The sequence below is a fragment of the Streptomyces sp. NPDC054834 genome, assembly GCF_053611185.1.
Genome location: NZ_JBSGZV010000005.1, coordinates 1 through 113,160, shown reverse-complemented (window position 1 = coordinate 113,160; position 113,160 = coordinate 1). Strand labels below are relative to the sequence as shown.

The window sequence follows — 113,160 nt, the reverse complement described above, 5'->3', positions numbered from 1 at the left end:
CCAACGCCTGGGGCGACACCATCTTCCCCGCCAACGAGTACGCCGACTTCTACGAGCGGCTCACGGGCCCCAAGCGGCTGGAGCTCCGGCCCGGCGACCACGCGACCCCCGAGCTGACCGGCCTGTTCGGACTGCCCAACGACGTGTGGAGCGACACCGGGCGCTGGTTCGACCGCTACCTCAAGGGCGCGGACAACGGCATCGACCGCGAGCAGCCGGTCCGGCTCAAGTCCCGTACCACGGGCGGTTACGAGGGCTACCCCGACTGGAAGTCGGTCACCGCGACCCGCCGGAAGATCGCCCTCGAGGGCTCCACCACCATCCACGCGAACGTCGACTCGGGCGCGGACGGCGGGGTCATCTTCCTCTCCAGCATCCTCGACCAGGTGGCCCAGCTGCCGCCCGTCGCGTCGGTCCCGCTGCTCCCCCGCCGCTGGGCGGCGGTGTGGCAGTCCGAGAAGTACACGTCCACGCAACAGGTGCGCGGCACCGCGAGCTTGCACACCACGCTGACCCCGACCAAGGAGAGCGGCACCCTCGTCGCCTACCTGTACGACGTGGGGCCCCTCGGCTTCGGCAAGCTGGTCACCCACGCCCCGTACACCTGGCACGGACGGACGCCCGGCCAGTCGTTCGACGTGGACCTGGATCTGTTCTCCACCGCCTACGACGTCCCGGCCGGGCACCGTCTCGCCCTGGTCGTGGACACGGTCGACCCGCTCTACATCGAGCACAACCCGTCCGGCGCGCAGCTGACCTTCTCCTCACCGGCGGACGACCCGTCATACGTGTCCGTACCGCTGCGCGAGCAGTGATCGCCGGCTGCCGCCGGCCGGGTCTGGCTCGGTGAACCGCCACCCCACGAAGGGCACATCCTATGCGACGACCACCGGCCGGGCAGCCGACCGGGGTCGCCGCCCGGTGACCTGGGGCTCAACGGGCGGGCCGTGCCTAGGACTCGGCGACCTCGGCGTAGAGTTGCGAGAGCTCCGGCACCCCGCTCGCGGCCCACTCGTGGCCGGACGCGACGACGTCGAACTCACGGCCGGACGCCAGCCGTACGACCGGCCCGGCGGGCCGGACGTCCCACACCGCTCCGGTCACGGTGCGCACAATCACCGTGCCCAGATAGAAACCGGCGTCGTTGCCCAGCCAGGGCAGGATCTCCTCGTCGTCGCGCCAGCGCGGCAGCACCTGGTCGAGCGCCTCCAACGAGGCCGGGGAGTCGTCGAGCCGGACCCCCGCCTCCCCCGCCTGGGAGCGCAGCAGCTCGCACTCGGAGAGGAGGTCGGCGACACCCTCGGGGTCGGTGGGGAGCATCGCCTCCCCGGTCTTGGGGTGCCGGTGGCCCAGGAAAGGGATGTTCATACACCCAGCGTGGCATTCGCACCGCCGTGCGCACCACAGCCAGGCCGCTGGTGTCGTGTCCTCTACACGTCCTACACGTGCCGCACGTGCTACACGTCCAGGTCGACCACGACGGGCGCGTGATCGGAGGCACCCTTGCCCTTGCGCTCCTCGCGGTCCACGTAGGCGTCCTTGACCGCCGTCGCGAACGGTGCGTTGCCGTACACCAGGTCGATGCGCATGCCGCGGTTCTTGGGGAAGCAGAGCTGGCGGTAGTCCCAGTACGTGAAGGGGTGGTCGTACTTCAGCGGGCGCGGGACGACGTCGGACAGGCCCGCCTCGCGCAGGGAGGCCAGGGCGGCGCGCTCGGCGGGGGTGACGTGGGTGCTGCCCTCGAAGGCGGCCACGTCGAAGACGTCGTCGTCAGTCGGCGCCACGTTGTAGTCGCCGAGCACCGCGAACGGGCGGCTGCCGCCCGCGTCGCCGGCGACGGCGGCCTTGAGTGCCTCGAACCACTGGAGCTTGTAGGCGTAGTGCGGGTGGTCCACCTCGCGGCCGTTGGGCACGTACACCGACCAGACGCGGACCGGGCCGCAGGTCGCGGCGACGGCCCGGGGCTCCACCGCGCCGTCGTAGCCGGGGTCGCCGGGCAGGCCCTTGACGACGTCCTCGAGGCCGACGCGGGAGAGCACCGCCACGCCGTTCCACCGGCCGGTGGCGTGGACCGCCGCCTCGTAGCCCAGCTCGCGCAGCTGGTCGAACGGGAACTGCTCCTCGGAGATCTTGGCCTCCTGGAGGCAGAGCACGTCGGTGCCGCTGCTCTCCAGCCAGGCCAGCAGCCTCGGGAGGCGGGCGGTGATCGAGTTCACGTTCCAGGTCGCGATGCGCATGTCCCACAACCTACCCGGCGGGTCCGACAACGCGGCCCGCCCGGCCTCCCGGAGCACTCAGACCTGGGCGGACGACCCGGGTGCGAGCCGCAGGTGCTCGGCGCCGCCCAGGGCGCCGATCTGGCGGTCGTAGACCGGGCGGGCGAGGTCGGTGAGCAGGGCGTCGTGGATGTCGTAGGCGCGCTGCGGGCGTACCTCGCGGACGTAGTCGATGACCTCGGAGATCTTGTTCCAGGGGGCCATGACCGGGAGCATCAGGGTCTCGACCGGCAGGCCGGGAACGGTGAGGGCGTCGCCCGGGTGGAAGACCTTGCCGCCGTCGACGAGGTAGCCGACGTTGGTGATGCGCGGGATGTCCGGGTGGATGACCGCGTGCAGTTCGCCGTGGACCTGCACGTCGAAGCCCGCGGCGGTGAAGGTGTCGCCGTGGCCGACGGTGTGCACCCGGCCGGGGAAGGCCGCGGCGAGCTGGTCGGCGACCGACTTCAGGGTCCAGATCTCGGCCGCGGGGTCGGCCTCCAGAGCGGTCCGCAGCCGGCCCTCGTCGAAGTGGTCCGGGTGCTCGTGGGTGATCAGGACGGCGTCCGCGCCTGCGGCGGCGTCCTGCTCGCTGAAGCCGCCGGGATCGATGACAAGCGTCCGCCCGTCCTTCTCGAGGCGGACGCAGGCATGGGACATCTTCGTGAGCTTCATGGCTTCCATCCTGCCTCCCGGGCGCCGTCCGGGCCGACAGGGCCTGTCCGGCGGTTCAGGCCGCAGGAAAGGGGCGGTGCCTCCTCGGCGCCGGTGAGTGTGCCGAGCCCCGGCATGATCCGCCGGACAGGCCCTGGTGCCCCGGCCCTAGCCCTCGGGCGTGGTCTCCTCGCGGATGACCTGCTGGGCCACCCGGAAGGCGCTGTTCGCCGCCGGTACGCCGCAGTAGACGGCCGCCTGGAGCAGCACCTCCTTGATCTCGCCGGGGGTCAGTCCGTTGCGCAGGGCCGCCCGGGTGTGGACGGCGAGTTCCTCCAGGTGGCCGCCGGCGACCAGCGCGGTGAGCGTGACGCAGCTGCGGGTGCGGCGGTCGAGGCCGGGGCGGTCCCAGATCTCGCCCCAGGCGTAGCGGGTGATGAACTCCTGGAAGTCCCCGGAGAAGTCGTCGGCCTGGGCGAGCGCGCGGTCCACGTGCGCGTCGCCGAGGACCTCCCGGCGGACCTTCAGTCCGGCGTCGTGGGGGTCGGGCCGCCCGGGGAGCTGCTGCGGTACGACGACGGCCGGGGCGATCTCGGCGATGGGCCGGGCCTGCGGCGGCACGACCAGGACCGGCTGGGGAGCGACCGCCGGGAGGGCCGTCTGGCCGGTGGCGGGCTCGTGGGCGGGCTGCCAGGCGGTGGAGAAGTGTCTGACCAGCAGGTCGGTGACGTCCGCGGGCTGCTCGACGGGTACCAGGTGGGAGGCGCCGGGGACGACCGCGAGGCGGGCGTCGGGGATGCCGGCGACGAGGGTGCGGGCTTCGGCCGGGCCGGTGACCTGGTCGTCGGAGCCGACCAGCACGAGGGTCGGCACGCCGACGCGGCCCAGCTCGGGCCGCACGTCGAACGCTGCGAGGGCCTCGCAGGCGGCGATGTAGCAGCCCGGGTCGGTGGTGCGGACCATCTGCACGGCCCACTCGGTGATCGCGGGCTGGGCGGCGGCGAATCCGCCGGTGAACCAGCGGTCGGGCGAGGTACGGGCGATCGGGTCGAGCCCGTTGGTCCGTACGATCACTCCGCGTTGCCGGAACTCGTCGGCCGTGCCGAACCGCGGCGAGGCGGCGACCAGCGCGAGCGAGGCCAGCCGCTCCGGGTGGCGCAGCGCCAGCTCGATGCCGACCGCGCCGCCGAGCGCGCAGCCCGCGTAGCCGAAGCGGTGCACGCCGAGCCCCTCCAGCGTGGCCAGCAGCCGTGCGGCCAGCTCGGAGACGGACCCGGCCGGGTACGCGGGGGCGCCGCCGTGCCCGGGCAGGTCGAACCGGAAGATCCGCCACTGCCGGGCCAGTTCGGGGATCTGCCGGTCCCACATGTGCCATGTCGTGCCCAGTGAGGGACCCAAGATCAGGACCGGAGCGTCTTCTGGCCCGTCAAAGCGGTATTGCAGGGTGTTCGGGGGTGTCTCACTCACGCCCCAGACCCTCTCACGTCTCACGGACGCCCCTATAACGCGGGGGCGAGGGAAACCGGTCTGACCAGGTTGAAGACCTCGCGGGCGGCATACCGCTTGAGGCATCGGATGATCTCACGGCGGGTCTTGCCCTCCTGGGTGCGGCGTTCGTAGTACGCCTGGGTGCGCGGGTCGTGGCGCAGGCGGGTGAACACGATGCGGTGCAGGGCCGCGTTCGCCTGACGGTCGCCGCCGTAGTTGAGCCGACGCGTGCTCCGACGGCCAGAGGAGTACTCGATGGGGCTGACTCCGCAAAGGGCAGCAAAGGACGCCTCGGTGTTCAGTCGCTCGAGATTGTCCCCCATGGTGATCAGGAGAGTGGCGGCACTGTCCGGGCCGATGCCCACCGGTACGAGGAGTTGCGGCGCGTGGCGTTCGACGAGCCGGGTCAGGCGTTGGTTCAGCTCGTTGATCTGTCCGCTGAGCTGTTCGATGCGTTCGGCGAGCATGCGTAATGTCATATGGGTGGCATGGGCCACCGCGTCCTCGTCTCCCTCACCATCGGGTGGGCTGAGGGTCGCGCAGGTGCGGAACAGCTCGGCATTGCCCAAGCTCGACAACCGTTCCCGCAAGGCGGGGTCGGCGATCACTAGGACGGCCTTGAGCTGGTTGATCGCCTGGGTGCGGGCCTTGACCGCGGAGTCCTTGGCGAGTTTGTAGATCCGGGCGCTGTGCACGGGTCCGTCGCCGGATTTGGCCTGGGCCCGGGTGCGACCGCTGAGCACGGCTCGCGCTGCGGCCTGCGCATCGAGCGGGTCCGACTTGCCGAGCAGCCGGCGGGCCGTGCGGTCGGGCCGGTTCACTTCGAACACCTGGATCTGCTGGGTCAGCAGGTAGCGGGACAGGCCCGCGCCGAAGGTACCGTTGCCCTCCACACCGGCCCGGCGCACCGTCCCCCGCTTGCGGGCCCACACGAGCAGCCGACGGTAGCCAACGGCCGTCGCCGGAAAGGACTCGGTGCCAAGGACCTTCCCCAGCGTGGAGACCACGGCGGCGACGTGAACCTCGCCGTGTGTGTCCACGCCCAGGACGACCTCACTCCGATTGGGCGGATCCGTGCTGGAAGAGGTATTGCGCTCTCTGGTCGTCATGGTGGTTCGCCTCCCGCGTGGTGACGTGCTGGGTGGATGGCACCGGCCCGCTCGGGCGGTCTGAACCGTGATGGCGCCTGAACTCGGCAAGGCCCCTATTGGGACACGCCCTGTGGCTCGGTGGCAGGCAGCATCCCGCAACGGCAGTCGGCAGGTCCGTGACTGGACACTTCGGTCATAGATCTCACGAGTCAGACCTCCGCCCGGGACGGCACTGCGCAACCGCCCCATCGATCCCGGTACAACGGCATGACCCGACCACAGCCGAAAAGCTTCGCCCGAATCGGTGCTCAACATGGCTCGGACGGGCTGCCTGTGTTGACCTTCGTCTACTCACGACCGGCATTGACGGACAGCCTTGCCGGCCGCCTTAGAGCTGTCGTTCGTCGACCATGGCACGAACGGCCCGAGACACCCTCCATGGGGCTGGCCTCGCACAGCCCGGCGAAGGACTCCTCACTGCCGAGGCGTCTCGGGCCATCCCCCGTCGAGCAGCTGCGGGCGTGACGTTCCCCGAGTCGGGCCAGTCGGCCTTCAAGTCCTTCATGAGCTCGGCGAGTTGTTTGCTCCGCCTGGCCAACCGGCGCGAGGTGATACGGGTGTCCTGCAACACCGCCTCTTCACTGTCTTGGTCCTTCTTGCTGTCCTCGGTGAGCCGTGCGCAGGAACGAAATGCTGCGCATGGTTCAGCCCGGCCAGTCCTTCCCACGGTTCGCGTCGGCACTGACGAGGACAGCTTTGAGCTGGTTGATCGCCTGGGTACCGGCCTTGACCGCCCAACCCTTGGCGAGCTTGTACATGCGGGCGAACTGCAACGGCGCATCGCACGGACTTGGCCCGGGCACGCGCCCCCCTCTCAGCACCGCCCGGGCCGTGTTCTGGGCATCGCGCGGATCCGACTTGCCGCGCCGGCGACGGTTCGGTTCGGTCGGGCAGGGCCGGTTCACGTCGTTCCACATCCTGGGCCAGCATGCAGCGGGCCAGGGCCGCCCCGATGGAGCTGGCTTCCGACCCGATGGCTCATCGCGTAGTTGGCACCAACCGCACGGACGGTCAGAACAGTGACGGCGCCTGGTCGGGCACGCCCCTGTCGAGACAGACCCCTCGGCATCAGCAGCGGACCATCACCGGCCAGCGGTCGGCGAGCGGCAGTACGTCGTCGGCGGCGGTTCGTATCGAGCGCTCAGGTCCCGCAGGCAGTGGATCATCCTGTCCCGCTCTCCGGGTACCGTCAGGGTATGAGTCATCCGCACCCCGAGCTGAAAGCCGCCCCGCCCCTGCCTGAAGGAGGGCTGCGGGTCATCGCCCTGGGCGGCCTGGGTGAGATCGGCCGCAACATGACCGTCTTCGAGCACGCCGGCAAACTGCTCATCGTCGACTGCGGCGTGCTGTTCCCCGAGGAGACCCAGCCTGGCGTGGACGTGATCCTGCCGGACTTCACCTCGATCCGGGACCGGCTGGACGACATCGTGGCCGTGGTCCTCACCCACGGCCACGAGGACCACATCGGCGGCGTGCCGTACCTGCTGCGCGAGCGGTCCGACATTCCCGTCGTCGGCTCCAAGCTGACGCTGGCGTTCCTGGAGGCCAAGCTCAAGGAACACGGCATCCGGCCGCGCACGGTGCGGGTGCGGGAGGGCGACCGGCGCGGCTTCGGGCCCTTCGACTGCGAGTTCGTGGCGGTCAACCACTCCATCCCCGACAGCCTCGCGGTCGCGATCCGCACCCGGGCCGGGATGGTGCTGCACACCGGCGACTTCAAGATGGACCAGTTCCCTCTCGACGACCGCATCACCGATCTGCGCGCCTTCGCCCGCCTCGGCGAGGAGGGCGTGGACCTGTTCCTCACCGACTCCACCAACGCCGAAGTACCCGGCTTCACCACCTCCGAGCGTGAGCTGAACCCGGCGATCGAGCAGGTGATGCGCACCGCGCCGCGCCGGGTCATCGTCTCCAGCTTCGCCAGCCATGTGCACCGCATCCAGCAGATCCTGGACGCCGCCCACCAGCACGGCCGCAAGGTCGCCTTCGTCGGCCGGTCGATGGTCCGCAACATGGGCATCGCCCGTGACCTGGGCTATCTGAAGGTCCCCTCAGGTCTGGTCGTGAGCACGAAGGAGCTGGAGAAGCTCCCGGACCACAAGATCACTCTGGTGTGCACCGGCTCCCAGGGCGAACCGATGGCCGCGCTGTCACGGATGGCCAACCGTGACCACATGATCCGCATCGGCAAGGGCGACACCGTCCTGCTCGCCAGCTCCCTCATCCCGGGCAACGAGAACGCCATCTACCGGGTGATCAACGGACTCACCCGGTGGGGCGCTCACGTGGTCCACAAGGGCAACGCCAAGGTGCACGTCTCCGGGCATGCCAGCGCCGGCGAACTCGTGTACTGCTACAACATCGTCAAACCCCGCAACGTCATGCCCGTGCACGGCGAATGGCGCCACCTGCGGGCCAACGGCGACCTCGCCATCCGTACCGGTGTCGACCCCGACCGGGTCGTCATCGCCGAGGACGGCGTCGTCGTCGACCTCGTCGACGGGCGCGCGTCCATCACCGGCAAGGTGCCCGCCGGCAACGTCTACGTGGACGGCATGGAAGTCGGCGGCGCCACCGAAGCCTCCCTCAAGGACCGCCTCACCCTCGCCGCCGAAGGCGTGGTCACGGTGGTGGCGATCGTCGACGCAGACACCGGCGCCCTCGCCGAGGCGCCCGACTTCCTGGCCCGCGGCTTCGTCCACGACGACACCACCTTCGAGCCGGTCATCCCCGTCATCGAGAAGACCCTGGCCACCGCGGCCGAGGAAGGCGTCGGGGACGCGCACCAACTCGAACAGCTCCTCGCCCGCGCCGTGGCGAACTGGGCGTTCCGCACCCACCGCCGCAACCCCCTCATCATCCCCGTCATCATCGACGCCTGAGGCCGGCAGCACGATCCCCGTTCCGGCCGCGGCGCCGCCGGCACCGAGGCCGGGCACAGGGTCGGCAGCCACCCCCAGCAGGTCGGGGTGGCACCGCACTCCACATGAGGAGTCATCGAAAACACCTCGCCGGAGGCGGAACGCATGAGTGAGTGGGCGGGGCCCGCAGCGTTGTCGTGGTCATCCGGGGAGGTAGCGGCGAATGGTAGTCCCGTCGGGGCCGGTGTGGACAGGGACGAGGTCCGCAAGTGGGTGGACGAGTAGGAGTGTCCCCGGCCGCCGGGCTGCGTGGGATGGGACGGGCGGCGACCGGCCAGGGGATCGTTCAGTTGTCCGCTGTCGTGGACCTCGCAGACGATCCGGTCGCTCTCGGCCCCGATCCGCAGCGTGTCCGAGCCGGCGCCGTGGACGACGCTGTTGGTGGTCAGCTCCGCCACCGCGCTCAGGAGTCGAGGCCGAGTTCGGCCCAGACCGTTTTGCCGGGGTGACCGGGGGTGACGCCCCAGCGTCGGGCGAGTCGGTCTAGGAGTTGGATGCCAAAGCCGCCGGGCTCGGTGTTCGCGGTGGCGCGTTTGCGAGGCCAGCGGTCGCTGGAATCGCTGACGGCTATGTGCAGCCACCGCCCGTTCCAGATGAGCTGGATCAGGGGCGGGCCGGAGCCGTGGCGGATGGCGTTGGTGATCAGTTCCGAGACGAGCAGTTCGGCGGTCTGGATCATCCAGTGCTGGCGCAGCGGGCCGCCGAAACCGTCCACGCAGTCGCGGACCCAGTGCCGGGCGGCCGTGATGCTCGCCGTGACTGCGGGGAAGCGCGTCTCGCAGGATGGGATGGTCGATTCGCCGTTCACGAGGTTCCTCCAGCCCGGGTGGCTCGGGGCCGCCGCCAACCGGTGCTCTGCGCAGCCGGTGGGAGCCATCTGTCGGGTTACCCATGCCTGCCCGGTGAACCATCTGTGTCTGCCGGGTGACCGGCAGATCCCGCGAAAGTCATCCGCCGGGAGTTCGACGGTGCCGGCGCGTGCTGGGTGAGTGCGCTGCCGCCCCCTCGACGCCTTCGGCACAGGGATGGACGACGACACCAACGTCCTGGCCGTTCCCGCACCCCTGTGAGCGATATGCCCGCCGACACGAGGCGCACTCCTTGTGGGCATCACCGTGCTCGTGACCGTCTGGCACCACATCGAGGCCGTCGGCTGTTCCTTCTGCCTCACCAGTCTGTCCATGGTTAGCGTGGTCTGATCCGTCGATGCGACGGATTGCCGCCTTGTGTCAGATCCGCGATTCCGTGAGCACGGTGGCTGAGGCGGCGTACGGCGTCGGTGCAGCCCAGCGCGTTGACGCCTTCTGCTACCGCGGTGCCCTGTTCGCCGAGAGCCAGGGCCGAACCGGCACACACGCAGTGAAGGCCCGGTGCATGCCGGGCCTTCACGTTCGAGTAGCGGGGACAGGATTTGAACCTGCGACCTCTGGGTTATGAGCCCAGCGAGCTACCGAGCTGCTCCACCCCGCGTCGGTACGGTGAACTGTACGGCACCGATCGGAATCGGCCCAATCGACTTTCGCCTGCGCTCGGAGCGGGCCCGATTGCTCATGATCGACCGACATGGCCACTGCTCACCCGGTCTAGATCTGAATTCTGAGTTCGGGTGCCGTTGGAGTACGGGCACACCTGGAGAAGTCTCCACGAGGTGGTCGTCGGTGCTGGTCCAGGCCGGGCAGGTGTGACGTCCATGCGCCCTTCCGTGAAAAGCCCCCGTGGTCAACGGCGAGCAGGCTCACCGTGCCGGTCGAGGCGGCCGGTAAATGGAGCACCGGCAGGTCATCAAGGGGATCCTCGTCCACATGCGGACCGGCATCCCTTGGGTATCCTCCGAGGAGGCGTAAGGGCCGCGACAGGCGCCGCACCAGGTGGTACCCGGATCTGTGAAGGACCGGGTGGACTCCTGCGTCTGTCGGACACTGTCGCGCTGACTCCCCGGCCGGTTCGTGGTGGACTGGCATCCCCGGTCACGAACGCCGCTTGTCCCCTACGGACGGCTGTCGCCGCCATCGGTCGGCGGGCGTGGCGGGCGTGCACTGCGTAGATTGAACGGTGCCGGGGACGTGTTCGTGAGGACCGGCGGGTGGGACGTGTGAGCGCAACAGAGATCGATTTTGCGGCGGTGTTCGCCGCCAGCCCGAGTCCCTACTTGCTGCTGGACACGGACCTGGTGATCCGCTGTGTCAATGGAGCGTTCCTGCGGGTCACCGGATGGCCGGAAGGCGACCTGGTCGGGCGATATCTGTTCGACGCCTTTCCACCCAAACCCGAGGATTCCACCGACGACGGGATGCGCAGCGTAGAGGAATCGCTGCGGAAAGTGCTGGCGTCGGGGCAGCCGGACATGCTGGTGCTGCAGCGGTACGACATCCCCGCCCACGGACGCCCTGGGGAGTTCGAGGAGCGGTGGTGGTCCCCCGTCCACACCCCCGTCCTGGGGCCGGACGGCCAGGTCCAGTGGATCCTTCAGCGGGCCGAGGACGTCACAGCCTTCGCCGGCTCCGCTGTCCGCTGGCGCGGCACGCATCTGGGCGGGGCAGAGGAGAGCGTAGCGGCAGAGGTGTATGCGCGGGCGCAAGAGCTGACGCGCTGGAACGAGGAACTACGCCAGTCGCACAGCCTCGAACGGGAAGTCGCCGTCACTCTGCAAGAGGCCATGCTGCGCGCTCCCGATCTCGAGCGGCACGAGAACATCGCCGTGCGCTACCTCCCCGCCGTCACGTCACTCAACGTGTGCGGCGACTGGTACGACGTGGTCGACCTGTCGAATGGCCGCTTCGCCGTCGCTGTCGGGGATGTCGTCGGCCACGGACTACAGGCCGCCGCCGTGATGGGCATGCTCCGCAGCGCCCTGAGTGCCGCCATCCGCGCTGTTCCCAACCCCGCTCAGGCCCTCGAAGTCCTCGGCCTGTACGCCCGGTCCTTCGAAGACGCCCTGGCCGCCACCGCGGTCAAGGTACTCGTCGATCCCCGCAGCCACGCCATCGTCTACAGCAACGCCGGCCACCCGCCACCGGTCCTGCTCCATCCCGACGGCAGCTCCGAGCTTCTTGACCAGGCCACCGACCCGCCGTTGGGCGCCCGCCCAGAACACCTCCCCCGCCCCCAGGCCATCCTCCCCTACACACGCGGCGACACCCTCGTGCTCTACACCGACGGACTCATCGAACGCCGCACCGAGGACATCGACGCCGGCCTGACCCGCCTGACCGACGCCCTCGCCCAGCACGCCGCTCTCCTGCCTGACGACCTGGCCGACGCGCTGCTGACCCGCCTCGGCGTCAGCACCGGCGGTCGCGACGACATCGCGCTGGTCGTCATCCGCCTGTGAACAAGCCGGCTCGTCGGACGAGCGAGCACCCCCGGAAGCTCCCCGTCGAGACCGCACACCCACGGTCATGCACATGGCCGGCTCTCCATGCAGCGCCGGAGGACGACGCCATGCCCACTGCGGCGTCCGTGCGTCGGTTCCGCCCAGGGGGACTCGCTGGTGTCCGGGAGGAAGGCCGCCGCATCGCCGGCGTCTTGCTCAGCAGGATTGACGTCAGAGTGGTGATCCCGTCGCCGGTCACCTTCCCGCGCAGGAAGAGGGTGCTGCGGAACCCACCCTGGGGGCCGGGCGCCCGTACGTGAAGCGGGCGGAGGAACGGTCCAAGGAATGTCGACATCGGTTGGCGGCGAGGTAGCGGTGGAGCCATTCGACGACGACTTCATCGGCGTACGGGAAGCGGGCGGCGGTGGCGAAGACGGGTCGGGCGTCGCAGACGGTGACGCGGTAGCCGAGGAAGCATGCGGCCTGGCTGAAGGAGACGGCGCCAAGATCGGCACGCGGGGCCGAGCGGCGCGTACGTGGACAAGGACTGAGAGCTTCTCCGGACGGCTGTCGGGGTCCCCTCCGGCATCGATCACGGCGTGCTCGGATTCCTTGAACGTGTGTGTTGCCGCTCATGGTCGAGCACGTCGCGGCCCCGCCATTCCCTCATGTCTTCCGCCTCGAACACGGGGCGCCTTCCAGCGCAGGTCAGCTGACCGATGTCTCGTCTTTCTCTCGCTCCCCTGTCCCTACCCTGCCCCACGGTGCGCCGCACTCCGGAGAACAGCCGACTTGCAGACGGGAGGGCGGACGGATTTCAAGCAGGGGGGATGCCCAGGGGACGGCCCCTCCCGTCGCGGAGCAGCACGCGGCAACGTGTGTGGCGAGCGGCGCGAGCCCGAACCTGGCGCGGTCAGTAGGTGGCGAGGGAGATGGCGGCGTAGTGCGCGGTGAACGCTGCCACGGTCAGGGCATGGAAGACCTCGTGATAGCCGAACCAGCGGGGTGAGGGGTCGGGCCGCTGCAGGGCGTAGACGACCGCGCCCGCGCTGTACAGGAGACCGCCGACAAGGATCAGGACGACTACGGCTGCTCCGCCGGTGTGCAGGAAGTCGGGAAGGTAGCTCACCGGCGCCCAGCCCAGGGCCAGGTAACACGGGGTGTACAGCCAGCGCGGAGCTCCGACCCACAGGACCCGGAACGCGATGCCGGCCAGCGCTCCCGTCCAGACGATCCACAGCAGCACGGTCCGCTGGTCCGGCGGGAGGAGGAGCACGGCCAGGGGGGTGCAGGTGCCGGCGATGATCAGGAAGATGTTGGCGTGGTCCAGGCGTCGCAGAAGAGCCTCGCCGAGCGGTCCCCAGGTGCCGCGGTGGTAGACGGCACTCGTCGCGAACAGCAGCCAGGCGGTGATCGAGTACACGGCGCAGGCCAGGACCGCCTGCTGAGTACCGGCCAGGCAGATGAGTACGACGCCCGCGATCAGTGCGGCGGGGACCATTCCGGCATGGAGCCAGCCACGCAATTTCGGCTTGATCGGTTCGGCCAGGTCGGCCACCCGCTCCACCAGAGCAGTAACGGAGTGAGCCCCCTTCCCCGTCTGGTCGCCTGGTGGTTCGTCGGGTAGCCCGTCTGCACGGCGCTTTCCCCGCGCTGACACGACGTGACCACATTCGACTTCAGCGGCGTCGCGGGACACAGCTTCTCGTCCTCTCCCGGGCTCCTGGGCGTCACTGGCAACCATGCGGTCATGCTAGGAAACCTCACCCGGACACCTGGCGGGAGGTCGGTCCAGAACAGAGCCACGTCGCCGGGCCTGAGCCGGTTCGCCACGGTGGGAACTCCTGCCCCGTTGACCTACCGCCAATTGGGCCTGCCGAAGCCGAGTAGATCGGCTGGTCCTGGGAACGATCAGGGCTTACGAACGGGCATCTCCGCTCGCCTACGCGCAAGGATCGCCGATGCTTCCTGAGGTCCGCCCCTACGTATCCACCGCGCTCGCAGACCAGTTGGGACACCAACTGGACCTGGCTCCGCATCTCGAGGCGGGCCAGCTCGATGTGGAGGGCGTCGCCGGTGTCGCAGTGGTCGCAGCCGCCCACTCCGATGGCTATGCGGCCACCGGCCATCTCCTCGGGCTGCTGGCCGCGCTGCCTGCCCCCACCGCGGCAGGAGAGCGCTTCTGGTCGGACCTGTGGAGGTCTTCGGGCACCGCGTACCTGCTGCCCGTCAACATCAAGGATTCGGTGCTGCGTTCGCTGGCAGGAGAGGGAACCGGCCTGGCCCGGCAGATCCTCTCGGCCGTCGATGAGATGACCCCGCCCCAGCGTTCCGCGGCGGGGGAGGTGATCGGTCAGGCCCTCGTCGAGTCCGACCATCTGCCCGACCTCAAGACACAGGTCATCGGAGAACTGTGGCTTCGAGATCTCGAGCTCACCGCCTGGCGCGTCCTGCACGCAGACCGCAGGTCGGACGATCCGGCTGGACGGAAAGCCTTCCTCGATGCCTGGACGAGCGTCTGAACGTCGGCTCCTCCGAGCTGCACGGTAGCCGCGCCAGACACGCGGCTCCCGTGCCCGACGACGCTTGCAGCGACTGAGGTCAGGAAGGTTCAAGCCGAAGTGGCAGCGGCCCCGGGCCCCCTGATCCTGCACCGGCCCGGCGCGACAGCAGGCAGGGCCTGCACGGGCGGCGGCCACCTGACGCGGCGTGCGCGACCTCTCGGGCAGGTCTGCGAGGTCAGGCCAGGTTGATGTTCTCGGCCTGCGGACCCTTCTGGCCCTGGGTGACGTCGAACGTCACGGCCTGGCCCTCCTGGAGCTCACGAAAGCCGGTGGAGTTGATCGCGGAGTAGTGCGCGAAGACATCCGGGCCGCCGCCGTCCTGGGCGATGAAGCCGAAGCCCTTCTCCGCGTTGAACCACTTCACAGTTCCCGTTGCCATGTCTTATGCCTTCCAGTCGATGAACGTCTCCCACTCCCTGTGGCAGACGGAGGTGATCGTCCTGGTTCCTGCGGCACAGCACAGCAAAACGCCCACACCAGAGGCGCGGGCAGGGGGAATTCCGAACCACGACAGCTGACGCAGACGCTACACGCCCACACACCGGGTCACCACAGGAATGATCACGCCACACACGAGATCGTGCGTGCGGTGCCCGCCGACGCTGACGGGCACGCTCATCTCATGCTGCTGCCGTCGGGTTCGCTGATTCGGCGGCACGGCGGTATTCGGCGTTGATGCGCTGGGCTTCCTCGAGCTGGTCTTCAAGGATGACGATCCGGCAGGCGGCCTCGATGGGGGTCCCGTGGTCGACGAGTTCCCGGGCGCGGGCGGCGATGCGCAACTGGTAGCGGGAGTAGCGGCGATGTCCGCCTGCGGAGCGCAGTGGGGTGATGAGGCGGTGTTCGCCGATGGCCCGGAGGAAGCCCTGTGTGGTGCCGAGCAGTTCGGCGGCCCGGCCCATGGTGTAGGCGGGGTAGTCGTCGTCATTGAGACGGCCGAACGTGTCGTCTGCTGTCATTGCACCTCTCTGTGGAACGCGTGGAGGGGCCCTGGCGCCGTACTGGCACCAGGGCCCCGAAGGAACTACTACACCATCTGCCGGCCCTGATACTGCACCGGCCTTCTGTTTCCGCAAACCCGACCGAGACGCTGTCGGGGGCGCGGGGATCGCGGTTGCTTGACCGGAGACCACCTCACTATCGATGTCCTGCGGTACCCGGGGCCAAGAATTCCGCCCGGGCGATCCTGATGGCGCTCGGCTCCTCCGTTCTTCCCTCTTGATCAACTACTCACTTTCGGAAACTGTGAACTGCTGGTGGCCTCGAACAGCGCCACTCTTCGGCAGCCAGCCCCGTCGCCCGTCCTGCGTCTGCTCTGGCTTGGAACCCCACTGCCGAACTTCCCGGTGCGCGCGTCCGCAGCCGACGCCTTCACCGAGGTACTGCTCACTGACTTCACTGCTGAGTACTGCGAACCTTCACTTACTGGTACTGCCACTGCGGTGCTGCTCATGGCGGCCCCTGATCACTGCGGGCCACCCGGTCCGGTCGTCAGTCCCGTCGCCGTCCTGCAACCGCTCTGGCTTCAGAACTCCACCACCGCACCGTCCTGCGAACTGCAACTGCGGTACTGCTGCCCGGCAGTTCATCTCTGCCGGGCCTCTCTTGATCTCGCCTACGAGAGAAACCATAACCACACTGCCGACGAATGTCTACTTCGGCTGGCATAGATTTCCGTGCACTCGACGATGAGGTAATCCGTCTCGAGCAGTCCGCCTCGACCGGTCCACGTACGGTTCAAGCAGCTTCGGGGCTCAGTCCGGCGCGCAGGGATCCCCCGCCGCGCAGCACGTCGGGCTGAGCGGGACGTCGCCGACTGCGCCGCGGCTACCGTCGGCGGGCACCGGCCAACACTGCGTCTCGTGGAGAACTCCACTGGCCGGGACGGGCGTTTCCAGCCGTGACGCCCCGCAGGTCGGCCGTTGACGAGCGCGGCAGGAGTCCCTGCGCCGCCCTCGACGGTCCCGGGATGATCGAGCAGCTCGTGGCAAACCGGCACGGCCTCTGACTCGAGCCGACCGCGGGCTGCGGAGACACGGGCTCACGGCAGCAGGTGCCTGTCACGCGTCGACTGTGGTCCTCCGTACCCTTCAGGCAAGCACTGTGGCTCCGCGGGGTTGGCAGGTGGAGGGCACAGGGGCTGGGTAGGCACGGGCAGGGGCATGGACTATTCAGAGACCGTGGTGACCCTGATGATCACGGTGATGGCCAGCGCCGCAGCCGTCCGTTCCACCACAGCCATTGCCGACGCACGCGATACGGCACGGGCCTTCCTCTAAGGTTTGCAGCAGCCGACCGTGGCCCCTGACGCGGCGGACACTGCGGTCTTGGCCGTGTCCGAGCTCGTCACCAATGCCCTGCGCCACGGCGGGGGCCGCTGCACACTGGAACTGACTGCGCACCCCGACACCATCGAGGTCGCCGTTCACGATCCCAGCCGGCATGTGCCGCGCATGCGCACCCCTGACCTGAACGGCGGCACCGGGGGCCTCGGCTGGCCCACAGTCACCCGCCTCGCGCGCGCCACGGCGGAAACCCGCCGGGCCTCCGGCGGCAAAACCGTGAGCGCCTTCCTTGCCCGGTAGCGTCACCGCTCAGGCAGCCGGATGGCCGGCGAATATGGTCCGCCTCATGTCGCAGCCTGACGAGTTGCTCGCTGGCGTCGGCACCCCGGGTGGAGTGCGACCAGAGCGATCGGAGTCCCTGACCGTGGTCACCAGTGGCGCTGTCATCACCGGTCGATTGGCTCTCTCGCAGCCACGTGAAGGCAGAGGGTGTCGGATGTGCTGACGGATCCGCCCGCTTGGACGAGTCGCCGCCTTCTTCGACTCCCCAGCGAAGCAAGGACGGGCCGCCCACGCGTCTGCACTTCCATGTCGCCCGGATCCTGCAGGGCACCCTGGAGGTCCGGAGACGGGTGGAGGTACCGGGTTGCGATCGAGGACGTCAGCGCCTGGACCGTGGGCGACTTCAGCTGTTCCGGCCACTGAGCGACGGCGACGGGAACCCGCTGCACGCAGTGTGGGCCCGACCGGCGTACCGGTCGGGCCCACACTGCTGGTCAGGCGACGGCTCGTGTCTGTTTACCCGGTCAGACCGTGACGGGGGTGCCGAGCATCGCGGAGGCGTGCTGCATCGGGCTGAGAATGCCCGGGGACGCTGTCTTGGGAACGGCGCGGCAGGTGAAGCCGAGCTGAGTCATGGCCCGCAGGATTTCGGCGGCGCTGAAATCACGGCGGTCCTGGCGGGTGATGACCTGGCCCACCTGCTTGACGGGGTAGTGGCGGCGGCCGATGATCACCGATTCTCCGGTGACCGGTTCGGGCTTGATGCCCTTCATCGATTCCAGCACTCCGCCCTTGGTGAGCTCGAAGGGGAAGCGGGCGATGACGCAGCGCATGTGGCCTCACAGAGAGAAGAGGGGAGAACAGTCCGACCAGGGGCGAGGTGTTTCAGCGGGAGAGGGCGAGGATGCCCAGGGCGCTGCCTGGCTCGTCGACCACCGGCAGGACACCGAGCCGACGGGAGCGCATCGCGTGCCCGGCTTCGGCCATCGTGGTCACGGGTGAGGCGAACGAACCGTGGTCGCCGAGGAGGTCGCGCAGGCGGACACGGTCCGTGTAGTCGGAGCTGTCACGGACGGCGGCAAGTTCGGTCCGGGTGACCAGGCCAGTGCACTGGCCGTCCTGGTCGCAGACGACCAGCCGGCCCGTGCGGGCGGCGGCCATGACGGCCAGCGCCACCTCGACGCTCATGTCATCACAGACCTGAGATCCGGCCGCGTCCATGACCTCCACCGCCGCCCTGTACGCGGGGTCGGCGTCCGCCGGGCGGGGCTGCGTCTGAATCAGCGTCAAAGGTGCCTCCTGCGGAGATGGGCCGGCTTCCTGTTCACGAAAGTTCTAAGCCACCGCGCCGAAGCCGGACTGGCGTACGGGGGTGCGCCTGGTCGCCGAGGCGGGGCGGCGGCGGCCTCGAGAGGTGGCGCTGCGCTTGGGGCGTTCGACCACCGGTGCGGTGATGACGACCGGGATGCCGGAGGGCGCCTGGGCGCCGGTGATCCGGCTCAGAGCCTCGTCCCCCGAGCGGATCTGGGTGGTCTGCGGCCGGATTCCGGCGTCCGACATCAGACGGACCATGCCTCGGCGCTGGTTCGGCGTGACCAGGGTGACGACGCTGCCGGACTCGCCGGCGCGGGCGGTACGGCCGCCGCGGTGGAGGTAGTCCTTGTGATCGGTCGGCGGATCGACGTTGACGACCAGGTCGAGGTTGTCGACGTGGATGCCGCGCGCCGCGACGTTGGTCGCCACCAGCACGGTGACGTGCCCGGTCTTGAACTGCGCCAGCGTGCGGGTGCGCTGGGGCTGCGACTTGCCGCCGTGCAGCGCGGCGGCGCGCACCCCGCTGTTGAGCAGGTCCTGGGTCAGCCGGTCGACGGCGTGCTTGGTGTCCAGGAACATGATCACGCGGCCGTCGCGGGCGGCGATCTCGGTCGTGGCGGCGTGCTTGTCGGCGCCGTGGACGTGCAGGACGTGGTGTTCCATCGTGGTGACCGCACCGGCAGACGGGTCGACGGAGTGCACGACGGGGTCGGTCAGGTAGTGGCGTACCAGCAGGTCGACGTTGCGGTCCAGGGTGGCGGAGAACAGCATTCGCTGCCCCTCCGGGCGCACTTGGTCGAGCAGCGCGGTGACCTGGGGCATGAAGCCCATGTCGGCCATCTGGTCGGCCTCGTCCAGCACGGTGATGCCGACGTGGTTCAGCCGGCAGTCGCCGCGGTCGATGAGGTCCTTGAGCCGGCCCGGGGTCGCGACGACGACCTCGGCTCCGCCGCGCAGCGCGCTGGCCTGCCTGCCGATGGACATGCCGCCCACCACCGTGGCCAGCCGCAGCTGCACGGAGCGGGCGTACGGGGTGAGCGCATCGGTGACCTGCTGTGCCAGCTCACGCGTGGGTACGAGGATCAGTCCCAGCGGCTGGCGGGGCTCGGCACGCTGTCCGGCGGTGCGGGCGAGCAGGGCGAGGCCGAAGGCGAGGGTTTTGCCGGAACCGGTGCGGCCGCGGCCCAGGACGTCACGGCCCGCCAGGGAGTTGGGCAGCGTCGCTCCCTGGATGGGGAACGGTGCGGTCACCCCCTGCCTGCCGAGTTCGGCCAGGAGCTGCTCGGGCATGTCGAGGTCGGCGAAGCCCTCGACGGCGGGCAGCGCGGGGGTGATCGTCTTGGGCAGCGCGAACTCACCCTGCGCTGCGGCGGGCCGACGGCCGTGACCGCCGGAGCGGACGGGCCCGCCGGTACGGCGCGGTGCCTGCGAGCTCGTGCGGCTGCCGCCCTTTCCGGCGTCGGCACGGCGGTCACGGGTGCGGGCGGGGCGGTCGTTCGTGTACGTGCGGTTCATGCGGAACCTTCCTCGATGTGGCACATATCAAGGAATTCCCGCTGCGATGAATGGCACGGAGAATTACGAGTATGGACCGGTGGTAAAAGAAAGCAGATTTGACCGACGGAAATATCCGTGGGTACAGGTGCTGAAATGGGTGACGCGATGGGGACTTTGTGATCCGGACGTCGGCTGCGGTGCAGCGCTTCAGGATGCGTCCGCTTCCTGAGGGAGGAACCGCTTGTAGTGGTACTGCGGATTCCTCCGGGGCGTCCCGCGGGTGAAAGCCGCTGCGGGATACGCATGCAGCTGGGGCCCGCACCCCGAAGGATGCGGGCCCCAGCTACGGATTGCGCGTGAGCGTCAGGCCGGAACGATGTTCTCGGCCGTCGGGCCCTTCTGGCCCTGCGCGATGTCGAAGGTCACCTTCTGGCCCTCGAGCAGCTCACGGAAGCCCTGCGCGGCAATGTTCGAGTAGTGGGCGAACACGTCGGCGCCGCCGCCGTCCTGCTCGATGAAGCCGAAGCCCTTTTCCGCATTGAACCACTTCACGGTACCAGCAGCCATGTCATATCTCCTTTGGGGCAGTGCATCAGCATCCGCACCACGCGGACGCCGTGTCGCCGCGATGATCACCCCGCCCGGAAATGACCGGAAATACAAAAGCGCTCCCGACCGGCAGAAAGCTGGTGGGGGCACCTGAAGTTTCGGGAACCACAACTGCAACTGAGATAGACAGTAGCACGCCGGAGCGGCCCGTGTGCGGTGGATAATTCCACTCTGCTCTTCGCGGCAAAAACTCCCGCTGCCCGGCCCCCCAAAATCTGATCCCTCGGGAACAGATATTGATTCACTCGGAGTTCAACGTCTCAGCAGAGTTGCCGACCGGCACGCTGCGCGACGGCCGGGAAAAGCCGCTGCCGCCCAGGAAACGCAGCCGCGAGCCGTGGCCGGGGCGGCAAGCTGGCCCGACCATGAGCCGAGGCTTTCCGCGCCCACTGCCGACCACGGCTGGTCAGCCTCTCGGGCTCTTCGGCAGCCTCGGCTGGCGAAGAGGCCCATCCCACATGTGTGATTTTCGCTGCCGTACTGAGGGTGCCTTGCTGTCGCGGCAGGGGGGAGGTGTACAGGAAGCCTTGCCTCTGTATGGAGACCAGTGATGACGACCTCTCGCGTGCCGCGGTCCTCGCTTGACGGCATACCTGACGGCGCCGTGATCGCCCTCCTGGAGCAGGAGAACGCGCAGTTGCGGCACGCCGTCGATTCCCACGCGGCGGTGGACCAGGCCATCGGTGTCCTCACCGCGAGCCACCAGCTCGCGCCGGCCGTCGGGGTCGAGGTGCTGCGTGAGGTGTCCCAGCACACCAATACCAAGCTGCAGACGGTGATCGCCTGGGCGCTGGGGCAGCCGCTGCCGGAACGGCGGGCAGGAGCTGTACGCGGCCGTGCAGCGGTGCTCACGCCGGCGGGATGCCCCAGGCACGGAAGCCGGGTAGGACGCGGTGGCCGGGCACGGCGCGGGTCAGGCGGTCAGGGCCTGGTCGACGGTGGGATGGCAGCCGATGACCTCGTCCAGGCCGACGATTTCAAGAAGCCGTAGCACCGATTCCTGGGCGCCGGCGATACGCAGCCATCCCTGATCGTCACTCGCGGCCTGGTGTGCGGCGACGAAGACGTTGATGCCGCTGGAGTCCATGAAGGTCACGCCGCTGAGGTCCACCACGGTCCGCAGGGGCGCCGCGCCGTCGTAGGACATGAGGGCCTCGCTGAGCATGTCCTTGACGGCGTGGTCGATCTCGCCATGCACGGTGACCACCCGGATGCCGGCGATGGCGGTGTGGCCGATCGACAGGTGGCCGGGCCGGGCTGCTCCGTGGGTGTCTGTCACCGTTTCCTCGACTGTTCTCGCTGATGGAACCTCAAGACCCCGGCGCGAACGCCGGTAACCTGCCTCGATGCTACGGCGAACACGTGTGCGACCCGTTATGCGGTTCTCACGGGGCATGTGAGACATAGTGCCGGGTACGCGCAGGACGTGTGAAGGGGGAACAAGGGTGGACCCGGCTGAATCAGTCCCCGACGGGGAGGGCAGCGTAATGCCGGACGTCCCTCAGATACAGGACACCGTCGCGCTGGACGGTGACGGGCACGTGATCGCTGAGGCACGCCACCGGGCAGTGGACTTCCTCACCCGTGTCCAGGCGGAGCACGGCCTGCCGGTGTCCGCTCGCGCGATGGACCTGACCCAGCTGGTGGTAAGCGAGCTGGTCACCAACGCCCGCAAGTACGCCCCTGACCCCGTGCTGATGGAACTGCGCATCATCGGCGCCGTCGTGGAAGTGGTCGTGTGGGACAGCAATCCCGTTCTGCCAGTGGCGCGGGCCTCCGATGCGGGCAGAGTCGGACAGCACGGACTGGAGATCGTCATGGCCGTCGCCCAGGGCTTCGAGGCCCAGCGGGAGCCGGTCGGCAAACGCATCACTGCCCGCATCGCCCTACCTGACGACCCCGGCGGTGACATCACCGGACGCCGCCCCCAGTAACAGCCTGCGCTCACGGTCGACCTCACCGCCTTCCCTGACGATCTGCCGTGAAGCGGGGCGCTACATGCCGGCGTCCGGGGTGAGCGCCGCCGACTGGCACCGTCGCGAGCGACGCCGACTTCGCCCCGCATTCGCACACTGCCGGCACCCAGTGCGTCGGGCGGGCCGGTCCCTAGCTGCCCTTGCCGCCCCGTGGCAGAACCGCTTCGGTGAATACCACCAGGCCACAGCCATCAGGCGTCTCGGTGACGGTGTGTCCGAGCTGGATCAGCAGCCCTGCTACTGCGGTCTGCACGATTACTCTCATGCTGTCGTTGGTTGCTGCCCGGCCTGCCTGGTCACGGGCGAGCGCGGTGAACCCGTCCGAGGCCGTCCAGCTGACCAGAGCGCCGGCGGACACCTCAGTCACCCGCAGCCCCGGAACCCCGCTGTCCGCGTCACCCAGCACCTGAAAGCCGGCCTGGACCAGGCAAGAGCTCACCCGGGACACGAGTTCAGCCGGGGCGCACGACACGCCGGTCGCCTGCCCACGAGAAGGGCGATCATGCCACCGAACTGCACAGGCGCCTGTTCGGACGGCGGGCAGGACGCGGCGGCCCCCGGACGACGGCAACCGTCGGGTGAGCCACCGGGTGGCCCGGCCGTTACATGCTCACGGCTCCCGTCCTACGAACAGGGAGGGGAGCCGTCCGGGTGTGTTTGGAGGGAACAGGCAGTGCCGCAGGCGCCTCCAAAGACATTGAGCTTTGCAGAGGTGAAGGCTGCAACCTGATTGGGCGCGAAGAGTTCCCGGGTCGGATTCTGCGCGTCGGCCGTAAGACGCGTGTCGTCACCGCGTCCTTGCTTCGGGTGCTCGAGAGAGGAGAGCCGAGTGCAACGGTGCTTACGGCGGACACTGAAACGCACCTACGCGGAAGCCCCGCCGGGCCGCGCCTGCGGGGCTTCTCGTCGCCCTCCGCTCTCACAGACGCCCCTATAACGCGGGGGCGAGGGAAATCGGTCTGACCAGCTTGAAGACCTCGCGGGCGGCATATCGCTTGAGGCATCGGATGATCTCACGGCGGGTCTTGCCCTCCTGGGTGCGGCGTTCGTAGTACGCCTGGGTGCGCGGGTCGTGGCGCAGGCGGGTGAAGACGATGCGGTGCAGGGCCGCGTTCGCCTGGCGGTCGCCGCCGCAGTTGAGCCGACGCGTGCTCCGACGGCCAGAGGAGTACTCGATGGGGCTGACTCCGCAAAGGGCAGCAAAGGACGCCTCGGTGTTCAGCCGCTCGGGGTTGTCTCCCATGGTGATCAGGAGAGTGGCGGCACTGTCCGGGCCGATGCCCACTGGCATGAGCAGCTGCGGTGCGTGGCGTTCGACGAGCCGGGTCAGGCGCTGGTTCAACTCATTGATCTGTCCGGTGAGCTGTTCGATGCGCTCGGCGAGCATGCGTAACGTCATGTGGGTGGCCTGGGCCACCATCTCCTCGTCTCCCCCGTCATCGGGTGGGCTGAGGGTCGCGCAGGTGCGGAACAGCTCGGCATTGCCCAAGCTCGATAACCGCTCCCGCAGGGCGGGGTCGGCGATGACCAGGACGGCTTTGAGCTGGTTGATCGCCTGGGTGCGGGCCTTGACCGCGGAGTCCTTGGCGAGCTTGAAGATCCGGGCGCTGTGCACCGGGCCGTCGCCGGTTTTGGCCCGGGCCCGGGCGCGGCCGCTGAGCACGGCTCGCGCGGCGGCCTGTGCGTCGAGCGGGTCCGACTTGCCGAGCAGCCGGCGGGCCGTGCGGTCGGGCCGGTTCACTTCGAACACCTGGATCTGCTGGGCCAGCAGGTAGCGGGACAGGCCCGCGCCGAAGGTACCGTTGCCCTCCACACCGGCCCGGCGCACCGTCCCCCGCTTGCGAGCCCACACGAGCAGCCGACGGTAGCCGGCCGCCGTCGCCGGAAAGGACTCGGTGCCAAGGACCCTCCCCAGCGGGGAGACCACGGCGGCCACGTGAACCTCGCCGTGCGTGTCCACGCCCAGGACGACCTCACCCCGATTGGGCGGATCCGTGCTGGAAGAGGTGCTGCGTTCTCTGGTCGTCATGGTGGTTCGCCTCCCGCGTGGTGACGTGCTGGGTGGATGGCACCGGCCCGCTCGGGCGGTCTGAACCGTGATGGCGCCTGAAACTCGGCAAGGCCCCTACTCGGACACGCCCTGTGGCTCGGTACCAGCGGCGCCATCCCGCAACGACGGTCGACAAGTCCGTGACTGGACACTTCGGTCATAGATCTCATGAGTCAGACCCCCGTCCGGGACGGCATCGCGCAACCGTCCCATCGATCCCGACACGACGGCATGACCCGATCACTGCCGGATGGCTTCGAACCAGTGATTAACCTGTCCTGGACGGGCTGACACCGAGTGGACTTCTCGTCCACTCGTGACCGGCATTGACGGACAGCCCTTGGCCCGCCTTACCGGCAGTCCTTTATCGACCGCTCTCACGGGCCACCAGGTTGCGCACCCTCCCCTCCACGCCCGTCCCACCGGTGAGCGACGCCAGGACTGCCGCATCGGCCATAGCCGTGGAGATGCGCTTGCGCGCCGGAGGCCGGGCCAGGAACGGGGCCGGGGGCGCATGAAGATACCGAGCGGCAAGGCCGTATGCTGCAGCGGGCGAGGCAGGCGCTGCTCACGCGTCGTGCCCATCCTCTGCAGCCGGGTGACCCCATTTCGTATCAGGTACCCGACGAACGACCTGGAGGTTGGCCGGTGATCACTCTGACCGCAGTCGGAGGAGTAGCACTGGTCGAACTGGGCATGGCGCTGACTCCGGGACCGAACATGATCCACCTCGCCTCCCGCGCGATCACCCAAGGCCGCAGGGCTGGACTGGTCAGCCTCAGTGGGACCGCCGTGGGATTCGTGTGCTATCTACTGGCCGCGGCTGCGGGCCTGTCGGCGTTGTTCGCCGCCGTGCCGGTGGCATTCACGGTGGTCAAGCTTGCCGGGGCCGCCTACCTGGCCTACCTCGCCTGGGGCATGCTCAAGCCCGGCGGCCGCTCGCCCTTCGCCCCGGCCCAAGACCTGCCTCCGGTCTCCGACGCCCGCCTGTTCTCGATGGGGCTACTGACCAACCTGCTCAACCCCAAGATCGCTCTCATGTACGCCGCCCTACTGCCCCAGTTCTTGGACCCGCAGGCAGGTCCGGCCTGGGGACAACTCCTCCAGCTCGGTGGTGTGCAGATCGTCGTGGGCATCACCGTGAATGCTCTGATCATGCTGGGCGCAGCGCGGGTCTCGGGGTTTCTGGCCGCCCGGCCCCGCGCCATGACCGCCCAACGGTTCACAGCAGGCGGCCTGCTCGGCGCGTTCGCACTGCGCACCGCCCTGTCCCGCACTGCTGTCTCCACCTGAGGTTCCCCCACTGCGCGGGGGGGTGGCTGACTAGGCCCTGTCCGGGCGCTTCAGCCGAGAGAGTTGATGAAGCGGTCCAGCCGTGAGACGACTTGCCGCAATGCATCAACGGATCCCGCGGCGTCATCCGCGAGCTCCAGGGCGTGATCCGCTGAGGGGAACTGCGGCTCGCTCAGGGGCACCGTCGAAGCGGGTGGGGACCGCGAACGGGGAGGGATCAGGTATGGCCGCAGGCTACTAGCCAGCCGATCATGTGACTGGCGTCCTGTCGGATCGCTGTTCGGGGCATGGGGCGACGTGATCTGACGGATGCGGAGTGCGAGCGGCATGAGCTGTTCCTGCCGGTCAGCAATGGCCGTTGTGGCCGGTGACGGGAGCACCGGCAGGCGATCGACGGCATTTTGCACCGGGTGCGGACCGGGGTGGAGCGGCGGGATCTGCCCGAGCGGATCGGGCCGTGGAAGACGGTCCACGAGCGCCATCGACTGCCCGATCCACGGTGCCGCCAGTGCCGCCGCTACCGGCTCGGCGCACTGCTGGCCCTGTGCGCCCTCGCCGTGCTCGGCGGGGCCTCGACGCTGGTGGCGATCGGCCGGTTCGCGACCGGGGCACCCGAGGAGGTCCGGACCCGCCTGGGTATGGACGGACGAATGCCGCGCGCCTGTACGCGCGGCCCGCTGCTAGCTGGCATCGACGGCGACGCGCTCAATGCGGCCGTCGGCTCCCGGTTGGCCTGCCAGCTTGGTTCGTCGCCGGCAGCGCGGCCATCAGGCAGGCGATCCTCGACCGGCAGACGGAACAAGATCAGCCGGGGCTGCCATGACGTCAAGGCTCATCCTGCCGGCCTGTGCGTGCTCAGCGGACGAAGGACCGGACGGATGTGAAGACGTAGCCCAGCAGGACGAGCAGGAAACTGGCCGCCGCCAGTAGCCACTGGAGCACACCTGCCTCGTGCCCCAGCAGCGTCGGACTCCAGGCCCAGAACACCGCCACGGCCAGCGCGGCACGGACCGTCTGGAACGGCGCCGACCCGGCCAGCCGCTGCAGCACGTCGGCCTGCGGTGCGAGAGTGAAGACAGCGCCCAGAACGCCCCCGAAGACGACCACGATGACGATGAAGGCAAGCAGGGATGCGACACCCAGCTCGTCGTCCGCGAAGGCGTTCCAGCGTGCTTCGGCGAGCACGCGCAGGTTCTTGCTCTCGTTGACGTAACCGCCCAGCTCCGGTGCCGATCTGGCCCACAGCACGTCGACCTCGGTGCCGGCACGGGGCCGGTCGTAGGTGTAGGCGCCACGCACGGGGAGCCGTCCGGGGCCGCCGGGCAAGAGACCACGAGCCGTGAGACATACCCCTTGACGGCATGCTCGTCGGTCAGCTCTTCGCGGATCGCCTGCGGCCCGCCCACGACGGTCGCCGTGCTGGCCTCGGCGCCCGCCGTGCGCAGGTCATCGAGCTTCTCACCCGCGTTGGCCGACGTCAGCAGCGCGACGAAGAAGGCCCCCGAGGCGAACGCCACCAGCGCCCAGACAGCGCCGGTGCGCAGTTTGATCCACGCCCGGGCATCGTCGAGGTCGCTGAAGGAGAACCCGAGGGCCTCACTGAGCGACACGGAGCCGGACACGGACCGCCGATCAGCCACCTTCGACAAGGACACCGGCTCTCCCGGCGTCCTGTTCTCCCCGGGCAGCACTCGCAGACCCCACAGCGCCAGCACGCGTACCACCGCACACGCCACGGCGACGGCTCCCCACACATACGCCTCGGTCCACGGCCGAGGCATGGCGGTGGCGCCCAGCAGCCAGAAGCATGCGATCGCGGTCGCGACCCAACCCACCAGCGCACACAGCCGAACTACCCAGTTCAGCAGAGAACGCATGAACCCTCCCCCGTCGTTCGGCGACCCGTCCTCCGCACCGCCCAGCGCCTGTCGCGGCATACAGGTGCCAACGCCACGACGCACACCGGGAGGAGGCTGGGAACCAGGCCGCCGGCTGCCCTCGAAGATACGGGCGCCCTACATCGGGGAGGCACCCGGGTGGAGTTTCCGGACGACGTCGTTGAGCGAGGAACCGCAGCCGGTCAACGCGTGACATCTGACGCGCACTGGCGTGGAGCAGCACGACTCGGAATGCCGACCCCCGGGGACGTCTTCTCCCCGGTGCCTTTAATACGCCCGCAGGCCAGGCCCCTGAGCGCCTTCGGGGCGTGCCCGGGGACGGGGTCAGCATCAGGGGCCAGCATGGCGGTTCACTAGTCCAGGGCTTTGAGAGCCGCCAGGAGGTGTGGGACCAGGGGGTTTGAGTCGTTCTTGCGCCAAGCGACGGCGACTCGTGTGCGCACTGCGTTGGGCTCGATCCTGCGAAAGGCAACGCCTTTGAGGCGGATACGGCGGATGCTCTCCGGGGCCAGTGACACGCCCAGGCCGGTTTCCACCAGGGCGCAGACGGTCTGCCATTCCACGGCGTGCTGAGTCACCTGGGGTGTGAAGCCTGCCGTGATGCACAAGTCGGTGATCTGGTCGTACAGCGACGGGCCGACGGTGCGAGGCATGAGTACGAAGGGGCAGTTCGCCAACTGCTCGACTCGGACGGCTCGCTGTGTCGCGAGTGGGTGCGAGGAGGGCAGGACGGCCACGAACGGTTCGTCCAGCACGGTCTCGAATCCGAGTTCCGTGTCATGGGCAGGCGGTTCGCGCAACAGGCCGATGTCGATCGCCCTTTCGCGCAGAGCGGCCAGTTGCGGTGTGGTGGTCATCTCCCGGATGTCCAGGTTCACGGCGGGAAATCGTCCCCGGAAGGTTCGCAGCAGGCCGGGGAGGACAGTGAGGGCGACGGAGGCTGCGAAGCCGATCCGCAGGCGGCCGGCCCTGCCGCTACCGACCTCTCGGGCTGCGGTCAGGCCGTCCGCGAGGTCGGTCAGGGCATGCCGGGCGGCGGGGAGAAGCTCCCGGCCGGCCGGGGTGAGTCCGATGCGCCCGGGTTCGCGGCTGAACAGCGCGTAGCCGACCTTGTCCTCCAGACGGCGGATCTGCTGGCTCAGCGGCGGCTGGGCGATGCCCAAGCGGGTAGCGGCGTGGCCGAAGTGGAGTTCCTCGGCAAGAACGACGAAGGCGTGCAGTTGCGGAAGAGGAAGTTCAGGGCGCTCCATACGCCCAGAGATATCACTACACACGTGAGACCGTATTAGACGTATCGGTCCTGGTCACCTAGCGTTCGGCGCATGACGGAGCGACGTTCAATACTCAGCGGCTCGACGTTCGAGGAACAAATCGGCTATGCCCGCGCTGTGGTCGACGGCGACTGGGTCCATGTGTCCGGAACGACCGGATTCGACTACACCACCATGATGATTTCCGACGACGTGGTGGAGCAGGCGGAGCAGTGCCTGCGCAACATCGAGGTCGCCCTGACCGAAGCGAAGTGCACCTTCGCTGACGTGGTGCGGGTGCGCTACCTGCTGCCCGACCGGGCGGACTTCGAGCCGTGCTGGCCGGTGCTACGTCGCACGTTCGGAGAGGTCCGGCCGGCCGCCACCATGCTCATGTGCGGCCTCGCCGACCCCCGCATGAAGATCGAGATCGAGGTGTACGCCCGGCGGATCACCGCGCAACCGCCCGCGTGATGCGATCTCTGTGGCAACTCCCACAAATCGCGGAGGAGTTCAAGGAGCTTTTCCTTGGCGACGCGGGCTCAGCGCGGACGCGAGCCGCGCACCCGGTCGGCTGGCCAGACATGCCGCGATGCCAGGGCTAGTGACTGACGGGGAATGCATCGCGGTGCCGGGCGCCCATACCTTTCCCTGGCCCGACCCGCAGGCATGGTCCGACCCAGTGCGGCGACTCACGGCACGAGTCGGGCCGCCTCGGTGAACGTCAGCCCGGCGAGCTCACAACCCGGGCCTGACCTCGAACCGGGGCCCCGTGTCCGGGCTGTCGGATCCGGCCAGTTCCAGTCGCGGTGCCGTACACGGTGACCAGGTCGTCAAGCAGCCCAGAAGTCTCCTCGGGAGGCAGCCCAGAGGCACGCGCCACCTCGTCCAGGTGGACCGCTTCGCCCGTGTGCGGATCCGCAGCCTCAGGTGCAAGGCCGGGGATCGATCCGCCGGTCCGGTTCCGGACCACTCAACGCCTGCCTGCCGGGGCACCGTGTTCGTGCAGTGCCTGCATGACCTCCTCGTCGCTGACCTGGTCGAAGTCGTCGTACCACTGTCCGACTGCGCGGAAGTCCGGCGGCTGGTGCAGACAGACGACGTCATCGGCTTCCGAGCGCATCGGTGCGGCGATGTCGGGAGCACAGACGGGGACGGCAAGGATCAGCCGCGCCGGGCCCTGGCGGCGCAGGTGGCGCAGGGCGGCGCGTGCGGTGGCGCCGGTGGCGAGCCCGTCATCGATGAGGATCACGGCCCGGTCCTTGATTTCGGGCCTGGAGCGGTCATCTCGGTACCGCAGTTCCCGACGGTGCAGCTCGGTCCGCTCCTGGGCCACGTCCGGGGCAAGTCGGTCCTCGCTCAGGCCGAGCATGCCCAGTGAATGCCGGTCGAACAGCGGGGGATCGTCACCCACGATCGCTCCGATGCCGGTCTCCGGGTGGCCCGGGACGCCGATCTTCCGCGCGACCAGCACATCCAGCGGTGCCTTGAGGGCTCGGGCCACATCGGCCGCCACCGGAACGCCGCCTCGGGGCAGCGCCAGTACGACCGGGTTGATGAGGTCCCCGTCGGCGGCCCACTCCATCAGCCGGACCGCGAGTTCCTGGCCGGCGTGGCGGCGGTCGTGGAATTGCATGATCCGGATACCTGGCTTCCGTGCGAGGGGACGTGTGCCGGGCGCGCCTGCCCGGCCGTGGGGCGACTGGGAGACGCAGGACAGCGTGTTGCTTGGTGGTCGGCGTCCGTGTCCGTGGACCGGCACGGCCTGTCAGGACTTGGTGTCCGGCTCGTTCCGGCGCGTCTCGTACTGCTTGTGCCCGTTGGGACAGGAGGGGATCTTGTCGCCCTGCTTCACGTGGACCTTCTCGCTGCAGCTGGCGCAGTAGAAGTCCCCGGTCTTCTGCGCCTTCTCACCGGCTTTCGCTGTCATCACTCGCTCACCTCCACGTTCGTCGCTTCCTCTGCCGACGGTCCCGGCGATCCGGCGGTGGTGGCCGCTCCGGTGCCGGCGGCCTCGCCGAGACCGGGGGCTACCGACCCCTCGTCCGAGACTCCGAGGGCCACCTTCGTCCAGCCCACCTCCCGCCGGTCGAATCGGCGGTATGCCTCGACCGCGTTCTGGGCGTCACCCCAGCGAGTGACCAGCGGCGTGGGATCCAGGCGCCCGGCCGCGACCAGTGAGACGAGAGTCGGCACGTAGCGGCGGTGGTTGCAGTTGCCGGACTTCAGGGTGAGGTTCTTCATGAACGCCTCACCGAACGGATAGTGCTGGACCTGCGGTGGATAGACGCCGACGGTGCCGATCGTTCCGGCCTTGGCCACCATCTGCACGGCCCATCGGGCTGCCAGCGACGGGGCGTCACCCGGCACCCAGGTATCCCCGTCCGGGTTCTGCTCGGGGGCCGCCTCCTTCCGCTCGTGATCGAACTGCTCGGCCTGCTCTCGCAGCGCCTCGGCGGCCGGCCCGCGCTGTGGCCGCTCCGCGTCCACGCCCACGGCCTCGATCACGCGATCGACGCCGATACCGCCGGTCAGCTCGCGCACCGCCTCCACCGGATCCTCGGCGTTGAAGTCGACGGTCTCGGCATGCTGGCTGCGCGCCACATCCAGCCGGTCGGCCACGCCGTCGACGACGATGATCCGGCCGGCGCCCTGGAGACGAGCACAGGCGATGGCGGCCTGCCCGACGGGACCGGCTCCCACGACGGCCACGGTGTCGCCATCGCCGATCTCGGCCAGCCGGGCGCCGAACCACGCGGTGGGGTAGATGTCGGAGAGCAGGATCGCCTGCGCGTCGTCCACGGTGTCCGGCAGCGGAACCAGCCCGACGTGCGCGAAGGGAACGCGGGCGTACTCGGCCTGCAGCCCGTCCAGGCCGCCCGCAGCCTCCGGCCCGCCGAAGAACGTGGTGCCCGCCTGCGGGCCACCGGGGTTGGCGTTGTCGCACTGCGCGTAGTAGCCCGCGCGGCAATAGCTGCACGTTCCGCACGCCACGGTGGACGGCACCACCACACGGTCGCCAGGGCGGAAGTTGCGCACACCGGCGCCCACGTCCTCCACCACGCCGACGGCCTCGTGGCCGAGGATCCGGCCCTCTTGCAGGCCGGGCATGGTGCCGCGGACGAAGTGCAGGTCGGTGCCGCAGATGGCGGAGGTCGTAATCCGCACGATCGCGTCGAACGGGTCCTTGATCGTCGGTTCCGGCACGTCCTCCAGGCGTATGTCGCCCAGACCGTGCCACACGACAGCCTTCATGCGGATGCTCCTCCATGGATTTCCGTCCAAGCGCCCCGCTTCGGCCGTCGATCCAAGGGACGGCGAGCCGCGCCTCTTCGATGGAGGCCCGGGCCCCGGCGCGCCCGTAAAGTCTCCGTGCCTGGGGACACCTCTACGCGCCGACTCGGGGCACTCTGATCGTTCAGGCGTGTGAGCCGTTGTTGCCTGCATCAGGCCAGCGACGTCATTTATCCCTCTCCGGGGTTTCCTGCCGGGCGCCTCCCAAACTGCGACGGTCCTTCGGCACACCTGGCGGGACAGCGACCACTCCCGGCAGAGCCCCGTCCCTCATCGCCTCGGCGGACCTATCGCTAGACGTCGTGCACGCCCCCAAGGTGAAGACTGCCTGGCTCGAGGCGGCTCCTGCCACGCTGGATCCTCGCCCGGGCAGAGCACGTCGATCAACCGTCGATGCCCGCCCTCCCACAAGGGGAAGCCGTTGGCAGGGCCCCGGCCTCTCGGCCGGTTTCGCATGGGGGTGAACTCCCGCACGTCCCAAGGCGGTCGGGGGGAGAACGCCAACGCCTCGCGCCGACGGCCGTCCGTCATCGCCGACCCAGCACGGCGGCCGCCGCTTCAACATCCCAGACTTCACACCGCCAAGCCCCCCGGACGCCCACGAGGTTTCCGGGAAACACTCACCCCCAACCCTCGCCCGCGTTCGCGCACGACTTCCTCGACGCAGCCCCCACCGCGCAGGTCGGCGGGTCCTCCGCGCGGCAGCCGGTGTACTGCCGCATTCGCCTCACGGGAACTCGCCGACCAGGGCCCCGGGAGGCGGGTGCGGGTGCCACCGTGAACTGACGCTGGTTGCCCACGTGGACGATCCGCACGGCGAAGTCGGGCGCGACCCGGTCGCGGAGGACCGGCCGGAGCGATTGTTGTGCCCGCGCGGCGGGCGGCGGCGAGGAGGCACGCGGGCTCCGCCCATTACGGGGTGCGTGCGCACCTGGGAAGAACGTGGAATTCGCAGGCGCACACAGGGTGGGGGGCTACTCGGGGCGGACCTGCGCAGCCTGCATGCCCTTCTGCCCCTTCTCGGCGATGAAAGACACAGTCTGCCCCTCCTTGAGGGCTTTGAAGCCATCACTCTCGATAGCCTTGAAGTGGACAAACAGGTCGTCTCCCCCACCCTGGGGAGTGATGAAGCCGAACCCCTTCTCATCGTTGAACCACTTCACAGTGCCAGTCTGTCGGTTGCTCACGCTTCCGCCGATCTCTCCGAGGTGGGCATCACTTCCAAGCACACCACCCTTGCCTCCACCACGGCTTTGGTGAAACGGCTACGACCAAGGAGATCACTCTTCAGCGCCACGAACTCGCGCGGCCGGCGTTCGATGGCATCGGACATCAGCGCCCGGCGAATTCCCGGATCAGCGCCCCAGTACGAGGCATGCCGCTGGGAGAGGCGTGCCAACCTGGTTGCCTCCCGGGCGAGGAAAGCGGACAGCCACCTGGGCGGGTGCGGCCTGCCTGCGCGGACGCTCGGGCCGTGACCGTCGTCCTGGCCTACTGTCCCTTTACTCACCGGCCCTGAGAACAGCTGCACCGTCAACGGCACCTCGCACCTCCATGCCCCCGGTGAGCCGTGCCGAGACCGCTTGCCTTCGCTGCATGTCGGGGTCCGGTTGGGGTACTCGGCACGATTCGAGCTTGAACCGAGGAGGGACATGGACGACGCCGCCGCTCCTGACAGGAAAGGTACTCCCCTGTCCGGGCATCTGGCGCGGTCCGGCGCCCTGCTCGACGGAACGCTGGAAAACCTGCGAGCCTCCGCCATCGCGGTCGATGACGATGGCCTCATCGTCACGGCCAACAGCGCAGCCCAGAGCCTGCTGGGCAGGGATGCCTCGGAATTCGTTGGTCAGGACTTCCACGACCTGCTGCACCGGGACAGATACGGGCACTCGGTGCCGCGCATTCGCTGCCGGATCCGGAAGGCCCTCCTCACAGGGGACACCAGGCATGGCGACGCCGAGTGGTTCGCCCGCGGGGACGGCACTCTCGTCCAGTTGTCCTGGCTGGTCACGCCCTACGCACCCGGTCCGGGCGGGACAGGTGCGCTGGCGATGCTGTACGAGCCGAAGCCGGGGGACGTGCGCCACAGCGAGGGCGGGCACTCCGCGCCGCTGACGGAACTGGACCGCCTGGCCCTGCTCGCGGAGACGACCACGCAGCTGACGTCCACCCTGGACGTGGACGAGGCGCTGCACCGACTGGCGGCCCTGACCGTGCCCCGGCTCGCGGACTGGGCGGTGTTCGACCTTCTCACCGAACGTGACGAAGTACGACGCGTTCTCGTGATGGAGCACAAGGACGGCATTCTCGTCGAGCGGGATGACCTGCAAGGCCCGATGCCTCCCGTGCCGGCGGAGTCGCCGATGCCCCTGTCGCGGGCTCTGCGCGGCGCCGCCTCCTCCCTCGCCGGTCCCGCCACCTACCAGGGCCCGCCCGATTCGGGCATAGCGGTCGAGCAGCAGCGCCTGTTCACCGCGACAGGTATGCACTCCGCCGTCATCGCGCCCATTCGCGGACTGCGCGACGTACTCGGCGCCCTGACCCTGGGCCGCGCCCAGCGTCATGACGCCTTCACCCCGGCCGACCTGCCCCTGCTGGAGGACCTCACCCGCCGGGCGGGCCTGGCGCTGGACAACGCGCGCCTGTACCAGCGCCAGCGCAAAGTCGCCGAGACCATGCAGCGCCACCTGCTGCCCCAGCTGCCCGTCCTGCCCGGGCTGGAGATGACCGCGCGCTACGTGCCCGCTCCGCACGCCTCGTCCGTGGGCGGCGACTGGTACGACGCCTTCGCTCTGGCCGCCCACGCCCACGCACTGGCCATCGGCGACGTCGTCGGGCACGATCTCGACGCCGCAGCCGGTATGGCGCAGGTCCGCAACATGCTGCGCGCCTTCGCCTGGTCCCACCCCGAGGCCGCGCCCAGCGCCGTCGTCACACGGCTCGACGAGGCCGTGATGCACATAGCCGAGGTGCCCATGGCGACCATGATCCTCGCCAGGCTCACACGCGGCGACGACACACTGTGGCGCCTGCGCTGGACGAACGCCGGCCACCCGCCGCCGCTGCTCATCACCCACGACGGTCAGGCCCGCTACCTCGAGGAGGCACACGGCATACTGCTCGGAACCGGAGTCACCAGACCTCGCCCCGACGCCGTCGCCGTCCTGCCACCCCGGGCCACGCTCCTGCTCTACACCGACGGACTGGTCGAATCCCCGCACCACTCCATCGATCACGGGCTGGACCGGCTGCGCCGGCACGCGGCCTCCCTGGCTCACCGCCCGTTGGGCTCCTTCTGCGACTCACTGCTGGACCAGGTCCGCCCCAGCGACAACGACGACGACGTCGCCATGATCGCGCTGCGCACTCCCCCTGCCGCCCCGGAGCAATGACGCGAAATACGCACTACGGAATCACGCGGTTCGACGACTTCGTACGGCGCGTCGGGATTACCGAGGCTGTCGCCACGGCACGGCTTCGCGATCTGGGTCGAGCGTGGCGAACTCGGGGCTCGCGCCCGAGGCGACGTCCCGCCCAAGCGCTTCGGCCCAGGAGTGGGCGAGTTTCTCGGCGTCGGGGTGGCGCCGGCGAGGTGGCTGGATCACTCCGGGACTGGTGATCCGGGGGTGCCAGGTGGCTCGGCAGAAGCCGACAACGAGCAAACACCGGCCGCCGACCGCAGCAAGCAAGCAGGTACAGCCCGCCGACCCACGACCGTTGCCGCGGCGCCGGCGTCCGTCTGTTTCCGAACCGTGACGATCGGAATTCCCGGCTCCCTCACCTGCACTGTCGTACACCCCGCCACGACCTGCGCACTCGACGTATACACGTCGTGTATACACACTGCGTATACACGGTGTGTAGAGTGCAGGTCATGTCCATCGGTCACACCCTTTTGGGGCTCCTGGAGTCCGGCCCGCGCCACGGCTACGACCTCAAGCGGGCCTTCGACGAGAAGTTCGGTCACGACCGGCCGCTGCACTACGGCCAGGTCTACTCGACGATGTCCCGGCTGCTGAAGAACGGCCTCGTCGAGGTCGACGGGATCGAGGCCGGCGGCGGCCCCGAGCGCAAGCGGTACGCGATCACCGACGCCGGCATCACCGACGTACAGCGGTGGCTGGCGACCCCGGAGAAGCCGGAGGAATACCTCCAGTCGACCCTCTACACCAAGGTCGTCCTCGCCCTGCTCACCCGGCGCGACGCCGCCGAGATCCTCGACACCCAGCGCTCCGAGCACCTGCGCAGCATGCGCATCCTGACCGACCGCAAGCGCAAGGGCGACCTGGCGGATCAGCTGATCTGCGACCACGCCCTGTTCCACCTGGAAGCCGACCTGCGCTGGCTGGAACTGACCGCCGCCCGACTCGACAAACTCCGTGAGGCTGTGACCCGATGACGACTTCTCCCCCCGGTTCCCTGCTCACCGCGTACGACCTGCGCAAGGCGTACGGCCCGACCCACGCGCTGGACGGCGCCGAGTTCTCCATACACCCTGGCGAGGTCGTCGCCATCATGGGCCCCTCCGGGTCCGGCAAGTCCACGCTGCTGCACTGCCTCGCGGGGATCGTGCCGCCCGACTCCGGGTCGATCACCTACGACGGGCGTGAACTGACGAAGATGAGCGATGCCCAGCGCAGCGCGCTGCGCCGCTCCGAGTTCGGGTTCGTGTTCCAGTTCGGTCAGCTGGTGCCCGAGCTGACCTGTGTGGAGAACGTCGCCCTGCCGCTGCGGCTGAACGGCACGCCCCGCAAGGACGCCGAGCGGACCGCGCTCGGCTGGATGGAGCGCCTGGAGGTCGACGACCTCAAGGCCAAGCGTCCCGGCGAGGTCTCCGGCGGCCAGGGCCAGCGCGTCGCTGTGGCCCGCGCGCTGGTCACCGGACCGCGCCTGCTGTTCGCCGACGAACCCACCGGCGCGCTCGACTCCTTCAACGGCGAACGCGTGATGGAACTGCTGACCGAAGCGGCCCGCTCGACCAACGCCGCCGTCGTCCTCGTCACCCACGAGACACGCGTGGCCGCCTACTCCGACCGCGAGATCGTCGTCCGCGACGGCAAGTCCCGGGACATGGAGCGCGCCGTATGAGTCCTCGCCAGTGGGCCAGAGACCTGGCCATGGGGGCCCGCTTCGCCGTCACCGGCGGACGCGAGGGCTGGGTCCGGATGACGCTCACCGCCGTCGGCGTCGGTCTCGGCGTGGCACTGCTCCTGCTGTGCACCGCCCTGCCCAACGTGTTCGCCGCCCGCCACAAGGTGGAGGACGCCCGCTTCGACAACACGTACTCCGACAAGGCCCCGCCGAAGGCCGACAACACCTTCCTGATCGCCGACACCGACACCACCTGGCACGACGACGACGTCCGCGGCCGGCTCGTCGAGCCCGAGGGCAAGCGGGCGCCGCTGCCCCCGGGGGTCGACAGCTTCCCGGGCAAGGGCGAGATGGTGGTCTCCCCCGCGCTCAGGGACCTGCTCGCCTCGGACGGCGCCAAGCTGCTGCGGGAGCGGCTGCCCTACAAGATCACCGGCACGATCGGCGAGAGCGGACTCATCGGCTCCCACGAACTGGCTTACTACGCGGGCGCCTCGGGGCTGAAACTCACGGACTTCTCACCGGTGCACCGGCTCACCGAGTATGGCAAGCCGGACACGACATCCGAGAAGACCGACCCGGTGCTGCTGCTCATGATCCTGGTCGTGTTCGTGGTGCTGCTGACCCCGGTCGCCGTGTTCATCGCCGCTGCCGTCCGCTTCGGCGGCGAGCGCCGCGACCGCCGGCTGGCCGCGCTGCGCCTGGTCGGCTCGGACAGCCACATGACCCGGCGGATCGCGGCGGGCGAAGCACTCGCCGGAGCCCTGCTCGGCCTGGTGATCGGCACCGGCTTCTTCCTCCTCGGCCGTCAGACGCTGGGCTCCACCGAGGTGCTGGGCGTGAGCGTCTGGCCCAGTTACCTCGATCCCTCCCCCGCGCTCGCCGTGCTGGTCGCGGTGGCGATCCCGGTCGCCGCCGTACTCGTCACGCTGCTCGCGATGCGCGGCGTGGTGGTGGAACCGCTTGGCGTCGTGCGCACGGCCAAGCAGCGCCGCCGCCGGCTGTGGTGGCGGCTGCTGCCGCCGCTGGCCGGCCTCGCGATGCTCTATCCGATGATCGGCAAGGGCCGCAAGAACGGCGACTTCAACCAGTACCTCGTCATCGGCGGCGTGCTGCTGCTGCTGATCGGCATCACCGCGTTGCTCCCCTGGGTCGTGGAGGCGGTCGTCGTCCGCCTCGGCAAGGGCGCGCTTTCCTGGCAGCTCGCGGTACGACGGCTACAGCTGAGCAGCGGAACCGCCGCACGCATGGTCAACGGCATCGCCGTCGCCGTGGCCGGAGCCATCGCCCTCCAGATGCTGTTCACGGGAACGCAGAGCCAGTACACCAAGACCACCGGCAAGGACCCCGGCCGGGTCCAGATGCAGGTCGACTTCAGCGACCGCAAGCCGCTGTCCGGTGTCGAGCGCGAGTTCACCGGCAGCAAGGGGGTACGGGCCGCAGTGGCCCTGGCCATCTCGGAGTACGGGGATGCGCGTCGCAACCCGAAGAACACCAACGGCCTGACCGTGGGTAACTGCACCGCCCTGCGTGAACTCGCCACGCTGCCCTCCTGCAAGGACGGCGACGTGTTCATCACGCGAACGAGGAGCCACTACGCCTCCCCCAGCAACGCCGACGAAATCGCCGTGGTGAAGCCCGGTCGGCAGCTCTACATCGACCCGTCGTACGACGACGCCACCGAACCCGGCATCGAGGTGCCGTGGACCGTTCCGGCGAACGTGCGGGTGGTGGACGCGCGCAAGGACTCATTGCAGGACTCCAACGGTCTGCTGGTCACCCCCGCCGCCCTGCCCGCCAAGGCCGCGCCCGCGTTGTTCTCGGACGGGGTCTACCTGCGTCTGGACCCGTCGGTGCCGGACTCACGGGAGTACATACGCAACGTCGTCGCCCGGATCGACCCCCTGGCACGCACCTACAGCTGGTCGGCGACCCAGGAGGACGTCAAGTACGCCTCCATCCGCACCGGCCTGTTCGTCGGCTCCGCCTTCGTGCTGGCACTGATCGGCGCGAGTCTGCTGGTCTCCCAACTGGAGCAGCTGCGCGAGCGCAGGAAGCTGCTCTCCGCGCTGGTCGCCTTCGGCACCCGGCGCCGCACGCTGAGCCTGTCGGTGCTGTGGCAGACGGCCCTCCCGGTCGGACTCGGCCTCGTACTGGCCACAACGGTGGGTATCACCCTCGGCTCGGTGCTGCTGAAGATGACCCGTACACCGGTGGCCATGGACTGGGCGAGCGTCCTGACCATGACCGGCGTGGGCGCGGCCGTGGTCGGCGTGGTCACGCTGCTCAGTCTGCCGCCGCTGCTGCGGATGATGCGCCCGGAGGGCCTGCGCACGGAATAACCCCTCACACATCCCCCGAAGTGGGCTCCTCCTGCCGGGAGGAGCCCACCCCTGCACGCAGGCAACCCCGGCCGCGCGTCAGCCAGACCGTCCGGGGCATCACAGCTGTCAGGACGGCTACGCACCGGCCTGGTCCGCCGCCGCGCCCTGGACCTGTACGAAGCGATCCCCGCCCAGTACTACCGTGAGCGTGCCGTCCGGGAGTTGTGGGACGTCCTCGCCGCTTGAGGCGGCAACACCGCGGTTCTCAGTCAACAGGGCTCTCCGGCCACACGAGGCGCAGGACCACAGTCCGCCGCACTCTTGTTTCCGCCCACCGCTCTCATCGTGTCGGCTTCGCAGCCATTTGCCGGCCTTCGACTGCGGACTGTCCGACCACCCCGACGCCGTACAGCACACCCAGCACTGCCAGAGCCGCGCCGATCAGGCGAAACGCCACGGCGTTGCTGCCTTCGAATCGGCGTTGGCCGCCTCCACACCGCCACCTTGGCAGGTGAGCGCCCTGGTGCCGTATTGACGCCAGGTGTCCTCGGCACGCACCGGCCGGGCCTCATCCGGGTCATGACTGTGCTCTCGGCACCCACCGCCGCGACGACCGGCTGCACCTGATCGTCGATCAAGGCGTCGAATCCCTGAATGCTGCTTGTGGGCTGGATCGGGCCCGCCGTATCGATCGAGGTCCGCTCCGGCAGGTCCCGGGCGCCGAACCTGTCGACGAGGCGGCGGTGTCTTCGATCGGGTGACAGGACGGGGAATCCCCGTCGATGCGGTGGCGTGGCCGCGAAGCTCGGAGCATGCGTATCGCGGTGCTGGATGTGGACGAGACCCTGATCGCCGACGCATTGGCCGGTCCGTTGCCGACCATGCTGGCCGAGGCGGGCCTCGTCCCCCAAGACCGGCTGGCGCGGCTGCGCCGGGCACAGGTGGCCTCGGACGCGGAGGATCCTCAGGCGGCGGCGCGGATGAACGCGTTGTTCGCCGCGATGCTGACCGATGTGCCGTGCCGAGCAGTGTCCGCGGTGACGGCCCGGCTGTGGCAGCGGCAGCGTGCGCGGCTGTTCGCCTTCGCCATGCCGCTGGCCGGGGCGTTGAAGGAGGCCGGCTATGTGCCCCTGCTGATCTCGGGGGGCCCGCAGGAGATGGTGGCTCACCTTGCCTGTGAGCTGGGCGTGACACTGTTTCGCGGTACAGAGTTCGAGGCGGCTGACGGGCTGTTCACCGGTCGGGTCGCCTCAACGGTCGCCGACGGGAAGGACAGGGCTGCGCAGGAACTGGCGGGCGCCGGGCACATCGACTGGCCGGGTTCCCTGGCGGTGGGCAACTCTTTGGGGGACGTCTCGTCGCTGAGCCGGGCCGGCCGGCCCGTGGCGTTCGAGCCCTCGCCCGCTCTCCGGATGCTGGCCTGCCACCGCTCCTGGCCCGTGTGTGACCGCACCAGCCTGCTCACGTATCTGCGCGACCAGGCCGCCCTGCCCGTGCCCCTACCGGCCCTGGCCCGCCGCATGCCGCCGGCCCACCGCGCGGACCCCGCGACTTCGGTGGGCAGCGCGAGGCGTCGGCTGACCGAGCGGCTGCTGGCCCAGGTGGGCGGGCAGGGAGCCGTCACGGGCGAGTGCTACAGCCGGGTCACCGAGTCGGCCCTGATGCTGACCCTGCTACGCCGCGCGAACACCCTCCCCGGCGTGCAGAGCCGGCTACACGCCTACCTGTCGCGCAGCCGCGGCGCCGCTGACGCCTTCGACACGGCGGTCATCGACGCCACCCTGAACGGCATCCCGCCGGCGGACCGGCACCGGCTCATCGAGCAGACCTTCTCCGGCGCCGCCCAGCACTCCTCCGACCGCAAGAAACTCGCCCTGGAGGCGATCCTCACCGTTGTCGCTCCCGAGCCCTTCCACGTAGACGCCCCCTCGCACGCGTTCGAGCACCACAACGAGGCCACCTGGACCCGCCTGCGGCAAGTCGCCATCCACCACCTGCACGTACCGGAACCGGTCGCCCCGGAACTGACGGCGCGCCTGCTGCGGCTGACCGAACGCGGACAGGCCCGCGGGGTCATCGAGGGCAACGTGTTCGCGCACCTGTTCGCACTGCTGTCGCTACAGCGGACGGTGCCCGACCACCGGGTCATCCACGACGGCGTCACGGCGCTGGCCAAGGCCGTCCGTGACGACGGTGGCATGCCCTTCATCATCAGCGAGGAGATCTTCTGCACCGCCACCGCGGGCCTCTCGCTGGCGCGCGCCGGCGCCGACCGGAATGTGCTGTACGCCATGGCGGACTACCTCGCCGCCCAGCAGGCCGGCAATGGCGGCTGGGCCTACGCCCAAGGCGTCGTCCAGACCGACACCGACACCGCCACCCACACCATGGCCTTCCTCCACATGGTCGATCCCGAGCGGTACCGGGCACACATCACCGTCGCCCGGCAGTTCCTGGCGGCGCACCTGGGCGAGGACGGCGGGATGCCCACCTATCTGCCCGGACAGCCCTCCGAACCGACCATGACCGCCAACACCATCACCGCCCTGCACCCCTACCGCTTCGCCCACGCCACCCTGCTGGAACGGACAACCGCCTACCTCCTCACCACGCAGAAAACCGACGGCACTTTCGAACGCAGCTGGAGTCTGAGCGAAGCCAACGCCATGCTCCGCGCCCTGAACGCCCTCACCCCCGCCCACCACCGCAACCCCGCAAGCCATCAAGGGCGCCTCGGGCCGGCCATCGACTCCATCCACCAGCGCTTGCTTGTCACCCCGAACTCCGACGGCGGCTGGGGCCAGACCCCCGGAGAAGACAGCGACCCGATGAGCACCGCCTACACCCTCACCGCGCTCGCCTCCACCCACCGCAACCACCCCACCGTCCAAGCGGGCCTGCACCACCTGCTGCGCCGGCAGAACCCCGACGGCGGATACACCTCACCGTCCGACCAGGCCGCCCCCCGGCCCCTGCGCTACACCATCCCCGTCCTCACCGACATCTTCGTCCTCCTCGCCCTCACCCACTACGTTTGAACCCACACCCGACCAGGCTCGAAAGGCGAAACGCGGCTGTCGCACCATGTGCTGTGCACATCCGGCCACAGCCGCACGCCGGGACAGACGCCCCGTTCCCTTGAGCGCCGAGGCCCGCCTGCGGTTTCTGCCCACGGCACATCAGGGTTCCACCCGGAGGTGGCCGCCCTGCTGGGGGTTTCACAGCGCACGGTGCAGCGGTGGGTGACGAAGAAGCCGGGAGCGCGGCGCCCGCCGCGTCCTGCGCAGGTCCGGGCGGGCGATCGAGGACGCGGTCCTGGTGCGGTGGCAGCCACGGGTACGGGCCCGTCGGCGTGCTCGGGCCGAAGCGGAAGGCTTCGTCCTCAGCAGGTGGTGATCCTCGCCCGCGCGCTGCCAGAAGCGGAGGATCCAGTCTTGATACGAACACTGCCTTCACCAGCTACTACTCCAACCGCCAGAGCCGCTCCGGATCCTGGCGCTTCGCCCTGACGTAGCCCGGCCCCGCGCGCAGGGGCACCCCGCTCCCTGCCCGAGGGAAGCGGGGCACCCGCATCTACGAGAAGGGAGCCGGTGCCGTCTGGCGCTGGTCGGACCCGTGAGGATCGTCCGGCGTTCGATCGCGCTCACACCTCTCCGTTCCGCGCAGCCGGTCTCGGCGCCCGCGTCGACGAACTCGTCGCGGACAATCAGCGTATGGAGAGCGAGCCGGCCCAGGCACTGGCCCGGATTGCTGAGCTCACCCGTCAGCTCGGCGAGGCTCAACGCGGCCATGATCGGGTTCATCGGCGCCGCCCGGCACCCGAAGGCGCTCGCCGTACGGCTGCCCCGACGGACGCGCTCCTCAACCGACGACGGGTTTCCTGAAAAACCGGTGCCCGGACTATTCCGGTACGGATGCCTTGCCCGAAACCGCGACGCCGGCCTGGCGGAAGTCGTTCAGGGCAGCAGCTGTCGTGTGTGGGGCAACCCCGACCGAGTAGTCGAGGCGCACGCGCGTGCGAAAGCCGGCCGCGACGGCATCCAGGGCGGTCGCACGCACACAGTGGTCCGTAGCGATGCCCACCACGTCGACGTCCTTGACCCCGCGGATGCGCAGCCATTCCGCCAGGGAGGTTCCCTCCGCGTCCGCGCCTTCGAAGCCGCTCTTGGAGGCGCTGTGGGCGCCCTTGAAGAAAACAGCGTGCACCTTGCCGCCCGTGACGACGGGTGCGAAGTGGGGATGGAAATCGGCTCCTTCGCCTCCTGCCACGCAGTGGACGGGGAAGCTGTCCCGGAAATCCGGGGTCTGGGAGAAATGGCTGCCCGGATCGATGTGATGATCCCGGGTGGCCACAACGTACCGGTAGTGACGCCCCGCACTGTGCTCAACCAGGTCCGCGATCGCCGAGGCGATCCGCGCCCCTCCCGCGACGGGAACACTGCCCCCTTCGCAGAAGTCGTTCTGCACGTCCACCACGATCAAGCTCCGGCTCATCACGACCGCCTCTCAGCACGGTGGAACACAGGAAAGAACCACTGCGGAACCCTTCCGATGCTGGGCGATCACAGCAGGCAGCGCCCGACCAGCTACGCCGAACGGGTGGCCCCATGCCGGGCACCACTGTGGAAGGCCCGGAACCGGGACCGGGCCATCCACAGCCCGTTCGGCGTGTACGCTCCGGCACTGTCCCCATCGCGTCCAGGAGCCCTTCATGCCGCACCTCGACATCGATGCCCTCGTCTTCGACGTGCTCGGCACGCTCGTCGACGAGCCTGCCGGTATCCGCGCCGGAATCCGCCGCCTCGACCCGACGCTCGGGGCGTCCGAGGTCGAGGCGCTCGCCTCGCTGTGGCAGCAGCACGTCGACGGCGAGCAGCTCCGCATCCGCGCGGGCGCCCGCCCGTACGTCCCCGGCGACGTCCTGGACCGGGAGGCGGCCCGGGGCGTGGTCGACGCCGTCGGCGCAGATCCCGCTCTTGTGACGGTGCTGGCCCTGTCGGGCCGCCGGCTTCCGCCGTGGCCCGACACCGTGGCGGGACTCGGCCGACTGGCGGAACGCCTCCCGGTGATCGGGCTGTCGAACGCGAGCCGGCCGGCGCTGCTGGAGCTGAGCGCCCGGGCCGGCCTTCGCTGGCATCTGCTGCTGTCCGCCGAGGAGGCCGGGACGTACAAGCCGGACCCCGCCGTCTACCGGTTGGCCGTCGACGCGTCGGGGCGACCGCCGGAGCGGCTGCTCATGGTCGCCGCCCACGCCTGGGACCTGCGCGGGGCGCAGGAGCAGGGTCTGCGTTGCGCGTACGTCGCCCGGCCCGTGGGCGATCCGCCCACCTCCGGGGACGAGTTCGACGTGTACGCCGACGGTCTGGCCGATCTGGCCGACCAGCTCGACGGTGCGGGGGGTCTCCTCGGCTGACCGTGCGAGTGGGGTTCCCGCGTCGTCTTCCTCACGCCGCGGCCAGGCAGGCGTGGCCGAGCGGCGGGCGCGGGGAGCCCGCGGGCCGCAGGACGCGGGTGGCGGTCCGGACGCGGGAGGCGGTGGCCGCGCACCGGAAGGCATGGATCCTGCGCAGCACGGCTTCGCGCTGTGCGGCGGATCCGGGAGTGCCGTCCAGGACGAGGTCCATGCGGTGGCATTCCTCGGCCGAGCCGTCCAGGGCGAGGTGAGTGACGTGGAAGGCACACAGCAGTAGGCCGGTGGCGGGCAGACGCAGCAGCCGGCAGCTGATGTGGCTCTCGGGACAGTGGACTTCGACGGTGTCTCCCACACAGGACATGCGCAGGGCGGGGGCGACCCGCGGGTCGCACATCATGAGTGCGAAGCGTGGCGCGAGGCCGCGGACGAGGGCCGGGCGCGGCCGGGGCCGCGCCGGGACGGACCGGCTCATGCGAGGTACTCCTCACGGGTGGGTGCGCTGTGTGCGCCCTGCCGGCCGGCACCGGGTGCGGGGCGGGCCGGCCGAGCGGAGGGCGGCGGGGCGGAGGGCGGCGGGGCGGAGCGTCCCAGCCGGGCGGCCATGGCCCGGCCCAGGTCGTCGGGTCCGGTGCGGGTGCTGTTCCATCGGGCTGCGTGGCCCAGGCCCTTGCTCGTGGCGTCCCGGTGGACAAGGTCGAGGGTGCGTTTGATGCCCTCCATGACGTGTGGGGGATGCCGGCTGACGTCGTCGGTGAGTTGCCGGGCCGCGCGGCGCAGGGCCGTGGCGTCGGGGTACACGTCGTTGACCAGACCGATGCGGAGGGCTCGTGCCGCGTCGATGGTGCGGCCGGTGAGTGCCAGTTCCCGCACGTGCCCCTGGTTGATGAGCAGAGGGAGCCGTTGCAGGCCGCCGAGGTCGGCGACGACGCCCAACTCGGCCTCGGGCAGGGCGAAACAGGCGTTCCGGGTGGCGTAGCGGATGTCGCAGGCGCTGACCAGTTCGAGGGCGGCTCCGGTGCACGCGCCGTCGATGAGGGCTACCACCGGCTTGGGACAGTCGGCGACGGCGGTCACCGCCTGCTGGAGGAGGCGTACGTCCGCGTCCATGAAGGAGTCGTCCCGTGCGCGCCGGGCCCGGCGGAGCCGTACGACGTACCAGCGCAGGTCCATGCCCACGGAGAACGTCTCACCCTCGCCCGTGAGGGCGACGGCGCGGATGTCGTCGCGCAGGCGGGCATCGTCCATGAAGTCCCGCAGGTCGTCCCAGAAGGAGCCGCCGAGGGCGTTCCCCGTGCCACTGCCGACCACGGTGACGAGGGCCAGTCCGTCGTCCACGGCGACGTGGAACGGTGGCTCGCTCATCGCGCGCTCGCGGCGATCGCGGCGGGGGGACCGGCCGGGGCCGGTACAGCGGGGGTCATGCGGTACAGCACCTCCGGCGGGTGGGCGTGCCCCTCGTCGCGGGGAAAGTCCTCGGCGGTGAAGAGGACTTCGGTGCGGACGTCGAGTCCGCGCTCGTGAGCGAACCTGCGCAGCATCAGGGCGACGGCCCGATTGCCGGGGTTGATGGTGGTCTCGACACAGGTCACGCCGTGGCCGGCGGCGCGGTCGGCGAGCTCGTGCATCATCCGCACGGCGAGCCCGGGGGCGGGATGACCGGGGTCCACGGCCGACTGCCAGGCCATCAGGGTGCCGGGGCGGGACGGGCGTACGTAGGCGGTGATGAAACCGGCGACCCGGCCGTCGTCGGTCACCGCGACGACGGAGGTGTCGGCGAAGTCGCGGAACCAGAGGTTGTAGTAGTAGAGGCTGTTGGTGTCGAGGACGTCGGAGTCGCGTACCAGGCGCCATACCGCCGGTGCGTCCGCCGGACGTGGGGCGCGCAGGGTCACGTGCCCAGTGTCGGAGTCGCTCATGAGGGCCTTTCGAGAATTCGATGGTACTGCTGCGGGAATCAGGTCGTGCGCGGCGTGATGGGCGACGGCATTCTTTCCCTGCCGTTCCGGAGGGGCGCGCTTTCGCCTTTCCGGCACTCCTGCCGATGCTTCGAGGAAGGGGCGGATCGCGTCGAGGGGACGACCGTGTGAACGCGCGCCGAAAGGAGCCCGGAGCAAGAACTCTCAAAACACTTGCACAACTCGGCTCGCCGACGCAAGGCCGGAAAGACGGACGGCAAATTCCTGGCCGGTCCGGGCCGCGGGAACGACATCTCCGGTGTGCCCCGTCCAGTGCTCCGCAGGAGGTCGCGGAGGTGTGCGGTGGAACCTGATCATCATGGACAAGATCCTTCCGGCACTTCTTTTCGGACACTCCCCCGTTCGGCCCGCATGGATACCCGTAGCCTGGCTAGTCGTACGTCTCTCACACAATTTCGCTGCCCAGCTCCTGCCGACGCAGGAACGACGACGGAACGAGAGCTGTATGAAGTGCGCGTCCTGGTACGGAACCCTCTTCGCGCAGGCCGCTTTCTCCGTACGCCTTTGTTGGCGCGGCACCATCACCTCGTAGGGTCCTGACAGGAAATCCTGCCCCGAGCCGCTCGTAACACCGGGCAGATACCGATGTTCCGGTTTCCCGACGATATTCGGACAACGGCCCCCCTTTCCGCTGCCGTACGCGGAGGAGACATCCCTGATGATGACCAATGACGACGTCCTGCGCGCCCTGACGCCACTGTTCCGGGCCCGCACCGAACACCTGCCCGCCGCTGAGGCCGCGGTGACGGCCGACACCCGGCTGGAGCAGGACCTCCGGATGGACTCGATGGCGATCGTGCACGTACTCGAAGACATCGAGGAGTCCTTCGGCCTCACCATCCCCGACGAGCGGCTCGCCGGCGTCTACACGGTCGGTGACCTGGTGGACATCGTGCGGACCACGCCCGCCTCCCGGGAGCGTGTCGCGTGAGCGCGCCGGCACAGCGCCCCTGCGCCGCGGCGTCGGACGCCGCCTCCGACCCGCTCACCGAAGCCATTCGGGGCATCGACACCACCGCGCTGGACTGCGTCCAGGTCAACGCCGCGGTCCTCGCCGACGCGCTCCACGGACCGGGCGCCCACCTCGAACTCGGCGGCCGGCTGCGCTTCGCCCCGCCTCCCGGCGCACCCGGGCACCTCCCCACCGTCGAACAGCCGCCGGCCGAGCAGATCGCACGGATGGCCGGCCTCCTGGGGCTCGCCCTGGAGGCCGGGCCGCCCGTGACGGACGGCCGGGCACTGCTGGACCTGCTGCCGAAGGACGGCAGTCCGCTGTACGTGGTCGGGGACGCGTACCGCATGCCGTGGCTGCCGTACCACGGCCACCAGCACATGGACCACAGCGTGCTGCTGCGGGCCGTGGACGGGGGCGCACGCGTGGAGGCGGTGGACGCCTACGACAACGAGACGCCCTACGGCAGGGCGGAGCCGGTGGTGTGCGCCCACGACCGCGCGGAGGCGGCCGCGCTGTTCGACGGCTCGCCCACCCTGCCGGTGACGGTACGCAGCGGGGCCCTCGCCCGGCCGCCGGTGTCCGAAACCCTCGCCCGCAACGCCGAGGACGCGGCCCTGCTGCTGGCCGGTGACGGTCCGGAACGCTACGCCGCCGCCTTCCGTGACCACCCGGACCAGCAGGAGGCGTGCGCGGCGCTGCTGCTGGAGACCTGGCTGTTGAGCCGGTCACGACGGCTGCACGCCGCCTGGGCGGACCGGCACGCGCCCGGCTCGTCCCGCGCACGCACCGCCGCCGACCGGGCCACTGCCTGGGACACCCTGGCCGGCCAGTGCTACCTGGCCGCACGCCGGGTGCAGCGCGGCCGCCCCGTACCCCCGCAGATCCACACCACTCTCACCGAACTGCTGCGAGCGGACGCCGAGTTCGCCGTGGCCGCAGCCGCCGACCGACCAGGAGAGGTCATGCGACACGAACCCGCACAGGTGCGCCGGACGGTGGTGGACACCGTCGCCGATGTCCTGGGCGCCGCCCCCGAGGCGGTCGCCGCCACCGACGACCTGAGCCGGCTGGAGGGATTCGCGTCCTTCCAGATGGTGGAGACGGTGGAACGGCTGGAGGACGCCTACGGCGTGGAATTCGCCCCCGGCGACCTGGATCCGGCCGTTCTGCGGCGCGTCGACGGTCTGGTCGGCCTCGTGCTGCGCACCACCGTGGGAGCGGCGGTGGCGCACGCGTGAGCACCCGCCCGCACGCCACTGTGCTGCACGAACTCCTCGACGCCCCGGCCACCGGGCCCACCGCCCCCGCGGTCACCTGCGGCGAACTCACCCTCAGCCGCGCCGAACTGGTCCGGGCGAGCCACCGCTGCGCGACGGAGCTACGGGCCCGCGGGCTGCGCCGCGGCGACCGAATGGTGGTGACCAGCGACAGCGGCCCCGTCCTGGTGCCCTTGCTGTTCGGGGCTTCCCGGCTCGGCGTCGTCTTCTCCGTCCTGCACGACCAGGTGCGCGGCGACGTACTGCGCCATGTGCTGGCCGACTGCGAGCCGGCCCTCGCCGTCGCCGCGTCGCCCGCCACCCGGGAGGCCGTGCGCGAGGCGGGCGTCGCCGCGGCGGCCCCCGAGGACCTGGACGTCCTGTCACACACCGCACCGGCGGACCGCACCGGGGACGGGGCGGAGGCCGCCCGCACGGACGGCTCCACCGCGGCCGGCGGCCCGCTTCCGGTCGATCCGGTGTGCCTGATCTACACCTCCGGGACCACCGCGATGCCCAAGGCCGTGGTGTCCACCCACCAGCAGATGATGTTCGCCGTCCACGCCATCGCCGAGCGGCTGGCGTACCGCGCCGACGACGTCGTCTACTGTCCGCTGCCGCTGTCCTTCGACTACGGCCTGTACCAGGTCTTCCTCTCCGCGCTCGCGGGCAGCCACGTGTGGCTCGGCTCGGCCACCGAGTCCGGCCCGGCGCTCCTGGGCAACCTCGTAGGCAGCCGGGCGACCGTGCTGCCGGCCGTGCCGCCGGTCTCAGCCGCGCTGCTGAGGCTGCTGCGCCGCCGGCGCGACGGAGAGCGGCCACCGCTGCGGCTGCTCACCAACACCGGCGCCGCGCTGCCCGCCGACATCCCGCACGGACTGCGCGAGGAACTGCCGGGACTGCGAGTGCAGTTGATGTTCGGACTCACCGAGTGCAAGCGGCTCACCATCGCCGAACCGGACGAGGACCTGGTCCGCCCCGGCAGCTGCGGGCTGCCGCTGACCGGCACCGAGGTCTTCGTGGTCGACGAGGCGGGCGAACGGCTCCCGGCCGGGGAGGTCGGCGAGATCACCGTGCGCGGACCGAACGTGATGGCCGGCTACTGGCGCCGTCCCGAACTCACCGCCACCCGCTTCCCCCGGCGCGACGGCCTCTTCCCCGAACTGCGCACCGGCGACTACGGCTGGACCGACGAGGAGGGGCGGCTGTACTTCGCCGGCCGGCGCGACGACATCTACAAGCAGGACGGCTTCCGGGTGAGCGCCATCGAAGTGGAGGCCGCCGCCCGCCGGTTGCCGGACGTGGACACCGCGGCCGTCCTGACGCCCGACGGCACGCGCCCCGAAGCGGTCCTGGTGGTCACCGGCACGGCCGACCCCGCCACGGTCCTCCCCCGGCTGCGTGAGCACCTGGAGGACTACAAAGTGCCCCGGGTGTGCCACTCGGTCGACACGCTGCCCGTCAACGCCAACGGAAAGACCGCGAAGGCCGTCCTGGCCGGGCAGCTCGCGGAGGCCGGCCGTGACTGACACCGCGGTGCACGGCGGACCCGCGACCCGACGCGTCCGCGCTCCACGACCGTCCCGAGCGTCCCTTCCGCCCGGTACGCCGACCCCGGCGTACGTCTACGACCTGTCCGAGGTGCGTTCCGCGCACGCCCGGCTGATGTCGTGGCTGCCCGGGCCGAGCGGGCTGTACTACTCCCTCAAGGCCAACCCGCACCCGGCCGTGGTGTCCACGCTGCACGGCCTCGGCTGCCGGGCCGAGGTGAGCTCGCCCGGCGAACTGGACGCCGCCTTGGAAGCCGGGGTGCCGGCCCACGACATCCTCTACACCGGCCCCGGCAAACGCGACGAGGACCTGGACAGGGCGCTCGGGGCGGGGGTCCGCGACTTCGCCGTGGATTCCACGTACGGCATCGGCCAGCTCGACCGCGCCGCCGGCCGGCACGGCACGAGCGTCACCTACCTGCTGCGCGTCAACCCCGGTGGCGGCAGCCGTGCGGCCGGGCTGCGGATGACCGGCGACCCCTCGGCGTTCGGCGCCGACGCCGACGACATCACCGCCCGCCCCGAGTGGTACACCGGCGGCGCGCACGCCCGGATCGGCGGCCTCCACCTCTACCTGGCGACCAACATCGCCGACGAGGAGGCGCTCGGCGACTCCTTCAGCGAGGCGATCACCGTGGCCCGCACCCTGCGGGAGGCCCTCGCGGTGCCCCTGCACACCATCGACCTCGGCGGCGGCTTCGGCGCCCCCTATGCGCGCGCCGGTGAACTGCCCGCCTACCCGGGGCTCGCCGACCGCCTGGCCGGCGAACTGGACGAGGCACTGCCCGGCTGGCGGCAGCACACGCCCACGGTGGCCTTCGAGTCCGGCCGCTACCTGACGGCCACCTGCGGCCGTCTGGTCACCCGCGTGCTGGACGTGAAGAACTCCCACGGGCAGCGCGTCGTGGTCCTGGACGCCGGCATCAACCACCTCGGCGGCATGGCCGGGCTGCGCCGGGTGCCGCCGCTGCACCCCGAGCTGGTCCGACCGGACGGCGCCGCAGCCCAGCACGCCGGGACCGGGGACACGGGTGCGGACGGCACCGCCGAACCACCCGGCCCCGCCATGATCTGCGGGCCCCTGTGCACCCCGCTCGACACCTGGGCCCGCTCGCACCCGCTGCCCGCCGTCGCCCCCGGTGACCTGCTCGCCGTACCGAACACCGGCGCCTACGGCCTGCACGCCAGCCTCGCGCTCTTCCTCGGCCATCCGGCCCCGCTGGAGATCGTCACCGACGGCGACCGGGTGCTGCGCAGCGACCGGCTGGTCTTCGTCCGCCGCGGCGGCTGATCCCGCCCAGCGCCCCGGGACCGCCCGGGGCGGCCCGTACACCGCACACAGCCCACTCACCCGACAGGAGAACCACCATGGACCAGGCTTTCGTCGACACCCTCCGCCCCCACCTGCGCTACCTCACCCCCGAGCAGGAGCTGCGGCCCGAGGACCGGCTGCGCGACCTGGGGCTCAACTCCATGCAGGCGATCGACCTCGTCTTCGACCTGGAGGACAACTGCGGGGTCACCCTCCCCGACGACCAGCTCACGGACGCCAACTTCGAGACCGCCGGCAGCCTGTGGGCGGCCGTGGAAGGCGCCCGCTCCGGCTCCCTGACGGACGCCCCGTGAAGGCCCTCGATCCCGCGCTGTCCACACGTCTGGCGCCAGCGGGGCCGCCGCACTGGAGGAGACCGCGCGGCTGGTACTGGCGGACCTGGAGGGCGACGGCTCGCAGGGCGTGCTGGAGGACGTCTGGGCGGCGGCGCAGCACCACGTGTTCCGCGACGCGCACCTGCTGGCGGCTGCGGGCGCGGCGCTGTCCCCGGCGGAGCGCCGGGCCGTCGACGCCACCACCGCGAAGTGGCGCGAGCTGCCCCGCATGCTCCGGTTCGCCGCCAACTCGGCACGCCGGGGCCGCCCCCGCCCGTCCCTGGTCACCGGCGCGTTCACCGCGCTGGCGGAACTGGAGGCGGCGGCCTCGCCCCTGCACGCCGCCCACGGCTACGGCATCCCCACGGCGAGGGTCGCCGACGCGCCGTCACATGTGCGCCAGGGAGGCTGATCGCGGTGCCGACGTCCACGCTCACCCTGTGGGACCGCTTCGCCCGCACGGCCGGCCGCCACCCGGGCCGCCCGGCGCTCACCGCCGGTTCCACGACGCTGACCTACGCGGAGCTGCGCACGCGGGCCGAAGCACTGGCCGCCCGGCTGGGTGGCGGCGCGCCGCCGCCCCGCAGGATCGCCCTGCTGGCGGGCCGGACACCCGTGACGTACGCCGCCTATCTGGCGGTGCAGCGGCTGGGGGCCGCGGTGGTGCCGCTCAACCCGGCCGCCCCGCCGGGCCGCAACGAGGCCGTCGTACGGCAGGCCGGGGCGACACTGGTCCTGGCGGACGCGGCGGGCGACACCGCCCCGGCGGGGCGGGCCGCGCCGCTCGTACCGGTCGCCCTGACGGACCCGGCGGACGGGCCGGACCTGCGCGGTGCGGCCGGCCCGGGCCCGCAGGACACCGCCTACATCCTGTTCACCTCCGGTTCAACCGGCCGGCCCAAGGGCGTGGTGATCCGGCACGCCCAGACCGCCGCCTACCTCGACCACGCGGTCGAGCGGACCGGGGCCGGACCGGACAGCCGCTTCTCGCAGACCTTCGATCTGACCTTCGACCCGTCCGTGTTCGACATGTTCGTGGCCTGGAGCACCGGCGCGGCCCTCGTCGTACCCACCCGGGACGAACTGATGGATCCGGCCGGGTTCGTGCGGCGGCACGCGCTGACCCACTGGTTCTCCGTGCCGTCGGTCGTCTCGCTCGCGGCCCGGCTGCGGCGCCTGTCGCCGGACGCCATGCCGACGCTGTGCTACGCCGCCTTCGCCGGGGAGCCGCTCACCGTGCAGCAAGCCCGGTCCTTCGCCGCGGCCGCCCCCGGGGCGCGCCTGGAGAACCTCTACGGCCCCACGGAACTGACCGTCACCTGCACCGGTTACCGCCTCCCCGCCGACCCGGCCCACTGGCCGCGCACCACCAACGGCACCCTGCCCATCGGCACCGCCCACCCCGGCGCCGAGACCCTGGTGGTCGACGAGCGGATGCGCCCCGCCGACGAGGGAGAGCTCCTGGTGCGCGGCCCTCAGCGGTTCCCCGGCTACCTGGACCCGGCGGACGACCCGGGACGGTTCGCCTCCGGTGAGCCGGACACGGGCCTCACCCCCTACGAGGGCGGGCCGCTGACCGAGGCCCACTGGTACCGGACCGGGGACCGGGTGGCACGGGGTGAGGACGGTCTCGTCCACCTGGGACGCCTCGACAACCAGATCAAGATCAGCGGATACCGGGTCGAACTGGGCGAGATCGAGCACGCGTTACGTTCGCGCCCCGGCGTCGTCGACGCCGTCGTCGTGGCCCGCACCGAGCGGTCCACTCCCGTCCTGGAGGCGGTCTACACCGGCGACGCGCCCGATCCGGCGCCGCTGCTCGCGGCCCTGCACGGGCGGCTGCCCGCCTACATGGTGCCCCGCACCCTGCTGCGCCTGCCGGAGCTGCCGCTCAACCTCAACGGAAAGACCGACCGCAACGCCGTCCTCGCCGCCCTGGACACGGCCCGCCCGGCCGCGCCCCGCGCATCCCGCCCCGTCCCCGCGGACCGGACCGCAACCGCCGCCCGCCGCGCCCCCCAACCGGAAGGAACCCGGTGACCGCGCCCACCACCCGCATCGCGCTGCCCGGCCATGAGGAGTTCTGCTCCGCCATGGCACAGCTCGCCACCGGCGTCGCCGTCGTCACCACCGGCAGCCCCGACGGCCCGGTCGGCTGCACTGCGACCGCGGTGCTCTCCCTGTCCACCGAGCCACCCTCGGTACTCGTCTCGCTCGCCAGCAACGGCCGCACCGTGGGGCACGCCCGTGCCCACGGCGGCTTCGCGGTGAACATCCTCAGCTGGCAGCAGCGGGAGCTGGTGCACCGCTTCGCCCGGCTGCCGACCTCGGAGCGTTTCGAGGGTGTCCCCCACCGGGACGTGGCGGGCTGTCCGGCCCTGGAGGGAACGGCCGCCACCGTGGTGTGCCGGCTCGACCAGGCGCCCACCGCGCTCGACCACACCCTGCTGATCGGCCGGGCCCTGTGGACCGCGCAGGACCCCGCCGCCCGCGCCCTGGTGCTCTACCAGCGTCACCAGCACGCCGTGGCCCGCTGATCCGACCCGTACCCACACCTGACAGGGATGAGCATGAGCGTCTTCTCCACCATGGAATCAGAGGTCCGCAGTTACAGCCGGGCCTGGCCCACCGTGTTCACCACCGGACGCGGCGCCGTGCTGCACGACGAGTCCGGACGGTCCTTCATCGACTTCTTCGCCGGCGCCGGCGCGCTCAACTACGGCCACAATCCGCCACGCCTGAAGACCGCGCTGCTGGACTACCTGTCCGGTGACGGTGTCACGCACGGACTCGACATGCACACCGCGGCCAAGCGCGTCTTCCTGGAGCGGTTGCGGGACCTGGTGCTCGCGCCGCGCGGTCTCGACCACCGCGTCCAGTTCCCCGGGCCCGGCGGCACCAACGCCGTCGAGGCCGCGCTCAAGCTCGCCCGGAAGGTCACCGGGCGGCACACCGTCGCCTACTTCCGGCGCGGTTTCCACGGCATGACGCTCGGGGCACTGGCGGTCACCGCCAACCCGGTGAAGCGCGCCGGGGCTGGGGTGCCGCTGCCGCACACCGTCCCGGTGCCCTTCGACGACCCCGCGGACGACGACGAGCGGTCGGTGGCGCGGCTGGCCCGGTCGCTGGACGACGCCGCCGAGCACGGACCGCTCGCGGCCGTGGTGGTGGAGACCGTCCAGGGCGAAGGCGGGGTCAACCCCGCTCGCCCGGCGTGGCTCCGCGCCCTGGTCTCATGGGCGCGGGAGCACGGCACGCTGGTCGTGGTGGATGACATCCAGATGGGCTGCGGGCGCACCGGACCGTTCTTCTCCTTCGAATCGGCCGGAATCGTCCCTGACATCGTCTGCCTGTCCAAGTCCATCAGCGGGTACGGGACGCCCATGGCCCTGACGCTGATGCGCCCCGAGTACGACGTATGGAAGCCGGGCGAGCACAACGGCACCTTCCGCGGCTACAACCCCGCGTTCGTCACCGGCGCCCGCGCGCTGGAGGTGTTCTGGTCCGACGGCGCACTGGAGGCCCGGACCACCGCACTGGGTGAACGCGTGGGTCGTGCCCTCGCCGGGACCGCCCGCCGGTACGGGCTGCCCGCCCCGCGCGGGCGCGGTCTGGTGTGGGGCCTGTCCTTCGACCGTCCGGGCGCGGCCCGCGAGGTGTGCGACGCCGCGTACCGGCGCGGTCTGCTGCTGGAGACGGCCGGGCCCCATGACGAGGTGGCCAAGGTCCTGCCGCCGCTGACTGTGGCGGACGAGCAACTGGCCGACGGGCTTGGGATACTCGACGAGGCCGTCGCCTCCGTGGCCGGCCGGCGGACGCTCGCGGCCTGAGCGGGCCGGGCACCAGCCCCTTGACGAACGATCCCTGGACCAAGAGCAGGCCACAGGGCCAGCGAAAGGGAGAGCGGATGTCGGTCGACCTCGTCGGCTTCCTCGGTGTGGTACTGGTGGCCTACGTGGTCCCCGGCCCGGACTTCCTCGTGGTGATCAGATCGGCCACCGAGCATCCCGCCAAGGGGCGGGCCGCGGCGCTGGGCGCCCAGAGTGGGCTGTGCGTGCACATGCTCGCCGCCGCCCTGGGGCTGTCGCTGATCGCCGCCCGCTCCCCGGTGGTCTACGACGCCATCAAGCTGCTGGGCGCGGCCTACCTCGTCTACTTGGGGATCCGTGCGGTGCTGGCCGCCCGGCGGGCCGCCCGCGAGCGGCGCGCCGGACGCGAGGTGAGCGACGATCCGGAGGATGTCGCCACGCCGCCGAGTGAGGCGGAGGGCGGACCGGGCCACGGCCGGTGGCGGTCCGGTTTCACCCAGGGCTTCCTCACCAACGTGCTCAACCCGAAGGCGGCGCTGTTCTTCCTCAGCATCCTGCCGCAGTTCGTCCACGGCGGCGGCTCCACGGCACAGCAGATCTTCTTCCTCGGCATCCTCGACGTTCTGATCGGCGTCGCCTACTGGTTCGCCCTGGTCGCCGTCGCCGCACGGCTGCGCGAGCTGCTCGCCCGCCCGAAGATCCGCCACCGCTGGGAACTGACGACCGGCTGGCTGTTCATCGCCATCGGCATCGGCGTCGCCGCGGCCGCCTGAACCGGACGCGGCGGACGTCCCGCCGCGGCCGGCTCACCTCACGCCTCACCGGGGGTGCCCAGGCCCGTCAGCGCGCCGACCGGATCCGGATCGGGCGTGCCGCGCGGCCACCAGTCGTCGTGGTCCGGCTCCGACTCGTAGGCGTACCACAAGCCGTCGCGGCCGAGCCGGAGCTGGACGTGTCCCCGGGGGTGGGTGAGACGGTTGCGCCAGGGGCGGAAGGCCGGAAGGTCGGCAGCCAGCAGGAGTGGGCGGGCCCGGTCGAAGCGGCCCGCCGGCGGGTCCCAGGGCTCCTCGAGGACGGTGAGCCCCTCCAGCCCGCCCTGCCGCCAGGCGGCGACCGCGGGCGCCAGTTCGGCCGGGGTGCGGCCCGCGGCGGCGGCCAGCGCGGCGTAGAGCGCCCGGGTGCCGGCGGTCAGCCCGGAACCGGGGCGGGCCGCGGCCTGGCGCACCGCGTCCTGCCAGAGGGTGAGTTCGCCGACCGGGTCACGGCCGGTGGTCAGCAGGATGTGGGCACGGGCCGCGGCGTCGGTCGCCAGCTGGTCCAGCGCGAAGGGGTCGGGGCCGCCCGGCGCCGCCGGGTACACCGGGGGCTGCTGGGGGTGCGGGGGTGCGGGCAACGGCGGCGGGAGCGGCGGCAGGCCGCGTGGGGCGAGGGCGTCGGTGGCGCGGACGCCGGGCGGGGGCGCCGGCTGCCGTTCCTGGGCGGCGCGGGCCGCGCGGGCGGCGCTGCGGCGGGACAGCGCGTCCAGCAGGTCGCGCTCGCCGCGGCCGCGCAGCAGGAGCAGCACGAAGGGGTCGGCGTCGAGCAGACGGGCCGTCTGGTAGCACAGGGCCGCCGCGTGCTTGCAGGGGTGACCGGAGTCGGGGCAGCTGCACCGGGGCGCCAGGTCGCCGGGGCCGGGCAGCAGGGGGACCCCGCAGTCGGCGAGGGAGTGGGGCAGCTCCTTGTCGAGCAGGGCGGCGATGTGTCCCGGCCGGTCGGCGGCCGCGTCCAGGAACCGCTCCCAGTCGGCCTCCTCCAGCGTGCGCAGCCGCACCTGGACGCGGTACGGCCGGGGGCGGCTGCCGCGCACGTATGCCAGCACGAGCCCGGGCGTCACGGTGATCGCGTCCACGTGCCCCTGCTCGGCGTAGCCCCGCCCGCGCGCCAGCCGCTTCACGTCCAGCGCACCCTGCTCCAGCGCGCCGACCCAGGCATTGCCCCACCACGTCTCGGCGAACCGGGCCTCTTGCGACGGGCGGGCCGGGCAGGCGGGGAAGGTACGGCGCAGGTCGTGGTCGCGGTGGGGGGTGGCCATGGTGTGGGGGACGGTCGGGAGGGGCGCGGTCGGGGGCGGTGCCGTCTTCGAGGGGGGCGGGGTGGGCGGTGCCGGGGTGTCCGGGGGCGCGGCCGCGGTGGGCGAACGGTCCGGCGGGCCGGGTACGGTCGTCGGCAGCGGCGGGTCACCGGCGTCGGCCGTCTCGCTCGGCTCGTCCGACATGGAGGGCATCCGGAAGGCGGTCGCGAGGAACTCCCGCATGTCCTGGGCCACCTTGCGCCGCTCGACGCGCTGCGGTGCGTCACCGCGGGCCGGGGCCGGCCGGCCCGCGGACTCGGTGCCGTTCGAGGGCTCCGCCTCGCGAGTCGCGCGGCGAGCGGCTCGCAGCGCCTCCCGGGCGATGTCTCCCGGGCGTCCGCCCGGCTCGACCGCACCACGATTCTTCGCCGCCGCCTCCGGAGCCGGGCGGTCCCCGGCGTCCGGTGCCGGCTCCCGCGGAGGAGTCGCCGGCGCGGCAGGCACGGCCGGTCCGGCGCCGCACTCGGCAGCCGCACCCGCGCCCCGCCGGGCGGCGACGGCCGACCGGAGCGCCGCGCGGGCGGCATCGCCGGGCCTCGGCGCGTCGCGCCCGGGCGCCGAGCCGGCCCGCTCGGCCGCGTCCTCCGGCGACTGCTTCTCTTCCGGGGGCGCGCCCCGAGGCGACGGCTCCTCGTCCCGGGCAGCCCCGACCTGGGCACCGGGCCCGGGCGTCCGTTCCTCGTGGCCGGCCGGGCCCTCGGTCGGCCCGGGGCCGGCCCCGGGCCCGGCCTCGGATACGGGCCCGCCCCCGCCCTCGGCTGCCACGGCCCCGTCCTCGCTCCCCAGCGGACCGCTCCCCCGTTCCTGGGCGTCCAGCGCCAACCGCAGGGCCCGTCGCGCCACGTCCCCCGGGCGCCTGTCCCCGCCCGTCACGACGGCCTCCTCAGCGACACCAGGTCGGACAGCTCACGGTCGGTCAGTTCGGTCAGGGCCGACTCGCCGGAGCCGAGGATCGCGTCGGCCAGGGCGCGCTTGGCGGCGAGCATCTCGGCGATGCGGTCCTCGACCGTGCCCTCGGTGACCAGGCGGTGGACCTGGACGGGCTGGGTCTGGCCGATGCGGTAGGCGCGGTCGGTGGCCTGTTCCTCGACGGCCGGGTTCCACCAGCGGTCGAAGTGGACGACGTGGCCCGCGCGGGTGAGGTTCAGGCCGGTCCCGGCGGCCTTGAGGGAGAGGACGAGGACCGGCGTCCGACCGCTCTGGAAGCGGTCCACCATGCGCTCGCGCTCGGGGACGGGCGTGCCGCCGTGCAGGAGGTCGACCGGGACCGCGCGGGCGGCGAGGTGGGCGGTGATGAGGCGGGCCATGCCGACGTACTGCGTGAAGACCAGCGCCGAGCCGTCCTCGGCGAGCAGGGTGTCCAACAGCTCGTCCAGGAGCGCGAGTTTGCCGGAGCGGGCGGCGAGCCGGTCGTCGCGTGCCTCCTCCTTCAGGTACAGCGCGGGGTGGTCGCAGATCTGCTTGAGGGCGCCCAGCAGCTTCAGCACCAGGCCCCGGCGCGCGATGCCCTCCGCGGTCTCGATCGCCAGCATCGACTCGCGCACCACCGCCTCGTACAGCGCGGCCTGTTCGCGGGTGAGGGGGACGGGGTGGTCCGTCTCGGTCTTGGGCGGCAGTTCGGGCACGATGCCGGGGTCGGACTTCTTGCGGCGCAGCAGGAAGGGGCGGACCAGGCGGGCGAGTCGCTGGACCGCTTCCTCGTCCTCGCCGTTCTCCACCGCGCGCGCGTGCCGGGCGCGGAAGGCCTTCAGGGGGCCCAGGAGTCCGGGGGTGGTCCAGTCGAGCAGGGCCCACAGCTCGGAGAGGTTGTTCTCCACCGGGGTGCCGGTCAGTGCCACGCGCGCGGGGGCCGGGATGGTGCGCAGCGCCTTGGCGGTCGCCGAGTACGGGTTCTTGACGTGCTGGGCCTCGTCGGCGACGACCATGCCCCACGGCTGGTCGGCCAGGCGGGTCGCCGTCGAGCGCATGGTGCCGTACGTGGTGAGGACGAAGCCCGAGTCGAGGCCGTCCAGGGTGCGGCCCTGGCCGTGGAAGCGGCGGACGGGGACGCCGGGCGCGAACCGGGCGATCTCGCGCTGCCAGTTGCCCAGCAGGGAAGCGGGGCAGACCACGAGGGTCGGTTCGGTGCGGGCCCGTTTCAGGTGGAGGGCGATCACCGTGATGGTCTTGCCCAGGCCCATGTCGTCGGCGAGGCAGCCGCCGAGGCCGAGGGAGGTCATCAGGTCGAGCCAGGCCAGGCCGCGCAGCTGGTAGTCGCGGAGCGTGGCGTCGAGGCCGGTGGGCGGCTCGCTGGGCCGGATCCCGGCCGTGAGGCGGTCGCGCAGGGCGGCCAGCGCGCCGACGGGCACCGCCGGCACGGTCTCGCCGTCGACCTCGGCGCTGCCGGTGAGCGCGACGGACAGCGCGTCGACGGGGTCGAGCAGGCCCAGTTCGCGCTTGCGGGCCTTGCGGACGAGGGCCGGGTCGACGAGCACCCAGCGGTCGCGCAGCCGGACGACCGGGCGGTGGGCCTCCGCGAGGGCGTCCATCTCGCCCTCGGTGAGCGGGTCGCCGCCGAGCGCCAGCTGCCAGCGGAACTGGAGGAGTTCCTCGCTCTCGAAGAAGCCGGTGCCGTCGGTCGCCGAGCCCGGCGCGGGCCGGACCACGGCGGCGGCGCTCAGGTCCTGCGCCAGGTCCTTCGGCCAGTGCACGGCGACCCCGGCCGCGGCGAGTCTGCCGGCCGCCACGCCGAGCAGTTCGCCGAGCTCGTCCTCGGACAGGGCGAGGACGTCGGGCACCTCCCGCTCGGCGAGCCGGTCCAGCGGCGGCCACACCCGGGCGGCGCGGCGCACCGCGAGAGCCGCGTCCACGCGTGCGCGTGGCCCGAACGCGGCGTCGGCCTCCCCTGCCCACAGGGCCGCCGCGTCGGCCATCAGGGTGGGGTCGGCGAGGCTGTGCACCTGGACGACAGCCGCGCCCGCGCCGCGCGCCCCCGTGCTGTCGGCGTCCCCGTCGAAGAGGTCGTACGCGGACAGGTCCAGGCGCAGCGAGATCCGCACGCCCGCGTCCATGCCGGCGGCGACCTCGGCGGCCCAGTCGTGGGCGTCGGGCAGCGACTGGGGTTCGCGGGCGGCGAAGGGCCTGCCGGAGGTGTGGGGCGCGGCCGGGGTGCGGGGCAGGGTGTCCGCGACCGCGTCCAGGAAGGAGCGCATCAGCGCCTCCGGCTCGGGCAGCCGCAGCGGGCCCGGTCCGGGCAGCGGCACGGCGTGGCCCTCGGCGGGCAGGGCCGCGGCCACCGCGCGCAGGTGGGCGATGTCGTCGGGCTCCAGGGGGCCGGCGCGCCAGGCGTCGTGCCCGGCGGGGGTGAGCCCGGGCAGCAGACGGCCGCGGGCGGCGAGCCGGAGCGCGTGCAGGGCGGCGGCGCCCCAGCAGGCCGTGGCCGGGTGGGCGGCGGGGTCGTGGCGGGCCCGGACCAGCAGCGGGAGGGCCTTGTCGAGCGGCAGGGACAGGGCCGGCACCTGCCTGCGGCGCACTGCCGAGCCGTGCCGCCGTACGACCGTCAGCTCGTCCCGGCGCACGCCCGCCGGTTCCTGGGCCGCTTCGGGCGTGGCCGGTCCGTCGTCGGGGTCCCAGAAGACGATCCGGCCCTCGCGCGGCAGAGGTGCGGGCAGGTAGACGGCCGCGAGCCGCATCGGGACGGCCTCCCCGTCCCCGGGGGATCCTCCCGCGCGTCCGGCCGTCGCAGCCGTGCCGCTCATACGTTCTGCCACCTCCCGCCCGTGCGTCGGATCAGACGTCTTTCGACTCTACGGGCGGGGTCTGACAACCGGCCCCGGCGACCGCCGGGCCCCGCCCGCCTCGTCAGGGGACGGTGCGGGAGACGACGTACACCATCGGGAAGTTCGGGTCGGCCAGGTTCACGATCACGTCCTCGGTGGGCGCCGGGTTCTTCTGCTTGTGGGTGAGGCCCCACCAGGGCCCGGGGCCGGTGAAGGTCCAGCCGGTGATCTTCTGGTCGCGGGCGCTGATGCTGATGTCGCCCTTCTTCAGGTCGTCCCGGCTGGCCTCCATGCTCTCGAGGAAGCTGTCCAGACCGGCGCTGTTGGTCCGGAACTGCACGTAGAGGCGGCTGGTCTTCCAGTTGTTCGTCTCGTAGTACGCGATCTGGTCGGCCGGGTGCGGGACGGGCACCCGGTAGAGGCGGCGCTGCACCTTCGACGGCCAGCCCGCGGTGAGGCCGGTCGCCGAGTACTTCTGCTCCTTGTCCTTGCCGCTGTTGCGGCTCTGGTTGGCGGAGATCACCAGGTAGCCGGCCGGGACGCCGATGAGCAGCACGATGATCAGCAGGGTGAGCGCCCTGCGTTTCGCCTTGTGGCGCGGGTCCTCGGCCGGACGGTGCGACTGCTCGTCCGGGGGCGCGGCCTGGCGGGGCAGCGAGGCGGTCATGCCGTGTCCTGCGTGCGGCGGGCCTCGGCGTAGCGCTCGTAGCGCTCGTAGCGTTCCACCCGGCGCCGCTTGGCGCGCCGGAAGCGGCGGGCGACCAGGCGGGCCAGGTCGGCGGCGCCGACCATGCCGGCCTCCGGGCCGAGCTGGGCGCGGGTGATGCGGGCCTCGGGGCGGTAGCCGCGGCCGGTGAGATGGCGCTTGAAGGCGTCGCGGGCCGGGCCGATCAGCAGGTCGTCGGCGGCGCTGACGCCGCCGCCGATGACGAAGCAGGACGGGTCCAGGGCGGCGGCCAGGTTGGCGATGCCGACGCCGAGCCACTGGCCGATGTCCTGGAGCAGCTCGACGCACATGGCGTCGCCGTCGCGGGCCAGTTCGGTGATCATCGGACCGGTGATGTCGCCGATGTTGCCCTTGACGTGCTCGATGATCCCGTAGGCGACCGGGGAGTCGGCGGCGGCCAGTTCGCGTGCCTCGCGGACCAGCGCGTTGCCGGAGCTGTACTGCTCCCAGCAGCCGCGGTTGCCGCACGGGCAGCGGTGGCCGCCGGGCACCACCTGCATGTGCCCGAACTCACCGGCGACGCCGTACTTGCCGCGCTTGACCTGGCCGTCCTCCAGGATCGCGCCGCCGATGCCGGTGCCCAGCGTGATCATGACGAGGTGGTCCTCGCCACGGCCGGCGCCGAAGCGCCACTCGGCCCAGGCGGCGGTGTTCGCGTCGTTGTCCACGAGGACCGGGACGGACAGCCGTCCCGACAGCCGGTCGCGCAGGGGCTCGTTCCGCCAGGACAGGTGGGGGGCGAACAGGACGCGGTTGCGGTCGGCGTCGACCCAGCCGGCGGCGCCGATGCCGACCGCGTGCACGTCGTGCCGGTCGGACAGGTCCAGGACCAGTTCCACGATGGTGTCCTCGACGACCTTCGGGCTCTTGGACTTGTCCGGGGTCTCCGTGCGGACCTTCTCCAGGATGTTGCCGTCGGCGTCCACGACGCCCGCCATGACCTTGGTGCCGCCGATGTCGATGCCGACCGTGGGCACGCGGGGCGCGGTCAGAAGTGACCGGCGCTCTCGTGTGCCCACGGTGCGCAGCACGGTGGCCCGGCGGGAGCCGATGGGGGCGGTGAGGTCGCGGTAGGTGCTCATCGGCCCCGATTCTGCCTCACCCCGCGGGACGGTGCCGTATGGGGGAGATAAGGACGGTGCGCGGCCGTCGCCGGGCGCCGGTCACCGCCGGGTGCGGGTCGCCGCGTCCTTCAGGCCCGCTGTAGTTCGTGACGTAGATCGTCCAGATCGGTCCCGCCCGCCATCTGCTGGGTCAACTCGTCCAGGGTTGTCTCGTCCCGCGTGCGGCTGCCCACCATCGTGCCGCGCTTCAGAAGCACGAAGCGGTCGCCCACGAGGTAGGCGTGATGAGGATTATGGGTGATCAACACAACACCCAATCCCTCGTCCCGTGCCGCCGCCACATACTTCAGCACGACCCCGGACTGCTTCACGCCCAGTGCCGCCGTCGGCTCGTCCAGGACGAGTACCTTCGCGCCGAAGTAGACCGCGCGCGCGATGGCCACGCACTGGCGCTCTCCGCCGGACAGGGTACCGATGGGCTGGTCGACGTCGCGCAGGTCGATGCCCATGCGGAGCAGTTCCGCACGGGCCGTGCGGCGCATGAAGTCGACGTCCAGGCGCTTGAAGGGACCCGTGCCCTTGCGGGGTTCCGAGCCCAGGAAGAAGTTGCGCCACACCGGCATGAGGGGGACCACCGCCAGGTCCTGGTAGACCGTGGCGATACCTCGGTCCAGGGCCTCGCGCGGGGAGGAGAGGGTCGTCTCCTCCCCCTCGATGCGCAGGGTGCCGGCGTCGTGCCGGTGCAGTCCCGCGACGATCTTGATCAGCGTCGACTTGCCCGCGCCGTTGTCGCCGAGGACACAGGTGATCTCGCCCGCGTGGACCTCCAGACAGACACCTTCGAGGGCGCGCGCGTTGCCGTAGTGCTTGCTGACGTCGGTCAGCTGGACGAGCGTCACTTGGCCGCCTCCGTGCGCTTGCGGACCCAGGCGTTGAGCAGGGTCGCGAGGAGCAGCATCGCTCCGAGGAAGAACTTGAACCAGTCGGGGTTCCACTCGGCGAAGACGATGCCCTTGCTGGTCATGCCGAACAGGAGCGCGCCGACCGCCGAACCCACCGCGCTGCCGTAGCCGCCGGTGATCAGACAGCCGCCGATGACGGCCGCGATGATGTAGATCAGCTCGTTGCCGACGCCCTCGCCGGACTGGACGGCGTCGTAGCTGAAGAGCAGGTGCTGGCCGGAGATCCAGGCGCCGACCGCCACCCCCATGTACAGGCCGATCTTCGTCTTCTCGACCGGGACGCCGACCGCGCGGGCCGCGTCCTGGTTGCCGCCGACCGCGAAGATCCAGTTGCCGGCGCGGGTGCGCAGCAGGATCCAGGAGGCGAGGGCGACGAGGCCGAGCCACCACAGGACGGTGACCTTGAGGTCGACGCCGCCGATCGTGAGGGTGGAGGCGAAGACGGCGTGGGCGGAGGGGAAGCCCTCCATGTCGGCGATCGTCTTGGTGGAGACCGTGCCGTCGATCAGTTTGGTGAAGCCGAGGTTCATGCCGGTCAGCATCAGGAAGGTGCCGAGGGTGACGATGAAACTCGGCAGCCTGGTGCGGGTCAGCACGAAGCCGTTGAAGGCGCCGATCGCGAGGGTGGCGAGCAGTGAGACGCCCACGCCGACCCAGGTGTCGGCGGTCATCTGGTAGCTGAACATCGACGAGATCAGCGCCGAGGAGGTCACCAGGACGCCCGCCGACAGGTCGAACTCGCCGCCGATCATCAGCAGGGCGACGGGCACCGCCATGATGCCGATCGTCGAGGAGGCGTACAGGACGGTGCTGAGGCCGGCGGGGCGTACGAAGCCGTCGGCGGCCAGGGCGAAGACGAGGAAGACGGCGAGGGCGCCGACGATCGAGCCGAGTTCGGGACGGATGAGCAGCTTCCGCAGCGGAGAGGTCTGCAGAATCCTTTCATCAACCGGCTTCTCGAGGGTGGCGCTCATCGGGTGCCCCGCTTCGTGTACTCCTCCAATACGGCGGCCTGGTCCTTGGTGACGATCTGCGGGCCGGTGAGCACCGGCTTGCCGCCGCCGAGGACGTCGCCGTTGTACTTGTACAGCCACAGCAGGTCGACCGCCTGGTAGCCCTGGAGGTAGGGCTGCTGGTCGACGGCGAAGCCCAGGGTGCCGGCCCTCAGCCCGGCGGCCACCTTGGCGTTGAGGTCGAAGGTGTCGACCTCCGCCTCGCTGCCCGCGTCACCCTTGGCCTTCACGGCGGTGTCGGCGTAGGGGGCGCCGAGCGTGACGACCGTGTCGATCGCCTTGTCGGCCTGGAGCCTGGCCTCGATCGCGGACTGCACGTCGGGCATGTCGGTGCCGTTGACGTAGAGGTTGTCCACCTCGCCGCCGAAGGTCTTCGCCACGCCGGCGCAGCGCTGCTCGTGGCCGACGTTGCCCTGCTCGTGCAGGACGCACAGGGCCTTCTTCCTCCCGCGCTCGTTCAGCTCCTCGCCGACCGCCTCACCGGCGACGGTCTCGTCCTGGCCGATGTGGGCGAGCGCGCCGAAGGCCTTGGACCGAGCGGAACCGGAGTTCACCGTGACCACCGGGATGCCGGCCTTCTCGGCGCGGGCCACCGCCGCCTTCAGGGCGTCGGGCTTGGCGAGGGTGACGATGATGCCGTCGACCTTCTTGTCGACCGCGGCGTCCACGAGCTGGGCCTGCTGCTGGGCCTCGTCGTCGTGCGAGTACAGGAAGTGGATGTTGTCCTTGACGGCGGCCTGCTCGGCGCCGCTCTGCACGATGTCCCAGAAGGTGTCGCCGTCCCCCGAGTGCGTGATCATCGCGAAGGTCCAGCGGGGGGTGTTCACCGCCGCCCTGCCCTGGGCGGCGGCGGCCTTGCGGGCGTCCTCGGCCCGTTTGCCGCCGGTACTGCTGCATCCGGCGAGAGCCAGGCCCAACGCTCCCGCCACCGCGATGCCTACCCAGGTCCGAAACCGTGCCACGAGGCCGTGCCCTTCTTGCTGTTGCTCCAGCTGTGTTCGCTGGCTGTGCTCCGACGTGCGCAAGGGGCCGGTGATCACGCTCGATGATCGGCTCACCAGCCCCAAGCGCACCATTGTCGGGCACAGGGAACAGACACCTCACGGCGGGGAGGAACTTTCGGTCGCATTGTCCGAACATGTAGCCGATGTGGCCGATGCGGCCGTCCCGGCGTCAAGGCCGTACGAGCAGCTGGAACTCGAAGGAGTAGCGCGTGGGCCGGTAGGTGTGGTCGCCGAACTCGACCGCGCGACCGGTGTCGTCGAAGGTGGTGCGCTGCATCGTGAGCAGCGGTGCGCCCTCCGTCTCCGCCAGCCGCTCGGCCTCGGCGGCCGTGGCACCCCGGGCGCCGATGGACTGCCGGGCGCTGTGCAGGGTGATCCCGGCGGAGCGCATCAGACGGTACAGGCCGGTCGCCTCCAGCTGGGCGGTGTCCAGGTCGAGCAGGCCGGGCGGCAGGTAGTTGATCAGGTACGCCATCGGCTCCCCGTGCGCCAGCCGCAGCCGCTCGATGCGGTGCACGTCGCTGTCCTCGGCGACGCCGAGCGCAGCCGCGACCTCGGCGGACGCCGGGACGACGGTGTTGACCAGCACCTTCGTCGCGGGACGCTGCCCGGCCGCCTCCAGGTCGTCGTAGAGGCTGCTGAGCTCCAGCGGGCGCTTGACCTGGCTGTGCACGACCTGCGTGCCGACGCCGCGGCGGCGGACGAGGAGGCCCTTGTCGACGAGGGACTGGATGGCCTGGCGGACGGTGGGCCGGGACAGGCCGAGCCGTGCGGCGAGCTCGATCTCATTGCCCAGAAGGCTGCCCGGGGTGAGGTCGCCGTGCTCGATCGCGGCCTCCAGCTGCTGGGAGAGCTGGAAGTACAACGGCACCGGCGAACTCCGGTCCACGCTGAGGTCGAGCGGCACTGTGGGGTCCACATCTGGTTTCGGCACGGGCCGAGCGTAGCTCCGTGGCTGGTTGACGGGAAGTTGTGTAGTCCGATTGTCCGGACATACGCATTGACAGCGTACGGGGTCGGCCCTCACTTTGTTTCCATGCGCATCGGGGTCATCGGGACGGGCCGCATAGGCACCATTCATGCGAACACGCTCAGCCGCCACCGCGAGGTCGGTTCCCTGATCCTCACGGACACGGAACCGGCGCGGGCGCAGGAGCTCGCGCACCGCCTCGGCGAGACGGCGGCGCCGGGAGTGGACGAGATCTTCAGGTGGGGTGTCGACGCCGTGGTGATCACGACGGCCACCTCGGCCCACGCCGAGCTGATCGGCCGGGCGGCACGCTCCGGCCTGCCCGTCTTCTGCGAGAAGCCGATCGCCCTGGACCTGCCGGGCACGCTGCACGCGCTGGCCGAGGTCGAGGCGGCCGGCACCGTCCTCCAGATGGGATTCCAGCGGCGCTTCGACACCGGCTACGCGGGCGCCCGCGAGGCGATCCGCTCGGGACGGCTCGGGCGGCTGCACACCGTACGGGCGCTGACCTCCGACCAGTCCCCGCCCTCCGCCGCCTGGCTGCCGCTGTCCGGCGGGCTGTACCGGGACACGCTGATCCATGACTTCGACGCGCTGCGCTGGGTGACGGGGCGGGAGATCGTCGACGTGTACGCGACCGGGTCGGACGCCGGGCCCGCGATGTTCCGGGAGGCCGGCGACGTCGACACGGGCGCGGCCCTCCTCACCCTGGACGACGGCACGCTGGCCACGACCACGGCGACACGGCTGAACGGCGCCGGCTACGACGTCCGCATGGAGCTCGCCGGGGAGCTGGACCAGATCGTGGTCGGCCTGGACGACCGTACGCCCATCGCGTCCACCGAGCCGACCGGGCCGCCGGCCGCGGACAAGCCGTGGACCGGCTTCCTGGAACGCTTCGGCCCCGCCTACGAGACCGAGCTGTGCGCCTTCGTCGAGGTCGTCCGCGGCGAGCGCGCCAACCCCTGCGACGGCCGTGAGGCCCTACAGGCCCTGCGGGTGGCCGAGGCCTGCGAACTGTCCCGCCGGGAGCGGAGGCCGGTACGGCTGGCGGAGATCCCGGGCGAACGGGAGTGGGCGTCGGGCTGACCCGCTGCCCGCCGGGACCCGCAGAGGCTTGCGGCGGCCCGGTCGCGGTGGCCGCCGCGCCCACGTGGCCCTTCATATGTCATATTTCGGACATATACCCGACGAAGGGCATGACATGAAGGTCGCAGTCATCGGCGGTACCGGGCTGGTCGGATCGCAGGTCGTCAAGAAGCTGAACGCCGCCGGGCACGAGGCGGTGCCGCACTCGCAGTCCACCGGAGTCGACGTCATCAGCGGCCAGGGGCTGGACGAGGCGGTGGCGGGGGCCGACGTCGTCGTCAACCTGACGAACTCCCCGACCTTCGACGAGGCCTCCCCGGCCTTCTTCCAGACCTCGATGGACAACCTCCTGGCCGCGGCCCGCAAGGGCGGCGTCAGCCACTTCGTCATCCTCTCGATCGTCGGGACGGACCAGGTGCCGGAGCTGGACTACTACCGGGCCAAGGCGCTCCAGGAGAAGATCCTCGCGGCCGGGCCGATCCCCTACTCGATCGTGCGGGCCACGCAGTTCATGGACTTCATGGACGCGGTCCTGTCCTGGACCGCTGACGCCGACACCGTCCGGCTGCCCGCCACGCCCATCCAGCCCATCGCCTCCAAGGACGTGGCCGCCGCAGTGGCGGAGGTCGCCGTCGGCGCCCCGCTGAACGGCATCCGCAACATCGCCGGCCCCGAGATCTTCGCCCTTGACGAGCTGGGCCGGATCACCCTGTCCCACAAGGGCGACAACCGTACCGTCGTCGTCGATCCCACCGCCGGCATGTTCGCCGCCGTCAAGGGTGACGTCCTCACCGACAACGAGGCCCACCTCGCCCCCACCCGCTACACCGACTGGCTCGCCTGATCCCCGTCGTCCAGCAGCCCCGCGTCATAGGCCAGCAGGGCGATCTGCACGCGGTTGTTCAGATCGAGCTTGGCCAGGATGCGGGAGACGTGGGTCTTGACGGTGGCGACGCTCATGAAGAGCCCGGCGGCGATCTGGGCGTTGGCGAGCCCGCGGCCGACCGCGACGGCGACCTCGCGTTCGCGGTCGTTGAGGGCGGCGAGCCGCGCACGCGCGCGTGCGCGCCGGGTGTCGGCGGCCGAGCCGGCCGCGTGCGCCATCAACTGGCGGGTGACGGTGGGCGACAGCACCGGGTCGCCGGCCGCGACCCGGCGGACCGCTTCGACGATCTCGGCGGGCGGCGTGTCCTTGAGGACGAACCCGGCGGCGCCCGCGCGCAGCGCCCGCAGCACCTGTTCGTCGGCGTGGAAGGTGGTGAGGACGACGACCTGCGGGGCGTCCTCGCGGGCACGCAGCCGCTCCGTGGCGGTCAGTCCGTCCACCGAGGGCATGCGGATGTCCATCAGGACGACGTCGGGACGGGTGCGCTCGACCAGCGCCTCGACCTCGGCGCCGTCGGCGGCCTCCCCCACGATCTCGATGTCGTCGGCGCCCCCCAGCATCAAGGACAGGCCCGCCCGCACCAGGGGGTCGTCGTCGACGAGCAGCAGTCTGATCGCAGCCATGGGCGTTACGTAATCACGCCCCGGCCCACGGCAACCAGGCCCGCACCTCGAAGCCGCCGCCTCCCGTCGCCCCGTGCTCCAGCCGTCCCCCGGCCAGGGTGGCCCGCTCGGTCAGACCGATCAGGCCCTGGCCCGAACCGGGGACGGGCGGCACCTCGGCCCCGGGAGCCGGATTGCGCACCGTGACCGCCAGGCCGTCGCCGGGCGCGCCCGCGACGGTGACCGTGACCTCCGTGCCGGGGGCGTGCTTACGGGCGTTGGTCAGGCACTCCTGGGCTATGCGGTAGGCGGTGCGGCCGACGGAGGCGGGGACGGCGGCGGAGTCCGTGACGCGGGCGTCGAGGGTGACCCGCATGCCCGCCGCGCGTGACTCGGCGACGAGGGCGTCCAGCGCGCCGAGCGTCGGCTGGGGCCGGCCCGCGTCGTCCCGCTCGCCCGCCCGCAGCACGCCGATGATCTCCCGCAGGTCCTGAAGGGCCTCGTGCGCGCTCTCCCGGATGACACCGGCGGCCCGGGCGATCTCCTCGGGGGGCGCGCCCGGCCGGAACTCCAGGGCTCCCGCGTGCACGCTGAGCAGTGTGAGCCGGTGGGCCAGCACGTCGTGCATCTCGCGGGCGATGACCTCCCGCGCGAGCCGCTGGGCCTGTTCGGCCCGCAGCCGCGCCTCGGTCTCCGCGCGGCGGGCGCGGTCGCGCAGGCTGAGCATCAGCTGCCGTTGGGAGCGGACGAACATGCCCCACCCGATGACCGAGAGGGTGAGCAGCATGGCGAACGCGACGATGCCCGCGAAGGGCATGTCGGGGTCGGGGCGCAGCCACAAGGTGACCGGGACGAGCGCGAGGTCGATGCCGCCGATCCAGGCCACGTACCGGAAGGGCCGGTGCACGGTGAGGGTGAACAGGGCGACCATGGCGGCGCCGCCCGCGGTGTCCGACAGGAAGCCGCCGGGGACCATGGCGACGGCCAGCCCGACCGGCCACCTGCGGCGCAGCCAGAGCGCCGCGCAGGCGAGCGCGCCGAGCAACTGGTCGACGACGGCGAGCGCGTGGGGCGTGTGGGGGTCGTGCCGCAGCGTGTCCGCCGCGGCCAGGCCCACGGCGACGGCGAGCAGGAAGCAGCAGAAGTCGACGAGCCAGTCGCGCGCGGTGCGCCGGGGCCGCCGCCCTGCGGTAGCGGCGTCCGGGTCCAGCTCGTGGATCAGGGCGGACGGGAACAGCCAACGGCGGCCCGTGAACGCCGGCGGCGCCCCGGCCGGCTTCTCAACCTGCGCGATCGACGACTTCACGGTCGGCAAATCTATGCGGCCACGGGACGGGCGACCGCCCCGTGCGCGGGATCGGCGACGAAAGTCGAGCGACCGTGGACTTTCGGCGGCCCGCCCCGGCGGCGGCACCGTCCTGCGGCGGGCACGACTCGCCCCGCGGCCGATGCGTGGGGGAAGGCCGCGGGGCGAGGGTCGTGTCATGAAACAGGTGCTGGAGCTGATCGGATTCATCGCCCTGGTGCAGGGCGTGCTCGGCCTGGTGCACGAGTTCACCCACTGGCGCGTGGGTCTCGTGCGGCGGCTCGGGTTCCTCGACGGCTACGAGGTCTACGCGAGCATCGCGCTCGTGGTGCTCGCGTTCGCGTTGTTCGCCGCCGCGGAGAGCCGGGGCTCCGGCTGAGCGCCGGCCGGGGCCCCGGCGGGTCGCGCCGTTCCCTCTGACCCGTCGACTCGGCTCAGCAGCCGAAGTCGACCAGGTCGAACGTGGCGTAGTGGTCCGCGGTGTAGTAGTCCTCCTGGTTCTCCTCGCCGGTGACGATGCGCCGTGCACCGCGCGTGGAGGAACCGGGGGTCTTCACCGTGTACTCGTGGTAGTAGCCGCTCGGCTGGCTGGGCAGGACGCGTTCCCGGTTAGAGAAGACGACCCCGTCCTGCGAGTACGGGAACGGACCGCCCTGGTCGATGAGCTTCAGGGTGGTGTACGCCTGCGAGGGCAGGTCGCTGTAGCAGATGCTGCCGACGGAGTCGGCGGCCGCGTCCGCCGTGCCGGCGGAGATGGTGCCGCCGACGAAGAGGGCGGACAGCAGGGCGACCGAGGCGCCGATGCGGGTGACGCGTGGGGGGAATCTCATGGGCCTCATGATGACGCGCGTAGACAGTGGCATGTCAATGACAAAGTTGAAGATTTTCCCGTCAAGTCCGTTGAGTTTTCGGGAAGTTAACCCGCGGGGCGCCGAGTCCGGCGGGGGCTAGGCGTTCTCGGGGAGTTCGTAGGAGCCGTAGTCGGGGCGCCCGGCGAAGTCGTACGACTGGATGGAGACGCCCGCTGCGGTGACCCGCCCGCCGGTGTGCCGGAAGGCGGTGGGGACGGCGCCCTCCGGGAAGAGGCGGCGGCCCGCGCCCAGGACGACCGGGAAGGTCAGCAGGTGGATCGTGTCGACGAGGTCGAGCCTGAGCAGGGACTGGACCAGGGCGCCGCTGCCGTGGACCTGGAGCTCGCCGTCCGTGCGCTCCTTGAGGGCGGTGACCTCCTTCGCCAGGTCGCCGTCGATCACGGTGGTGCCGGCCCAGTCGGGAGAGGTCAGGGTCGAGGAGGGGACGTACTTCGGGAGCGCGTTGAGCTTCGTGGCGACCGGGTCGGCGGGGTCGGTCATCTTCGGCCAGTAGGAGGCGAAGATCTCGTACGTACGGCGGCCCAGCAGGAAGGCGCCGACGCGGCCGAAGACCTCGTTGATGAACCGGCCGAAGTCCTCGTCGCCGTACGGGAAACTCCAGCCGCCCTGGTCGAAGCCGCCGCTGGGGTCCTCCTGGGGGCCGCCCGGCGCCTGGTAGACGCCGTCGAGGGTGACGAAGACGGTCGAGACGAGCTTGCCCATGACGGATGCCTTCTCTCGGGTGCGGGGTCTGCTGTCATCACCTCAGACCCCGCGCACACCCGCAACTCATCGGTTCAGCCGGCGTGGGTCGAGAAGAGGCCGCCGGTCGGGCCCTGCTTGTCGCCGCCCTGGGCCTTCTTCAGGGCGTTGGCGAGGCTCTCGATCGTGAGGGACTGAAGGATGACCCTGCCGTTGCCCTCCAGGGTGGCCAGGGACAGGCCCTCGCCGCCGAAGACGGCGTTCATGACCCCCTGGCGGTTGAGGCCGCCGACGCGCTGGACGCCGTACTGGATGCCCTCCTCGAAGGCGACGACGCAGCCGGTGTCGACCTCGATGCGGCCGCCGAAGTCGGCCGGGTCGAGGTCGATGAAGTTGCCCGCGCCGGCGATGATCACCGTGCCGTACCCGGTGAACTTCTCCAGGACGAAGCCCTCGCCGCCGCTCATGCCGGTGCGGCCGCCCTGGAAGGCGATGCCGAAGTCGACGGTGGACTCGGCGGCGACGAACGCGTCCTTCTCCGCGAACCACGCGCGCGTGCCGTCCAGTTCCAGGGCGCGCATCTCGCCGGGCAGCACGCCCGCGAAGCCCACGGTGCCCTGGCCGCCCTGGGCGGTGAAGTACTGGAACGCCAGCGACTCGCCGGCCAGCATGCGCTGGCCGACCTGCATGGCGGTGCCCATGGCCTGGCGCAGCATGCCGCCCATGCCGCCGTTACCGCCACCGCCGTTCTGGGACCGGCCGCCGTTGTTCGACGGTCCGCTCAGGCGGGTCTCCATGGTCACGTTCGTCGTTTTGAACAGGAACTTCCCCGCCTCGCAGTACACGGTCTGGCCGGGGCTGAGGTTGACGACCGCCATCTGCATGGCGTTGCCGACGATTTCTTGCTGAAGGGTCACGGGGGGAGAACGCGGGAGATGGAGTGAAGAGTTCCGGCCGGCCCGACATCGGTGTCCGTTCGCCGCCAGCGGTCGCCCGCCGGGGCCGCTGGGATGGACCCATGACCACAACCAATGGATCTCTCGAAGGATCTCTCGAAGGCAAGGTCGCCCTGGTGACCGGCGGCAGCCGCGGTATCGGGGCGGCGACGGCGCTGCGGCTCGCCCGGGAGGGCGCGGACGTCGCCCTGACGTACGTGAACGGCAAGGAGGCGGCCGCGGACGTCGTACGGGCCGTCGAGGCGCTGGGGCGCCGTGCGCTGGCCCTGCGCGCGGACTCGGCGGACGCGGAGGAGGCGGCGGGCGCGGTGGAACGCACGGCGCGGGAGCTGGGCGTGCCGGACGTGCTGGTGAACAACGTGGGCGTGGGCGTGCTCGGCCCGCTGGACGGCCTGTCGCTCGCCGACGTGGACCGGGTGCTGGCCGTCAACGTGCGCGGGGTGTTCCTGACCTCCCGGGCGGCTGCCGCGCGCATGGCCGCCGGGGGCCGGATCATCACGATCGGGTCGTGCATGACGCAACTGGTGCCGGGGCCCGGCGGGACGCTGTACGCGATGAGCAAGTCGGCCCTGATCGGGCTGACCAAGGCGCTGGCGCGGGAGCTCGGTGACCGCGGGATCACGGCCAACATCATCCATCCGGGGCCGATCGACACCGACATGAACCCGGCGGACGGGCCGTCCGCGGCGGGCCAGGCGGGGATGACGGCGCTGGGGCGGTACGGGACGGCCGACGAGGTGGCGGCGATGGTCGCGTATCTGGCGGGGGCCACCTATGTGACGGGGGCGGAGTTCTCCGTGGACGGGGGGTTCGCGGCGTGAGGGGTGGTGGGGTTGTTTCGCCCCCGCCACCCCTTCCCTTCCCGTCCCTGGGGGCTGCCGCCCCCAGACCCCCGCTTCGGCCCTGAAGGGGCCTCGTCCTCAAACGCCGGACGGGCCGGCATTGCCTGGGCCGACTTCAGCCGCCCAGCTCCCGGTGACGTACCGCCAGCTCCGCCGCTCCCGCCTCCGTCAGTGAGCCGAACAGCCGCAGGCGGGAGATGCCTCCGTCCGGGAATATGTCCACGCGCGCGTGCGTGCCGACGGCGGGGGCCGGGAGGGCGAAGCGGTGGTCGGTGTCGGGCTGGAGGCGGGTGCGGGGCAGGAGTTCCCGCCACTCGCCGTCCTCGCCGTCCTTCAGGGACACCGATGCCCAGCCGGCGCTGTTGCCCTTGAGGTACGCCGTGTCGATCTCCAGGGCCCTGACCTGCGCCTGGGCGGTCAGCCGGTAGCGGATCCAGTCGTGGCCGCGGTCGCGGCGACGGCGGGTCTCCCAGCCGTCGTCCATCTTGCGGGAGCGGCCCGGCTGGATGGTGTTGGCGGCCGGGGAGTAGAAGCGGTCGGAGGCGTCCTCGACCCGGCCCCCGTTCTCCAGGGCGACCACGTCGAAGGTGCCGAGGACCTCCAGCCACCGTGGGTCCGGGACGACCTCGCCGTACACGCGCAGGCGCGCGATGCCGCCGTCGGGGTGCTGGTTGACCCGCAGGTGGGTGATGCGCTGCTCCACCGATACGGAGAAACCGTTCGCCGCATGGCCGCCGACCGGCGTGCGCGGGACCAGCGTCGTCCACTTCACGTCGCCGGACAGGAGCTCCTCGGGGGACGGGGAGCCCGGCACCGAGGCGCCCTCGATCGACACCGCCTGCGGGTGGTTGCCACGGAAGTGGGCGGTGTCGACGACGATGCCCCGGATCACGCCCGGCGCGCCGAGGCGGACCAGCGCCCAGTCGTGGTCCTCCGCCGTGGGCCAGGGGTGCTCGGCCGAGGCGCCGCGCCGGCGGCGGGTCTCCCAGCCGTCCATGATCTTGCCCTTGTGCCCGAAGCGCTCCGGGTCGAACTCGGCCCGCCCGGGGACCAGCAGGTTCTCGCGCTCGGCGAAGAACTCGTCGTTGGCGGCGATGACACCCGCGCCGAGCCGCCGGTCGGCGAGGTCGGCGTGGTGGGTGAAGGGGAAGTCCGCGGTGCGGTAGTCCGCGTACGGGTCACCGCCTCCGTAGGGGTTCGCGTCACCGGTGAAGTGCGGAATCGCCGTCACGTCGATCAGGGGTTCCTTTCGGGTCTCGGCCGCTGCGGGTGCGGAGGCGGGGGTCAGGGGGTCCGGGTGAGCAGGCGGCCCTTCGGCTCGGTGAACTCGCCGTCCGCCACGATGCGTTGGCCGCGCAGCCAGGTGGACTTCACGACGCCGGTGAGGGTGCGGCCCGCGTACGCCGTGACCCGGTTGCGGTGCTGGAGCGCCGCCGGGTCCACGGTGAACGTCTCGTCCGGAGCGAGGACCGCGAAGTCGGCGTCGCGGCCCGGTGCGATGGCGCCCTTGCGGTCGAGGCCGACCAGTTCCGCCGTGCGCGCCGACATCCAGCGGACCACGTCCTCGAGGCCGTGCCCGCGCCTGCGGGCCTCGGTCCACACGGCGGCCAGGCTCAGCTGGAGGCCGGAGATGCCGCCCCAGGCGGTGGCGAAGTCGTCGGTCTTGAGGTCGGCGGTGGAGGGCGAGTGGTCGGTCACCACGCAGTCGATGGTGCCGTCGGCCAGCGCCTGCCACAGCAGGTCCTGGTTGGCGGCCTCGCGGATGGGCGGGCAGCACTTGAACTCGCTCGCGCCGTCCGGGACTTCCTCGGCGGTCAGGGTGAGGTAGTGAGGGCAGGTCTCGACCGTGACGCTGACACCGTCCGCCTTCGCTGCGGCGATCAGCGGCAGCGCGTCGCTGGAGGACAGGTGCAGCACGTGCACGCGCGCGTGCAGGCGCCTGGCCTGGGCGATCAGGCTCGCGATGGCCGTGTCCTCGGCGTGGCGCGGCCGGGAGGCGAGGAAGTCGGCGTAGCGGGGGCCGCCCTGTTGGGGGGCCGCGTCCAGGTGGTGCGGGTCCTCGGCGTGCACGATCAGCAGGCCGCCGAAGCCGGCGATCTCGGCCAGGGACCGGGCCAGCCTCTCCTGGTCGAGGTGCGGGAACTCGTCCACTCCGGACGGGGACAGAAACGCCTTGAAGCCGAAGACGCCGGCCTCGTGCAGCGGGCGCAGGTCCTTGACGTTGTCGGGCAGGGCGCCGCCCCAGAAGCCGACGTCGGTGTGGGCCTTGCCGGCGGCGGCCTCCCGCTTGGTGCGGAGGTGGCCGACCGTCGTGGTCGGCGGAAGGGAGTTGAGCGGCATGTCGACGAGGGTGGTGATGCCGCCGGCCGCCGCCGCGCGCGTGGCGGTCCAGAAGCCCTCCCACTCGGTGCGGCCGGGGTCGTTGACGTGGACGTGGGTGTCGACCAGGCCGGGCAGCAGGACGTGGTCTCCGAGGTCCTCCAGGCGGGCGCCCTCGGGTACGGGCTCGTCGTACGGCAGGACGGCCGTGATCGTCCCGGAGGACACCGCGACCGAGGCCGCACGGGTCCCTTCCGGGGTGATGACCCGCGTCGAGCGCAGCACCAGTTCAGCCTCGGACACCCCGGACCCCTCTCGGTCGCCGTTCACTCCCGGGAAACGGGATTTACATCCACGTAACGGACTTCAACGTTCTGTTGAAGGAGTCTTCACTCCCCCTACGCAGGAGTCAAGAGGCACACTGCTTCCCGGCACCCCAACCCGCCCTGTCTAGACTTTTCCGCACAGCGGAATTAAGCTTCCAAATAACAGAATACCGTTCGAAAGGAACGCGCCGTGCCGACGTCCCGCGCCAGCACCACCGAGTCCGCCCGGTCCGCGGGCGGCGGTGGGGTCCAGTCCCTCGAGCGCGCCTTCGATCTGCTCGAGCGGATGGCGGACGCGGGCGGCGAGGTCGGCCTCAGTGAGCTCTCGGCGAGCAGCGGGCTGCCGCTGCCCACCATCCACCGCCTGATGCGCACGCTCGTGGCCTGCGGATACGTACGCCAGCAGCCCAACCGGCGCTACGCCCTCGGCCCGCGCCTGATCCGCCTGGGCGAGTCGGCCTCCCGGCTGCTCGGCACCTGGGCCCGCCCCTACCTCGCCCGCCTGGTCGAGGAGACCGGCGAGACGGCGAACATGGCACTGCTCGACGGGGACGAGGTCGTGTACGTGGCGCAGGTGCCGTCCAAGCACTCCATGCGCATGTTCACCGAGGTCGGCCGGCGCGTCCTGCCGCACTCCACCGGCGTGGGCAAGGCCCTGCTCGCCACCACCCCGGACGAGGAGGTGCGCGCCCTGCTGGCCCGCACCGGCATGCCGGCCGCGACCGAGAAGACGATCACCACACCGGAGGGCTTCCTGGCGGCCCTGGCGGACGTGCGCCGCCAGGGCTACGCGGTCGACGACAACGAGCAGGAGATAGGAGTCCGCTGCCTCGCGGTGTCCGTCCCGGACTCCCCCACCGCCACCGCCATCTCGATCTCCGGCCCGGCCGGGCGGGTCACCGAGACGGCCACGGAGCGGATCGTGCCGGTTCTTCAGCAGGCGGCGGCGGAACTGTCCCAGGCGCTGTCGTCCTGAGCCGGTGCCCGGCACCGGAACCGGGCGTCAGCCGCGCGGCGGCTCGCCGAACAGGTCCACGGCGTCACGGACGTCCGACAGGCCCCGCGAGAGGGCGCTGACGGAGCCGATCGCGCTCGCGATCAGTAAAAGGGAGCGGCGCAGCCGCGGTATCTCGGGGATTCCGCCGGACGTCATCGCGGCCATCGCGGCGAGTTCGTCCTCGGCGATCCCCCGGTCGGGGAACTCCGCGGGATGCGCGGCCAGTTCCCGGCGCAGGCGGGACACCGCGGTCCGCAGTTCCGCCACCCTCGAATCCTCGTCGCTGCCGGTCACCGGCCTCTGCCCCAAGCTCCGCAACACAGCCCTCCCCCTCACGCTCCGTCGTGCGCCCACGCTCCCCGTCTCCCCCCGGCGCACGCCCCCCATGGCACTGGCCGGGCGTCGGGGACGCGGGCCAGTAAACGCCACCCGGTGCGGGGTGCGCCAGCGTGCGGACGGAAATTCAGCCCGCGGAGACCGGCCGCTCCCCCCGGCGTCGGGTATGCAGGACGCATGACGGACAACCAGCACCGGATCGCCGGGCTGCTCCTCGCCGCGGGGGGCGGAAGACGGCTCGGCGGACGGCCCAAGGCACTGCTCGAACACCGCGGCCGACCCCTGGTGGAGCACACGGCCGGGGTACTGCGCGCGGCCGGCTGCGAGCGGGTGCACGTGGTCCTCGGGGCCGGCGCGGACGTCGTACGGGAGCGGGCGCGGCTGGCCGGATGCGTGCTCGTCGACAACCCGGGGTGGGAAGCGGGCATGGGCACATCGCTGCGGGCGGGGCTGGACTCGCTGGCCGGCACCGGCGCCCGGGCCGCGCTGGTCTCGCTCGTCGACCAGCCGGGCATCGGGCCGGAGGCGGTGGCGCGGGTGCTCGCCGCGTACCGGGACGAGCGGTCCCTGGTCTCGGCGGCCTACGACGGGGTGCGCGGCCACCCCGTGCTGCTCGGCGCGGCCCACTGGGCGGGTATCGCGGCGACTGCGACGGGGGACCGGGGGGCACGCGCGTATCTGAGGGAGAACGCCGGGGCGATCACGCTCGTCGAGTGCGGGGACGTGGCACGGCCCTACGACATCGACACCGAGGCCGACCTCGCGCACCTTGAATAGAGGGGTGGCCTCAACATCAACAAACCATTGAAGTTCCACGATGAGGAAACTAGTATCCACTGACACCCGGTGCCACCGCTGAAGGAAGTGACAGCTCATGTCCGCACCAGCGCCGTCTCCGCTGGCCATCGTCGACGCCGAGCCCCTGCCCCGGCAGGAGGAGGTCCTGACCGACGCGGCGCTCGCCTTCGTGGCCGAGCTGCACCGGCGGTTCACCCCGCGCCGTGACGAACTCCTCGTCCGCCGTGCCGAGCGCCGCGCCGAGATCGCCCGCACCTGCACGCTCGACTTCCTCCCCGAGACGGCCGCGATCCGCGCCGACGACTCCTGGCGGGTGGCCCGGGCCCCGGCCGCCCTGAACGACCGCCGGGTGGAGATCACCGGCCCCACCGACCGCAAGATGACCATCAACGCGCTCAACTCGGGCGCCCGCATCTGGCTCGCCGACTTCGAGGACGCCTCCGCGCCCACCTGGGAGAACGTGGTCCTCGGCCAGCTCAATCTGGTCGACGCCTACACCCGGAACATCGACTTCACCGACCCGGCCTCCGGCAAGTCGTACGCCCTGCGCCCGGACGAGGAACTGGCGACCGTCGTCATGCGCCCCCGCGGCTGGCATCTGAACGAGCGTCACCTCGTCGACGCCGACGGCCGCCAGGTCCCGGGCGCCCTCGTCGACTTCGGCCTGTACTTCTTCCACAACGCCCAGCGCCTCCTCGACCTCGGCAAGGGCCCGTACTTCTACCTGCCGAAGACCGAGTCGCACCTCGAGGCCCGCCTCTGGAACGAGGTGTTCGTCTTCGCGCAGGACTACATCGGCCTACCGCAGGGCACCGTCCGCGCCACCGTCCTGATCGAGACGATCACGGCCGCGTACGAGATGGAGGAGATCCTCTACGAACTCCGCGACCACGCCTCCGGGCTGAACGCCGGCCGCTGGGACTACCTGTTCTCCATCGTCAAGAACTTCCGTGACGGCGGCGCGAAGTTCGTCCTGCCGGACCGCAACTCGGTCACGATGACCGCCCCGTTCATGCGGGCGTACACCGAACTCCTCGTCCGTACCTGCCACAAGCGCGGCGCGCACGCGATCGGCGGCATGGCGGCGTTCATCCCCTCGCGCCGGGACGCGGAGGTCAACAAGGTCGCCTTCGAGAAGGTCCGCGCCGACAAGGACCGTGAGGCGAACGACGGTTTCGACGGCTCCTGGGTCGCCCACCCCGACCTGGTGCCGATCGCCATGGAGTCCTTCGACCGGGTGCTCGGCGACAGGCCGAACCAGAAGGACCGTCTGCGCGAGGACGTCCACGTGACGGCCGCCGACCTGATCGCGATCGACTCCCTCGACGCCCGGCCCACGTACGACGGGCTCGTCAACGCCGTCCAGGTGGGCATCCGTTACATCGAGGCGTGGCTGCGCGGCCTCGGCGCGGTCGCCATCTTCAACCTGATGGAGGACGCGGCCACCGCCGAGATCTCCCGCTCGCAGATCTGGCAGTGGATCAACGCGGGCGTCGAGTTCGAGCACGACGGGACCACGATGAAGGCCACCCCGGAGCTGGCGCGGCAGGTGGCCGCTGCGGAACTGGACGGCATCCGGAAGGAGATCGGCGAGGAGGCCTTCGCGGCCGGGCACTGGCAGCAGGCCCACGACCTGCTGCTGAAGGTCGCCCTCGACGAGGACTACGCGGACTTCCTGACGCTGCCGGCGTACGAGCAGCTCAAGGGCTGACTCTCACGCGGGCGTGTCCGAGTGGCCCAGGGACCTGCCCGGGGCCACTCGGTCGCGTACGGCCCGCTTCACCGCCGTCGGCTCCGGGAAGCCCTGCTCCCGGCGGTCCCACACCACCTCGTCGCCGACGCGGACCGTGAAGACCCCGCCCTTGCCGGGCTTCAGGGACAGCTCGGTCAGCTCGTCCTCGAAGGTCGTCAGCAGCTCCTGCGCCAGCCAGGCCGCACGGGGCAGCCAGCGGCACTGGGTGCAGTACTCGATCTCGACACGGTGGCTCATTGCAGGTGCACCGACCAATCCTGTTCCGCGGCCGGCTTGCCGTGCAGGTCGGGGACCCGCTTGAGCCAGTTCGGCCGGCCCTGCTGTGTCCGCGCCGCGCGCCGGGCCTCCTCGGCGGCGAGTTCCTCCCGGCTGGGGAAATCGGTGGGCAGCCAGGCCTCGGAGGCCCGCACGCGCGCGTGGAGGTAGTCCACGTACGCCCCGCGGATGTCGTCCGGCGTGGCGAAGCCCTCCTCGCCGGCCAGCCAGGCGTCCGGGACCTCGGCCACGATGTCCCGCAGCAGCTCCCGGGTGACCTTCCCGGCCAGCTCGGCGTCGGCGGCCCGGACGTCGGGGGTGTAGTGGCCGAGCGCGTGATGACGGAAGTCGTACGCCTTCGCGGGGTCGGACGCGTCCCAGCGGTGGTGGAAGACCAGGGCGGCGCCGTGGTCGATGAGCCACAGGCGCGGCGGGACCGTCCCGAAAGTGGGCCAGACCATCAGGTTCGAGCTGTGGACCGTGCGGTCGACGTTCACGGTCAGGGCGTCGAGCCAGACGATCCTGCCCGCCTCGAGCGGGTCCACCGGGAAGATCTCGGCGACCTCCGGGGTGAAGTCCTTGGCTCCCGGCAGGTGGTCCATGCCGAGATTGACGCCGGCGCTGGCGCCGTGCAGCTCCCGTACCTCCTGGTGGGGCTCGTGGGCGGCGATCGCCGGGTCGAAGTGCACCAGGACCAGTTCGGGGAAGCGCAGACCGAGCGCACGGGCGAGTTCGCCCACGATCACCTCGGCGACCAGCGCCTTGCGGCCCTGCGCGGAGCCGGTGAACTTCACGACGTACGTGCCGAGGTCGTCGGCCTCTACGACTCCGGGGACGGAGCCACCTGCCCGGAGGGGTGCGATGTAGCGGGTCGCAGTGACAGCTCTCAGCATTTCCTCAAGCCACCCGGCTCATTGACCTTGCAATCCATGGTCGCCCTCTGAGGTGTGCCAGCCCGTCAATGGCCGTCCGCCCCTTGCTTCCAGCCTCCGGCCTCCGGCATGAAGTGAGCATAGTAACCGAGTGTGATCGCCGGTGAGGAGTGCCCGAGCCACCGTGCCACGGTCACCACGGACTCTCCCGCCTCCAGCATGATCGAGGCACAGGTGTGCCGCAGCACGGAGCGGGGGAGTTGCCGCTGCCCTTCCCAGGCAGGGTTGTCGCAGTGCGCGGCTTGGCCGGTGGCCTCCAGCAGCCACCAGGTCGAGGACGTACGGGAGGAAGTCATACCCGTGACGGTGGACGACGGCACTGACACCCCGGGCGCAGCGGTGAGGTGCTCGAAAACCAGTGGATCAGCGCCGCTGTGCGCCACTACCGTGCTGCCGAACCAAGTCGCCCAGGCAAGGACGTGCCCGTTGTACACCCTGTGAGACCTCCCGAGCGCTGATTTGTCGCGCGTCGCGCATGTGCGCCGCGCTCCTTTTTGCTGCGGACTTCTCACTGAAACCGGTGTACTTCTGTGCTCAATAGCTGGGTGGTCATGCCCACCTGCCTGCCGACCGTTCTCCGCCGTTGCCACTCGTGCGCGTCCGAGCGCTTCCGGGCAAACGGCAAATTTCGCATCAACGCAAACCACAAGCTCCTCGACGCCTGGCTCCTCGTGCTCTGTACCGCCTGCGGGGACACGGCGAAGCTCACGGTCCTGGAGCGGATGAACGTGCGCTCCGTGCGACCTGAGCTGCTGGACCGGATGCATGACAACGACCCTGGCCTGGCAGCCGAGCTGCTCCAGGATCCGGTCGTGCGGCGCCGTAACCGCATCGCCCTCGACTGGGACAACGCATGGCGCCTCGACACCGGCGGATCGGATCACCTGGACCGCGAGGTGATCGACATCTCGGTCCGCTTTGCGGCGCGGATCCCTGTCCGGCCGGTGCGACTGATCGCTGAAGGTTGCGGTCTTTCGCGGGCCGAGGTCGAGCGACTGATCACGGAGGGGAACCTTGTTTCGGCAGTCCGGCTGAATGGCAAGCTCTCCGGCGACTTCGCCTTCACTCTCAAGCGCTGAGCCCTCTTCGGGACCGGGGCCTGTCCGGCAAGATCCGCTGGACAGGCCCTGGCGAGCGCCGGCGTCCTCCTCGTCCTGCGCCCGCACGGGGCTCACAGGCAGCGCATCAGGGTGGAAGAACCTCCGGTCCCCGCCCACACATCCGCCGCCGGGCACGGCTCCTACGATCGGGTTGGCCTCACGGACTTCCTTTTCGCACCGTTCGCACCCGGAGCTCCCGCCACCCCTCAGGAGCTGGGGCAGACGACCGTGCCGGCCACGTTCACGCCCGTGATCGGCTGATCAGGTCCCCAAAAGGTCGGTGTAGCCGTACTCGCAGCCGCGAAGCTGAGTCGCTTGTGGTCAGAGCTCACCTTTACCCGGATTTTCGTGGGCTTGCCTGCCTCCACGTCGAACCCGTCAGCGTTACTGCCCTCATGCAGAGAAAAGGGATCATCTCTTGCAGAGCGCCACGATCCTGAGACCGAAGTTTCCCATCCGCTCCCATGCTCGGTGGTCACGCGCTCCACTTGAAAAAATATGCCCTTCCGCGGCATCCCATATTCATTGAGACCAGGGCGACTCATGATCGTGTATGTCCAAGCCCGTCGACCCACCCCGTACGGCCGGTTTTCGCAGCGCACCCGCTCACGCGCTCCCGCCTTTGTGATCCGCAGCCTGGCGGCCCAGCCCCCGCTCATTTCGAGCAGTGCGCCAGCAGCGTCTCGCACGCCAGGAAGTCGTGGTGCCGAATGAACGGAGCGATCACCGACTGAGGCCACAAAACGGGGACCCGACTGCACTCCCCAGGTCGGTGGAGGCGTCGACTGGGACGGTGCCGCAGTTTTCGTGCGACTCGGCGAGCGGCTGGGGGTTGCCGACGCTCTCCTGCTCTTTGACGTTTGTGCTCCACCAGGGTCCGACGACGGGCGCTCCGGAGATGCCGTGGGTCCGCCGCACGCCACCAAGAGTGCAATCAGAGGAGGGGCCAGGGGAAATCCGAGCCTAGCCATCGACACGGTCACTCCTTGACCTCCCATCCGTCGACAATGGAGTTGACGCACGCAGGAACTGGGGAGGCGAATCAACTCCGGGCATCACTCTTCTTCGTACTCGGGGGGGATCCCTGTCGTGACGGACGTGTCTTGACAACCCGCAACCGCGCTGGCCGACGGGATCCACGAATCCGTGACATGCCGGAAGACTCGTCTGCGCGGTGCGGATCATGTACGGGCCAGTGGGTTCGGCAGCGGCAGGTAGCGGGCGTCGGCGCCGTCCGCGCCGGTCCAGCGCAGCAGCAGGTTCGTCTTGCCGGGCAGGGCGGGCGAGGCGAGCAGGGCGGGGATCTCCGGGAGGGTGTGGGCCGCGAGGGCGCGGCGGGCGGCGGGCCAGGGGTCGACGCTCGGGTGGTGCTCGGTCAGGACGGCGGCGATCTCGGTGAGGTGGTTGACGACGAGGCAGTACACCAGCCGTTCCCAGCCGGCCGCGCGGGAGACGTCCGACAGCAGCTTGACGCCCTCCGCGTCCCGGAACAGCGCCTGGACGGGCGTGCCGGACGCGTCGACGGCGACCAGGGTGTTCTGAAGGTGCGCCTCCAGCACCACGCCGTGATCGGCGAAGGCGGTCAGGGCCGGGGGGACCACCTGGCGCAGGTACGCCTCCCACCAGGCCGCCGGGTCGGTGGCGCGGGCCAGCGGGTTGCCGTCGAAGCCCTCCACGAGTCCGGCGGCGAGCAGGGGGGTGGCGCCGGGCAGCAGGTGGCCGCGCAGTCCGTCGCGGACCAGGACGGCCAGTTCCTCGAAGGCGAAGGCGGCGGTGCGGTAGCCGCGGTCGCCGAGCCAGGCCGCCGGGCCGTCGCTCGCGGCGAGGGCCACGGTCGCGGCCGTGTCGTTGCGGCGCAGTTTCGTCAGGTCGTGGCGCCACAGGCGGCGGATGTCGTTGGTGATGCGCACGTCCAGGCTGAACTTCAGGTACAGGTCGCGGCGGGGCTCGTACAGGGTGCGCACCGCCGCCGTCGGCCAGGCCTCGAACGGGGTCGTGCCCAGACGGACCAGGCGGCCGTCGGCGAAGGCGGGGGCGAGGGCGGCTCCGGCGAGGTCGAGCTGCCAGGGGTGGGCGGGTAGCAGCCGGTAGCCGGGCGGAGCGGTGCCCAGGGCGTCGAGCGCGGAGGTGTCGCCCTCCTCGGCCACCTCGTCCTCGCGCACGCCGAGCAGCACCAGCGGGAAACGGGCGTGTGCCTCGGGGGCGTACGGCAGCCAGCCGGCCACGGGGCCGCCGCCGCGTGCCTTGGGCGCGGGGTGGTGAGGATGTCCGGTGATGAGGGACTGTTCGGAGCGCAGGTACGGGTCGTCGGGCGGCGTCGCCCGGGCGCGCGCGGTGAGCAGCGCGGCGACCGCGTCCCGGCTGTCGATCATCTCGATGGGCAGTTCGTCGTTGGAGATCCCCGTGTGCCGGCGCAGCTCCTCGGCGACCAGTTTCACCAGCTCGGTGTGGCCGACGCGCTGCCAGACGCCGGCCGTGCGCACCTCGGGCTCGGCGGGCCGCCGCCGGCCCCGCACCCGCAGCAGGCGGCCGGTGCCGGGCAGCCGGTACGTCCGCCGTTCCCCGGTCGCGGCGAGCTGCTCGGCCACCTCCCGCAGCAGACAGTTGAGCAGGGGGGTGGCCGCGTACGCGTCGGCGCGTTCCGCGTCGCGGTCGCTCGGGGGCATGTGGTCCACGCGATCCATTCGTTCTTCGTCCGGGATCCGATCGCGATCAGTATGTCTGTCGTCCCTGGCAATCGTGCCCGTCACTACTCCGTACCCGAGGAGCCGTCCGTGTACCGCCCTCCCGTCTCCCACCACCACCCTTCCAAGGAAGGCCCTCCGGGCCCCTCCACTGCCGAGGCCGAGGTAGCCGAGGAGCTGGCCGCTGTCCGGCCCGACCTGGTGCCCCGGTACACGGCCGCGCTGCCGGGTGCGCGGGCGGCCGTACTGACCCGCCTGTGGCGGGCGCTCGCCCATGAGCCGCTGCCGTGGATCAACCGCCGGACGTCCGAGGCGGGAGGCCTGGTGCTGTGGCTGGCCGACGGCCGGGGGCTGCGCGGCCCGCACCCGGATCCGTACGCGACCGACGCCCACGTCACCGCCGTCCACCTCGACCGTGCGGCCTACGACGACCCGGCCCGGCTGATGACGGACCTCGCGGTGCCGCACGCCGCGGCGTTCGCCGCCGAGCTCGGGCACAGTGTCGCCTCGCTGGCACTCTCGCGCGCCGGCCGGCCGGATCAGCCGGAAGAGTGGCCGGTGGGGGTCCCCCCGGCCGAAGGCTGGGGGAGGGACTGGGAGTGGGAGCAGCGGGTGGTCGACGGACACCCCTTCCACCCCAACTGCCGTTCCCGGCCCGGGTTCTCGGTGGCCGAGCAGTTCGCCTACGGGCCGGAGCACCGGCCGGTGGTGGAGCTGGGGACGGTCCCGGTCCCGGCGCGGGAGTGCCTGGTCACCGGGGCATGGCCGGACGAACTGCGGGACGGGGAGCGCCTGCTGGTCCCCGCGCACCCGTGGCAGGCGGCGCATGTGCTCAAACGTCCTTACGACGCCTGGTCGCACGCCCACCCCCTGATGTCGCTGCGCACCCTCGCGCTGCCCGGCGGACCCCACGTCAAGACCGCGCTGAGCGCCCGGCTGACGTCCTCGGTACGGGACATCTCGGTGTACTCGGTGGGGGTGTCGGCCACGCTGTCGGCGTTCGCGGAGGATCTGGCGGCCCGTACGGACGGCCTGCTGCACGTCACGCGCACCCTCGGCGCGGTGTCCGCCGACTCCCCTGATCTGGCTGCCCTGTTGCGCGAGTCACCACGGTCGTACGTCTCCGGTGACGAGCACGTCCTGCCGGTGGCCGCCCTCGCCACCACCGGTCTGCCCCAGTCCCCCGCCTGGCTGGCCGGCTTCACCCGTCTCGCCCTCCGGGTGGGCCTGCGCCTGCTGGAGCTGGGCGTCGCCCTGGAGGCCCACGGCCAGAACCTCCTCGTCGTCCTGTCCCCCGACGGCACCCCCCGCCGCCTCGTCTATCGCGACCTCGCCGACATCCGCATCAGCCCCGCCCGGCTGGCCCGCCACGGCATCACACCCCCGGCACTGACCGGCCGCCTCATCACCGACGACGAAACGACCCTGCGCCGCAAGCTGTTCGGCTCCCTGGTGGCCGGCGCCCTGGCCGCGACGGCCGGCTCCGGCCCGGTCCTCGCCACGGCCCTGGAAGCGGCCGTACGGGATCTGCCGCCCGGCCCCGACCTGACGGCCCTGCGTGAAGCCCCCCTGCCCACGAAGGCGTTGACGCTGATGCGGCTGTCTCCGACGACGCCGGGCGACCAGTGGACCACCCTGCCCAACCCGCTCGTTTTGGAGCGCGGCACCCGAGATCAATAAGATCCGCCGATGATCAGAAGACAACGGCTGGCGGCGGGGATCTGTGCCCTGCTCGCCGCGCTGACGGCAGGGCTCGCGTTCCCCGCCGGGGCGGTCGCCGACGACACGGACGGCAAGGCCGCTCCCAAGGTGGAACTCGTGCTGGACGTCAGCGGTTCCATGCGCGCGCGGGACATAGACGGCGGGTCGCGGATGGCCGCGGCGAAGCAGGCGTTCAACGAGGTGCTCGACGCGACGCCCGAGGAGGTCCAGCTCGGCATCCGCACCCTCGGTGCCAACTACCACGGCAACGACCGGAAGACGGGCTGCAAGGACACCGCGCAGCTCTACCCGGTCAGCACCCTGGACCGCACCGAGGCGAAGACCGCGGTCGCCACGCTGACGCCGACCGGCTGGACCCCCATCGGTCCCGCGCTGCTGAAGGCGGCCGACGACCTCGACGGCGGTGACGGCACCCGCCGGATCGTCCTGATCAGCGACGGCGAGGACACCTGCCAGCCGCTGGACCCGTGCGAGGTGGCCCGCGAGATAGCCGCCAAGGGCATCGGGCTGACCATCGACACCCTCGGCCTGGTGCCCGACGCCAAGACCCGCGACCAGCTCAGCTGCATCGCGGACGCCACCGGCGGCACCTACACCGACGTGCGGCACAAGGAGGAACTCAGCGACCGGGTGGGCCAGTTGGTGGACCGGGCGGCCGACCCGGTGGTGACTCCGGTGGCCACCGAGGGCGCGAGCCGGTGCACGGACGCGCCGGCGCTCAAGTCGGGGCTGTACACGGACCGCGAGGAGTTCGGGCAGCAGCGCTGGTACAAGGTGGACGTCAAGCCCGGCCAGGAAGTGCGTGCTTCGGTGAGCGTGGCGGCCGACCGGGCCGTGGGCCCGGACTACGGGGTGCTGCTGCGGGCCGTGACGGTGCACGACCGGGAGATCGTGCGCGGCGAGGCCGCGGGCGACGGCCGTACGGACGTCATCTCGACGGGTCTGCGCTATCCGAGGCCGGAGAGCGACGACGAGGACGCTCCCGCCGAGACCGTGTGCCTCCAGGTCACCAACTCCTTCTCGGCGGCCTCCGGGGTGAAGACCACGCCCGGTCTGCCGCTGGAGCTGACCGTCGACGTCGTGGACGGTCCGGACAAGGCGGGCGACGTGGCCTCCTTCGGCCTCGGGCGCGGCTGGTGGCTGCTCGGCGCGCTGGTGCTGACCGGCTTCGTCGCGGGTCTGCTCTGGGGCTGGGTGTCACGCTGGCGGGTCGCGGTCTGGAGGACCAACTGATGCGAATCACACGTGCGTTCGGCGCCACACTGCTGGCGCTCGGGGTCGCCCTCGGACTGGCCGCGGGTCCGGCGGTCGCCGACTCCTCGCCGTCCCCGAGCGCCTCGGACGACAGCAAGGCGCCCACTCAGGCGGGCACCTCGTTCCGCACGGCGACCGAGATCGACCAGGGCGAGCAGGCCACCGCCAGCGGTTCCACCGGCGACTACATGTACTGGTCGTTCCCGGCGGACTCCGGACAGCGCCCCACCGTCAAGGCGACGGTGAAGCTGCCCGGCACGCACACCGGGCAGACCTGGCAGATCGACGTGTACGACGGTCTGCGGCGCCGCCAGTCCTGCCAGTACGGCGCCCAGACCCGCACCGCCGCCCAGGGCACCGCATCCGTGGACCTGGCCTGCGTCCTGCGCACGGTCCGCGCCTGGTCGGAGCCGTGGGCCAACGACCCGCTGCCGGGCACGTACTACATCCGGCTGACGGTCCTCGACCTGACCTCGGCCGACCTCGGCAAGCCCGTCAGCGCCGAGGTCCGGGTCGACTCCAAGGACATCGGCGGCGCGGCCGCGGTGGACGGCTCGCTGGCGAAGCCGCTGGTCCCCGGGATCGCCGCCAAGCCCGCGAGCGACGAGGACGGTTCGGGGAAGTCGGCCGTGCTGTCCGCCATCGAGCCGGACGACGGCTGGTCCTCCGGCTGGTGGACCGACCGCTGGGTGTGGACCGCGGTGGGGGGTGTGCTGGCCGCGCTCGCCGGTATCGGCGGGTACGCGCTGACCCGCGGGTCGGGACGCCCGCAAGGGGTGCCACCGAACGCCTGACGTGACAGAAGGCCCGCCCGCCCGGCGGGCCTTCGCCTTTTCCCGCCCCTTCTCACGCCTCTCGCAGCGCCTTGGCCACGGCCCCGTCCCCGGACACCTCGACCCGCCCGTCCCGCACCGCCTCCAGAAGGCTCGACTCCCCGCGGCCGACCGCCGTGCACGTCTCGGCATCCATGACGAGCCGCGCATCGGGCTCCGCGGGGGCCCGCCCGTCGCCGTACACGGGTCCGTCCTCGGCGCCGACGTACAGGTGGAAGTCGCCCTCCGCCAGCCGCACTTCGACCAGCCCCGACCCCTCCAGCTCCCGCAGCAACGGCAGCGCGAACCAGTGGGCGCGCACCGCGTCGGTGGGCCGCCGCTCCCCCAGCTCGGCCCGGCCCCACTCCCCGAGCGCCTGCAACACCGGCAGCAACTCGCGTCCCCGGCCGGTGAGTTCGTACACGAAGGCGGCCCCCGGCGGAGGCAGTCGGCGCCGGGTCGTGAGCCCGTCCCGCTCCATGTCCTTCAGCCGCGAGGCGAGTACGTCCGTGCTCACGCCGGGCAGGTCCGCGTGCAGGTCCGTGTAGCGACGGGGACCGGCGAGCAGCTCCCGGACGATCAGCAGGGTCCAGCGGTCGCCCACGAGGTCGAGGGCACGGGCGGCGGAACAGTACTGGTCGTAGCTTCGGCGAGGTGACATGACCCGCAGTCTAGACATGTCGTTGGACTTTCCAAGCTCGAACTTGGTAAAACCAAGCAACACACCGAACCGGAGGGGCGAGCGCGCATGGAGTTCCGGCAGTCGAACAAGCTCAGCGAGGTCTGTTACGAGATCCGCGGCCCGGTGATCGAGCACGCCGACGCACTGGAGGCGGCGGGCCACAGCGTGCTGCGCCTGAACACCGGCAACCCCGCGGTGTTCGGCTTCGAGGCGCCGGAGGAGATCCTCCAGGACATGATCCGGATGCTCCCGCAGGCGCACGGCTACACCGACTCACGCGGCATCCTCTCCGCCCGCCGGGCGGTCGCCGGACGCTACCAGGCCCTGGGCCTGGAGGTCGGCGTCGACGACGTGTTCCTCGGCAACGGCGTGTCCGAGCTGGTGTCGATGGCCGTACAGGCCCTGGTGGAGGACGGCGACGAGATCCTCATCCCGGCCCCGGACTTCCCCCTCTGGACGGCGGTCACCACCCTCGCCGGCGGCAAGGCGGTGCACTACCTCTGCGACGAACAGGCCGACTGGTACCCGGACCTGGACGACATGGCGGCGAAGATCACCGACCGCACCAAGGCCGTCGTCATCATCAACCCCAACAACCCCACCGGGGCGGTCTACCCGAAGGAGATCGTCGAGGGCATCCTCGACCTCGCCCGCCGGCACGGCCTGATGGTGTTCGCCGACGAGATCTACGACCAGATCCTCTACGACGACGCCGTGCACCACTCGGCCGCCGCGCTCGCCCCCGACCTGGTCGTCCTCACCTTCTGCGGCCTGTCGAAGACCTACCGGGTGGCGGGCTTCCGCTCCGGCTGGCTGGTGGTGACCGGCCCCAGGCAGCACGCGAAGGACTACCTGGAGGGCCTGACCATGCTGGCCTCCATGCGGCTGTGCGCCAACGCGCCCGCACAGTACGCCATCCAGGCCGCGCTCGGCGGCCGCCAGTCCATCCGCGAACTGACCTTGCCGGGCGGGAGGTTGTACGAGCAGCGCAACGTGGCCTGGGAGAAGCTCAACGAGATCCCGGGGGTGTCCTGCGTGAAGCCCAAGGGCGCGCTCTACGCCTTCGCCCGCATCGACCCCAAGGTGCACCCCATCCACGACGACGAGAAGTTCGTACTCGACCTGCTGCTCCGGGAGAAGATCCAGGTCGTCCAGGGCACCGGCTTCAACTGGCCGACCCCCGACCACTTCCGCATCCTGACCCTGCCGTACGCGGACGACCTGGAGGCGGCGATCGGGCGGATCGGGCGGTTCCTGAGCGGGTACCGGCAGTAGCCGAACCGCCCTGACCAGCCATCACCCCAAGGCGACCTCGCACCAGACCGTCTTGGTGTACGGGTCCTGGCAGGTCGTTCCCCAGTGAGTGGACAGCGCCTCGACGAGGAGGAGGCCCCGGCCGGACTCCCTTTCGGGGGAGGCCGGCGGGAGAGTGCCTGGGGTGGGTGGGCGACGGTCCGCGCGGGCGTCGGTCACTTCGATACGGAGCGTGGGGTCCTGCGGGTACAGGGTGAGGCGCAGACGGAAGTCCCGGCCCGGCACCCGGCCGTACAGCACCGCGTTCGTGGCGAGTTCGGCCACCAGCAGCGTCCCCGTGCGGTTGGCCTCACAGTCGTACGGATAGCCCCAGGCGTGCAGCCGCTCGGCTGCGAGGTGGCGGGCGAGGCGGGCGCCCTTGGGGGTGGCCGAGAGACGGATGGCGAAGTGGTCCGTGGTGGCGGGGTGTTCACTCGTCATGGGGGCGATATCGGCGTTCATGTCACTCAGCGTGGTCGGCTGTCCCTACTCTGAACAGCAACGACGACAGTACGCAGCGTCACTGTACGGTCGCCGACCGGGCTTGTCCGGAGGGTGACGCGTGACGCGGCGGGCCGGTGGGGCGTTGGGCACCGGCGGCACGTGGAGGTGGGCGGATGGAGTCATACGGCGGCGAGGACGAGGAGTCGGCGGCCGTACTGCGGACAGTCGGCAAGGTCGTCAAGATGTGCCGGGAACGGAAGGCGCTCACCCAGGCCGAGTTGGGGACGGCTATCGGGTACAGCGAGGAGCAGGTGTCCTCGGTGGAGCGGGGACGTCGGGCTCCGAAGGCGCAGTTCCTGGAGGCGGCCGACCGGGTGCTGGACGCGGGCGGGATGATCGCCGGGCTGACGAAGGACGTGGAGGAAGCCCGGTACCCGAAGAAGGTGCGGGATCTGGCGAAGTTGGAGGGGGAGGCGGTTGAGATCTGTGCCTACGACAACTCCGTCGTCAACGGCCTCCTGCAGACGGAGGAGTACCTCAGGGCCGTGTTCGGCTCACGGCGGCCCGCCTTCTCCGAGGAGGAGGTGGAGCAGCGTGTCGCCGCGCGGCTGGCACGCCAGACGATCATCGACGGAAAGCAGATGATCCCGGCCTTCAGCTTCGTGCATGATGAGGCTGCGCTTCGGAGGCGGGTCGGGGGCAGAATGGTGCTGCGCCGACAGCTCTAACGGCTGTTGGACATCGCGCAAAGGCGGAACGTGGAGATCCAGGTGCTGCCCATGGATCGCGAGGACAACGCCGGTCTCGGCGGCCCTTTCCACCTGCTGCGGCTCAGGGAGGGCACCACCGTGGGGCACAACGAGGTACAGCGGACCAGCCGACTGATCTCGGAGCCCAAGGAGGTCCAGATCCTGGAGCTGCGCTACGGAGTTATCCGGGCCCAAGCGCTTCCGCCGCGAGAGTCGCTGGCCTTCATCGAGAAAGTCCTTGGAGAGACATGAGCGTGAAGCCCTCTGCCGGTCACGGCTCCGAGTTGGAATGGTTCAAGAGCAGCTACAGCACCGACGACGGCCCTGCTTGCGTCGAGGTCGCTTCCGCCCCCGGCACCATCCACGTACGCGACTCGAAGCACAGGCAAGGCCTCCAACTCGCCTTCGGGCCACAAGGATGGACCGCCTTCGTCTCGTACGCCGCCGATCACTGACGTACGACATGCTGGCGCCCTGCGTCCGATCCTGCACCGGGCGGGGCCGTACTCATCAACGGCTCGATCTGGTCCCATGAGTCATGCCTCGGCCGCCCATGACCCCGACGCTGATCGCCCACGACCTGTCCGACCGCGTGTCGAGAAGCCGGAGCGGTCTGGCTCGAAGGTGTCGGTGTGCACGTAGCCGCCGTCGGAGGACCGCGGGGCACCCGTGTAGCGCAGGTGTGCAATGGCGGGGCCCGACTATGCCCCTGCGGCATCGCTGCGAGTACGCCGCATTCCTTCCTCGCAGCCTCCCTGGCAGCTCATGCCCACCGCCTCAGGAGTTCCCCGCCCACACACTCGACGGGTGCGCGCCGCCCCCAGCCCAGATCCACCAGGTTCGGGCCGGTGCGGCATCAAGGGGGTGTCACACGCCGGTTCCTCGCGCACTCCTCTCCGTCCCGCTAGCCGGACCCGCACCATCTGGCAGTACCCGGCTCAGGCTGTCCTCAGCGCCACCGTCCCGCTGCGACGGGATCAGCGGCGAAGGGCTCTCATCTCCACTCGAACACTTCGCCTCACGGCGCACCCACTACCTCCAGCAGGGCACTACCCTGCTCCCACATCGGCGCCATCGCCGCCGTCTACGCCCACGTCCGCCCCCGCCTCCCGCTCAACGCCATCGACACCCTCAGCACCGCCCTGGACGGTCCTTGCCAACGACGAGTCGGCCGACAACGACGGCGACGGCCCGCCGCTGTGCGGAGCCATCGTCCACTGACGTTGCCGTCGACTACTGCCGTCAGACACCGCGGAAGCCCCGCCAGGACACACCTGACGGGGGCTTCAGTGCGCAGTGCGGAATGACGCAGGAAGGTCGATGTATCGCCCAGCGGAAAGCCGACCTCATGCCACGCGCGAGAAAAACGGCGAAATGCACGGATAGACCGTCGCCCGTTCCTTCAAGCGTCAAGAAGCCACTTTTCCCTCTTCCCGCAACAAGATCTGCACCTTTGACGGAAATTGCGGATCATCCACCATTACTGAGCAGATCACAGAGCCACGAAACCCTACAAATTGCATTCGAGCGTATTCGTTCGGGTCGTGCAATACGAGCCACCCAGACGGACACGGGAGTGACACTTCGAAGAGGTTGACAGGAAGCATCGCAGGAGGAGTCGACTTCCACACCTCGCATTCAACAGGACCGTCAACACTGGGCTGAACGCCGAAGATGAGTGAAGCGCCCTCTCGGTACCAGCTGCTCGACGCCGGATCCCAGTCGGTGACGTCATCGTCACTTCCCGCGTCTCGCAAGATCAGGCATCCGTGTTCGATTTTTGCCAGGAATGCAACCACGGGGTTGTTGGCTACCATGCCTTCTTGCTCTTTCCTTGTGAAAGTTGTGAGACGACGCCGCCCTGCCTCCTGGCGCAGGGCAGACAGTGAGGATACGCCGTCTGAGGAAATCCGGGAGAGACGAGACTAGACGGCGGTTGGTGATCCGGGATCCAGTCCCCGTCCTTAGTGCCGGGGGTCGTGGCATCGCAGGTGTGGCAGCCGTGTTTACTTCCTGACTCATTGATCATATCTCGAACGCCGTCTGCTTCAATGTCACCGTTCTCCAGGGCTACCCCCTCTCGGGCATTCGGACCAGCACCCAGCGTCAGATCACACTTCTGACCTGGCGTTGCATTATGAACGAGTACCGGCGCATCCCCCGCCATCACATAGTACGTGTGGAGTTCGCTGACGGTCAGGTTGTACATGGCAGCGGCCCCGGCAATGACCTTGACCTCGGCGAGAACCACATGTCCGTCGGTGGCCGTGCTGAGAATGTGCCCCGGGGTCAGCTCGCCTGCCTTTACCCAGGCGTGTTCCGTATCGTCCCAGACGGGATGGAGAGAAGTCGTGTGGAGAGTGTCGTTCTTGCCGTTCTTGTTGCGGATTTTGAGATCGATGAGATCGTCGTCGTGGTTAACGAAGCGAGCTGTGACTCGACGAGCGCCCCGGTGCTTCCCTGTTTCCGGGTCGGCTGCTTCGACTTTGTCGCCAGGCTTGATCTTTCCGATCTTCTTGGTTTTGCCGTCTTCCAGTAGGACCTGAGTGTCGGGGCTGAAGCTGCACGGCGACCCCATGCCCAGCCGCTCTTCAGCAGCCGCCGCAGTACCTCCGCGGAAGCGGAGCTCAAGCGACGCTTCCAGAGGCATCAGGAACTTGGCAGCGTCCGCCATCCGCCGGGCAAATGGCTGCTGACCGCTGCACACCACTCCGGGGATATCGCAAATGGTGCGGAAGATCACTGTCTGGGCGGTGTCATCCCAAGGGATCTTGGTGCAGCCCGATGCCCCCATCTCGCAAGTGGGGAGGTTCCTCCACGCGTTGTAGAGCCCCTTTTCTCGCCTCTCGAGGGCTTTTGCTGCCTTCCAGTAGGCCTGCGGGGTGTCGAAGAGTGCCTGGCCCGTTCCCACGGGGGCGGTAAACGGTGTCGAGCCGCCGTAGTAAGTCGGGTTGACACCGGCGCTTCCTGTGTTCCTCTTGTTCCGGGTGATGACCCTGGGAGCTTGATCGGGGGCGGCTTCGGTGCCGCCGGTGTTGTCTCCTTCGAAGTACTTCAGCCCACTCGGGTCGGAGAAGGTGACGGGGTTGTTGCCCGCGTAGCTGTATCCGTTGAGCGAGTTCGGCTGGTCGGGGCTGAGGAGCGGGTCGACGCTGAGGAACTGGCCGGTGCCGGGGTCGTACTCGCGGGCGCCCAGGTGGGTCAGGCCTGTCGACTTCGTGTCGTCGGTGCCGCCGACGAAGCCCTTGGTTCCCGGCCAGCCGGTCGGCTTGGTTCCTCGTATGTCGCCGAAGGGCAGGGTGCGGCGTTGGGTGAGTTTCTGTGTGCTCGCGTTGATGGCGAGTTGGGCGGTGCCGTGGTGGTCGGCGAGGGTGAAGGTGACGGTGCCGTCGTCCTGTTGGACGGCCAGGTTGCCGCCGCCGAGGTCGAAGTAGCGGGTGGCCTTGGGTGTGGTGGTGCCCTTGGCCAGGGTGATCTCGGTGGCGCCGAGGTAGAGGGTGGTTTCGGTGGGGGTGCGGGCGATGAGCCGGTTGCCGTCGGTGTCGTACAGGTACTCGGTGGTCTTGCCGCCCGCGGTCACCTTGGCGAGGTGCCCTTCGGGGTCCCAGGTGAGGTTCTGGTCGTCGCCGTTCAGGGTGCGGGTGGTGGTGTTTCCGGTCTCGTCGTACTTGTAGCTGTTCTGGATGGTGCTGGTGGGGCCTGTAGTTGTCACCGACGACAGGGCGTGCGGGTGGGCCTTTCCGGGATCGGGGTAGGCGTAGGTCCGCTCGGTGTCCTTGGAGGTGTCGCCGGCGGGGTCGTGGAGCGTCTCGGTGCGACGGTTGCCGGCCAGGTCGTAGGTGTAGGACTGCCAGTAGGGGGCGGGTCCGCCCGCGATGCCGCTGCTGGGGGTGGTGGCGCAGTCGGTCGTGTTCTGGGCCCAGGCTTCGGTCAGGCGGCGCAGGTAGTCGTAGGTGAAGCACTGGGCGTCGGTGCCGTCGCGGGAGACGTCCGCTACGGACAGGACGTTGCCCGCGTCGTCGTAGTGATAGGTGCTGTTCTGGTCGACGCCCGCGACGTTCTCGCGGTCCACGCGGGAGCCGGCCAGGCGCTGGGTGCCCCACTCATAGGTGTTGGTGGCCCAGGTCTTCTTGCCGCCGCTGTTGGACAGTTCGAACTGCAGGGGCTTGCCGGTGAGGCTGTAGCTGGTGGTCGCCTTGATGCCCTGACTGCCGTCGAGCACCGTAGGACGCAGGGTCTCGTCATCGTAGGTGTAGGCGACGGTTGCCGCAGGCAGGGCGCCGGCCTTGGGATAGCCGATGCCGGCTGTGAGCCCCGATGTCTTGTACGACGTTGTGGAGTCGTAGGTGCCGGCCAGTTCCTTCTCTGCGGCCGGAATGGTGACCGATGTGCGCAGCGGCCGGTAGAGGCGGTCGTAGGCGACGACCTTGCTGGTGTAGGCGTTGGTGCCGACGTAGCGGGTGGACTCCGCGAGCTGGCCCTTGGCACCGCTGACGGTGTCGTACACCCATGCGGCGCGCAGGGTTCCGGTGGAGGACTTCTCTCTCGCCTCGGTCTTGCGGCCGAGGTTGTCGTAGCCGTACCAGAGCAGCGGTGTGTCGGGGCGGGCGTCGTCGGTGGTGGTCAGCTGGCCGCGGTCGTCGTAGGTGCTGAGGGTGGTGCCCTTGTCGGGGTCGGTCGTCTTGGTCTGCCGGCCGAGCAGGTCGTAGGTGTACGTCCAATCGTTGCCCGCCGGGTCGGTGACCTTCTTCAGTTCGCCGCGAGGTGTGTAGTCGTAGGTGGTGGTGTCGTAGGCGGCGTCGACGTTGCGCGCTTGGAGCTGGCGCAGTGCGGTGGTGCGGCCTCGGGCGTCGACAAGGGTGGTGGTGGCGGTGCCGCCCGCGGGCGGGATCACGGTGGTGCGGTCCCCGTTGTAGACGGTCCTGGTGGTGGAGAGTACGGCTCCGCCATCGCCGTTGCCGGCGATCTGTCTGGCTTCGGTCCGCCGTCCGAGGCCGTCGTAGGTGTAGCGGTTCTGGGTCTCGACGTTGAGGGCGTCTGCCGGCTTGGACAGAACGGTCGTCGGTGGCTTCTCCGCGTAGTACGTCGCGAATTCCTTGGCTGCCAGGCCTCGTTCGTCGTAGAAGGTGTCGGCCAGCAGGCGACCGCCCTTCGGCCCGGGGGCCTGGGTCTGGCGTGGCCGCAGAAAGCCGTCGTAGAGGGTGTAGGAGGTTCGTTGCCCACCGTTGTTGCCCAGCGTCTTCGTGCCGACCGCGACCGGCTGGTTGTCGCTTTGGGTGTAGGTGAACTCGTAGGTGGGTGTCTGGCTGGTGCGGCGGTCGGCCAGCCAGACCTTGGCGGAGCGGCCCAGCGCGTCGTAGGCGAAGGTGGTCACCTTGCCGTTGGTGTCGGTCTGGGTTTGCGGCAGGTTGCGCATGACGTCGTACGTGACGCTCGTCGTCTGAGCGGTGGTCGAGTCACCTGCCTTGGCCGGCGGTGTGGTGATGCTCACCTTGGTCGCGAAGCCGGTGGTGGGGTCCGGTGCGGTGGTGGTGGTTCTGCCGTCGGAGCGCGTGGTGCGCGTGAGTGCTCCGGCCGCGGTCACCTTGACGTCCGCGGTCAGATCGGTGCTGGTGCGCTGGCGTCCGTAGGTGTCGTAGGTGGCGCCGGACTCCAGGTAGAGGGCGGTGGTGCCGTCGTACTGCTTGAGCGTCGCGGTGCCGGTCGGGTCTCCCTTGCTGGGAGCTGCCTCGTAGGCGCCGCTGTCGTAGGCGGTGCGCGCGTCTGAGATCACGTCGTCCGGTCGGCTGGGGGTGTCGGAGCAGGACGTCGCCACCGTCTCGACGCGGGAGGGGAGGGTGAGGATGTTGTCCTTGGTGTTGGTGGCGTAGGTGGTGCGGGTACAGGTGTTGTCGGTCTTCGTGCTGTTGTCACCGAAGTCGTCGACCTGCGTGACGCGTCCGGCGACGGTGTCGTGGGTCGTGTCCGTGGAGGTGGTGCGCCAGGAGGCACCCGCGCCGTTGTCGAGGGAGGTCCAGGTCTTGGAGTTGGACGTGCCGGTGAAGTTGGCGGTGACGGTGCCCCAGGCTCTTTCCTTTTTCGCCGTCTCGTGGTGCCAGGGCCGGTTGACGGTCTTGGAGAGGATCTTGCCATCGGGGCCGGAGTAGGTGACCGTCTTGTAGGTGAAGCCGGCCGCTGGTGGGTCGTCGGTGATCGCGTCGCCTTCGTCCTTGCCGAGGGTGACGGTTTCGGTCTTGGTGCCGCCGCTGGCGTTCTTTCGGTCGCCGTCCATGCCGCGCAGGAAGTAGCTGTCCTGCTGGCTCTTCATGGCGGAGGCGCCGCCTTGGCCGCCCGTGCGAACCCGGACGTGCCCGTAGCCACGCCACTGAGACCAGGTCTTGGACTTCTCCTTGGTCAGTCCGTCGTCATCGTCGTAGTGCCAGGCGGCGCCGTCGAGGTAGTCGTACGTGGTGACCTGGTCGGGGGCGCCACCGGTGCGGTCGGTTGCGGTGACCGAGTCAACGACGTACTTGTTGAACCACTTCAGCTCAGGGTCGTCTGTTGAGTCGCCGCCGATGTACTGCGGGAAGCAGCGGGTGGTGTTCGTCTCAGGTGTAGGCAGCGCGTCCCAGTCGCAGGCCTGCTTTGAGTAGTTGACGTCGATCTGGCCGCCGGATTCGTCGGCGACCGTGGACAGGCGGTCCTTGACGAAGGGCGGGTAGCCGTCGCCGGTCCGGTCCAGCCGGTTGGCCAGTTGGGTGTACTGGAAGGTGGTTTTCGGCAGGGTGATCGCCGGGGTGGCGCTTCGTCCGGTGTGCTGGACAGAGTCGAGGAGCAGCTGGTAGTCGGTGTCGGCCTTGCCCCAGCTGTGGGTCAGCTTCCAGGAGTCGACGTCGTGGGTGCTGCCGTCGTAGACCTGGGTGGTGACGTCGGTGAGCCGTTTGCGGGTGAAGAATGCCGGCGAGAAACGGCCCTTGTCGCAGTCCTTGCCGGTATCACAGTTCAGGTCCCACGGCGTGTCGTACCAGTATGCGGCGTCGGTCGAGATGTCCGAGCAGGTGGTGTGGTCGTCGGGCAGGCAGCGCTCACTGCTGGTGAAGTTCACCTTGGCCAGGGCCTTGGTGCTGTACACGGAGGTGGACTTCAGCCCGTACTCGATGCGGTCCAGGGTGCCGCCGCGGACGTAGCGGGTGTTGTCCTTGGCCTTGAGGTTGCGGCCGTAGGAGTTGGTCTCCTTGTCGTAGTAGTAGGCGATGGCGTTGCCGTGGACGTCGACCGCGTAGTCGAGGTTCCACCGCCATCCTTGCTGGCACCAGGAGTCGGCGAAAGTGGAGGCGTGGCAGAGCTCGTCGGCATCGTCCCCGAAGACGGGGACGGTCCAGGCCGAGTCGGTGGTTTCCTTGCCGTCCGTCCATCCGGGCAGGCGGTTGTAGCCGAAGTAGTACTGGGTACCGTCCGGCGTGGTCATCACCCAGTACTCGCCGTTGTCATCGCCGTTTCCGCGGTCGCTGGACGTCAGGTGGTCGATCTTCGTGCCGTCGTCGTCCTTGAGCTTCCAGGAGTCCTTGCCATTGGGGACGAGTTCGCCGGCCTTGCCATTGAAGGAGATGAAGGCGTTGTCGTAGCCCCAGCACAGGTCACCTGGCTTGCTGCCGTCCGCCTGCTTGACGCCGTCGTCGGAGCACGGCTTGTAGCGGCGCTCGATGAACCCTGACCACAGGTCGAAGCCGTCTCCCACCCAGGATGCCTGGTTGTTGGTGTTGGCTGTACGTCCGTCGATGGATCCGGAGGAATAGGACAGGCCTACCTTCGGGGTCATCCCTCCGGGGACATCGGGCACCGGCATGTCGTAGGACCAGTTGAAGTCACCGGTGTTGAGGTTCGTGTTCCAGGTCCCCGAAGGGGACAGAGAGGTCGCCTTGTAGTCGCTCTTCGCACTCTGTGTGTCGGACACGGCCGCGAGCACCGTGGCGGAGCCGGCGTTCAGTGCCAGGTTCTGCGCGGTCAGGGTCTGCTTCTCTCCGTCATTGACGGTTGTGACCGGTTTACTTGAGCGGCACGATGCCTTGCCGGGGGTGGTGAGCGCGCAGGCGGGGAGTTCGACGAGTCTCAGGCGGGAGGCGTAGCCGCCGCCGTAGGCGTCGGCGAAGCCGGAGTAGTCCAGATGGGCACGCACGTGGCCCGCGTGTCCGGACTTCTCCTTCGCCGTGGATCGCAGGGTGAACAGCAGGCCGTCGATACCGGACTGCTGCGCCGCTTTGCGGCTCAGCACCCGTGCCTCGACTCCCCCGTGGGCGGGACTCTTCCCCGCCTTGCCCTGAATGTCGAGCGTCAACGGCAGGCCCTTGGCATGGACAAGGGCCTTGGGGCTTTTGGCGCCGGCCGCAGGCAGCTCGAGCACCGCGGTTGCTGCCTTGGGCCAGGCGGTATGGGGCGCTGCCTTGGGGGTGCGGGGCCCCTTCCTCACAGGGCGCGGCTTGACCTTGGCTGTTGTGACGGGAACCGGTCGTTCGGAACGGGACAGGGCTGGTCGGCCCTTGCCGTTGTCCGCGGCGAGGGCCGGTTGCGTTGCTCCCTGCAGAAGGGTGCCGACCATGACTGCGGCCGAGGCCAGCGCAAGGCGTCGCCACTGCCTTCCGAGTCCCCTGCTCGATCTGCCGTTCATCCTGTCCTTCGTCCTTCGCTGCGTTGCTCCGCCGTCCGCGTCGGGGCGCAGGGCGGGCAGAAGTGTGAGTACCGGGCGGAGGGCCTGGCGGGTTCCTCGGGAGGGTCCCGCCAGGGTGGTCAGTCGGCGCCGGGGACCGCGGTTTCGATGCCGCGCTGCCCGACGGCCAGCAGCTCGATCTGGGCGTCTGTCAACGTTCCCTGAAAGGCCCACACGTCAGAGATCTGACCGGGCCAGTACTCGCTGCCGGTGCTTGTTCCGGTCTTGGACCGGCCGAGTTGCATCGGCTGCGCCGACTTGAACGCCAGGACGTCATCCGCCCACGAGAACCTGTCCGTGCAGGTCGTGTCGTCTGATGTCCCGTCGCCGTCCGTGTCCTTGCAGGCGACGATTTCCGGTTCACCGTTGACATACAGCGTCAGGTGCTTGGCGAAGCCGTCGTAGACCAGTGCCAGGTGCGTCCAGGCGGTGGGGGTGTAGAACTGGCCGTTGTCGACTTGCGTGACGGCGGCGCTGCCGCTGTCGGCCGAGGACATCACGATCTGCCACTTGCCCGGGTCGGTGTCCGGGTTGGAGCTGGGCTCGTAGCGGACCGTGAACGCGTTCTTCGCCGTTCCGGGCACACTCAGCAGGGTCACACCCTTGTCCGGTATCGCTGCCGTCTGAGCCCAGGCGGTGACGGTGAAGCTGGCGCTGGTGTCCACCGGCACGGTGGACGTCGACCCGTAGTCGTCAACCCCGTCCAGGACCACACCGCCGTCGACCCAGCCGGAGTCGAGGTGGGCACCGCCGTTGAGCGTCATGCTGTTGCCCGACGTGGATGCGTCAGGCGTGCTGAGTGGGGTGCCGGACGCCGTCTGGAAGGTCCAGCGCCCCTTGACCTCCGGCCGCTGCCGGAACATCTGCTGAACCTCTTGAGCAGACACCGGCCGGTCGAAGAGCCGGACATCGTCGATCTGCCCGGCGAAGAACGAGCCCGGCTGGCCGTCATAGGAGCTTGCGCCGATCTGAACGGCGCCGCCCGCGTACCAGTTGGCCTGCAGATCCGTCTCGCCGGCCTTGACCCCGTTGACATACAGGATCAGCTTGTTGGCGACCGTGTCGTGTACACCGACCAGGTGCGTCCAGGTGTCGCCGTAGGCGGTCTGACCGTCGGCCTGCATCGCCCGGATCGGAGTGGCATCGGAGGAGTCGGCCGAGTACTCGTTGACCGCCCACCGGTCGAACGCCTTCGAGTAGTACAGCTCCAGGCCCGCGCGGTGCGTGCCCGTCTGAGCGGCGACGATCGCCGTATGGTCCGGCTTGGTCTTGGGCAGTTTCGCCCAGGCCGAGACGGCGAAGCTGCTCTGGTTGTTCAGTAGCGGCCGCCCCACGGTGGCATAGTCATCGACTCCGTCGAATTTCAGTGCCTTGCCTGCGATTCCCGGCTGTCCCGCGCTGACGCCGCCGACGAAGGTGGCATCCGGGACCTCTGCGTGGCCAGTCAGCTGCCTGGTGGCGTTGCCGTCGCTGTCGGTGGCGGGATCGTCCATCGGGAACGCGGCACGCGCGGGACGGCCGGCAGTGAGCGACTGCTTCCCGTACAGCTGGGTGACCTCGCCCGCCGAGAGCGGCTTGTCGAAGATCTGCACCTCGTCCATCACGCCGGGGAAGTAGTTTGTCCTGTTCCCGTTCAGGCTTGCCGCGCCGAACTGCAGGCCGCGCCGGGCGTCCCACGGAGAGCTGTAACTGGCGGTTCCTGCAAGCTCGTTGTTGATGTACAGCTTCAGCTCGTCACTGCCAGAGCTGTATGTGCCCACCAGGTGGGTCCACTCGCCGACTTTGACGCCACCCCCCGTGGGGGCCATGGCCTTGACACTGCTCGCATCGGGCGTGTCGGAGGTGTGCTGACCGAACACCCACCGGTCGTATCCCTTGGAGTAATAGATCTCGAATCCAGACGAGTTGTTTCCGGGCTGTGTCACCACGACGGCCGTATGGTCGGGCAGGGTAGGCAGCTTGACCCAAGCCGAGACGGAGAAACTTCCCGAGGTGTCGATGACGGGTATGTCAGTGGCCGCGTAGTCGTCGACGCCGTCGAAGGAGACAGCAGTGCCCTTCACCCCCTCCGCGCCAAGGGTCGGGCCGTGCAGGTCAGCAGTGCGGTCGGGTGCTGTCCCCTGTGCCGCGCCCGCGCCGGCGGCGTCGTTCATCTGCCACATCGCCCTCTCGGGCTGCCCGGCCTTGACCCTGAACCGGTATCCGGCAGGCGCGGAGACATTTCCGGCCGCGTCGACAGATGACACGTACAGGGTGTTCACACCGACGACCGGTGGCAGCACCTTGAGTGCCTTGGATGCCCCGCCCGAGGTGGTGATGGCGTTGTTCGTCGACGGGTTGACGTTGATGCCCCACAAGTACTTCACCGTCTGCGAGTCGTTGCCGCCGACCGTGAACGTGCCGTACTTGCCGATGCCGTCGTACCAGGGGTCGTCCGGGTTCTCGGAGTCCGAGCGGGGGTAGTCCCCGGAGGAGATTGTGGGCTCCGCTGGTGCCTTCTTGTCGTAGGTGAAGTAGCAGGCGGTTGCGTTCCCAGCCCATGACCATGGCGAATACTGGGCGCCGTCGTAGGCACGGACGAACCAATGGATCTGTTTTCCCTCAGGGAGTGACGACGGCAAGCCGATCGAGAACTTGGAGCCCGACCCCTTGAACTTGGTCAGGTCCGGCTTCCACGCCCCTCCGTCCCATTCCGCCCGGAACTGGACGGCGACAGCCTCGTCGTCCGGGTCGATGACATCATCCGCGTGGATCTGGCCCAGACTGCGCACCCTGGGGGCGGCCTCCGGCTTGTGGCACGTGCCGCCGTAGTCCATGCTCAGCTGCGACATACGGATCTGGGACGGAGGCCGGTTGTACGTCACCCGCAGGAAGGCGTCGTCCGAGAACCGCTTCCAGCCGTACGCGTCGGACTCGTCACCGGCGCGCAGGCCGAACGTCATCGTCGACCACTTCTTGTCCGCCGCCTGCTGCACGGCCGACTTCACGTTGAACTCGGCGTCCTTGGACGCGCACCCGTCGAATCCGTAGGCGAAGGAGTCGGTCGCAAGATGGTCGATCCAGAAACCGGAGTCGTTCTGGGAGTTCCACGTCGTGGATGCCGAAATGCCCTTGGTCCGCCACAGTTGCACGCTCCTGGCACTGCAGGATGCGGACCATGTGTTGCGGACGATGAACTCCGCTTTCAGGATGTCCTTGCCCGCGTACTTCGAGACCGGGAACTGGTAGAAGAGCCGCTTGGTGTCATAGGGCTTGCAGTAGTACCAGGCGCAGTAGCCCAGGCCGGCGTCCGGGTCGCCGTTGAACTTCCACTGGGGCGAGGACGCCCAATACTTCGACGCCACCGTCCACGATGTCGCCTTGGGTGCATCCCACTTCGGATCGATGAACACCGGATACACGGTGTCCTCGCCATGGAGGACCTTGCTGTCCGGGGTCAGGACCAGCTCGTCCTGGCCGGCCGGAACCTCCACCCCGACCGGCGCCAGCTTGCCCGACTCCGTCGCGCCCGGCTCGCCGTCGGTCCCGGGGCTGTTCGCCGCCTTCGCGGCCGAGGACTTTCCGCTCGCCGCCTTCTGTGCCGAAGCTCCCGTGCTGGAGTCCCACATGAGCGGCTGCGGTGCCTCGAACACAGCACCGCCGGCGCCCTTGTCCACGGCCTGCAGACCGCCGCCGCTGGTCTCCCGCACGTCCATGCCGTCGGCATCCAGCTTCAGGCGCAGCTGGGCCAGTTCCTTGCCGGCAGCGGCCTGGGCCGACTTCACGACCAGCAGTTGCGTGAAGCCGTCCTGCTGTGCCCCCAACCGAAGGTCGACGCCCGGCAAGACATCGGGATAGGTCGCGGTGGCACCCTGAAGCTGCGGAGCGGGTAGCTTTCCAGGCCATGACAAGGCCAGTTCCCGCCCGGCCTTGACCATGCGCACCATCGGCGCGTCCCCGCCCCCGGAGAACTCCAGTCCGATGGCGGCGGCCTTCGGCGCCACCATCCCGTCGCCCGTCTGGGCCAGGTCGGTATCGATGGCCTTCCAAACGCCATCCACGCGTACCCGCACCGGACGCAGGTGCTCTCGCGCCTCCAGTCTGCCGTCCGGATTCGCGAAGACCTCGCTGCTCTCTCCCCGTAAGGAGGTGATCTCCACGGGATGGCCGGACCGCTTTGCCAGCACTATCGCCTCAGCCTCGGTCCCGGCGGTGCCCGTACCGGAATCTGGCGAGCCTTTGATGTCCGATGCCGCACCAGCCGAGGTCCCACTACGGGCAGCTGCCAGCGCGTCCGTCGACGGAAGCACACTCAGAGTGATCGCAGCACACGCGGCCGCCCCAGCGAAACGCCATCGTCTGCCCACAGGCATGACAAATCCTCCCCCGCGAGGTCTCCCCAGACCCCGCCCCACTGTGATCGGTCATTCACAGGTCGCGCACATGACGTAAACACGAGATCAAATAGAGGTCTAGGCCTGCACAAACGGACATCGCGGCCCGGAAAAGCCAAAACAGACCCATAACTCTAAGTGACATGCGTCACACAGGCTGGTAACTTTGTCCTCGCACGCGGAAAGCGGAAAAGGGGTGACACCTTCGAGCGTTACGTCAGCTCCGAAGACGGCAGCACCTCCATCACATCCTTGATCGATGACATCGTCCGCGAGGGCGCCCGGCAGGTGCTCGCGGCCGCCTTGGAAGCCGAAGTCAGCCAGCACATGGCCGAGTTGGCTGCGGAGACGGACGAGGCCGGGCGGCGCCTGGTGGTGCGCAACGGCCGCCACCGGCTCCGCATCGTGACCACCACGGCAGGTCCCGTCGAGTTCACGGTCCCGTGCGTGAATGACATCCCGCCGAGTCCGAAACGGCCGCGACGCAGGAGAGGGAGTCGGCCCATCCGTCGCCGGTGACGGCGTGGGACAACGATCAGGTCGGACAGGCCGGTTCCAGTCCGTGGGCAAGGGGATCCGCGTCAGCCCGTCGTCCAGCGACGGAGTTTCTCGGGGTTGCGTACCACCCAGATGTGCTTGATCCGGTCGTCTGCGACCTCGAACGCGAACACCGTCACGGCGACGCCGTCTTGCTGAGCCACCAAGCCGGGCTGACCGTTGACCGTGCGTTCCAGGAGCGTCATGTTGCCGGGCCTGCGGCGGGCGAGCTCGACCCAGGCGTGCGCGATCTGCTCGCCGCCTTCGATGGGGTGCAGGAAGGTGATGGCGAGGCCGCCGCCGTCGGCGATCGCCGTGGCGTCGGGGTCGAGCAGGCCGATGAGGGCGTCGATGTCCTTGGCTTCCCATGCCTGCCTGAAGTCCCTGACGATGCCGGCGCGCTGGGCTGCCGGAGTGGCGGAAGGCTGCGAGGCCCGGATGCGGCGGCGGGCCGAGGAGGCCAGCTGGCGGCATGCCGCCGGGGTACGGCCGACGATCTCGGCCACTTCGGCAAAGGGGTAGCGGAAGACGTCGTGCAGGATGAACGCGACGCGCTCGGCCGGGGTCATCGATTCGAGCAGGACCAGGAAGGCCAGGTTGACCGACTCGTCCATGGTGACCCGGTCGGCCGGGTCGACGGTCGCACCGCCCGGCCGCCCGCTGATCCACTCCGTGCGCTCGGGCAGCGGCTCGGGGATCCATTCGCCCACGTAGGTCTCCCGCCGGGCCCGTGCCGAGCCGAGCAGGTTGAGGCAGATGCGGCTGGTGACCGTCGTCAGCCAGGCGCCGGGGGACTCGATGGCGTCCTGCTGCTGCCGGGACATGGCGTACCAGCGGGTGTACGTCTCCTGGACGGCGTCCTCGGCCTCGGCCAGGGAGCCCAGGAGCCGGTAGGCGAGATTGATCAGCTGACGCCGCTCGCTCATGATCGCGTCCAGGCCCGGATCGGGCCGGCCCTGTCCTGGCCTGGATTGGGTGGTCATGGTGCCGACGGCTCCCTCGGTCGCAGCTGCTTGCCCTCACCAGTTCGACAAGACAGCCCCCGGAATGTGAGGCCGGAGCGTCACCTCACGTTTCCGGAGGCTGTGTTGTCGAACTGCTGAGACCAACACATCATCCAGCGAACAGGAAGCTCCGAGACATCATGACTACTCCCCTGCCGGCGACACCGTTCGCCGACCCGGCGCCCGCGCAGTCCCTGGAGCGGGCGGCCACTGCGCTGACCGCACACGGTTTCACCGTGGAGATCCTCGAAGACGCCGCCGCCGCGCGTACCCGCGTCAAAGATCTGATACCGGAGGGCGCCGGCGTGTTCACCGGGGCCAGCGAGACCCTCCGCCTGTCCGGCATCGACGAGGACATCAACGCCGGCGGGCGGTACCAGGCCATCAGGCCACGCGTCCTGGCGATGGACCGCGCCACCCAGATGGACGAGATCCGGCGGCTGCTCGCCAGCCCCGACGTCGTCGTGGGAAGCGTCGCCGCGGTCACCGAAACCGGCTCCCTCGTGGCCGCCTCGGGCAGCGGAAGCCAACTGCCCAGCTACTCCGGCGGCGCCGCCCGCGCCATCTGGATCGTCGGGGCGCAGAAGGTCGTACCCGACCTGCCCGCCGCGCTGCGCCGTGTCGAAGACCACTGCCTTCCACTGGAAAGCGCCCGCACCCAGGCAGCGCACGGGTGGCCGAGCGCCGTCAACCGCCTCCTCATCCTCAACGCGGAACACCAGCCTGGACGCGGGACCGTCCTGCTGCTCCGCGAAGCCATCGGATTCTGAACGTCGTACCCGTGCGACGGCTCCTTGGCCAGCAGCGCCAGCAGCGCCAGCAGCGCCAACACCACGTCCTGCACGGACCGCCCTCCCCTGCGACCCCTCAATAGACAGCGGTTAGCCAAAAAGGCGTCAACCGGCCGACAGGCTCCACCTGCGGTCCGGATGGCGCGGACCCCACCTCTAGCCTGTTCCCATGGGTGATCTCTTTCTCGTCCGGCACGGTGAGACCGAGTGGTCGCGGTCCGGGCGGCACACCGGCTGGACGGACGTGCCGCTCACCGAGCACGGGCGGGAGCAGGCGCGTCGGCTGGTGCCGTTGCTCCGCGAGCAGGGGATCGGGGCGGCGTTCGTCTCCCCGCTGCGGCGGGCGCGGGAGACCGCCGAACTCATCGGGGCGCACGACGCCGGTGTCGATGCCGATATGCGGGAATGGGACTACGGCGGATACGAGGGTGTGACAACCGTGGAGATCCAGGAGACCCGGCCGGGCTGGTTCCTGTTCACCGACGGTGTGGCGCCTGGGCCGCCGGAACATCCGGGCGAGACGCCGGAGCAGGTCGGGGAACGCGCCGACCGTGTCCTGGCCAAGGTGGACGCCGCCGACACCGAGGGCGGCGTCCTGCTGGTGGCGCACGGTCACTTCCTGCGGGTGCTCACCGCGCGCCGGCTGGGGCTGCCGCCGAGGAACGGGGCGTTGTTCCAGCTGGCGACCGGGACCCTGTGCCGGCTGGGCACGGAGCACGGGCGGCCGGTGATCGCGGCGTGGAACATCCGGCCGGGGGTGTAGCGGAGGTCCGCTGTCAGACCCGGGTCGTAGTCTTCGAAAGGAGCCGACCACCGGGGAGGAGCACGCCGTGACCCGACCGCCGACCGCCGCGCAGCGGCGTGTGATCGAGGCCGCCGATCCCGTCACCGGACGGCTCAGGGGTACGGAGGCGCAGCTCGCGGCGCTGGTCCAGCGCGGGCTGGCTTTTCGGCATCCGCGCCCGCCGCACGACCACTTCCTGACGCCGGCCGGGCATCGGATACGGGACGCGGTGCCGGCGGCGACCGACGAGCCGGTGGTTCAGCCCGCGGCCGGTGGGGTCTTCGCGGCCCGCGTCGGAGGAGACGACGAGGAAGCCGCCGGGCCGTCCCGGGCGCGCGAGGTGCACAGCGCGTGGCAGGGGCTCGTGGAGCTGCGCCGGATGACCAACCCGGACGGTGCCACGGACCGGCCGTGCGCCTGGGAGCGGACGCATCTGGTGCGGGCCGCCGCGCTCGCGCTGGAGGCGGCCGGGCATCGTCCCGAGGGTGGGGGCGTCGACGGCTACCGGGTGCGCGCGACCCCGCAGCCGGAGGCGGTCGCCGTGTACGCGCCGGACGGGGCGGCGCTGCGGGCGTGCGCGGCCACGCTGGAGCGGGCGGGCTGGCAGGCCGGGGAGTACACCGAGCCCAGGACGAGAGCACGGTATCTGCTGGCATCGCCACGGCGGGTGTGAGGCGCGTGCCAAGATCGGTGGATCGGAGATTCGAACGCGAGAAGGGAAAGCAGTGGCCGAACCGTTTTCCGTCCGGGTGACCGTCCGCGGCTACGAGACCGACGTACAGGGTCACCTCAACCAGGCGGTGTACCTCAACTACGCGGAGCACGCCCGCTGGACGCTGCTGAAGGCGGCCGGGATCAGCCAGGCCGAGCTGATCGGCCGGGGTGTGGGCCCGGTGGCGCTGGAGACCACCATCCGCTACCGGCGCGAGCTGCTCGCCGGTGACGAGGTCGACGTGACGTGCGAGTTCGAGTGGGGTGACGGCAAGACTTTCCGGATACGGCAGGAGATACGCAAGGTCGACGGCACGGTGGCCGCCGAGGTCATCGGGGTGGGAGGAATACTGGACCTCGAGGAACGGAAGCTGGTCGCGGATCCGCGGGAGATCTTCAAGGAACTGGCCTCCGACCTGAGCCTGTTCGGCCTGTAGGACACCCGCGCTCCGCCCCGCGGAGCACCCGCGCCCCGCGCCGCCTACGCGTCGAGCAGTTCCGGCTGGTGCTCGGCGTCGTAGGTCGCCCGTGACTCGGCGATGTACACGCGGTTGCGCTCGGCCCAGTCGGTCAGCCGTTGCAGGGTCTCGTGCAACTCGCGTGCGACCGGGGTGAGTTCGTACTCCACCCTCGGCGGCACCGTCGGATGCACCGTGCGCGTCACCAGGCCGTCCCGCTCCAGGTTGCGCAGGGTGAGCGTGAGCATGCGGCGGCTGATGCCTTCGATGCTGCGCTCCAACTCGGTGAAGCGGATCGGCCCGTGCGCCGCCGCGACGAGGATCTGCACGCTCCACTTCCCGGAGACCCTGTCAAGAACTTCCCGGACCGGGCACGCGTGCGCGTTCACGACCTGGGCGGTAACACCGGTGTTCCTCTGGGACATCGGACTGCCTCCTTACGCCGTCGCCCATGGTTACTCACGATGGACCCCGTTACAAGTCGTGCACCAAGCGGTGCATCAAGGGGAGGCCTGAAGACCATGTCGACCACGATCGAGTCACCGGCACGGGTGACACCGTCCCGAACCTACTCCCGCTGGGCGTCCCTTGTCGTCCTGTGCGCGGGCACGCTGATGACGATCCTGGACGGCAACATCGTCACGGTGGCGATGCCCGCCATCCAGAACGACCTCGGCTTCAGCGGGCCGGGGCTCGCCTGGGTCGTCAACGCGTATCTGATCCCCTTCGGCGGGCTGCTCCTGCTGATCGGCCGGCTCGGGGACCTGGTGGGCCGCAAGCGGATGTTCACCGCGGGGCTCGCCGTGTTCACGGCCGCCTCCGTGCTGGCCGGGCTGGCCACGAGCCAGGGAGTGCTGATCGCGGCGCGGGCCGTGCAGGGCGTGGGTGGCGCGATGGCATCGGCCGTGGTGCTGGGGATGCTGGTCGCGCTCTTCCCCGAACGCCGTGAACAGGCCCGGGCCATCGCGGTGTTCAGCGCGGTCGGGGCGGCGGGCGGGGCGCTCGGCACGTTCCTCGGCGGGGCGCTGACGCAGGCCGTCGGCTGGCACTGGATCTTCCTGATCAACCTGCCGATCGGCATCGCCGCCTGGCTGGCGGCCGTCCGGGTCCTCGCCCCGGAGAGCGGGGCCGGGCTCGGCAGAGGCGCCGACTACCCCGGTGCCGCGCTGGTGACGGGCGCGCTGATGCTGACGGTGTACGTCATCGTGGGCGCCGGCGACCGGGGCCTCGCCGCCACCCTCCTGCTCGCCGCCGCTGCCCTCGCCCTGTTCACGGCATTCACCGTCCGCCAGGCGCGGACCGCACGGCCGCTGCTGCGGCTGCGGCTGTTCCGCTCCCGGCTGCTGGCCGGCGCCAACGCCGTCCAGGTGCTGATGATCGGGACGATGTACGGCTTCCAGTTCATCGGCGCGCTGTATGTGCAACGCGTCCTCGGCTTCAGCGAGTTGGCGACCGGTACGGCGTTCCTTCCGGCGCCGGTCGCGATCGGGCTGCTGATGACGGTGCTGTCCGCGCGGACCGTCGGCCGGTTCGGCACGTACCGGGTGCTGCTGGCCGGGCTGGTGCTGATCGGCGGCGGCATGGCGCTGCTGAGCCGCGCGCCCGCCGACGGCTCGTACGCCGCCGACGTCCTGCCTCCGCTGCTCCTGCTGTCCGCCGGTTTCGCCGCCGCGATGCCGGCCCTGACCGGGATGGCCATGTCGGCGGCGCGGGATGAGGACGCGGGCCTTGCCTCCGGGCTGTTCAACACCACGCAGGTCGTGGGCGGTTCGCTGGGGCTGGCGGTGCTGTCGACACTCTCGGCGGGCCGGACGGAGGGCCTGCTCGGCCGGGGCGCGGAACTGATACCGGCCACGGCTGAGGGCTACCGGCTGGCGTTCCGGGTGGCGACGGGGATCGCGCTGGGCGCGCTGGCGCTGGCGGCGGTCGTGCTGCGGACGCGGCGTCAGGACGGGAACTGATCACGTGGGGTGGGGCGGTCGGGCCACGGTGTCCGCCGCCCCGCCCCCGGGCGTCAGGCCGGTACGAACGCCGTCCTGTGGTCCTCGGCCCACTCCCGGTACGTCCGCGGCGGGCGCCCCAGCGCCTCCCGCAGATCCTCGGTCACGACGGCGTTGCCGCCCTCCTGGATGAACCGGGCCGCGGCCACGAGGCTGTCCGCGTAGGCCTCGCCCAGCCCGGAGGCGAGCAACTGTGCGCGCCGCTGCTGTGGTGTCAGCTCGTGCAGGAGCACCGGGTCACCTAGAATCTCGCCGAGGACGGTGGCCTGTTGACTCGCGCTGAGCGTCTCAGGGCCGGTCAGCGTGCGTCCCGCCCCGCTCCTACTTCAGCGGCCGGCTGCCCGAGGCCACGCCCTGCGCGATGCTCCGCCGCGGACGGTGACCGGCCCGGGGCGCGCGCGTC

The 113,160-nt window shown here is 70.4% G+C and carries 98 protein-coding genes, 1 tRNA gene and 7 pseudogenes (1 of these 106 only partly in view); 48 read left to right on the top strand and 58 right to left on the bottom strand.

Annotation, left to right across the window (positions count from 1 at the left end; genetic code table 11):
• A protein-coding gene (locus ACWGJM_RS09400; RefSeq protein ID WP_453411054.1) for a CocE/NonD family hydrolase crosses the window boundary here: on the top strand, positions 1-815 show its 3' portion. Its footprint begins 754 nt before the window's first position; the window shows 815 of its 1,569 coding nt (coding positions 755-1,569); its start codon lies beyond the left edge, outside the window; the stop codon is at positions 813-815.
• 136 nt (positions 816-951) lie between these two features.
• On the opposite strand, the gene ACWGJM_RS09395 is transcribed toward ACWGJM_RS09400, so the two are convergent.
• From ACWGJM_RS09395 to ACWGJM_RS09370, 6 genes are all read right to left on the bottom strand, one after another.
• Positions 952-1,368, bottom strand: coding sequence for a DUF6278 family protein (locus ACWGJM_RS09395; protein WP_453411053.1), 417 nt, complete (start codon positions 1,366-1,368; stop codon positions 952-954).
• Between the two features lie 89 nt (positions 1,369-1,457).
• Positions 1,458-2,237, bottom strand: coding sequence for an exodeoxyribonuclease III (locus ACWGJM_RS09390; protein WP_453411052.1), 780 nt, complete (start codon positions 2,235-2,237; stop codon positions 1,458-1,460).
• A gap of 57 nt (positions 2,238-2,294) precedes the next feature.
• Complete coding sequence (locus ACWGJM_RS09385) at positions 2,295-2,930, bottom strand: MBL fold metallo-hydrolase (protein WP_453411051.1); 636 nt, start codon at positions 2,928-2,930, stop codon at positions 2,295-2,297.
• Positions 2,931-3,077: 147 nt separating this feature from the next.
• Positions 3,078-4,376 (bottom strand): bifunctional 3-oxoadipate enol-lactonase/4-carboxymuconolactone decarboxylase PcaDC, encoded by a 1,299-nt coding sequence (pcaDC, locus tag ACWGJM_RS09380; protein WP_453411050.1) that lies wholly within the window; start codon positions 4,374-4,376, stop codon positions 3,078-3,080.
• Between the two features lie 32 nt (positions 4,377-4,408).
• Positions 4,409-5,506: an IS110 family transposase gene (locus ACWGJM_RS09375; RefSeq protein WP_453411049.1), complete on the bottom strand. Its 1,098-nt coding sequence runs from the start codon at positions 5,504-5,506 to the stop codon at positions 4,409-4,411.
• 686 nt (positions 5,507-6,192) lie between these two features.
• On the bottom strand, positions 6,193-6,465 hold the full coding sequence (locus ACWGJM_RS09370; RefSeq protein WP_453411048.1) for a hypothetical protein: 273 nt from the start codon (positions 6,463-6,465) through the stop codon (positions 6,193-6,195).
• 279 nt (positions 6,466-6,744) lie between these two features.
• On the opposite strand from ACWGJM_RS09370, the gene ACWGJM_RS09365 reads away from it, so the two are divergent.
• Positions 6,745-8,430, top strand: coding sequence for a ribonuclease J (locus ACWGJM_RS09365; protein WP_453411047.1), 1,686 nt, complete (start codon positions 6,745-6,747; stop codon positions 8,428-8,430).
• Between the two features lie 180 nt (positions 8,431-8,610).
• Here ACWGJM_RS09365 and ACWGJM_RS09360 read toward each other — a convergent pair.
• From ACWGJM_RS09360 to ACWGJM_RS09350, 3 genes and pseudogenes are all read right to left on the bottom strand, one after another.
• A pseudogene (locus ACWGJM_RS09360) lies at positions 8,611-8,879 on the bottom strand (ATP-binding protein); the annotation flags it as partial.
• Positions 8,873-9,346 carry an ATP-binding protein gene (locus ACWGJM_RS09355; protein ID WP_453411046.1) on the bottom strand — a complete coding sequence of 158 codons (474 nt, stop codon included), beginning with the start codon at positions 9,344-9,346 and terminating at the stop codon, positions 8,873-8,875. The pseudogene ACWGJM_RS09360 and the gene ACWGJM_RS09355, both read right to left, overlap by 7 nt.
• Positions 9,347-9,865: 519 nt before the next feature.
• Positions 9,866-9,939, bottom strand: a tRNA-Met gene (locus tag ACWGJM_RS09350).
• Positions 9,940-10,561: 622 nt separating this feature from the next.
• Here ACWGJM_RS09350 and ACWGJM_RS09345 point away from each other — a divergent pair.
• Positions 10,562-11,800 carry a PP2C family protein-serine/threonine phosphatase gene (locus ACWGJM_RS09345; protein ID WP_453411045.1) on the top strand — a complete coding sequence of 413 codons (1,239 nt, stop codon included), beginning with the start codon at positions 10,562-10,564 and terminating at the stop codon, positions 11,798-11,800.
• A 345-nt stretch (positions 11,801-12,145) separates the two neighbouring features.
• Here ACWGJM_RS09345 and ACWGJM_RS09340 read toward each other — a convergent pair.
• Both ACWGJM_RS09340 and trhA read right to left on the bottom strand, forming a co-directional pair.
• Positions 12,146-12,378, bottom strand: a pseudogene (locus tag ACWGJM_RS09340) (XdhC family protein); the annotation flags it as partial.
• A 317-nt stretch (positions 12,379-12,695) separates the two neighbouring features.
• The gene (trhA, locus tag ACWGJM_RS09335) at positions 12,696-13,349 is read right to left on the bottom strand and encodes a PAQR family membrane homeostasis protein TrhA (protein WP_453411044.1); all 654 of its coding nucleotides are present in this window, start codon (positions 13,347-13,349) and stop codon (positions 12,696-12,698) included.
• A gap of 394 nt (positions 13,350-13,743) precedes the next feature.
• On the opposite strand from trhA, the gene ACWGJM_RS09330 reads away from it, so the two are divergent.
• On the top strand, positions 13,744-14,304 hold the full coding sequence (locus ACWGJM_RS09330; RefSeq protein ID WP_453411043.1) for a hypothetical protein: 561 nt from the start codon (positions 13,744-13,746) through the stop codon (positions 14,302-14,304).
• A gap of 217 nt (positions 14,305-14,521) precedes the next feature.
• Here ACWGJM_RS09330 and ACWGJM_RS09325 read toward each other — a convergent pair whose 3' ends face one another.
• Complete coding sequence (locus tag ACWGJM_RS09325) at positions 14,522-14,725, bottom strand: cold-shock protein (protein ID WP_030052720.1); 204 nt, start codon at positions 14,723-14,725, stop codon at positions 14,522-14,524.
• Positions 14,726-14,966: 241 nt separating this feature from the next.
• Positions 14,967-15,305, bottom strand: a complete 339-nt coding sequence (locus ACWGJM_RS09320) for a MerR family transcriptional regulator (protein WP_453411042.1) — start codon at positions 15,303-15,305, stop codon at positions 14,967-14,969.
• A 1,233-nt stretch (positions 15,306-16,538) separates the two neighbouring features.
• Between ACWGJM_RS09320 and ACWGJM_RS09315 the strand changes: the two are divergent.
• Positions 16,539-16,931 (top strand): annotated as a pseudogene (locus tag ACWGJM_RS09315) (ATP-binding protein).
• 46 nt (positions 16,932-16,977) lie between these two features.
• A pseudogene (locus ACWGJM_RS09310) lies at positions 16,978-17,336 on the top strand (hypothetical protein).
• Between the two features lie 101 nt (positions 17,337-17,437).
• On the opposite strand, the gene ACWGJM_RS09305 reads toward ACWGJM_RS09310, so the two are convergent.
• The 4 genes from ACWGJM_RS09305 to ACWGJM_RS09290 all read right to left on the bottom strand — a co-directional run bounded on the left by ACWGJM_RS09305 (position 17,438) and on the right by ACWGJM_RS09290 (position 20,291).
• On the bottom strand, positions 17,438-17,746 hold the full coding sequence (locus ACWGJM_RS09305; RefSeq protein ID WP_453411041.1) for an SCO5918 family protein: 309 nt from the start codon (positions 17,744-17,746) through the stop codon (positions 17,438-17,440).
• A gap of 52 nt (positions 17,747-17,798) precedes the next feature.
• Positions 17,799-18,203, bottom strand: coding sequence for a CBS domain-containing protein (locus tag ACWGJM_RS09300; protein ID WP_453411040.1), 405 nt, complete (start codon positions 18,201-18,203; stop codon positions 17,799-17,801).
• A gap of 45 nt (positions 18,204-18,248) precedes the next feature.
• Positions 18,249-19,742 carry a DEAD/DEAH box helicase gene (locus ACWGJM_RS09295; RefSeq protein ID WP_453411039.1) on the bottom strand — a complete coding sequence of 498 codons (1,494 nt, stop codon included), beginning with the start codon at positions 19,740-19,742 and terminating at the stop codon, positions 18,249-18,251.
• 345 nt (positions 19,743-20,087) lie between these two features.
• Positions 20,088-20,291: a cold-shock protein gene (locus ACWGJM_RS09290; protein WP_023586116.1), complete on the bottom strand. Its 204-nt coding sequence runs from the start codon at positions 20,289-20,291 to the stop codon at positions 20,088-20,090.
• Positions 20,292-20,883: 592 nt separating this feature from the next.
• Between ACWGJM_RS09290 and ACWGJM_RS09285 the strand changes: the two genes are divergently transcribed.
• Positions 20,884-21,324 (top strand): ANTAR domain-containing protein, encoded by a 441-nt coding sequence (locus tag ACWGJM_RS09285; RefSeq protein ID WP_453411038.1) that lies wholly within the window; start codon positions 20,884-20,886, stop codon positions 21,322-21,324.
• On the opposite strand, the gene ACWGJM_RS09280 is transcribed toward ACWGJM_RS09285, so the two are convergent.
• Complete coding sequence (locus ACWGJM_RS09280) at positions 21,247-21,612, bottom strand: STAS domain-containing protein (protein WP_453411037.1); 366 nt, start codon at positions 21,610-21,612, stop codon at positions 21,247-21,249. The genes ACWGJM_RS09285 and ACWGJM_RS09280 overlap by 78 nt on opposite strands.
• Positions 21,613-21,820: 208 nt before the next feature.
• Between ACWGJM_RS09280 and ACWGJM_RS09275 the strand changes: the two genes are divergently transcribed.
• Entirely contained in the window at positions 21,821-22,267 is a 447-nt protein-coding gene (locus tag ACWGJM_RS09275; protein WP_453411036.1) for an ATP-binding protein, read from the top strand.
• A gap of 172 nt (positions 22,268-22,439) precedes the next feature.
• Here the strand turns inward: ACWGJM_RS09275 and ACWGJM_RS09270 are convergent, their stop codons facing one another.
• A complete protein-coding gene (locus ACWGJM_RS09270) occupies positions 22,440-22,757 on the bottom strand; it encodes a hypothetical protein (protein ID WP_453411035.1) in 318 nt (105 codons plus the stop codon).
• Positions 22,758-23,240: 483 nt separating this feature from the next.
• Positions 23,241-24,338 carry an IS110 family transposase gene (locus ACWGJM_RS09265; RefSeq protein WP_453411034.1) on the bottom strand — a complete coding sequence of 366 codons (1,098 nt, stop codon included), beginning with the start codon at positions 24,336-24,338 and terminating at the stop codon, positions 23,241-23,243.
• 669 nt (positions 24,339-25,007) lie between these two features.
• On the opposite strand from ACWGJM_RS09265, the gene ACWGJM_RS09260 reads away from it, so the two are divergent.
• The 3 genes and pseudogenes from ACWGJM_RS09260 to ACWGJM_RS09250 all read left to right on the top strand — a co-directional run bounded on the left by ACWGJM_RS09260 (position 25,008) and on the right by ACWGJM_RS09250 (position 26,536).
• Positions 25,008-25,652: a LysE family translocator gene (locus tag ACWGJM_RS09260; RefSeq protein ID WP_453411033.1), complete on the top strand. Its 645-nt coding sequence runs from the start codon at positions 25,008-25,010 to the stop codon at positions 25,650-25,652.
• A gap of 371 nt (positions 25,653-26,023) precedes the next feature.
• Positions 26,024-26,137, top strand: a pseudogene (locus ACWGJM_RS09255) (transposase); the annotation flags it as partial.
• Positions 26,138-26,536 (top strand): transposase family protein, encoded by a 399-nt coding sequence (locus tag ACWGJM_RS09250; protein ID WP_453411234.1) that lies wholly within the window; start codon positions 26,138-26,140, stop codon positions 26,534-26,536.
• On the opposite strand, the gene ACWGJM_RS09245 is transcribed toward ACWGJM_RS09250, so the two are convergent.
• A complete protein-coding gene (locus tag ACWGJM_RS09245; RefSeq protein WP_453411032.1) occupies positions 26,508-26,951 on the bottom strand; it encodes a hypothetical protein in 444 nt (147 codons plus the stop codon). The two genes, ACWGJM_RS09250 and ACWGJM_RS09245, sit on opposite strands and share 29 nt — an antisense overlap.
• Before the next feature lie 952 nt (positions 26,952-27,903).
• Positions 27,904-28,800: a LysR family transcriptional regulator gene (locus ACWGJM_RS09240; protein ID WP_453411031.1), complete on the bottom strand. Its 897-nt coding sequence runs from the start codon at positions 28,798-28,800 to the stop codon at positions 27,904-27,906.
• Between the two features lie 72 nt (positions 28,801-28,872).
• Here ACWGJM_RS09240 and ACWGJM_RS09235 point away from each other — a divergent pair, with 72 nt between their 5' ends.
• Positions 28,873-29,274: a RidA family protein gene (locus ACWGJM_RS09235; protein WP_453411030.1), complete on the top strand. Its 402-nt coding sequence runs from the start codon at positions 28,873-28,875 to the stop codon at positions 29,272-29,274.
• Positions 29,275-29,773: 499 nt separating this feature from the next.
• Here ACWGJM_RS09235 and ACWGJM_RS09230 read toward each other — a convergent pair whose 3' ends face one another.
• From ACWGJM_RS09230 to ACWGJM_RS09210, 5 genes are all read right to left on the bottom strand, one after another.
• Positions 29,774-30,436: a phosphoribosyltransferase gene (locus ACWGJM_RS09230; protein ID WP_453411029.1), complete on the bottom strand. Its 663-nt coding sequence runs from the start codon at positions 30,434-30,436 to the stop codon at positions 29,774-29,776.
• A 132-nt stretch (positions 30,437-30,568) separates the two neighbouring features.
• Positions 30,569-30,730 carry a competence protein CoiA family protein gene (locus ACWGJM_RS09225; protein ID WP_453411028.1) on the bottom strand — a complete coding sequence of 54 codons (162 nt, stop codon included), beginning with the start codon at positions 30,728-30,730 and terminating at the stop codon, positions 30,569-30,571.
• Positions 30,730-32,055, bottom strand: a complete 1,326-nt coding sequence (locus ACWGJM_RS09220; protein WP_453411027.1) for a zinc-dependent alcohol dehydrogenase — start codon at positions 32,053-32,055, stop codon at positions 30,730-30,732. Before ACWGJM_RS09220 ends, ACWGJM_RS09225 begins: the two co-directional genes overlap by 1 nt.
• Before the next feature lie 1,013 nt (positions 32,056-33,068).
• Complete coding sequence (locus ACWGJM_RS09215) at positions 33,069-33,281, bottom strand: cold-shock protein (RefSeq protein WP_453411026.1); 213 nt, start codon at positions 33,279-33,281, stop codon at positions 33,069-33,071.
• A complete protein-coding gene (locus ACWGJM_RS09210; protein ID WP_453411025.1) occupies positions 33,278-33,493 on the bottom strand; it encodes a hypothetical protein in 216 nt (71 codons plus the stop codon). Before ACWGJM_RS09210 ends, ACWGJM_RS09215 begins: the two co-directional genes overlap by 4 nt.
• Before the next feature lie 253 nt (positions 33,494-33,746).
• Here ACWGJM_RS09210 and ACWGJM_RS09205 point away from each other — a divergent pair, with 253 nt between their 5' ends.
• From ACWGJM_RS09205 to ACWGJM_RS09185, 5 genes are all read left to right on the top strand, one after another.
• The gene (locus ACWGJM_RS09205) at positions 33,747-35,486 is read left to right on the top strand and encodes a SpoIIE family protein phosphatase (RefSeq protein WP_453411024.1); all 1,740 of its coding nucleotides are present in this window, start codon (positions 33,747-33,749) and stop codon (positions 35,484-35,486) included.
• 482 nt (positions 35,487-35,968) lie between these two features.
• The gene (locus ACWGJM_RS09200; RefSeq protein ID WP_453411023.1) at positions 35,969-36,493 is read left to right on the top strand and encodes a PadR family transcriptional regulator; all 525 of its coding nucleotides are present in this window, start codon (positions 35,969-35,971) and stop codon (positions 36,491-36,493) included.
• Positions 36,490-37,182 carry an ABC transporter ATP-binding protein gene (locus ACWGJM_RS09195; RefSeq protein WP_453411022.1) on the top strand — a complete coding sequence of 231 codons (693 nt, stop codon included), beginning with the start codon at positions 36,490-36,492 and terminating at the stop codon, positions 37,180-37,182. Before ACWGJM_RS09200 ends, ACWGJM_RS09195 begins: the two co-directional genes overlap by 4 nt.
• Positions 37,179-39,527, top strand: a complete 2,349-nt coding sequence (locus ACWGJM_RS09190) for an ABC transporter permease (RefSeq protein ID WP_453411021.1) — start codon at positions 37,179-37,181, stop codon at positions 39,525-39,527. Before ACWGJM_RS09195 ends, ACWGJM_RS09190 begins: the two co-directional genes overlap by 4 nt.
• Positions 39,528-40,321: 794 nt before the next feature.
• Positions 40,322-42,547 (top strand): haloacid dehalogenase-like hydrolase, encoded by a 2,226-nt coding sequence (locus tag ACWGJM_RS09185; RefSeq protein ID WP_453411020.1) that lies wholly within the window; start codon positions 40,322-40,324, stop codon positions 42,545-42,547.
• Positions 42,548-43,409: 862 nt separating this feature from the next.
• On the opposite strand, the gene ACWGJM_RS09180 is transcribed toward ACWGJM_RS09185, so the two are convergent.
• Positions 43,410-44,003 (bottom strand): isochorismatase family protein, encoded by a 594-nt coding sequence (locus tag ACWGJM_RS09180; protein WP_453411019.1) that lies wholly within the window; start codon positions 44,001-44,003, stop codon positions 43,410-43,412.
• A gap of 217 nt (positions 44,004-44,220) precedes the next feature.
• Between ACWGJM_RS09180 and ACWGJM_RS09175 the strand changes: the two genes are divergently transcribed.
• Positions 44,221-44,922 (top strand): haloacid dehalogenase type II, encoded by a 702-nt coding sequence (locus ACWGJM_RS09175; protein ID WP_453411018.1) that lies wholly within the window; start codon positions 44,221-44,223, stop codon positions 44,920-44,922.
• Positions 44,923-44,953: 31 nt separating this feature from the next.
• On the opposite strand, the gene ACWGJM_RS09170 is transcribed toward ACWGJM_RS09175, so the two are convergent.
• Genes ACWGJM_RS09170 through ectA form a run of 3 tightly spaced genes read right to left on the bottom strand, consistent with a single transcriptional unit; the run spans position 44,954 to position 46,814 of the window.
• Entirely contained in the window at positions 44,954-45,394 is a 441-nt protein-coding gene (locus tag ACWGJM_RS09170) for a hypothetical protein (RefSeq protein ID WP_453411017.1), read from the bottom strand.
• Entirely contained in the window at positions 45,391-46,284 is an 894-nt protein-coding gene (locus tag ACWGJM_RS09165; protein ID WP_453411016.1) for an enoyl-CoA hydratase-related protein, read from the bottom strand. Before ACWGJM_RS09165 ends, ACWGJM_RS09170 begins: the two co-directional genes overlap by 4 nt.
• Positions 46,281-46,814, bottom strand: a complete 534-nt coding sequence (gene ectA / locus ACWGJM_RS09160; RefSeq protein ID WP_453411015.1) for a diaminobutyrate acetyltransferase — start codon at positions 46,812-46,814, stop codon at positions 46,281-46,283. Before ectA ends, ACWGJM_RS09165 begins: the two co-directional genes overlap by 4 nt.
• A gap of 742 nt (positions 46,815-47,556) precedes the next feature.
• Between ectA and ACWGJM_RS09155 the strand changes: the two genes are divergently transcribed.
• From ACWGJM_RS09155 to ACWGJM_RS09110, 10 genes are all read left to right on the top strand, one after another.
• Complete coding sequence (locus ACWGJM_RS09155; RefSeq protein WP_453411014.1) at positions 47,557-47,829, top strand: phosphopantetheine-binding protein; 273 nt, start codon at positions 47,557-47,559, stop codon at positions 47,827-47,829.
• A complete protein-coding gene (locus tag ACWGJM_RS09150; protein ID WP_453411013.1) occupies positions 47,826-49,091 on the top strand; it encodes an acyl carrier protein in 1,266 nt (421 codons plus the stop codon). The genes ACWGJM_RS09155 and ACWGJM_RS09150 overlap by 4 nt, the downstream gene beginning before the upstream one ends.
• Complete coding sequence (locus ACWGJM_RS09145; protein WP_453411012.1) at positions 49,088-50,638, top strand: class I adenylate-forming enzyme family protein; 1,551 nt, start codon at positions 49,088-49,090, stop codon at positions 50,636-50,638. Before ACWGJM_RS09150 ends, ACWGJM_RS09145 begins: the two co-directional genes overlap by 4 nt.
• Positions 50,631-51,950, top strand: a complete 1,320-nt coding sequence (locus ACWGJM_RS09140) for a type III PLP-dependent enzyme (protein ID WP_453411011.1) — start codon at positions 50,631-50,633, stop codon at positions 51,948-51,950. The genes ACWGJM_RS09145 and ACWGJM_RS09140 overlap by 8 nt, the downstream gene beginning before the upstream one ends.
• Positions 51,951-52,027: 77 nt before the next feature.
• The gene (locus ACWGJM_RS09135) at positions 52,028-52,285 is read left to right on the top strand and encodes an acyl carrier protein (RefSeq protein WP_453411010.1); all 258 of its coding nucleotides are present in this window, start codon (positions 52,028-52,030) and stop codon (positions 52,283-52,285) included.
• Positions 52,286-52,394: 109 nt separating this feature from the next.
• Positions 52,395-52,718 carry a hypothetical protein gene (locus ACWGJM_RS09130; protein WP_453411009.1) on the top strand — a complete coding sequence of 108 codons (324 nt, stop codon included), beginning with the start codon at positions 52,395-52,397 and terminating at the stop codon, positions 52,716-52,718.
• A gap of 5 nt (positions 52,719-52,723) precedes the next feature.
• Positions 52,724-54,346 (top strand): amino acid adenylation domain-containing protein, encoded by a 1,623-nt coding sequence (locus ACWGJM_RS09125; RefSeq protein WP_453411008.1) that lies wholly within the window; start codon positions 52,724-52,726, stop codon positions 54,344-54,346.
• Positions 54,343-54,843 (top strand): flavin reductase family protein, encoded by a 501-nt coding sequence (locus ACWGJM_RS09120; RefSeq protein ID WP_453411007.1) that lies wholly within the window; start codon positions 54,343-54,345, stop codon positions 54,841-54,843. The genes ACWGJM_RS09125 and ACWGJM_RS09120 overlap by 4 nt, the downstream gene beginning before the upstream one ends.
• A 33-nt stretch (positions 54,844-54,876) precedes the next feature.
• Positions 54,877-56,136 (top strand): diaminobutyrate--2-oxoglutarate transaminase, encoded by a 1,260-nt coding sequence (locus ACWGJM_RS09115; protein ID WP_453411006.1) that lies wholly within the window; start codon positions 54,877-54,879, stop codon positions 56,134-56,136.
• Positions 56,137-56,213: 77 nt separating this feature from the next.
• On the top strand, positions 56,214-56,888 hold the full coding sequence (locus tag ACWGJM_RS09110; protein WP_453411005.1) for a LysE family translocator: 675 nt from the start codon (positions 56,214-56,216) through the stop codon (positions 56,886-56,888).
• 38 nt (positions 56,889-56,926) lie between these two features.
• On the opposite strand, the gene ACWGJM_RS09105 is transcribed toward ACWGJM_RS09110, so the two are convergent.
• The 8 genes from ACWGJM_RS09105 to ACWGJM_RS09070 form a co-directional block, all read right to left on the bottom strand.
• Positions 56,927-59,101 (bottom strand): SWIM zinc finger family protein, encoded by a 2,175-nt coding sequence (locus ACWGJM_RS09105; protein WP_453411004.1) that lies wholly within the window; start codon positions 59,099-59,101, stop codon positions 56,927-56,929.
• A complete protein-coding gene (locus ACWGJM_RS09100) occupies positions 59,098-61,965 on the bottom strand; it encodes an SNF2-related protein (protein ID WP_453411003.1) in 2,868 nt (955 codons plus the stop codon). The genes ACWGJM_RS09105 and ACWGJM_RS09100 overlap by 4 nt, the downstream gene beginning before the upstream one ends.
• A gap of 103 nt (positions 61,966-62,068) precedes the next feature.
• Positions 62,069-62,653 carry a sugar kinase gene (locus ACWGJM_RS09095; protein ID WP_453411002.1) on the bottom strand — a complete coding sequence of 195 codons (585 nt, stop codon included), beginning with the start codon at positions 62,651-62,653 and terminating at the stop codon, positions 62,069-62,071.
• Positions 62,650-63,795 (bottom strand): ROK family glucokinase, encoded by a 1,146-nt coding sequence (locus ACWGJM_RS09090; protein WP_453411001.1) that lies wholly within the window; start codon positions 63,793-63,795, stop codon positions 62,650-62,652. Before ACWGJM_RS09090 ends, ACWGJM_RS09095 begins: the two co-directional genes overlap by 4 nt.
• A 110-nt stretch (positions 63,796-63,905) precedes the next feature.
• Positions 63,906-64,676 (bottom strand): ATP-binding cassette domain-containing protein, encoded by a 771-nt coding sequence (locus ACWGJM_RS09085; RefSeq protein WP_453411000.1) that lies wholly within the window; start codon positions 64,674-64,676, stop codon positions 63,906-63,908.
• Complete coding sequence (locus ACWGJM_RS09080) at positions 64,673-65,713, bottom strand: ABC transporter permease (RefSeq protein WP_453410999.1); 1,041 nt, start codon at positions 65,711-65,713, stop codon at positions 64,673-64,675. Before ACWGJM_RS09080 ends, ACWGJM_RS09085 begins: the two co-directional genes overlap by 4 nt.
• Positions 65,710-66,714 carry a sugar ABC transporter substrate-binding protein gene (locus tag ACWGJM_RS09075; RefSeq protein ID WP_453410998.1) on the bottom strand — a complete coding sequence of 335 codons (1,005 nt, stop codon included), beginning with the start codon at positions 66,712-66,714 and terminating at the stop codon, positions 65,710-65,712. The genes ACWGJM_RS09080 and ACWGJM_RS09075 overlap by 4 nt, the downstream gene beginning before the upstream one ends.
• Positions 66,715-66,925: 211 nt before the next feature.
• Complete coding sequence (locus tag ACWGJM_RS09070) at positions 66,926-67,663, bottom strand: GntR family transcriptional regulator (RefSeq protein ID WP_453411233.1); 738 nt, start codon at positions 67,661-67,663, stop codon at positions 66,926-66,928.
• Positions 67,664-67,792: 129 nt separating this feature from the next.
• Between ACWGJM_RS09070 and ACWGJM_RS09065 the strand changes: the two genes are divergently transcribed.
• Both ACWGJM_RS09065 and ACWGJM_RS09060 read left to right on the top strand, forming a co-directional pair.
• The gene (locus ACWGJM_RS09065) at positions 67,793-68,815 is read left to right on the top strand and encodes a Gfo/Idh/MocA family protein (RefSeq protein WP_453410997.1); all 1,023 of its coding nucleotides are present in this window, start codon (positions 67,793-67,795) and stop codon (positions 68,813-68,815) included.
• 115 nt (positions 68,816-68,930) lie between these two features.
• Positions 68,931-69,659, top strand: coding sequence for an SDR family oxidoreductase (locus tag ACWGJM_RS09060; RefSeq protein WP_453410996.1), 729 nt, complete (start codon positions 68,931-68,933; stop codon positions 69,657-69,659).
• Here the strand turns inward: ACWGJM_RS09060 and ACWGJM_RS09055 are convergent.
• Both ACWGJM_RS09055 and ACWGJM_RS09050 read right to left on the bottom strand, forming a co-directional pair.
• Positions 69,638-70,324 (bottom strand): response regulator transcription factor, encoded by a 687-nt coding sequence (locus ACWGJM_RS09055; protein ID WP_453410995.1) that lies wholly within the window; start codon positions 70,322-70,324, stop codon positions 69,638-69,640. The two genes, ACWGJM_RS09060 and ACWGJM_RS09055, sit on opposite strands and share 22 nt — an antisense overlap.
• A 13-nt stretch (positions 70,325-70,337) precedes the next feature.
• Positions 70,338-71,609, bottom strand: coding sequence for a sensor histidine kinase (locus tag ACWGJM_RS09050; protein WP_453410994.1), 1,272 nt, complete (start codon positions 71,607-71,609; stop codon positions 70,338-70,340).
• Positions 71,610-71,787: 178 nt separating this feature from the next.
• Here ACWGJM_RS09050 and ACWGJM_RS09045 point away from each other — a divergent pair, with 178 nt between their 5' ends.
• Positions 71,788-71,988, top strand: coding sequence for a hypothetical protein (locus ACWGJM_RS09045; RefSeq protein ID WP_453410993.1), 201 nt, complete (start codon positions 71,788-71,790; stop codon positions 71,986-71,988).
• Between the two features lie 55 nt (positions 71,989-72,043).
• Here the strand turns inward: ACWGJM_RS09045 and ACWGJM_RS09040 are convergent, their stop codons facing one another.
• From ACWGJM_RS09040 to ACWGJM_RS09030, 3 genes are all read right to left on the bottom strand, one after another.
• Positions 72,044-72,439, bottom strand: coding sequence for a ribonuclease domain-containing protein (locus ACWGJM_RS09040; RefSeq protein ID WP_453410992.1), 396 nt, complete (start codon positions 72,437-72,439; stop codon positions 72,044-72,046).
• 117 nt (positions 72,440-72,556) lie between these two features.
• Positions 72,557-73,183, bottom strand: coding sequence for a dihydrofolate reductase family protein (locus ACWGJM_RS09035; RefSeq protein ID WP_453410991.1), 627 nt, complete (start codon positions 73,181-73,183; stop codon positions 72,557-72,559).
• 74 nt (positions 73,184-73,257) lie between these two features.
• Positions 73,258-74,079, bottom strand: coding sequence for an AIM24 family protein (locus tag ACWGJM_RS09030; protein WP_453410990.1), 822 nt, complete (start codon positions 74,077-74,079; stop codon positions 73,258-73,260).
• A 101-nt stretch (positions 74,080-74,180) separates the two neighbouring features.
• Between ACWGJM_RS09030 and ACWGJM_RS09025 the strand changes: the two genes are divergently transcribed.
• Entirely contained in the window at positions 74,181-74,939 is a 759-nt protein-coding gene (locus ACWGJM_RS09025; RefSeq protein WP_453410989.1) for an SDR family oxidoreductase, read from the top strand.
• A gap of 136 nt (positions 74,940-75,075) precedes the next feature.
• Here ACWGJM_RS09025 and alc read toward each other — a convergent pair whose 3' ends face one another.
• The gene (alc, locus tag ACWGJM_RS09020) at positions 75,076-76,191 is read right to left on the bottom strand and encodes an allantoicase (protein WP_453410988.1); all 1,116 of its coding nucleotides are present in this window, start codon (positions 76,189-76,191) and stop codon (positions 75,076-75,078) included.
• A 53-nt stretch (positions 76,192-76,244) separates the two neighbouring features.
• A complete protein-coding gene (gene allB / locus ACWGJM_RS09015) occupies positions 76,245-77,582 on the bottom strand; it encodes an allantoinase AllB (protein WP_453410987.1) in 1,338 nt (445 codons plus the stop codon).
• A gap of 213 nt (positions 77,583-77,795) precedes the next feature.
• Between allB and ACWGJM_RS09010 the strand changes: the two genes are divergently transcribed.
• Positions 77,796-78,581 carry an IclR family transcriptional regulator gene (locus ACWGJM_RS09010; RefSeq protein WP_453410986.1) on the top strand — a complete coding sequence of 262 codons (786 nt, stop codon included), beginning with the start codon at positions 77,796-77,798 and terminating at the stop codon, positions 78,579-78,581.
• A gap of 27 nt (positions 78,582-78,608) precedes the next feature.
• Here the strand turns inward: ACWGJM_RS09010 and ACWGJM_RS09005 are convergent, their stop codons facing one another.
• Positions 78,609-78,923, bottom strand: coding sequence for a DUF5955 family protein (locus ACWGJM_RS09005; RefSeq protein ID WP_453410985.1), 315 nt, complete (start codon positions 78,921-78,923; stop codon positions 78,609-78,611).
• A gap of 192 nt (positions 78,924-79,115) precedes the next feature.
• Between ACWGJM_RS09005 and ACWGJM_RS09000 the strand changes: the two genes are divergently transcribed.
• The gene (locus ACWGJM_RS09000; protein WP_453410984.1) at positions 79,116-79,715 is read left to right on the top strand and encodes a nucleotidyltransferase family protein; all 600 of its coding nucleotides are present in this window, start codon (positions 79,116-79,118) and stop codon (positions 79,713-79,715) included.
• A gap of 97 nt (positions 79,716-79,812) precedes the next feature.
• Positions 79,813-81,447 (top strand): malate synthase A, encoded by a 1,635-nt coding sequence (aceB, locus tag ACWGJM_RS08995; RefSeq protein ID WP_453410983.1) that lies wholly within the window; start codon positions 79,813-79,815, stop codon positions 81,445-81,447.
• A 3-nt stretch (positions 81,448-81,450) separates the two neighbouring features.
• On the opposite strand, the gene ACWGJM_RS08990 is transcribed toward aceB, so the two are convergent.
• From ACWGJM_RS08990 to ACWGJM_RS08980, 3 genes are all read right to left on the bottom strand, one after another.
• Positions 81,451-81,726, bottom strand: a complete 276-nt coding sequence (locus ACWGJM_RS08990) for a SelT/SelW/SelH family protein (protein WP_390735733.1) — start codon at positions 81,724-81,726, stop codon at positions 81,451-81,453.
• The gene (locus ACWGJM_RS08985; RefSeq protein WP_453410982.1) at positions 81,723-82,637 is read right to left on the bottom strand and encodes a HipA family kinase; all 915 of its coding nucleotides are present in this window, start codon (positions 82,635-82,637) and stop codon (positions 81,723-81,725) included. The genes ACWGJM_RS08990 and ACWGJM_RS08985 overlap by 4 nt, the downstream gene beginning before the upstream one ends.
• Positions 82,638-82,702: 65 nt before the next feature.
• Positions 82,703-82,972, bottom strand: a complete 270-nt coding sequence (locus ACWGJM_RS08980; protein WP_453410981.1) for a tyrosine-type recombinase/integrase — start codon at positions 82,970-82,972, stop codon at positions 82,703-82,705.
• A 255-nt stretch (positions 82,973-83,227) separates the two neighbouring features.
• Here ACWGJM_RS08980 and ACWGJM_RS08975 point away from each other — a divergent pair, with 255 nt between their 5' ends.
• Positions 83,228-83,755: a DUF1062 domain-containing protein gene (locus ACWGJM_RS08975; RefSeq protein ID WP_453411232.1), complete on the top strand. Its 528-nt coding sequence runs from the start codon at positions 83,228-83,230 to the stop codon at positions 83,753-83,755.
• Positions 83,756-84,957: 1,202 nt separating this feature from the next.
• On the opposite strand, the gene ACWGJM_RS08970 is transcribed toward ACWGJM_RS08975, so the two are convergent.
• Entirely contained in the window at positions 84,958-86,460 is a 1,503-nt protein-coding gene (locus tag ACWGJM_RS08970) for an IucA/IucC family protein (RefSeq protein ID WP_453410980.1), read from the bottom strand.
• A 33-nt stretch (positions 86,461-86,493) separates the two neighbouring features.
• On the opposite strand from ACWGJM_RS08970, the gene ACWGJM_RS08965 reads away from it, so the two are divergent.
• Genes ACWGJM_RS08965 through ACWGJM_RS08955 form a run of 3 tightly spaced genes read left to right on the top strand, consistent with a single transcriptional unit; the run spans position 86,494 to position 90,230 of the window.
• The gene (locus ACWGJM_RS08965) at positions 86,494-88,140 is read left to right on the top strand and encodes an IucA/IucC family protein (RefSeq protein WP_453410979.1); all 1,647 of its coding nucleotides are present in this window, start codon (positions 86,494-86,496) and stop codon (positions 88,138-88,140) included.
• A 9-nt stretch (positions 88,141-88,149) separates the two neighbouring features.
• Entirely contained in the window at positions 88,150-89,415 is a 1,266-nt protein-coding gene (locus ACWGJM_RS08960; RefSeq protein ID WP_453410978.1) for a VWA domain-containing protein, read from the top strand.
• The gene (locus ACWGJM_RS08955) at positions 89,415-90,230 is read left to right on the top strand and encodes a hypothetical protein (protein WP_453410977.1); all 816 of its coding nucleotides are present in this window, start codon (positions 89,415-89,417) and stop codon (positions 90,228-90,230) included. Before ACWGJM_RS08960 ends, ACWGJM_RS08955 begins: the two co-directional genes overlap by 1 nt.
• Before the next feature lie 52 nt (positions 90,231-90,282).
• Here ACWGJM_RS08955 and ACWGJM_RS08950 read toward each other — a convergent pair whose 3' ends face one another.
• Complete coding sequence (locus ACWGJM_RS08950) at positions 90,283-90,909, bottom strand: winged helix-turn-helix transcriptional regulator (RefSeq protein WP_453410976.1); 627 nt, start codon at positions 90,907-90,909, stop codon at positions 90,283-90,285.
• 87 nt (positions 90,910-90,996) lie between these two features.
• Here ACWGJM_RS08950 and ACWGJM_RS08945 point away from each other — a divergent pair, with 87 nt between their 5' ends.
• Positions 90,997-92,205: a pyridoxal phosphate-dependent aminotransferase gene (locus ACWGJM_RS08945; RefSeq protein WP_453410975.1), complete on the top strand. Its 1,209-nt coding sequence runs from the start codon at positions 90,997-90,999 to the stop codon at positions 92,203-92,205.
• Between the two features lie 21 nt (positions 92,206-92,226).
• Here the strand turns inward: ACWGJM_RS08945 and ACWGJM_RS08940 are convergent, their stop codons facing one another.
• Positions 92,227-92,685 carry an ATP-binding protein gene (locus ACWGJM_RS08940; protein ID WP_453410974.1) on the bottom strand — a complete coding sequence of 153 codons (459 nt, stop codon included), beginning with the start codon at positions 92,683-92,685 and terminating at the stop codon, positions 92,227-92,229.
• Positions 92,686-92,840: 155 nt separating this feature from the next.
• On the opposite strand from ACWGJM_RS08940, the pseudogene ACWGJM_RS08935 reads away from it, so the two are divergent.
• Positions 92,841-93,668: pseudogene (locus ACWGJM_RS08935) on the top strand (helix-turn-helix domain-containing protein).
• On the top strand, positions 93,665-93,871 hold the full coding sequence (locus ACWGJM_RS08930; RefSeq protein ID WP_453410973.1) for a DUF397 domain-containing protein: 207 nt from the start codon (positions 93,665-93,667) through the stop codon (positions 93,869-93,871). Before ACWGJM_RS08935 ends, ACWGJM_RS08930 begins: the two are co-directional and overlap by 4 nt.
• 1,355 nt (positions 93,872-95,226) lie before the next feature.
• Here the strand turns inward: ACWGJM_RS08930 and ACWGJM_RS08925 are convergent.
• Both ACWGJM_RS08925 and ACWGJM_RS08920 read right to left on the bottom strand, forming a co-directional pair.
• A complete protein-coding gene (locus ACWGJM_RS08925; protein WP_453410972.1) occupies positions 95,227-101,991 on the bottom strand; it encodes a polymorphic toxin-type HINT domain-containing protein in 6,765 nt (2,254 codons plus the stop codon).
• A 188-nt stretch (positions 101,992-102,179) separates the two neighbouring features.
• Positions 102,180-106,139, bottom strand: coding sequence for a LamG-like jellyroll fold domain-containing protein (locus ACWGJM_RS08920; protein ID WP_453410971.1), 3,960 nt, complete (start codon positions 106,137-106,139; stop codon positions 102,180-102,182).
• Between the two features lie 576 nt (positions 106,140-106,715).
• Here ACWGJM_RS08920 and ACWGJM_RS08915 point away from each other — a divergent pair.
• Positions 106,716-106,928 (top strand): annotated as a pseudogene (locus tag ACWGJM_RS08915) (transposase); the annotation flags it as partial.
• Positions 106,929-107,053: 125 nt separating this feature from the next.
• On the opposite strand, the gene sigJ reads toward ACWGJM_RS08915, so the two are convergent.
• Positions 107,054-107,992: an RNA polymerase sigma factor SigJ gene (gene sigJ, locus ACWGJM_RS08910; RefSeq protein ID WP_453410970.1), complete on the bottom strand. Its 939-nt coding sequence runs from the start codon at positions 107,990-107,992 to the stop codon at positions 107,054-107,056.
• 161 nt (positions 107,993-108,153) lie between these two features.
• Between sigJ and ACWGJM_RS08905 the strand changes: the two genes are divergently transcribed.
• The 4 genes from ACWGJM_RS08905 to ACWGJM_RS08890 all read left to right on the top strand — a co-directional run bounded on the left by ACWGJM_RS08905 (position 108,154) and on the right by ACWGJM_RS08890 (position 110,736).
• Positions 108,154-108,783 (top strand): LUD domain-containing protein, encoded by a 630-nt coding sequence (locus ACWGJM_RS08905; RefSeq protein WP_453410969.1) that lies wholly within the window; start codon positions 108,154-108,156, stop codon positions 108,781-108,783.
• 190 nt (positions 108,784-108,973) lie between these two features.
• Positions 108,974-109,567, top strand: coding sequence for a histidine phosphatase family protein (locus tag ACWGJM_RS08900; RefSeq protein WP_453410968.1), 594 nt, complete (start codon positions 108,974-108,976; stop codon positions 109,565-109,567).
• A 67-nt stretch (positions 109,568-109,634) separates the two neighbouring features.
• Complete coding sequence (locus ACWGJM_RS08895) at positions 109,635-110,261, top strand: hypothetical protein (RefSeq protein WP_453410967.1); 627 nt, start codon at positions 109,635-109,637, stop codon at positions 110,259-110,261.
• 52 nt (positions 110,262-110,313) lie between these two features.
• Positions 110,314-110,736 (top strand): acyl-CoA thioesterase, encoded by a 423-nt coding sequence (locus ACWGJM_RS08890; protein ID WP_453410966.1) that lies wholly within the window; start codon positions 110,314-110,316, stop codon positions 110,734-110,736.
• 44 nt (positions 110,737-110,780) lie between these two features.
• Here the strand turns inward: ACWGJM_RS08890 and ACWGJM_RS08885 are convergent, their stop codons facing one another.
• Positions 110,781-111,182: a winged helix-turn-helix transcriptional regulator gene (locus tag ACWGJM_RS08885; protein WP_390735717.1), complete on the bottom strand. Its 402-nt coding sequence runs from the start codon at positions 111,180-111,182 to the stop codon at positions 110,781-110,783.
• 96 nt (positions 111,183-111,278) lie between these two features.
• On the opposite strand from ACWGJM_RS08885, the gene ACWGJM_RS08880 reads away from it, so the two are divergent.
• Positions 111,279-112,718: an MFS transporter gene (locus tag ACWGJM_RS08880; RefSeq protein ID WP_453410965.1), complete on the top strand. Its 1,440-nt coding sequence runs from the start codon at positions 111,279-111,281 to the stop codon at positions 112,716-112,718.
• 53 nt (positions 112,719-112,771) lie between these two features.
• On the opposite strand, the gene ACWGJM_RS08875 is transcribed toward ACWGJM_RS08880, so the two are convergent.
• Positions 112,772-112,990, bottom strand: a complete 219-nt coding sequence (locus ACWGJM_RS08875) for a hypothetical protein (protein ID WP_453410964.1) — start codon at positions 112,988-112,990, stop codon at positions 112,772-112,774.
• Positions 112,991-113,160 lie beyond the last annotated feature (170 nt).

Coding starts and splice junctions, on each gene's coding strand:
- ACWGJM_RS09370 (WP_453411048.1), bottom strand. CDS start 6,465: ATGTGGAACGACGTGAACCGGCCCTGCCCGACCGAACCGAACCGTCGC.
- ACWGJM_RS09185 (WP_453411020.1), top strand. CDS start 40,322: ATGCGTATCGCGGTGCTGGATGTGGACGAGACCCTGATCGCCGACGCA.
- ACWGJM_RS09175 (WP_453411018.1), top strand. CDS start 44,221: ATGCCGCACCTCGACATCGATGCCCTCGTCTTCGACGTGCTCGGCACG.
- ACWGJM_RS09195 (WP_453411022.1), top strand. CDS start 36,490: ATGACGACTTCTCCCCCCGGTTCCCTGCTCACCGCGTACGACCTGCGC.
- ACWGJM_RS08955 (WP_453410977.1), top strand. CDS start 89,415: ATGCGAATCACACGTGCGTTCGGCGCCACACTGCTGGCGCTCGGGGTC.
- ACWGJM_RS09375 (WP_453411049.1), bottom strand. CDS start 5,506: ATGACGACCAGAGAGCGCAATACCTCTTCCAGCACGGATCCGCCCAAT.
- ACWGJM_RS09220 (WP_453411027.1), bottom strand. CDS start 32,055: ATGAAGGCTGTCGTGTGGCACGGTCTGGGCGACATACGCCTGGAGGAC.
- ACWGJM_RS09285 (WP_453411038.1), top strand. CDS start 20,884: ATGACGACCTCTCGCGTGCCGCGGTCCTCGCTTGACGGCATACCTGAC.
- ACWGJM_RS08965 (WP_453410979.1), top strand. CDS start 86,494: ATGTCTGTCGTCCCTGGCAATCGTGCCCGTCACTACTCCGTACCCGAG.
- ACWGJM_RS09100 (WP_453411003.1), bottom strand. CDS start 61,965: ATGAGCGGCACGGCTGCGACGGCCGGACGCGCGGGAGGATCCCCCGGG.
- ACWGJM_RS08885 (WP_390735717.1), bottom strand. CDS start 111,182: ATGTCCCAGAGGAACACCGGTGTTACCGCCCAGGTCGTGAACGCGCAC.
- ACWGJM_RS09305 (WP_453411041.1), bottom strand. CDS start 17,746: ATGCGCTGCGTCATCGCCCGCTTCCCCTTCGAGCTCACCAAGGGCGGA.
- ACWGJM_RS09190 (WP_453411021.1), top strand. CDS start 37,179: ATGAGTCCTCGCCAGTGGGCCAGAGACCTGGCCATGGGGGCCCGCTTC.
- ACWGJM_RS09330 (WP_453411043.1), top strand. CDS start 13,744: ATGCTTCCTGAGGTCCGCCCCTACGTATCCACCGCGCTCGCAGACCAG.
- ACWGJM_RS09110 (WP_453411005.1), top strand. CDS start 56,214: ATGTCGGTCGACCTCGTCGGCTTCCTCGGTGTGGTACTGGTGGCCTAC.
- ACWGJM_RS09225 (WP_453411028.1), bottom strand. CDS start 30,730: ATGACAGCGAAAGCCGGTGAGAAGGCGCAGAAGACCGGGGACTTCTAC.
- ACWGJM_RS09395 (WP_453411053.1), bottom strand. CDS start 1,368: ATGAACATCCCTTTCCTGGGCCACCGGCACCCCAAGACCGGGGAGGCG.
- ACWGJM_RS09265 (WP_453411034.1), bottom strand. CDS start 24,338: ATGACGACCAGAGAACGCAGCACCTCTTCCAGCACGGATCCGCCCAAT.
- sigJ (WP_453410970.1), bottom strand. CDS start 107,992: ATGACCACCCAATCCAGGCCAGGACAGGGCCGGCCCGATCCGGGCCTG.
- ACWGJM_RS08990 (WP_390735733.1), bottom strand. CDS start 81,726: ATGAGCCACCGTGTCGAGATCGAGTACTGCACCCAGTGCCGCTGGCTG.
- ACWGJM_RS09365 (WP_453411047.1), top strand. CDS start 6,745: ATGAGTCATCCGCACCCCGAGCTGAAAGCCGCCCCGCCCCTGCCTGAA.
- ACWGJM_RS09155 (WP_453411014.1), top strand. CDS start 47,557: ATGATGACCAATGACGACGTCCTGCGCGCCCTGACGCCACTGTTCCGG.
- ACWGJM_RS09095 (WP_453411002.1), bottom strand. CDS start 62,653: ATGACCGCCTCGCTGCCCCGCCAGGCCGCGCCCCCGGACGAGCAGTCG.
- ACWGJM_RS09240 (WP_453411031.1), bottom strand. CDS start 28,800: ATGGAGCGCCCTGAACTTCCTCTTCCGCAACTGCACGCCTTCGTCGTT.
- ACWGJM_RS08945 (WP_453410975.1), top strand. CDS start 90,997: ATGGAGTTCCGGCAGTCGAACAAGCTCAGCGAGGTCTGTTACGAGATC.
- ACWGJM_RS09205 (WP_453411024.1), top strand. CDS start 33,747: ATGGACGACGCCGCCGCTCCTGACAGGAAAGGTACTCCCCTGTCCGGG.
- ACWGJM_RS09115 (WP_453411006.1), top strand. CDS start 54,877: ATGAGCGTCTTCTCCACCATGGAATCAGAGGTCCGCAGTTACAGCCGG.
- ACWGJM_RS09230 (WP_453411029.1), bottom strand. CDS start 30,436: ATGCAATTCCACGACCGCCGCCACGCCGGCCAGGAACTCGCGGTCCGG.
- ACWGJM_RS08925 (WP_453410972.1), bottom strand. CDS start 101,991: ATGGTCGGCACCCTTCTGCAGGGAGCAACGCAACCGGCCCTCGCCGCG.
- ACWGJM_RS08960 (WP_453410978.1), top strand. CDS start 88,150: ATGATCAGAAGACAACGGCTGGCGGCGGGGATCTGTGCCCTGCTCGCC.
- ACWGJM_RS09290 (WP_023586116.1), bottom strand. CDS start 20,291: ATGGCTGCTGGTACCGTGAAGTGGTTCAATGCGGAAAAGGGCTTCGGC.
- ACWGJM_RS09200 (WP_453411023.1), top strand. CDS start 35,969: ATGTCCATCGGTCACACCCTTTTGGGGCTCCTGGAGTCCGGCCCGCGC.
- ACWGJM_RS09180 (WP_453411019.1), bottom strand. CDS start 44,003: ATGAGCCGGAGCTTGATCGTGGTGGACGTGCAGAACGACTTCTGCGAA.
- ACWGJM_RS08985 (WP_453410982.1), bottom strand. CDS start 82,637: ATGCTGAGAGCTGTCACTGCGACCCGCTACATCGCACCCCTCCGGGCA.
- ACWGJM_RS08930 (WP_453410973.1), top strand. CDS start 93,665: ATGAGCGTGAAGCCCTCTGCCGGTCACGGCTCCGAGTTGGAATGGTTC.
- ACWGJM_RS09325 (WP_030052720.1), bottom strand. CDS start 14,725: ATGGCAACGGGAACTGTGAAGTGGTTCAACGCGGAGAAGGGCTTCGGC.
- ACWGJM_RS09165 (WP_453411016.1), bottom strand. CDS start 46,284: ATGAGCGAGCCACCGTTCCACGTCGCCGTGGACGACGGACTGGCCCTC.
- ACWGJM_RS09090 (WP_453411001.1), bottom strand. CDS start 63,795: ATGAGCACCTACCGCGACCTCACCGCCCCCATCGGCTCCCGCCGGGCC.
- ACWGJM_RS09295 (WP_453411039.1), bottom strand. CDS start 19,742: ATGAACCGCACGTACACGAACGACCGCCCCGCCCGCACCCGTGACCGC.
- ACWGJM_RS09000 (WP_453410984.1), top strand. CDS start 79,116: ATGACGGACAACCAGCACCGGATCGCCGGGCTGCTCCTCGCCGCGGGG.
- ACWGJM_RS09045 (WP_453410993.1), top strand. CDS start 71,788: ATGAAACAGGTGCTGGAGCTGATCGGATTCATCGCCCTGGTGCAGGGC.
- ACWGJM_RS09040 (WP_453410992.1), bottom strand. CDS start 72,439: ATGAGATTCCCCCCACGCGTCACCCGCATCGGCGCCTCGGTCGCCCTG.
- ACWGJM_RS09320 (WP_453411042.1), bottom strand. CDS start 15,305: ATGACAGCAGACGACACGTTCGGCCGTCTCAATGACGACGACTACCCC.
- ACWGJM_RS08950 (WP_453410976.1), bottom strand. CDS start 90,909: ATGTCACCTCGCCGAAGCTACGACCAGTACTGTTCCGCCGCCCGTGCC.
- ACWGJM_RS09385 (WP_453411051.1), bottom strand. CDS start 2,930: ATGAAGCTCACGAAGATGTCCCATGCCTGCGTCCGCCTCGAGAAGGAC.
- ACWGJM_RS08980 (WP_453410981.1), bottom strand. CDS start 82,972: ATGACTTCCTCCCGTACGTCCTCGACCTGGTGGCTGCTGGAGGCCACC.
- ACWGJM_RS08905 (WP_453410969.1), top strand. CDS start 108,154: ATGACTACTCCCCTGCCGGCGACACCGTTCGCCGACCCGGCGCCCGCG.
- ACWGJM_RS09065 (WP_453410997.1), top strand. CDS start 67,793: ATGCGCATCGGGGTCATCGGGACGGGCCGCATAGGCACCATTCATGCG.
- ACWGJM_RS09035 (WP_453410991.1), bottom strand. CDS start 73,183: ATGGGCAAGCTCGTCTCGACCGTCTTCGTCACCCTCGACGGCGTCTAC.
- ACWGJM_RS09275 (WP_453411036.1), top strand. CDS start 21,821: ATGCCGGACGTCCCTCAGATACAGGACACCGTCGCGCTGGACGGTGAC.
- ACWGJM_RS09055 (WP_453410995.1), bottom strand. CDS start 70,324: ATGGCTGCGATCAGACTGCTGCTCGTCGACGACGACCCCCTGGTGCGG.
- ACWGJM_RS08975 (WP_453411232.1), top strand. CDS start 83,228: ATGCCCACCTGCCTGCCGACCGTTCTCCGCCGTTGCCACTCGTGCGCG.
- ACWGJM_RS08880 (WP_453410965.1), top strand. CDS start 111,279: ATGTCGACCACGATCGAGTCACCGGCACGGGTGACACCGTCCCGAACC.
- aceB (WP_453410983.1), top strand. CDS start 79,813: ATGTCCGCACCAGCGCCGTCTCCGCTGGCCATCGTCGACGCCGAGCCC.
- ACWGJM_RS09080 (WP_453410999.1), bottom strand. CDS start 65,713: ATGAGCGCCACCCTCGAGAAGCCGGTTGATGAAAGGATTCTGCAGACC.
- ACWGJM_RS09235 (WP_453411030.1), top strand. CDS start 28,873: ATGACGGAGCGACGTTCAATACTCAGCGGCTCGACGTTCGAGGAACAA.
- ACWGJM_RS09025 (WP_453410989.1), top strand. CDS start 74,181: ATGACCACAACCAATGGATCTCTCGAAGGATCTCTCGAAGGCAAGGTC.
- ACWGJM_RS08940 (WP_453410974.1), bottom strand. CDS start 92,685: ATGAACGCCGATATCGCCCCCATGACGAGTGAACACCCCGCCACCACG.
- ACWGJM_RS09390 (WP_453411052.1), bottom strand. CDS start 2,237: ATGCGCATCGCGACCTGGAACGTGAACTCGATCACCGCCCGCCTCCCG.
- ACWGJM_RS09170 (WP_453411017.1), bottom strand. CDS start 45,394: ATGAGCCGGTCCGTCCCGGCGCGGCCCCGGCCGCGCCCGGCCCTCGTC.
- ACWGJM_RS09355 (WP_453411046.1), bottom strand. CDS start 9,346: ATGGCTCCCACCGGCTGCGCAGAGCACCGGTTGGCGGCGGCCCCGAGC.
- ACWGJM_RS08900 (WP_453410968.1), top strand. CDS start 108,974: ATGGGTGATCTCTTTCTCGTCCGGCACGGTGAGACCGAGTGGTCGCGG.
- ACWGJM_RS09135 (WP_453411010.1), top strand. CDS start 52,028: ATGGACCAGGCTTTCGTCGACACCCTCCGCCCCCACCTGCGCTACCTC.
- ACWGJM_RS09060 (WP_453410996.1), top strand. CDS start 68,931: ATGAAGGTCGCAGTCATCGGCGGTACCGGGCTGGTCGGATCGCAGGTC.
- ACWGJM_RS08970 (WP_453410980.1), bottom strand. CDS start 86,460: ATGGATCGCGTGGACCACATGCCCCCGAGCGACCGCGACGCGGAACGC.